110 protein-coding genes, 1 tRNA gene and 1 pseudogene are annotated in these 110,466 nt (G+C 65.2%); 66 read left to right on the forward strand and 46 right to left on the reverse strand.

What is annotated here, in order from left to right; all coding sequences use genetic code 11:
* Nucleotides 1-112 precede the first annotated feature (112 nt).
* Both ASF09_RS21105 and ASF09_RS18520 read right to left on the reverse strand, forming a co-directional pair.
* A complete protein-coding gene (locus tag ASF09_RS21105) occupies nucleotides 113-238 on the reverse strand; it encodes a hypothetical protein (protein ID WP_259466878.1) in 126 nt (41 codons plus the stop codon).
* Nucleotides 239-318: 80 nt separating this feature from the next.
* Complete coding sequence (locus tag ASF09_RS18520) at nucleotides 319-747, reverse strand: DUF1810 domain-containing protein (protein WP_060527657.1); 429 nt, start codon at nucleotides 745-747, stop codon at nucleotides 319-321.
* A gap of 85 nt (nucleotides 748-832) precedes the next feature.
* Between ASF09_RS18520 and ASF09_RS18525 the strand changes: the two genes are divergently transcribed.
* Nucleotides 833-1,381: a hypothetical protein gene (locus ASF09_RS18525; protein ID WP_060527658.1), complete on the forward strand. Its 549-nt coding sequence runs from the start codon at nucleotides 833-835 to the stop codon at nucleotides 1,379-1,381.
* A 4-nt stretch (nucleotides 1,382-1,385) separates the two neighbouring features.
* Nucleotides 1,386-2,015, forward strand: a complete 630-nt coding sequence (locus ASF09_RS18530; protein ID WP_060527546.1) for a YbhB/YbcL family Raf kinase inhibitor-like protein — start codon at nucleotides 1,386-1,388, stop codon at nucleotides 2,013-2,015.
* A gap of 341 nt (nucleotides 2,016-2,356) precedes the next feature.
* On the opposite strand, the gene ASF09_RS18535 is transcribed toward ASF09_RS18530, so the two are convergent.
* Nucleotides 2,357-3,412, reverse strand: a complete 1,056-nt coding sequence (locus ASF09_RS18535; RefSeq protein ID WP_060527547.1) for a GGDEF domain-containing protein — start codon at nucleotides 3,410-3,412, stop codon at nucleotides 2,357-2,359.
* A gap of 68 nt (nucleotides 3,413-3,480) precedes the next feature.
* Complete coding sequence (locus ASF09_RS18540; RefSeq protein ID WP_060527548.1) at nucleotides 3,481-4,014, reverse strand: peroxiredoxin; 534 nt, start codon at nucleotides 4,012-4,014, stop codon at nucleotides 3,481-3,483.
* A 90-nt stretch (nucleotides 4,015-4,104) separates the two neighbouring features.
* On the opposite strand from ASF09_RS18540, the gene ASF09_RS18545 reads away from it, so the two are divergent.
* A complete protein-coding gene (locus ASF09_RS18545) occupies nucleotides 4,105-4,938 on the forward strand; it encodes an inositol monophosphatase family protein (RefSeq protein WP_060527549.1) in 834 nt (277 codons plus the stop codon).
* 276 nt (nucleotides 4,939-5,214) lie between these two features.
* Here the strand turns inward: ASF09_RS18545 and ASF09_RS18550 are convergent, their stop codons facing one another.
* A complete protein-coding gene (locus ASF09_RS18550; protein ID WP_060527550.1) occupies nucleotides 5,215-7,362 on the reverse strand; it encodes an AsmA family protein in 2,148 nt (715 codons plus the stop codon).
* 169 nt (nucleotides 7,363-7,531) lie between these two features.
* Between ASF09_RS18550 and rpmI the strand changes: the two genes are divergently transcribed.
* The 7 genes from rpmI to ASF09_RS18585 all read left to right on the forward strand — a co-directional run bounded on the left by rpmI (nucleotide 7,532) and on the right by ASF09_RS18585 (nucleotide 15,376).
* Nucleotides 7,532-7,735 carry a 50S ribosomal protein L35 gene (gene rpmI, locus ASF09_RS18555; protein ID WP_031395289.1) on the forward strand — a complete coding sequence of 68 codons (204 nt, stop codon included), beginning with the start codon at nucleotides 7,532-7,534 and terminating at the stop codon, nucleotides 7,733-7,735.
* Between the two features lie 19 nt (nucleotides 7,736-7,754).
* Nucleotides 7,755-8,120, forward strand: a complete 366-nt coding sequence (gene rplT / locus ASF09_RS18560; RefSeq protein ID WP_060527551.1) for a 50S ribosomal protein L20 — start codon at nucleotides 7,755-7,757, stop codon at nucleotides 8,118-8,120.
* Between the two features lie 315 nt (nucleotides 8,121-8,435).
* The gene (locus tag ASF09_RS18565; protein WP_060527552.1) at nucleotides 8,436-8,765 is read left to right on the forward strand and encodes a GIY-YIG nuclease family protein; all 330 of its coding nucleotides are present in this window, start codon (nucleotides 8,436-8,438) and stop codon (nucleotides 8,763-8,765) included.
* Between the two features lie 22 nt (nucleotides 8,766-8,787).
* Entirely contained in the window at nucleotides 8,788-9,882 is a 1,095-nt protein-coding gene (gene pheS, locus ASF09_RS18570; RefSeq protein WP_181321194.1) for a phenylalanine--tRNA ligase subunit alpha, read from the forward strand.
* Nucleotides 9,879-12,401 (forward strand): phenylalanine--tRNA ligase subunit beta, encoded by a 2,523-nt coding sequence (gene pheT, locus ASF09_RS18575; RefSeq protein ID WP_060527554.1) that lies wholly within the window; start codon nucleotides 9,879-9,881, stop codon nucleotides 12,399-12,401. The genes pheS and pheT overlap by 4 nt, the downstream gene beginning before the upstream one ends.
* Nucleotides 12,402-12,593: 192 nt before the next feature.
* Nucleotides 12,594-13,475, forward strand: a complete 882-nt coding sequence (locus tag ASF09_RS18580) for an aldose 1-epimerase family protein (RefSeq protein WP_060527555.1) — start codon at nucleotides 12,594-12,596, stop codon at nucleotides 13,473-13,475.
* 332 nt (nucleotides 13,476-13,807) lie between these two features.
* Nucleotides 13,808-15,376, forward strand: coding sequence for a peptide chain release factor 3 (locus ASF09_RS18585; protein WP_056484981.1), 1,569 nt, complete (start codon nucleotides 13,808-13,810; stop codon nucleotides 15,374-15,376).
* 120 nt (nucleotides 15,377-15,496) lie between these two features.
* Here ASF09_RS18585 and ASF09_RS18590 read toward each other — a convergent pair whose 3' ends face one another.
* The 5 genes from ASF09_RS18590 to rpmF form a co-directional block, all read right to left on the reverse strand.
* Nucleotides 15,497-15,883 carry a MerR family transcriptional regulator gene (locus ASF09_RS18590; protein WP_060527556.1) on the reverse strand — a complete coding sequence of 129 codons (387 nt, stop codon included), beginning with the start codon at nucleotides 15,881-15,883 and terminating at the stop codon, nucleotides 15,497-15,499.
* A gap of 8 nt (nucleotides 15,884-15,891) precedes the next feature.
* A complete protein-coding gene (locus tag ASF09_RS18595; RefSeq protein WP_404969217.1) occupies nucleotides 15,892-16,194 on the reverse strand; it encodes an integration host factor subunit alpha in 303 nt (100 codons plus the stop codon).
* A gap of 92 nt (nucleotides 16,195-16,286) precedes the next feature.
* Nucleotides 16,287-17,255, reverse strand: coding sequence for a beta-ketoacyl-ACP synthase III (locus tag ASF09_RS18600; RefSeq protein ID WP_060527557.1), 969 nt, complete (start codon nucleotides 17,253-17,255; stop codon nucleotides 16,287-16,289).
* Nucleotides 17,252-18,280, reverse strand: a complete 1,029-nt coding sequence (plsX, locus tag ASF09_RS18605) for a phosphate acyltransferase PlsX (protein ID WP_056054397.1) — start codon at nucleotides 18,278-18,280, stop codon at nucleotides 17,252-17,254. Before plsX ends, ASF09_RS18600 begins: the two co-directional genes overlap by 4 nt.
* A 41-nt stretch (nucleotides 18,281-18,321) precedes the next feature.
* Nucleotides 18,322-18,501, reverse strand: a complete 180-nt coding sequence (gene rpmF / locus ASF09_RS18610; RefSeq protein WP_056054400.1) for a 50S ribosomal protein L32 — start codon at nucleotides 18,499-18,501, stop codon at nucleotides 18,322-18,324.
* A 215-nt stretch (nucleotides 18,502-18,716) separates the two neighbouring features.
* On the opposite strand from rpmF, the gene ASF09_RS18615 reads away from it, so the two are divergent.
* The gene (locus tag ASF09_RS18615; RefSeq protein ID WP_060527558.1) at nucleotides 18,717-19,160 is read left to right on the forward strand and encodes an MAPEG family protein; all 444 of its coding nucleotides are present in this window, start codon (nucleotides 18,717-18,719) and stop codon (nucleotides 19,158-19,160) included.
* Nucleotides 19,157-20,782, forward strand: coding sequence for a M28 family metallopeptidase (locus tag ASF09_RS18620; protein ID WP_060527559.1), 1,626 nt, complete (start codon nucleotides 19,157-19,159; stop codon nucleotides 20,780-20,782). Before ASF09_RS18615 ends, ASF09_RS18620 begins: the two co-directional genes overlap by 4 nt.
* A 259-nt stretch (nucleotides 20,783-21,041) precedes the next feature.
* Here ASF09_RS18620 and ASF09_RS18625 read toward each other — a convergent pair whose 3' ends face one another.
* On the reverse strand, nucleotides 21,042-21,710 hold the full coding sequence (locus ASF09_RS18625; protein WP_060527560.1) for an MBL fold metallo-hydrolase: 669 nt from the start codon (nucleotides 21,708-21,710) through the stop codon (nucleotides 21,042-21,044).
* 80 nt (nucleotides 21,711-21,790) lie between these two features.
* Between ASF09_RS18625 and pabB the strand changes: the two genes are divergently transcribed.
* The 4 genes from pabB (at nucleotide 21,791) to msrA (ending at nucleotide 25,884) form a co-directional block, all read left to right on the forward strand.
* Complete coding sequence (gene pabB / locus ASF09_RS18630) at nucleotides 21,791-23,551, forward strand: aminodeoxychorismate synthase component I (protein WP_200912598.1); 1,761 nt, start codon at nucleotides 21,791-21,793, stop codon at nucleotides 23,549-23,551.
* 50 nt (nucleotides 23,552-23,601) lie between these two features.
* Complete coding sequence (locus tag ASF09_RS18635) at nucleotides 23,602-24,801, forward strand: pyridoxal phosphate-dependent aminotransferase (RefSeq protein ID WP_060527659.1); 1,200 nt, start codon at nucleotides 23,602-23,604, stop codon at nucleotides 24,799-24,801.
* Between the two features lie 210 nt (nucleotides 24,802-25,011).
* On the forward strand, nucleotides 25,012-25,161 hold the full coding sequence (locus ASF09_RS20775) for a hypothetical protein (RefSeq protein ID WP_167397741.1): 150 nt from the start codon (nucleotides 25,012-25,014) through the stop codon (nucleotides 25,159-25,161).
* 63 nt (nucleotides 25,162-25,224) lie between these two features.
* Nucleotides 25,225-25,884 carry a peptide-methionine (S)-S-oxide reductase MsrA gene (gene msrA / locus ASF09_RS18645; protein ID WP_060527660.1) on the forward strand — a complete coding sequence of 220 codons (660 nt, stop codon included), beginning with the start codon at nucleotides 25,225-25,227 and terminating at the stop codon, nucleotides 25,882-25,884.
* 146 nt (nucleotides 25,885-26,030) lie between these two features.
* Here msrA and pdeM read toward each other — a convergent pair whose 3' ends face one another.
* The gene (pdeM, locus tag ASF09_RS18650; protein WP_060527563.1) at nucleotides 26,031-26,693 is read right to left on the reverse strand and encodes a ligase-associated DNA damage response endonuclease PdeM; all 663 of its coding nucleotides are present in this window, start codon (nucleotides 26,691-26,693) and stop codon (nucleotides 26,031-26,033) included.
* 215 nt (nucleotides 26,694-26,908) lie between these two features.
* On the opposite strand from pdeM, the gene ASF09_RS18655 reads away from it, so the two are divergent.
* Nucleotides 26,909-28,825 carry a potassium transporter Kup gene (locus ASF09_RS18655; RefSeq protein WP_060527661.1) on the forward strand — a complete coding sequence of 639 codons (1,917 nt, stop codon included), beginning with the start codon at nucleotides 26,909-26,911 and terminating at the stop codon, nucleotides 28,823-28,825.
* Between the two features lie 199 nt (nucleotides 28,826-29,024).
* Here ASF09_RS18655 and ASF09_RS18660 read toward each other — a convergent pair whose 3' ends face one another.
* From ASF09_RS18660 to ASF09_RS18670, 3 genes are all read right to left on the reverse strand, one after another.
* On the reverse strand, nucleotides 29,025-30,434 hold the full coding sequence (locus ASF09_RS18660) for a M20/M25/M40 family metallo-hydrolase (protein ID WP_060527564.1): 1,410 nt from the start codon (nucleotides 30,432-30,434) through the stop codon (nucleotides 29,025-29,027).
* Between the two features lie 59 nt (nucleotides 30,435-30,493).
* Entirely contained in the window at nucleotides 30,494-31,318 is an 825-nt protein-coding gene (locus tag ASF09_RS18665; RefSeq protein WP_235529892.1) for an aspartyl protease family protein, read from the reverse strand.
* A gap of 365 nt (nucleotides 31,319-31,683) precedes the next feature.
* Entirely contained in the window at nucleotides 31,684-34,107 is a 2,424-nt protein-coding gene (locus tag ASF09_RS18670) for a ligase-associated DNA damage response DEXH box helicase (RefSeq protein ID WP_082444486.1), read from the reverse strand.
* Nucleotides 34,108-34,199: 92 nt separating this feature from the next.
* On the opposite strand from ASF09_RS18670, the gene ASF09_RS18675 reads away from it, so the two are divergent.
* Both ASF09_RS18675 and ASF09_RS18680 read left to right on the forward strand, forming a co-directional pair.
* Nucleotides 34,200-34,805 (forward strand): hypothetical protein, encoded by a 606-nt coding sequence (locus tag ASF09_RS18675; RefSeq protein ID WP_060527567.1) that lies wholly within the window; start codon nucleotides 34,200-34,202, stop codon nucleotides 34,803-34,805.
* Between the two features lie 362 nt (nucleotides 34,806-35,167).
* The gene (locus ASF09_RS18680) at nucleotides 35,168-36,166 is read left to right on the forward strand and encodes a ligase-associated DNA damage response exonuclease (RefSeq protein WP_060527568.1); all 999 of its coding nucleotides are present in this window, start codon (nucleotides 35,168-35,170) and stop codon (nucleotides 36,164-36,166) included.
* Between the two features lie 298 nt (nucleotides 36,167-36,464).
* Here the strand turns inward: ASF09_RS18680 and rpoN are convergent, their stop codons facing one another.
* The 5 genes from rpoN to ASF09_RS18705 all read right to left on the reverse strand — a co-directional run bounded on the left by rpoN (nucleotide 36,465) and on the right by ASF09_RS18705 (nucleotide 40,809).
* Complete coding sequence (gene rpoN / locus ASF09_RS18685; RefSeq protein WP_060527569.1) at nucleotides 36,465-37,961, reverse strand: RNA polymerase factor sigma-54; 1,497 nt, start codon at nucleotides 37,959-37,961, stop codon at nucleotides 36,465-36,467.
* Nucleotides 37,962-38,063: 102 nt separating this feature from the next.
* A complete protein-coding gene (gene lptB, locus ASF09_RS18690) occupies nucleotides 38,064-38,846 on the reverse strand; it encodes an LPS export ABC transporter ATP-binding protein (RefSeq protein WP_056054439.1) in 783 nt (260 codons plus the stop codon).
* Nucleotides 38,847-38,957: 111 nt separating this feature from the next.
* Nucleotides 38,958-39,515: an LptA/OstA family protein gene (locus ASF09_RS18695; RefSeq protein WP_060527570.1), complete on the reverse strand. Its 558-nt coding sequence runs from the start codon at nucleotides 39,513-39,515 to the stop codon at nucleotides 38,958-38,960.
* A gap of 5 nt (nucleotides 39,516-39,520) precedes the next feature.
* Nucleotides 39,521-40,189, reverse strand: a complete 669-nt coding sequence (gene lptC / locus ASF09_RS18700) for an LPS export ABC transporter periplasmic protein LptC (protein WP_060527571.1) — start codon at nucleotides 40,187-40,189, stop codon at nucleotides 39,521-39,523.
* The gene (locus ASF09_RS18705) at nucleotides 40,189-40,809 is read right to left on the reverse strand and encodes a ribonuclease D (RefSeq protein WP_056054449.1); all 621 of its coding nucleotides are present in this window, start codon (nucleotides 40,807-40,809) and stop codon (nucleotides 40,189-40,191) included. Before ASF09_RS18705 ends, lptC begins: the two co-directional genes overlap by 1 nt.
* 303 nt (nucleotides 40,810-41,112) lie before the next feature.
* Here ASF09_RS18705 and ASF09_RS21135 point away from each other — a divergent pair, with 303 nt between their 5' ends.
* Both ASF09_RS21135 and ASF09_RS18715 read left to right on the forward strand, forming a co-directional pair.
* Complete coding sequence (locus ASF09_RS21135; RefSeq protein ID WP_060527572.1) at nucleotides 41,113-41,979, forward strand: cold-shock protein; 867 nt, start codon at nucleotides 41,113-41,115, stop codon at nucleotides 41,977-41,979.
* Between the two features lie 105 nt (nucleotides 41,980-42,084).
* On the forward strand, nucleotides 42,085-42,834 hold the full coding sequence (locus tag ASF09_RS18715) for a glutaminyl-peptide cyclotransferase (RefSeq protein WP_235529893.1): 750 nt from the start codon (nucleotides 42,085-42,087) through the stop codon (nucleotides 42,832-42,834).
* A gap of 272 nt (nucleotides 42,835-43,106) precedes the next feature.
* Here ASF09_RS18715 and ASF09_RS18725 read toward each other — a convergent pair whose 3' ends face one another.
* The 5 genes from ASF09_RS18725 to ASF09_RS18745 form a co-directional block, all read right to left on the reverse strand.
* Nucleotides 43,107-43,856, reverse strand: coding sequence for an AcvB/VirJ family lysyl-phosphatidylglycerol hydrolase (locus ASF09_RS18725; RefSeq protein WP_060527662.1), 750 nt, complete (start codon nucleotides 43,854-43,856; stop codon nucleotides 43,107-43,109).
* Nucleotides 43,857-43,966: 110 nt separating this feature from the next.
* Nucleotides 43,967-45,559, reverse strand: a complete 1,593-nt coding sequence (locus ASF09_RS18730; RefSeq protein WP_060527575.1) for a cisplatin damage response ATP-dependent DNA ligase — start codon at nucleotides 45,557-45,559, stop codon at nucleotides 43,967-43,969.
* 101 nt (nucleotides 45,560-45,660) lie between these two features.
* Nucleotides 45,661-45,846, reverse strand: a complete 186-nt coding sequence (locus tag ASF09_RS18735; RefSeq protein WP_060527576.1) for a DUF1328 domain-containing protein — start codon at nucleotides 45,844-45,846, stop codon at nucleotides 45,661-45,663.
* An 89-nt stretch (nucleotides 45,847-45,935) separates the two neighbouring features.
* Nucleotides 45,936-46,502: a TMEM165/GDT1 family protein gene (locus ASF09_RS18740; protein ID WP_060527577.1), complete on the reverse strand. Its 567-nt coding sequence runs from the start codon at nucleotides 46,500-46,502 to the stop codon at nucleotides 45,936-45,938.
* A 3-nt stretch (nucleotides 46,503-46,505) separates the two neighbouring features.
* Nucleotides 46,506-46,862: a hypothetical protein gene (locus ASF09_RS18745; protein WP_060527578.1), complete on the reverse strand. Its 357-nt coding sequence runs from the start codon at nucleotides 46,860-46,862 to the stop codon at nucleotides 46,506-46,508.
* Between the two features lie 189 nt (nucleotides 46,863-47,051).
* Here ASF09_RS18745 and rpmG point away from each other — a divergent pair, with 189 nt between their 5' ends.
* A complete protein-coding gene (gene rpmG / locus ASF09_RS18750; protein ID WP_055881863.1) occupies nucleotides 47,052-47,219 on the forward strand; it encodes a 50S ribosomal protein L33 in 168 nt (55 codons plus the stop codon).
* Nucleotides 47,220-47,563: 344 nt separating this feature from the next.
* On the opposite strand, the gene ASF09_RS18755 is transcribed toward rpmG, so the two are convergent.
* Nucleotides 47,564-47,926, reverse strand: a complete 363-nt coding sequence (locus ASF09_RS18755; RefSeq protein ID WP_060527579.1) for a response regulator — start codon at nucleotides 47,924-47,926, stop codon at nucleotides 47,564-47,566.
* Between the two features lie 36 nt (nucleotides 47,927-47,962).
* Here ASF09_RS18755 and ASF09_RS18760 point away from each other — a divergent pair, with 36 nt between their 5' ends.
* The 4 genes from ASF09_RS18760 to ASF09_RS18775 all read left to right on the forward strand — a co-directional run bounded on the left by ASF09_RS18760 (nucleotide 47,963) and on the right by ASF09_RS18775 (nucleotide 50,731).
* Nucleotides 47,963-48,247, forward strand: coding sequence for a DUF3572 domain-containing protein (locus ASF09_RS18760; protein WP_060527580.1), 285 nt, complete (start codon nucleotides 47,963-47,965; stop codon nucleotides 48,245-48,247).
* On the forward strand, nucleotides 48,244-48,870 hold the full coding sequence (locus tag ASF09_RS18765; RefSeq protein ID WP_060527581.1) for a hypothetical protein: 627 nt from the start codon (nucleotides 48,244-48,246) through the stop codon (nucleotides 48,868-48,870). Before ASF09_RS18760 ends, ASF09_RS18765 begins: the two co-directional genes overlap by 4 nt.
* A 205-nt stretch (nucleotides 48,871-49,075) precedes the next feature.
* Nucleotides 49,076-49,540, forward strand: coding sequence for a RidA family protein (locus tag ASF09_RS18770; RefSeq protein ID WP_060527583.1), 465 nt, complete (start codon nucleotides 49,076-49,078; stop codon nucleotides 49,538-49,540).
* Between the two features lie 42 nt (nucleotides 49,541-49,582).
* A complete protein-coding gene (locus tag ASF09_RS18775) occupies nucleotides 49,583-50,731 on the forward strand; it encodes a GNAT family N-acetyltransferase (protein WP_060527585.1) in 1,149 nt (382 codons plus the stop codon).
* On the opposite strand, the gene ASF09_RS18780 is transcribed toward ASF09_RS18775, so the two are convergent.
* Complete coding sequence (locus ASF09_RS18780; RefSeq protein WP_200912594.1) at nucleotides 50,691-52,271, reverse strand: hypothetical protein; 1,581 nt, start codon at nucleotides 52,269-52,271, stop codon at nucleotides 50,691-50,693. The two genes, ASF09_RS18775 and ASF09_RS18780, sit on opposite strands and share 41 nt — an antisense overlap.
* A 36-nt stretch (nucleotides 52,272-52,307) precedes the next feature.
* Nucleotides 52,308-54,098: a hypothetical protein gene (locus tag ASF09_RS18785; protein WP_060527587.1), complete on the reverse strand. Its 1,791-nt coding sequence runs from the start codon at nucleotides 54,096-54,098 to the stop codon at nucleotides 52,308-52,310.
* Between the two features lie 98 nt (nucleotides 54,099-54,196).
* On the opposite strand from ASF09_RS18785, the gene ASF09_RS18790 reads away from it, so the two are divergent.
* Nucleotides 54,197-55,414 carry a glycosyltransferase family 2 protein gene (locus ASF09_RS18790; protein ID WP_082444476.1) on the forward strand — a complete coding sequence of 406 codons (1,218 nt, stop codon included), beginning with the start codon at nucleotides 54,197-54,199 and terminating at the stop codon, nucleotides 55,412-55,414.
* Between the two features lie 96 nt (nucleotides 55,415-55,510).
* On the opposite strand, the gene ASF09_RS18795 is transcribed toward ASF09_RS18790, so the two are convergent.
* A complete protein-coding gene (locus ASF09_RS18795) occupies nucleotides 55,511-56,101 on the reverse strand; it encodes a class I SAM-dependent methyltransferase (RefSeq protein WP_056054492.1) in 591 nt (196 codons plus the stop codon).
* Nucleotides 56,102-56,192: 91 nt separating this feature from the next.
* Nucleotides 56,193-57,434, reverse strand: coding sequence for an argininosuccinate synthase (locus tag ASF09_RS18800; RefSeq protein WP_235529894.1), 1,242 nt, complete (start codon nucleotides 57,432-57,434; stop codon nucleotides 56,193-56,195).
* A gap of 147 nt (nucleotides 57,435-57,581) precedes the next feature.
* On the opposite strand from ASF09_RS18800, the gene ASF09_RS18805 reads away from it, so the two are divergent.
* On the forward strand, nucleotides 57,582-57,971 hold the full coding sequence (locus ASF09_RS18805) for an EF-hand domain-containing protein (protein WP_060527588.1): 390 nt from the start codon (nucleotides 57,582-57,584) through the stop codon (nucleotides 57,969-57,971).
* Between the two features lie 123 nt (nucleotides 57,972-58,094).
* Here the strand turns inward: ASF09_RS18805 and ASF09_RS18810 are convergent, their stop codons facing one another.
* Genes ASF09_RS18810 through ASF09_RS18820 form a run of 3 tightly spaced genes read right to left on the reverse strand, consistent with a single transcriptional unit; the run spans nucleotide 58,095 to nucleotide 60,888 of the window.
* Complete coding sequence (locus tag ASF09_RS18810; protein WP_060527590.1) at nucleotides 58,095-59,321, reverse strand: SAM-dependent methyltransferase; 1,227 nt, start codon at nucleotides 59,319-59,321, stop codon at nucleotides 58,095-58,097.
* Nucleotides 59,322-59,371: 50 nt separating this feature from the next.
* The gene (locus ASF09_RS18815; RefSeq protein ID WP_060527592.1) at nucleotides 59,372-60,133 is read right to left on the reverse strand and encodes a molybdopterin-dependent oxidoreductase; all 762 of its coding nucleotides are present in this window, start codon (nucleotides 60,131-60,133) and stop codon (nucleotides 59,372-59,374) included.
* Nucleotides 60,130-60,888 (reverse strand): cytochrome b/b6 domain-containing protein, encoded by a 759-nt coding sequence (locus ASF09_RS18820; protein WP_060527593.1) that lies wholly within the window; start codon nucleotides 60,886-60,888, stop codon nucleotides 60,130-60,132. The genes ASF09_RS18815 and ASF09_RS18820 overlap by 4 nt, the downstream gene beginning before the upstream one ends.
* Before the next feature lie 51 nt (nucleotides 60,889-60,939).
* On the opposite strand from ASF09_RS18820, the gene ASF09_RS18825 reads away from it, so the two are divergent.
* On the forward strand, nucleotides 60,940-61,557 hold the full coding sequence (locus ASF09_RS18825) for a flavin reductase family protein (RefSeq protein WP_060527595.1): 618 nt from the start codon (nucleotides 60,940-60,942) through the stop codon (nucleotides 61,555-61,557).
* Between the two features lie 109 nt (nucleotides 61,558-61,666).
* On the opposite strand, the gene ASF09_RS18830 is transcribed toward ASF09_RS18825, so the two are convergent.
* The 4 genes from ASF09_RS18830 to ASF09_RS18845 form a co-directional block, all read right to left on the reverse strand.
* Nucleotides 61,667-62,434 (reverse strand): sulfite exporter TauE/SafE family protein, encoded by a 768-nt coding sequence (locus ASF09_RS18830; RefSeq protein ID WP_060527665.1) that lies wholly within the window; start codon nucleotides 62,432-62,434, stop codon nucleotides 61,667-61,669.
* Nucleotides 62,418-63,626 (reverse strand): 23S rRNA (adenine(2503)-C(2))-methyltransferase RlmN, encoded by a 1,209-nt coding sequence (gene rlmN / locus ASF09_RS18835; RefSeq protein ID WP_060527597.1) that lies wholly within the window; start codon nucleotides 63,624-63,626, stop codon nucleotides 62,418-62,420. Before rlmN ends, ASF09_RS18830 begins: the two co-directional genes overlap by 17 nt.
* 233 nt (nucleotides 63,627-63,859) lie before the next feature.
* Nucleotides 63,860-64,336 carry an invasion associated locus B family protein gene (locus ASF09_RS18840; RefSeq protein WP_443025035.1) on the reverse strand — a complete coding sequence of 159 codons (477 nt, stop codon included), beginning with the start codon at nucleotides 64,334-64,336 and terminating at the stop codon, nucleotides 63,860-63,862.
* Nucleotides 64,337-64,497: 161 nt separating this feature from the next.
* Nucleotides 64,498-65,181: a histidine phosphatase family protein gene (locus ASF09_RS18845; RefSeq protein ID WP_060527601.1), complete on the reverse strand. Its 684-nt coding sequence runs from the start codon at nucleotides 65,179-65,181 to the stop codon at nucleotides 64,498-64,500.
* A gap of 140 nt (nucleotides 65,182-65,321) precedes the next feature.
* Here ASF09_RS18845 and ASF09_RS18850 point away from each other — a divergent pair, with 140 nt between their 5' ends.
* From ASF09_RS18850 to ASF09_RS18885, 9 genes and pseudogenes are all read left to right on the forward strand, one after another.
* The gene (locus ASF09_RS18850) at nucleotides 65,322-65,975 is read left to right on the forward strand and encodes an outer membrane protein (RefSeq protein ID WP_060527603.1); all 654 of its coding nucleotides are present in this window, start codon (nucleotides 65,322-65,324) and stop codon (nucleotides 65,973-65,975) included.
* 130 nt (nucleotides 65,976-66,105) lie between these two features.
* Complete coding sequence (dnaN, locus tag ASF09_RS18855) at nucleotides 66,106-67,224, forward strand: DNA polymerase III subunit beta (protein WP_056017955.1); 1,119 nt, start codon at nucleotides 66,106-66,108, stop codon at nucleotides 67,222-67,224.
* Nucleotides 67,225-67,278: 54 nt separating this feature from the next.
* Nucleotides 67,279-67,530, forward strand: a complete 252-nt coding sequence (locus ASF09_RS18860) for a type II toxin-antitoxin system Phd/YefM family antitoxin (protein ID WP_060527605.1) — start codon at nucleotides 67,279-67,281, stop codon at nucleotides 67,528-67,530.
* 234 nt (nucleotides 67,531-67,764) lie between these two features.
* A pseudogene (locus ASF09_RS20485) lies at nucleotides 67,765-67,956 on the forward strand (hypothetical protein); the annotation flags it as partial.
* A 52-nt stretch (nucleotides 67,957-68,008) separates the two neighbouring features.
* Nucleotides 68,009-68,818, forward strand: a complete 810-nt coding sequence (locus ASF09_RS18865; RefSeq protein WP_060527607.1) for a Coq4 family protein — start codon at nucleotides 68,009-68,011, stop codon at nucleotides 68,816-68,818.
* Between the two features lie 198 nt (nucleotides 68,819-69,016).
* Nucleotides 69,017-70,237, forward strand: a complete 1,221-nt coding sequence (locus ASF09_RS18870; protein ID WP_060527608.1) for a DNA replication/repair protein RecF — start codon at nucleotides 69,017-69,019, stop codon at nucleotides 70,235-70,237.
* 88 nt (nucleotides 70,238-70,325) lie between these two features.
* Nucleotides 70,326-71,129: an OmpA family protein gene (locus ASF09_RS18875; protein WP_235529895.1), complete on the forward strand. Its 804-nt coding sequence runs from the start codon at nucleotides 70,326-70,328 to the stop codon at nucleotides 71,127-71,129.
* A gap of 502 nt (nucleotides 71,130-71,631) precedes the next feature.
* Nucleotides 71,632-74,166, forward strand: coding sequence for a DNA topoisomerase (ATP-hydrolyzing) subunit B (gene gyrB, locus ASF09_RS18880; protein ID WP_060527610.1), 2,535 nt, complete (start codon nucleotides 71,632-71,634; stop codon nucleotides 74,164-74,166).
* A gap of 58 nt (nucleotides 74,167-74,224) precedes the next feature.
* On the forward strand, nucleotides 74,225-74,497 hold the full coding sequence (locus ASF09_RS18885; protein ID WP_060527611.1) for a DUF1488 family protein: 273 nt from the start codon (nucleotides 74,225-74,227) through the stop codon (nucleotides 74,495-74,497).
* On the opposite strand, the gene ASF09_RS18890 is transcribed toward ASF09_RS18885, so the two are convergent.
* The 3 genes from ASF09_RS18890 to ASF09_RS18900 are packed head-to-tail and all read right to left on the reverse strand — an operon-like array spanning nucleotide 74,475 to nucleotide 76,151.
* Complete coding sequence (locus tag ASF09_RS18890) at nucleotides 74,475-75,083, reverse strand: DedA family protein (RefSeq protein WP_060527612.1); 609 nt, start codon at nucleotides 75,081-75,083, stop codon at nucleotides 74,475-74,477. The genes ASF09_RS18885 and ASF09_RS18890 overlap by 23 nt on opposite strands.
* 42 nt (nucleotides 75,084-75,125) lie before the next feature.
* Nucleotides 75,126-75,626 carry a DUF1993 domain-containing protein gene (locus tag ASF09_RS18895; RefSeq protein WP_060527614.1) on the reverse strand — a complete coding sequence of 167 codons (501 nt, stop codon included), beginning with the start codon at nucleotides 75,624-75,626 and terminating at the stop codon, nucleotides 75,126-75,128.
* Nucleotides 75,627-75,644: 18 nt separating this feature from the next.
* Complete coding sequence (locus ASF09_RS18900) at nucleotides 75,645-76,151, reverse strand: DNA-deoxyinosine glycosylase (RefSeq protein ID WP_060527616.1); 507 nt, start codon at nucleotides 76,149-76,151, stop codon at nucleotides 75,645-75,647.
* A gap of 162 nt (nucleotides 76,152-76,313) precedes the next feature.
* On the opposite strand from ASF09_RS18900, the gene ASF09_RS18905 reads away from it, so the two are divergent.
* Nucleotides 76,314-78,347: a S9 family peptidase gene (locus ASF09_RS18905; protein WP_060527617.1), complete on the forward strand. Its 2,034-nt coding sequence runs from the start codon at nucleotides 76,314-76,316 to the stop codon at nucleotides 78,345-78,347.
* A gap of 269 nt (nucleotides 78,348-78,616) precedes the next feature.
* Here the strand turns inward: ASF09_RS18905 and ASF09_RS18910 are convergent, their stop codons facing one another.
* Nucleotides 78,617-79,552 carry a DUF808 domain-containing protein gene (locus ASF09_RS18910; protein WP_060527619.1) on the reverse strand — a complete coding sequence of 312 codons (936 nt, stop codon included), beginning with the start codon at nucleotides 79,550-79,552 and terminating at the stop codon, nucleotides 78,617-78,619.
* A 134-nt stretch (nucleotides 79,553-79,686) separates the two neighbouring features.
* Between ASF09_RS18910 and ASF09_RS18915 the strand changes: the two genes are divergently transcribed.
* From ASF09_RS18915 to ASF09_RS18930, 4 genes are all read left to right on the forward strand, one after another.
* Nucleotides 79,687-80,697, forward strand: a complete 1,011-nt coding sequence (locus ASF09_RS18915) for an adenosine deaminase (protein ID WP_060527621.1) — start codon at nucleotides 79,687-79,689, stop codon at nucleotides 80,695-80,697.
* The gene (locus ASF09_RS18920; protein ID WP_443025036.1) at nucleotides 80,697-81,662 is read left to right on the forward strand and encodes a bile acid:sodium symporter family protein; all 966 of its coding nucleotides are present in this window, start codon (nucleotides 80,697-80,699) and stop codon (nucleotides 81,660-81,662) included. The genes ASF09_RS18915 and ASF09_RS18920 overlap by 1 nt, the downstream gene beginning before the upstream one ends.
* A gap of 87 nt (nucleotides 81,663-81,749) precedes the next feature.
* Entirely contained in the window at nucleotides 81,750-83,909 is a 2,160-nt protein-coding gene (locus tag ASF09_RS18925) for a histidine kinase dimerization/phosphoacceptor domain -containing protein (RefSeq protein ID WP_060527625.1), read from the forward strand.
* Between the two features lie 98 nt (nucleotides 83,910-84,007).
* Nucleotides 84,008-85,204, forward strand: coding sequence for an MFS transporter (locus ASF09_RS18930; RefSeq protein WP_060527627.1), 1,197 nt, complete (start codon nucleotides 84,008-84,010; stop codon nucleotides 85,202-85,204).
* A 307-nt stretch (nucleotides 85,205-85,511) separates the two neighbouring features.
* Here the strand turns inward: ASF09_RS18930 and ASF09_RS18935 are convergent, their stop codons facing one another.
* Complete coding sequence (locus tag ASF09_RS18935) at nucleotides 85,512-86,843, reverse strand: MFS transporter (protein ID WP_060527629.1); 1,332 nt, start codon at nucleotides 86,841-86,843, stop codon at nucleotides 85,512-85,514.
* A gap of 213 nt (nucleotides 86,844-87,056) precedes the next feature.
* On the opposite strand from ASF09_RS18935, the gene ASF09_RS18940 reads away from it, so the two are divergent.
* From ASF09_RS18940 to ASF09_RS18990, 11 genes are all read left to right on the forward strand, one after another.
* Nucleotides 87,057-88,277 (forward strand): ubiquinol oxidase subunit II, encoded by a 1,221-nt coding sequence (locus tag ASF09_RS18940; RefSeq protein ID WP_060527630.1) that lies wholly within the window; start codon nucleotides 87,057-87,059, stop codon nucleotides 88,275-88,277.
* Between the two features lie 10 nt (nucleotides 88,278-88,287).
* Entirely contained in the window at nucleotides 88,288-90,288 is a 2,001-nt protein-coding gene (gene cyoB, locus ASF09_RS18945; protein ID WP_060527632.1) for a cytochrome o ubiquinol oxidase subunit I, read from the forward strand.
* A gap of 4 nt (nucleotides 90,289-90,292) precedes the next feature.
* Nucleotides 90,293-90,931 carry a cytochrome o ubiquinol oxidase subunit III gene (cyoC, locus tag ASF09_RS18950; protein WP_060527634.1) on the forward strand — a complete coding sequence of 213 codons (639 nt, stop codon included), beginning with the start codon at nucleotides 90,293-90,295 and terminating at the stop codon, nucleotides 90,929-90,931.
* Entirely contained in the window at nucleotides 90,928-91,311 is a 384-nt protein-coding gene (gene cyoD / locus ASF09_RS18955; protein ID WP_056063531.1) for a cytochrome o ubiquinol oxidase subunit IV, read from the forward strand. The genes cyoC and cyoD overlap by 4 nt, the downstream gene beginning before the upstream one ends.
* Nucleotides 91,311-92,033 carry an SURF1 family protein gene (locus ASF09_RS18960; protein ID WP_060527635.1) on the forward strand — a complete coding sequence of 241 codons (723 nt, stop codon included), beginning with the start codon at nucleotides 91,311-91,313 and terminating at the stop codon, nucleotides 92,031-92,033. Before cyoD ends, ASF09_RS18960 begins: the two co-directional genes overlap by 1 nt.
* On the forward strand, nucleotides 92,030-93,358 hold the full coding sequence (locus ASF09_RS18965; RefSeq protein WP_082444478.1) for an ATP-binding protein: 1,329 nt from the start codon (nucleotides 92,030-92,032) through the stop codon (nucleotides 93,356-93,358). The genes ASF09_RS18960 and ASF09_RS18965 overlap by 4 nt, the downstream gene beginning before the upstream one ends.
* Nucleotides 93,359-93,378: 20 nt before the next feature.
* A complete protein-coding gene (locus ASF09_RS18970) occupies nucleotides 93,379-93,912 on the forward strand; it encodes a response regulator transcription factor (protein WP_056490014.1) in 534 nt (177 codons plus the stop codon).
* Between the two features lie 36 nt (nucleotides 93,913-93,948).
* Nucleotides 93,949-95,016, forward strand: a complete 1,068-nt coding sequence (locus tag ASF09_RS18975; RefSeq protein WP_060527637.1) for a spore photoproduct lyase family protein — start codon at nucleotides 93,949-93,951, stop codon at nucleotides 95,014-95,016.
* A gap of 76 nt (nucleotides 95,017-95,092) precedes the next feature.
* Complete coding sequence (locus tag ASF09_RS18980) at nucleotides 95,093-95,887, forward strand: DODA-type extradiol aromatic ring-opening family dioxygenase (protein ID WP_060527639.1); 795 nt, start codon at nucleotides 95,093-95,095, stop codon at nucleotides 95,885-95,887.
* A gap of 10 nt (nucleotides 95,888-95,897) precedes the next feature.
* A complete protein-coding gene (locus ASF09_RS18985; RefSeq protein WP_060527641.1) occupies nucleotides 95,898-96,470 on the forward strand; it encodes an NADPH-dependent FMN reductase in 573 nt (190 codons plus the stop codon).
* A 1-nt stretch (nucleotide 96,471) separates the two neighbouring features.
* Nucleotides 96,472-97,326, forward strand: a complete 855-nt coding sequence (locus ASF09_RS18990; protein WP_060527643.1) for a pirin family protein — start codon at nucleotides 96,472-96,474, stop codon at nucleotides 97,324-97,326.
* On the opposite strand, the gene ASF09_RS18995 is transcribed toward ASF09_RS18990, so the two are convergent.
* Nucleotides 97,323-98,180, reverse strand: coding sequence for a peptidylprolyl isomerase (locus tag ASF09_RS18995; RefSeq protein WP_060527644.1), 858 nt, complete (start codon nucleotides 98,178-98,180; stop codon nucleotides 97,323-97,325). The two genes, ASF09_RS18990 and ASF09_RS18995, sit on opposite strands and share 4 nt — an antisense overlap.
* An 88-nt stretch (nucleotides 98,181-98,268) precedes the next feature.
* Here ASF09_RS18995 and ASF09_RS19000 point away from each other — a divergent pair.
* The 7 genes from ASF09_RS19000 to ASF09_RS19020 all read left to right on the forward strand — a co-directional run bounded on the left by ASF09_RS19000 (nucleotide 98,269) and on the right by ASF09_RS19020 (nucleotide 103,001).
* Nucleotides 98,269-98,359: transfer RNA gene (locus ASF09_RS19000), tRNA-Ser, on the forward strand.
* Between the two features lie 146 nt (nucleotides 98,360-98,505).
* The gene (locus ASF09_RS19005; protein ID WP_235529896.1) at nucleotides 98,506-99,552 is read left to right on the forward strand and encodes a tyrosine-type recombinase/integrase; all 1,047 of its coding nucleotides are present in this window, start codon (nucleotides 98,506-98,508) and stop codon (nucleotides 99,550-99,552) included.
* A 232-nt stretch (nucleotides 99,553-99,784) separates the two neighbouring features.
* Nucleotides 99,785-99,958 (forward strand): hypothetical protein, encoded by a 174-nt coding sequence (locus ASF09_RS20490; RefSeq protein ID WP_156359437.1) that lies wholly within the window; start codon nucleotides 99,785-99,787, stop codon nucleotides 99,956-99,958.
* Nucleotides 99,936-100,325: a hypothetical protein gene (locus ASF09_RS19010; protein WP_060527646.1), complete on the forward strand. Its 390-nt coding sequence runs from the start codon at nucleotides 99,936-99,938 to the stop codon at nucleotides 100,323-100,325. The genes ASF09_RS20490 and ASF09_RS19010 overlap by 23 nt, the downstream gene beginning before the upstream one ends.
* Nucleotides 100,326-101,100: 775 nt before the next feature.
* A complete protein-coding gene (locus ASF09_RS19015) occupies nucleotides 101,101-101,676 on the forward strand; it encodes a hypothetical protein (protein WP_060527648.1) in 576 nt (191 codons plus the stop codon).
* A gap of 75 nt (nucleotides 101,677-101,751) precedes the next feature.
* The gene (locus ASF09_RS20780; protein WP_200912595.1) at nucleotides 101,752-102,201 is read left to right on the forward strand and encodes a DUF3644 domain-containing protein; all 450 of its coding nucleotides are present in this window, start codon (nucleotides 101,752-101,754) and stop codon (nucleotides 102,199-102,201) included.
* Nucleotides 102,192-103,001 (forward strand): DUF3644 domain-containing protein, encoded by an 810-nt coding sequence (locus ASF09_RS19020; RefSeq protein WP_200912596.1) that lies wholly within the window; start codon nucleotides 102,192-102,194, stop codon nucleotides 102,999-103,001. The genes ASF09_RS20780 and ASF09_RS19020 overlap by 10 nt, the downstream gene beginning before the upstream one ends.
* 63 nt (nucleotides 103,002-103,064) lie before the next feature.
* Here ASF09_RS19020 and ASF09_RS19025 read toward each other — a convergent pair whose 3' ends face one another.
* On the reverse strand, nucleotides 103,065-103,625 hold the full coding sequence (locus ASF09_RS19025; protein ID WP_082444480.1) for a VOC family protein: 561 nt from the start codon (nucleotides 103,623-103,625) through the stop codon (nucleotides 103,065-103,067).
* 587 nt (nucleotides 103,626-104,212) lie between these two features.
* Between ASF09_RS19025 and ASF09_RS19030 the strand changes: the two genes are divergently transcribed.
* The 4 genes from ASF09_RS19030 to ASF09_RS20500 all read left to right on the forward strand — a co-directional run bounded on the left by ASF09_RS19030 (nucleotide 104,213) and on the right by ASF09_RS20500 (nucleotide 106,777).
* Nucleotides 104,213-104,674 carry a VOC family protein gene (locus tag ASF09_RS19030; protein WP_082444488.1) on the forward strand — a complete coding sequence of 154 codons (462 nt, stop codon included), beginning with the start codon at nucleotides 104,213-104,215 and terminating at the stop codon, nucleotides 104,672-104,674.
* A 665-nt stretch (nucleotides 104,675-105,339) separates the two neighbouring features.
* Nucleotides 105,340-105,621, forward strand: coding sequence for an eCIS core domain-containing protein (locus ASF09_RS19035; RefSeq protein ID WP_156359438.1), 282 nt, complete (start codon nucleotides 105,340-105,342; stop codon nucleotides 105,619-105,621).
* 545 nt (nucleotides 105,622-106,166) lie between these two features.
* Nucleotides 106,167-106,442: a hypothetical protein gene (locus tag ASF09_RS20495; RefSeq protein ID WP_156359439.1), complete on the forward strand. Its 276-nt coding sequence runs from the start codon at nucleotides 106,167-106,169 to the stop codon at nucleotides 106,440-106,442.
* A gap of 173 nt (nucleotides 106,443-106,615) precedes the next feature.
* On the forward strand, nucleotides 106,616-106,777 hold the full coding sequence (locus tag ASF09_RS20500) for a hypothetical protein (RefSeq protein WP_156359440.1): 162 nt from the start codon (nucleotides 106,616-106,618) through the stop codon (nucleotides 106,775-106,777).
* A 335-nt stretch (nucleotides 106,778-107,112) separates the two neighbouring features.
* Here ASF09_RS20500 and ASF09_RS19040 read toward each other — a convergent pair whose 3' ends face one another.
* Nucleotides 107,113-108,810 carry a methyl-accepting chemotaxis protein gene (locus ASF09_RS19040; RefSeq protein ID WP_162237260.1) on the reverse strand — a complete coding sequence of 566 codons (1,698 nt, stop codon included), beginning with the start codon at nucleotides 108,808-108,810 and terminating at the stop codon, nucleotides 107,113-107,115.
* A gap of 460 nt (nucleotides 108,811-109,270) precedes the next feature.
* On the opposite strand from ASF09_RS19040, the gene ASF09_RS19045 reads away from it, so the two are divergent.
* Nucleotides 109,271-109,456, forward strand: coding sequence for a hypothetical protein (locus ASF09_RS19045; protein ID WP_156359441.1), 186 nt, complete (start codon nucleotides 109,271-109,273; stop codon nucleotides 109,454-109,456).
* Nucleotides 109,457-110,004: 548 nt separating this feature from the next.
* Here ASF09_RS19045 and ASF09_RS20505 read toward each other — a convergent pair.
* Nucleotides 110,005-110,277, reverse strand: coding sequence for a hypothetical protein (locus tag ASF09_RS20505; RefSeq protein WP_156359442.1), 273 nt, complete (start codon nucleotides 110,275-110,277; stop codon nucleotides 110,005-110,007).
* Nucleotides 110,278-110,466 lie beyond the last annotated feature (189 nt).

The raw sequence follows: 110,466 nt of genomic DNA on the forward strand, positions 1-110,466 counted from the left end.
AACCAGAACAACGCCATCTACCGCCTCCATCGTCACACACTCTGTGAATCAGGAAGCTCCATTCAGATCAATAGACTGATTGGGTTTGAGCCCTAGCGCCGCACGCCGCAGGTTAGTTGAGCGTGGTCATTTCCACGGCCTTGCCCTTGCTGGTCGGGTTCGACGCATTGGCTTTCGGCGCCTTTTCGGCCTTGGGCTTGCGGACTTCCTTGTTCGACTTCTTCTGGCTCTTCGCCATGACGACACCTCAGGGAGCGGAACGCCCCGACGTCATGGTACACGGTTACTTCGTCATGCGCCCGTCTTATCGCGCCCGTCTTATCGCGCCTGGTCCTGGTCGAGCAACGCGATCGTCGCTGGATCCTCGGCCCCGCCGAAGAACCGGTCGAGCGCGGCGCGAAACGGCGCCGGATCGTCGGCGACGCGCGCGAACAGCGTCATCGACGAGTGCAGCTTCACGGCATCGATGCCGCCGAGGATCGTCTCCGCCGAACCATGCGCGCGCGTCACCGTTTCGGTCGCTTCGATCAGGCGAGGCCCCAGCACGGGATGCGCAAGATAGCCGCGTGCCTCGGCCGCCGAGGCGATCGCGTAGGTCCGCGCCATCGCGCTGTGGCCAAGACCCGCGATCTGGGGAAAGACGAACCACATCCAGTGGCTGCGTTTCGCACCTGCGCGCAATTCGGCGAGCGCCTGCGGGTAGACGCCGGCTTGCGCCACGACGAACCGTTCGAGATTCTGTACCATGTGGAGCATGGTGGTCGTCGGAGGCTCCGACCGCAACCGGTTTGCCCGCAAGCGCGTTGGATGCGTAACGAACGAGGACAATGCCATGACGATGCCCATCAAGACGGTGATCGCGGTCGCACTTTTCGCGACGCCGCTCATGCTGGGGGCGTGCGGCAAAAAGGACGATGCGGCGAACGCGCCCGCGCCGAGCGGCTTCACGCCACCCGAGACGCGCGCACCGACGCCGATTCCGGGGCAGGCGCAGACCACGCCGATCACCGCCTATGTCGGCAAATACCCGCACGACGCGGTCGACGGCGTCGGGTTCTTCGACCGCACCGAGGTCGCGACCGGGCTGGTCGAAGCGGTCGGCGATGCCAAGCTGCGCGAGACGATCCGCGGCCGGACGGGTCCCGAGACGCCGATCTTCACGATCAAGCGCGCCGGCACCACCGGCGACGGGACACGGATCGCCGCCTGGGGATGCGAGGAGCATAATTGCAGCGATCGCAACTGGACCGTGCTGGTCGACCCCAAGGGCGGCAAGACCCAGGTCTGCTATCACGACGCCGACAAGATGGGCGCGAAAAGCGAATGGTACGCCGGCGGCGCCCCCGAGCGGCGCGACGACACCTGTCCTTCGGAGGGCTGAGCCGATGCTCGAACATATCCCTGCATGGCTGGGTCAGGCGATGAGCGGTCTGCGCGCCGGCGAGGAGAAGCTGGCCGTCTCGCAGGTCTGCGGCGATGTCGGCGACACGCCCGCGTCGATCGACCTGTCCAGCCCGGCGTTCGCGCATGAAAGCCGCCTGCCGCCGCACTTCACGCTGGACGGCGAAGGCGTGTCGCCGCCGCTCGTCTGGAGCGACCCGCCGGCCGGGACGGCAACGATGGTGCTGATCGTCGAGGACCCCGACGCGCCGGCACCGCAACCGCTGGTCCACGCTATCGTCTGGGGTCTCGATGCGGATGCTGGCCGTCTCGCGGAAGGCGCGATCGTCGCCGATGGTGCAGGCGATCCGGTAGGGCGCGACGTCGGGCGCAATTCCTATTTCCGCGAAGGCTGGTTGCCGCCCGATCCGCCGAGCGGGCACGGCGAGCATCGCTATGTCTTTCAGCTGTTCGCGGTCGGTGCAGGTGCGGGTGATCCAGGTGCGACTCCAGGACGGTCTGCTGTGATCGAGGCCATCTCGGGCCATGTGTTGGCGGCGGGGGTGTTGATCGGGACCTATTCGCGCGATCAGGCGGCGCCGGTCGGACCGATCGGGGATGCGGCGGTGGCGTGAACGACGTCTCGTTCTGTGCACGCGTCTCGCTGTCGAGGAATAGACGTGATCGCGATCAGGCGATCGGGATGATCGGTGCGGCGGTGGTGATTGCGACGGCGGCGAAGAACAGTGCGCCGACGAACGAGATGGCGATACGCTGAGCGGTTTCGAAACGGAGCGACATGGTGGTTTCCTTCGGTTGTTCGGGGTCTCGGACCATCCGGCCCCCGATGCCGAAAGCTTTGCACGCACTGTGCCAGTTTCTTAAGTCATTGTGCTAGTTGAGGTTTCTCTCGAGCGGGCCGCGGCATTGGGAAATCGCACCAGATCGCGTGTGCAAAACACACCATTTTACGGGATCAGGCGGCGCAGATCCGATCGCGGCCCTGTTCCTTGGCCGTGTAGAGCAGCCGGTCGGCCCGCGAGAACGCGATCCCCGACGTTTCTTCGATATGGATCGCGGTGATGCCCGCCGAAAAGGTGATGCTTCCCAGCGGCGCGTCGGTCTCACGGTTGCGGTATCGCTTCGCCGCCACCGTCGCGCGAACACGATCGAGCAACTTGGCCGCATCCGACAGGGTTTTGCCCTTGATCAGCAGCGCGAACTCCTCGCCACCGTGGCGGACCACCAGATGCGGTGCGCATTCGCTCGACAACGCCTGTCCGATCGCGATGAGAACGCGATCGCCGACGCCGTGCCCGTGGAGGTCGTTGACGCCCTTGAACCGGTCGATGTCGCACACCGCCAGGCAATAGGGGCCCGCATCGAGGTCGCGCTCGGCGAACGCCTCCTCGAACGCGCGACGGTTGGGCAGGCCGGTCAGCATATCGCGCCGGGCGATGTCGTGCGCCTCGACCAGCTTGGTGCGCAGGATATCGGCTTCGGCGGTGGCGGCGGCGAGTCGCACTTCGCTCTCGTGGATCCGGCCGATCATCATGCTGGTGATCTGCGTGATCTCGTCGATCTCGGCGATCTGCTTGATCGCGGCGGCGCTCTTGGCGAGATCGCGGCCGAAGCCCCGCGTTTCGTCCTGCATCGTCCGCATGATCTGCGTGAAGTCTTCGACGTGGTGCTGCGTTTCGACGACCAGCGAAATCGCGCTGTCGACGCCGGTCTCCGCGGCGCCTTCCGACGCCTGGCCGGAGGCGGGACGGTGCGCCGCCGGGGCGCCGGCGACGACCTGGCCGCCGAGTCGTTCGATATCGTTGCGGCTCAGGCGAACCCCGCCATCGGTGAGCCGCGCGACCGCGATCGCCAGCGGCTGGTCGGGCGCCGACAGAACGGCATGCGCGAAGTGGTAATGCGCGGGGTCGGGGCTCAGGCGATGCTCATCAAGGAACCTGCCGATACGCTCGTACAGCGAGTTTCTTGGGTCTGCCCCCGATACCGGCTTGGCCGCTTGCGCGTCCCCCATGACTTCCTCCGCATCCCCACCAAAGGCATAGACCCGAAAGCGTTAGCATATTGTCACCAGAACGGCAGCTATTTGCCGGTCAGCTTTTCCACTGCCGCCAACGTCGTCGCGACGTGCTCGGCGGGGTTCATGTCGTCATGCACGAACGCGACCCGGCCGTCCTTGGCGATGACGTAGCTGGTGCGCTTGGTCACGGCGCGGCCCAGCACTTGCTTGCCGAGTGCGACGTCATAGCCCTTGACCACGTTGGGTCCTGCGCTCGCGACCGCGAACTTGCCCGCGCACTTCTCGGCCGAGAACTTGCTGAGCGTCTCGACATTGTCGGCCGACATGCCGATCACCGTCGCGCCGGCCTTGGTGAACGCGGGGATCGCCTCGGCGAACGCGTGTGCTTCGGCGTTGCAGCCGCCGGTATAGGCGGCGGGGAAGAAGTACAGCACGACCGGGCCCTTCTTGAGCTGCTCGGCGAGATGGACGGTGAAGATCTTGCCGGCGATCGCCCCGCGAGTCGTGAAGTCGGGCGCCTTGGCACCTGGCGCGAGCGCAGCAAACGCCGGCGTTGCGACAAGCAGGGCGGCGGCGAGAGTCGAGACGAGGCGCATGGACGATACTCCGATTGGATTGCAACGACCTACGCGCACGCGGATGATCCGTCCATTGCTCGCGACGGCTGTGGCCGATAGGCAGGGGCCATGCCAGTCACCCAAGCCGATATCGACCTCGCGCACCGCCTCGCGGATGCGGCGGGCAACGTCATCCGACCGTATTTCCGCCACGAGCACGGTGTCGAGATCAAGGACGACCAATCCCCCGTCACCCGGGCCGACCGCGAGGCCGAGGCGGCGATGCGCCGGCTGCTAGACGCCGAACGTTCGGGCGACGGCATCGTCGGCGAGGAGTTTGGCGAGAAGCCGGGCGTCACCAATCGCAAATGGGTGCTCGACCCGATCGACGGCACGCGCAGTTTCACGGTCGGCCGCGCGATCTTCGGGACGTTGATCGCCTTGGTCGAGGATGGTTGGCCGGTGCTCGGGATCATCGACCAGCCGGTCCAGCGCGAACGTTGGGTCGGTGTCGCGGGCCGCCCGACGACGCTCAACGGCGTCCCCGTCCGCACGCGCACCTGCCGCGAACTGGCAGGCGCGACGATCGCCACCACCAGCCCGCATCTGTTCGACGAGGTCGACGTCCCGCATTACCTCGCGCTCGTCGCCGCGATCTCGGGCGGCAACCCGCGGCAGGGGCCTGTCTATGGCGGCGACTGCTACAATTACGGCCTGCTCGCGAGCGGGCATCTCGATGTCGTCTGCGAGTCGGGGCTCAAGATCTACGACTTCGCCGCGCTGGTGCCGGTGGTCGAAGGGGCCGGCGGCATGATGTGCGACTGGAATGGCGACCCCCTGACCGCGGCGAGCGAAGGCCATGTACTGGCGATCGGCGACCCGGCGCGGATGGACGACGTGCTGGAAGCGATGCACCGGGTGCGCGATGACGGGCACGATCACGCCGGTCACGACCACGAATAAGGATTCCCCTCCCGCCTGCGGGAGGGGCTAGGGGAGGGCCTGCCAGTACGCGATCACCCCGCCCCCAATCCCTCCCGTAAACGGGAAGGGACCAGTAGGGCGGCGTCGCAAAGCGCAACGTCCCCACATCACCACCCCCCATCCGTCATCCCGGCGGACGCCGGGACCCATGGATACGGAACGCCAGCCGTCGAAGCAGGTCCAACCATCGACCCGGACGTCCGCCTGATCCCGTGCCGAGCAAGGTAGGGAAGGGGCGCTAGTTTCGCGCGCCCCTCAGAAAATCCCGAGAAACTTTTTCCGCTGCCCCTTCTTCTCCGCCGCAGACGTCTTCCCGTCCTCGGCCTTCGCCGTCGTCCCATGCCCGACGTCGTCGCGCGGCTGGCCCTTCGTCGTCCGCTGCGCCGCCGCCGTCGCCCCGGCCAGTACAGGACCGCACGCCGTCGACTTCGCATCCCCGACATCGACGAACGCCAGGATCCCCGCGACCGGCGTCGCGAGCAGGGCGAGCCCGAGCCCGCTGCCGACCCGCGCGAGCAGATCCTTCGAGATCACGTTCATTTTCGGCGCGGCGAACATGCCGCCGACCCCGATCGGCGACTGCCCCGCGAACAGGCTGAACTTCTTCGAATCCGCACGAAATGCGAGATCGACCGCCTCGTTGCGGAAGCTGAACCCGCCCCGCCCGACGATCACGTTCTTGCGCGTGTCGATCAGGATCGGGTCCGCCGCCGCCACGCCGCCGCGCACGGTGAAGCCGATCAGTCCGCAATTCATCTGCACCGGCTCGTTGAGCTGGCCTTGGAACATCCGCTGCGCGAACGTGCCGATATCGAGCTCGGCGAGCTGCACGTTGCGGACCGACAGCGCGCCCGACGGCAGCACGAACGCGATTCGCCCCCGCGACGAGGCGAGAGAGTCGTGGATCGAATCGCCGCGCCCGTCGAGTTTGATCCGCCCCTTGATCGTGCCGGTCGTTCCCGCCTCGGTCAGGCCATACCCCTTGAGCAGGCGCCCCAACGGCGTCGGTGCGAGGCGGATATCGTACGAGACCGCACTCGGCCGTGCGCGCGTATCGAAGATCACGTCCGAGGCCACGTTGCCGCGCGCCATCGAGAAGGTCAGCGGCGACAGTGCCAGCCGACCGCGCTCAAGATCGAGTGTCAGGTCGACGTTGGAGATCGGCAGGTTGCGCGACTTCACCACCCCGATCGTCCATTTCAGGTCGGCATCGAAGATCTGCATCGTCGCGACCGGCAGGTTCCCGTCGGGGAGCAGGCGCTGTGGTGCGGCGCCTGTCGCGGCGGCGGCGGCCACCGCGCCCTTCGATTCGACGATGTCGGGATTGAAGCCGATGAACGGGGCCGCATCGATGATGTCGAGGCTCTTGGTCGTGAGCACCGAATCGAGATGGATGCGATCGCCGTTGGTGATCGTCAGCTTGCCCGCAAGATCGGTCCGGCCTGCAAAGCCGCGCAGGTGCGTGAAGGCGTATTCGTCGCCCTGCTTGATGAGCTGCGCGCGCAGTTTGTAGGTCCGCGTGTTCGGGATCGCAACGTCGATCACGCCCAGCAGCGTCGACAGGTTGGCGCCGCGCGCGGTGACGGCGAGCGGCACGTTCTCGACATCGGCGATGCTCGGCAGCGTCCCCGCGACGTCGATGATGTTCCCCGCCGCCCGCGCCCGCGCAACCAGCTTGTTCTGTCCGCGGTTGGCAGTCGCATCCGGCGACAGCAGTTGCGCGGTCACGGTGAACGGCGTCTCGCGCAACCGCCCCTTGCCGGTTAGCCCGACCGCACGCCCGATCGTCGCGTCGACCGAGCGGATATCGGCGATGTTAAGATCCGCGACGATCCGCATCCGCGGGTCGAGATAGCGCACCGACGTGCCCGTCACCGTGGCCACGTCGATCCGCGGAAACTCGAGCGGCTTGCCGCCCTTCTTCTCGGAGAACGTCCAGGTGTTGGCGCTATGCGGCTTGTTCCACTCCAGATCGACCGCGCCGTTGACGAGATCGAGCCAGTACAGCCGCCGCTTGCCGAAGATCAGCGACAGCGGCGCGATCCGCGTGTCGAGCTTGTCCGCGCGGAAAAGGTTTGGCCGGCTCGCCCAGTCGGGGTTCGAGAGCGTGAAATTCTCCGCGTACAACTTCATGCGGAACGGCGCGAAATAGAGCTGGAAATCGCCGCGCACGGTCAGCGTCCGGTGCGTGAGCGAGCCGACGACACGCTCGAACGGATGCTTCAGGAAACGCCCCTTGGTGATGTACAGCACCAGCCAGATCGCGACGATGACCGCGACGATCCCAAGCAGGATGTTACGCAGTATCCGCCGCTTGCGACGTTGCCGCGCATCAACGGGTGCAACGACCGGGGGGGAGGCCGGGGAGGGGGCGTCGATCGGCTGCGTCGGGCTGTCGTCCATGCTTGGCCTATCGCACGACAGCCGCGTCAGTTCCACAACGGTTGATATGGCGGATCATTGCGTCTATGCGGCCCGCTTCCTCGAAGGGAACGCGTTCTACGAATCGCCCGGCCAGTGTGGGCTGCCGCGGCGATTTCAGCGTCCTCCTTCGTTAACCGAAAGGATAAAAATGCCCAAGCTGAAGACCAAGAGCGGCGTCAAGAAACGCTTCAAGCTCACCGCCACCGGCCTGCTCAAGCACGGCGTCGCCGGCAAGCGTCACCGTCTGGCGCATCACAACGGCAAGTACATCCGTCAGAACCGCGGCACCAAGCTGCTGTCGAAGGCCGATACCGCAGCAGTGAAGGCCTGGGCGCCTTACGGCCTGCGTTGAGCTGAGAAGGAATTAGACAATGGCACGCGTAAAACGGGGTGTTACCACCCGCGCCAAGCACAAGCGTATTTTGGTTCAGGCGAAGGGCTATTATGGCCGTCGCAAGAACACCATCCGCATCGCCCGTCAGGCCGTCGAGAAGGCCGGACAGTACGCATATCGCGACCGCAAGGTTAAGAAGCGCACGTTCCGTGGCCTCTGGATCCAGCGCATCAACGCCGGCGTCCGCGCCGAGGGTCTGACGTATTCGCAGTTTATGCACGGCGTGAAGCTTGCAGGGATCGAACTCGACCGGAAGGTCCTGGCCGACATCGCCATGCACGAGGGCGCAGCCTTCAGCGCGATCGTCGCCCAGGTGAGGGCGGCGCTCCCCCAGGCCGCGTAATTCGCGACTGAGGTGAGTTTCGGGAGGGCGTCGGTGGGAGACCACCGGCGCCCTTTCTGCGTTTTGGGGCGAAGTGAACGCGCTGGTGCCGAGAGGTTCAGATGCTTCCCGAACTACCCAAGCAATCCAACTTCCGTGGTCCCAACCCCCTCTCCGTCATCCCGGCGAACGCCGGGACCCATGGTTACGGCGGACCCGGCGATAACGTGCTACCATCACCCGGCCCGCTACCGTGGGTCCCGGCGTCCGCCGGGATGACGGGGGTGTTGATGATGGATCAAACGATCCGGCACACGGGCACAAGGGGAGCACGAAATGCGCGAAACCTTTCAGCCGTGCGTCTACATCCTACACTCCCGCCGCCACGGCACGCTCTACATCGGCGTCACCTCGAATCTCCTCGCAAGGCTGGTTCAGCACCGAGAGGGGTTGATCCCCGGCTTCACTCGCCGGTACGGCATCAAGCGTCTCGCCTATTACGAGATGTTCGACACGATGGAGGCCGCGATCGTTCGCGAGAAGCGGCTGAAAGAATGGCGAAGAGCGTGGAAGATCGACTTGATCGAAACGCGCAACGAAAATTGGGACGATCTGGGTATCGGCCTCGGGCTGCCCCGCCTAACCGAACCCGCCCTGGGAGTATGACGTGACCGAAGACCTGAACCAGATGCGCGACCACATGCTGACGGCGATCGCCGCCGCATCCGGGCTCGACGCGCTCGACGCGTGCCGGGTCGAGGCGCTCGGCAAGCAGGGCACGATCACCGCGCTGCTGAAGACGCTCGGCAAGATGACGCCGGACGAGCGCCTCGTGCAGGGCCCGCTGATCCAGGGGCTGCGTGAGGCAGTGGCCAACGGCATCGCCGAGCGCAAGGCGACGCTCGAACGCGCCGCACTCGACGCGCGCCTCGCCAGCGAAACGCTTGACATGACGCTCCCCGCCGACGCGACGCCCGCCGGCACGATCCACCCGGTCAGCCAGGTCATGGACGAACTCGCCGAGATCTTCGCCGACCTGGGCTTCGCGGTCGCGACGGGGCCCGAGATCGAGACCGACTGGCACAATTTCACCGCGCTCAACATCCCCGAGACGCACCCCGCGCGCGCGATGCACGACACCTTCTACCTCCAGCAGGGGATCGACGCGAAGGCGGCCGGCACCGCGGACGAGAAGACCACCTTCTCGCTCCTCCGCACGCACACGTCGCCGGTCCAGATCCGCACGATGTTGAGCCAGAAACCCCCGATCCGCATCATCGCCCCCGGCCGCACCTACCGCTCGGACTCCGACGCGACGCACACGCCGATGTTCCACCAGGTCGAGGGCCTCGTGATCGACAAGGGCATCACGCTCGGCCACCTGAAGTGGACGCTCGAGACGTTCGTGAAGGCGTTCTTCGAGCGCGACGACATCGTGCTTCGCCTGCGCCCCAGCTACTTCCCGTTCACCGAGCCTTCGGTCGAGATCGACGTCGGCTATACGCTGGTGAAGGGCAAGCGCGTCGTCGGCGGCGCCGAGCCCGATGGCTGGCTGGAGATTCTCGGCTCGGGCATGGTCCATCGGAAAGTGATCGAAGCCTGCGGGCTCGACCCCGACGAATGGCAGGGCTTCGCGTTCGGCTGCGGCATCGACCGCCTCGCCATGCTCAAATACGGCATGGACGACCTCCGCCCGTTCTTCGACGGCGATATCCGCTGGCTCAAGCATTACGGCTTTTCGAGCCTCGACGTCCCCACTTTGTCCGGCGGAGTCGGCGCATGAAGTTCACCCTCAGCTGGCTCAAGCAGCACCTCGAAACCACCGCCACGCTCGACCAGATCGTCGAAGCGCTGACCCGCATCGGCCTCGAGGTCGAAGGCGTCGAGAACCCCGGCGAGAAGCTCGCCGCGTTCAAGATCGCCAAGGTGCTCACCGCCGAACGCCATCCGCAGGCCGACAAGCTCCAGATCCTGTCGGTCGACGCCGGTAACGGCCCGCTCCAGGTCGTCTGCGGCGCCCCCAACGCGCGCGCCGGACTGGTCGGCGTGTTCGGCGCGCCCGGCGCGTACGTCCCCGGCCTCGACGTGACGCTGAAGCTTGCCAGCATCCGCGGCGTCGAATCCAACGGCATGATGTGCTCGACGCGTGAGCTGGAACTCGGCGAGGATCACGACGGCATCATCGAACTGCCCGAAGACGCGCCGATCGGCACCGCGTACCCGGACTATGCGGGCCTGACCGACCCGGTCATCGACGTCGCGATCACGCCCAACCGGCAGGACTGCATGGGCGTCCGCGGCATCGCACGCGACCTCGCCGCCGCCGGTCTCGGCATGCTTACGCCACTGATCGTCCCAACCCCGTCCGTCATCCCCGCGGAGGCGGGGACCCAAGGTGCGGCAGGCGCGAACGGTGAGTTGGATTCCCGCCTTCGCGGGAATGACGGAGTTGGGGCTGGAGACGGACCCGATGTCGCGACCCTGGATCCCGAAGGCTGCCCCGCGTTCTTCGCCCAGACCGTCACCGGCGTGACCAACGGCGAGTCCCCCGAGTGGATGCGTCGCAGCCTCATCGCGATCGGCCAGAAGCCCATCTCCGCGCTCGTCGACATCACCAACTATTTGATGATCGATCTCGGCCGCCCGCTGCATGTCTACGACCGCGCAAAGCTCTCCGGCGGCCTCGTCGCGCGCAAGGCGAAGCACGGCGAGCAGGTCGTCGCGCTCAACGGCAAGACCTACACGCTCGACGCGACCATGACCGTCATCGCCGACGACGCGGCCGTGCACGACATCGGCGGCATCATGGGCGGCGAGCATTCGGGCGTCTCGGCGGACACCACCGACGTGCTGATCGAATGCGCCTATTTCGATCCCGACCACATCGCGCGCACCGGCCAGAAGCTGACGCTCACTTCCGACGCGCGGAGCCGCTTCGAACGCGGCGTCGATCCGGCGTTCCTCGAAGACGGCCTCGCGATCGCCACCGCGCTCGTCCTCCACATCTGCGGCGGCACGGCCAGCGACGTCACGCGCTCGGGCGAACCCCCGCTCGAGCCCCGCGTGATCCACTACGATCCGCGCTTGAGTGCAGACCTCGGTGGCCTTCACGTCGCCCCCGAACGCCAGGCGCGCACCTTGTTGTCGCTCGGCTTCACGATCGGCGCGATCACGTCCGCCGACGCGTTCAGCGACGCGCTGTTCTCGACGATCGAGGGCAAATGGCCGGTAACGGTCCCGACCTGGCGCCGCGACGTCGACGGCCCCGCCGACCTCGTCGAGGAAGTCGTTCGCATCAAGGGCATCGACACTATCCCCTCGACGCCGCTCCCCCGCATGCCCGGCGTCGCCAAGCCGACCGCCACGCCCGAGCAGAAGCTCGAACGTAGGGCGCGTCGCGCGGCGGCGGCCCGAGGGCTCGACGAGGCGGTAACGTGGAGCTTCCTTTCCGACGCCGAAGCAGCCCCGTTCGGCGGCGGTGCCTGGACGCTCGCCAACCCGATCAGCGAAGACCTGAAAGTCATGCGCCCCTCGCTGCTCCCCGGTCTGCTCGCAGCGACCGGCCGCAACCTCAAGCGTGGTCAGCAGAGCGTCCGCCTGTTCGAGATCGGCCGCCGCTACCTGGCGGAAGCCGAGCGCGCGACGCTGGGCGTAGTCCTCGCCGGCGACCGTCGTCCCCGCGGCTGGCGCGATGGGAAAGCGGCGACCTTCGACGCGTATGACGCGAAGGCCGAAGCGCTGGCGCTTCTCGCGGCCGCGGCCGCGCCGGTCGACAACCTGCAAGTCATGCCTGTCCTGAGCGCAGCCGAAGGGGGTGAAGCCGGCGACGCATGGCACCCCGGCCAGTCGGGCACGCTTCGCCTCGGGCCGAAGACGGTGCTGGCGAGCTTCGGCATGCTCCATCCGTCGGTGCTGAAGGCATTTGATCTCGACGGCGCGGTCGCCGCGGTCGAAGTCTACCTCGACGCGATCCCGCCCAAGCGCGCGACCGGCTTCTCCCGCCCGGCCTACACGCCGCCGGCGCTACAAGCCGTCCGCCGCGACTTCGCCTTCCTCGTGCCGGCGGCGCTCGCCACCGACACGCTGGTCCGCGCGGTAAAGGGCGCCGACAAGGTCGCGATCGTCTCGGCCCGCGTGTTCGACGTGTTCACCGGGCAGGGCGTCGAAGAGGGCCATAAGTCGGTCGCGGTCGAGGTCGTCCTGCAACCGACCGCCAAAAGCTTCACCGACGAAGAGATCAAGGCGATCGCCGACAAGGTGGTCGCCGCGGCAGCCAAGCAGGGCGCGAGCCTGCGGGGATAACGCTCCCCGAAACACCACCCCGCCGAAGGCCGGGGCCCAAATGGAAAGGCCGGTGTAACGGAGCGATGCCCTACGTTATCACCGTCCCCCAATTGGGCCCCGGCCTTCGCCGGGGTGGAGTGAGGTGGGGTGAGGTGGAGTGAGGTGAGCGTTTTCAAAGCTCGCGCGTTTGAAGCTCACGGAAGGAATCCCATGACCGACCTGATCACGATCGCCAACGACCACCTCATCGCGCAGATCAACCCGCACGGTGCCGAGCTCACACACCTCCACGACGCCGACGGCCGCGAGCTGATGACCAACGCCGACCCGGCCTTCTGGACCGGTCACGCCCCGATCCTCTTCCCCGTCGTCGGTGTCGTGAACGAAGGCGTCATCCGCCTCGACGGCACCGCCTACCCGATGCAGAAGCACGGCTTCGCCCGCCATTCGACGTTCGACGTCGTCGCGCAGTCGGAAAGCTCCGCCACCTTCCGCCTCACCGACAGCGAAGAAACCCGCAAAGCCTACCCGTTCGCGTTCGCACTCGACATCGTCTTCACGTTGGACGGCGCGACGCTGACGCTCGAGGCGCACATCCACAACCGCACCGACGCGGCGATGCCGGCAAGCTTCGGCTTCCACCCCGCCTTTGCGTGGCCGCTCCCGTACGGCGAGCCTCGCGCAGACCACCGAATCACGTTCGACGCCGACGAACCCGGCAAGCTGAAGGCGATCAGCCCCGACGGCCAGATCGCGGTCGACGAGCGCCCCTCGCCGGTTGAGGACCGCGTCATCGCCCTGCGCGACGAGCTGTTCGCCAAGGATGCGCTGGTCTGGGACCCGATCCATTCCGACGCGGTCACCTACGGCGCCAACACCGGCCCGCAGTTGAAGATCGCCTTCCCGGACACGCGCAAGCTCGGCATCTGGACCAAGCCCGGCGCGGCCTATGTCTGCGTCGAGCCCTGGCACGGCATCGCCGACCCCGAAGGCTATACCGGCGATTATCGCGACAAACCCGGCGTGTTCGAGATCCCCGCCGGCGGTACGAAGCGCATCGAAATGAGCGTGACGCTGGTCCAGGAGCACTGACGAACCCCCCTCCCTGAAAGGGAGGGGCAGGGGGTGGGTCGGTTTCCGCATCAAGGCACGGTTGCGACCAAAGCTGACCTACCCACCCCCAACCCCTCCCTTCCAGGGAGGGGAGAGCGTTGCGTTTGGGGCGCAAAGTCGCTCCTGCCACCGGTCCTCATCAAGGCCCCCTCTGTCCTACACGCCCCGCATCTGCCAATAGCACGCGATGATCGCTGCATGCCGCCTCCTCCCGATCCCGCCGCGTCCCGCGCGGGAAGGGGATTGCGAGCGGCACGTAGCCTGAACTTCCTTACCTTCCGAGCCCAGACTCGGCGCACCGGACCCACGCCATGACCCAATTTCCCCGCCGCACCTTCGCGATCATCTCGCATCCCGATGCCGGCAAGACCACGCTGACCGAGAAGCTCCTGTATTTCGGCGGCGCGATCCATCTCGCCGGCGAGGTGAAGGCGCGCGGCCAGACCCGCCGCGCGCGCTCCGACTGGATGAAGATCGAGCAGCAGCGCGGGATCTCGGTCACCTCGTCGGTGATGACGTTCGAGCGCCAAGGGATCACCTTCAACCTGCTCGACACGCCGGGCCACGAAGACTTCTCCGAGGACACGTATCGCACGCTGACCGCGGTCGACTCGGCCGTCATGGTGATCGACGCCGCGAAAGGCATCGAGCCGCAGACGCGAAAACTGTTCGAGGTCTGCCGCCTGCGCAACGTGCCGATCATCACCTTCGTCAACAAGGTCGACCGCGAGGGCCGCGACCCGTTCTCGCTGCTCGACGAGGTGGCGGAAATGCTCCAGCTCGACGTCTGCCCGATGAGCTGGCCGGTCGGGATGGGCGGCGAGTTCGAGGGCGTCTACGATCTCTACGCCAACACGCTGAGCCGTCCCGAAGGCGACAGCCGCGAGTTCATGGGCAAGGCGATCCCGTTCACCGGCATCGACGATCCCGAGCTCGCCAAGATCCTCAGCCCCGAAGCGATGATCCGCCTGAACGACGAGGCCGAACTCGCACAGGGCGGCTATTCGAGCTTCGACCCCGAGGCCTATCGCGCGGGCAATCTGACCCCCGTCTATTTCGGCTCGGCCCTCAAGGACTTCGGTGTCGCCGAACTGATCGCCGCGCTCGCCGACTACGCCCCGCCACCGCGCGCGCAGCCCGCCGAGCCTGCCCCCGTCTCGCCCGACGAGCCCGAAGTCACCGGCTTCGTGTTCAAGGTGCAGGCGAACATGGACCCCAACCACCGCGACCGGATCGCGTTCATGCGGCTGTGCTCGGGCGTGTTCAAGCGCGGCATGAAGCTTACGCCCACCGGCCACGGCAAGCCGATCGCAGTGCACTCCCCCATACTGTTCTTCGCGCAGAACCGCGAGCTCGCGGACGAGGCGTTCCCCGGCGACATCATCGGCATCCCCAACCACGGCACGCTCCGGGTCGGCGACACGCTCAGCGAAAAGGCCGCGATCCGCTTCACCGGCCTGCCCAATTTCGCGCCCGAAATCCTGCGCCGCGTGGTGCTGAAGGACTTCACCAAGACCAAGCAGTTGCGCAAAGCCTTGGACGATATGGCCGAGGAGGGGGTCACGCAGGTGTTTTACCCGGACATCGGCTCGAACTGGATCATCGGCGTCGTCGGCCAGCTCCAGCTTGAAGTGCTGCTCTCGCGGCTGGATGCGGAGTACAAGGTCGCGGCGGGGCTTGAGCCTGCACCGTACGAGACTGCGCGCTGGATCTCGGCGGAAGACCCGCTCGAACTCAAGACCTTCGCGGAGATCAACCGCGGCGCGATGGCGAAGGACCGCGACGGCAACCCCGTCTTCCTCGCCAAGAGCGCCTGGGAAGTGAACTACATCGCAGAGCGCTACGCCAAGATTCGCTTCGCCGCAACGCGCGAGCGGTAGTCTAAGCCCCCTTCCCTGAAAGGGAGGGCTGGGGGTGGGTAGGCCGGCTCGTGCCACTGCCGTGCGAGCTTGTGGAAACCAACCCACCCCCGACCCCTCCCTTCCAGGGAGGGGAGAATGTCAGTCCGCCGCGAGCGCCTCGGCAAGCATGTCCCGGATCGCGCGCAACGCGGTCATCGGCGACTCCGCCTGCGCGACGATCTCGCCCGGACCAGGTATCGCCGGCGCGCGCTTCTCGGACCCCAGCAACTGCTGAACGCCGCGCACGGTATAGCCTTCGCGGTTGAGATACTGGTCGATCCGCCGCACCAGCGCGACGTCCTCGGCACGGTAGTACCGCCGGTTGCCCGCGCGTTGCAGCGGCTTCAGCTGGGGAAAGCGCGTTTCCCAGTAGCGCAGTATATGCTGCGGCAGGCCGGTATCGCGCGACAGTTCACCGATCGTTCGAAACGCCGCACTGGCCTTTTGCCCCCCGGCATCGGGTAGTACGTCGTCGGTATCAGGCATGTCGGGCGTCAGTCCGCCTCGACGATGCGTTCCCGCATCATCTGGCTGGCGCGGAACGTCAGCACGCGGCGCGGTGCGATCGGCACCTCGATACCCGTTTTCGGGTTGCGGCCGACGCGCTCACCCTTGTCGCGCAGCACGAACGTCCCGAACCCCGAAATCTTGACGTTCTCGCCCTGCGACAGCGCCCCACACATCTCGGTCAGGATCTGCTCGACGATCTTGGAGGAATCCGAGCGCGACAGCCCGACCTCCTTGTGGAGCGATTCGGCCAGATCGGCCCGCGTCAAAGTACCCGTCGTCATGTTCATCAAGCTCCCACACTCGGCGAACCTCCTACACAAGCGCGGGAGCGACCGGAAGAACTTTTGTTCTACAAGCGAATCGAGATGTTTCGAAAGGATTAGAAGCGGATAACCGCGGCACCCCAGGTGAACCCGCCGCCCATCGCCTCTAGTACGACGATCTGTCCTTGTCGGACACGTCCGTCGCGCACGGCGACGTCCAACGCGAGTGGAACCGAGGCTGCCGAGGTGTTCGCGTGCTGGTCGACGGTGACGACGACCTTCTCCGGCGCGAGGCCGAGTTTGCGCGCGGTGGCATCGAGAATCCGGGCGTTCGCCTGGTGCGGCACGACCCAGTCGACCTGGTCCGACGACAGCCCGGCCATCGCCAGCGACTCGGTCATCACCGACGCCAGGTTGGTCACAGCGTGGCGGAAGACCTCACGGCCCTTCATGCGAAGCTTGCCGACGGTCCCGGTCGTCGAGACGCCGCCATCGACATAGAGGAGTTCGTTGTGGCGGCCATCGGCGTGCAGCTTGGTCGTCAGGATGCCGCGACCGCCGTCGTCCGCGGTATCCTGCGCCTCCAGCACGATCGCGCCGGCGCCGTCACCGAACAGTACGCAGGTCGTCCGGTCTTCCCAGTCGAGAATGCGGCTGAACGTTTCGGCGCCGATCACCAGCGCGCGCTTGGCGACGCCGCTGCGGATCATGCTGTCGACGACCTGCACCGCGTACAGGAAGCCCGAGCAGACCGCGGCGACGTCGAACGCGACGCAGTCGTTGATGCCGAGCACTGCCTGCACCTTCGTGGCGCTGGCGGGGAAGGTCTGGTCCGGTGTCGCGGTGGCGAGCACGATCAGGTCGATGCTGTCGGCTTCGATCCCAGCCGCGGTCAAAGCCGCGCGGCACGCGTCGGCGGCCAGCGTCGCGGTCGTCTCGCCTTCGCCGGCGATGTGACGGAAGCGGATGCCGGTGCGCTCGACGATCCACTCGTCGCTCGTGTCGACCTGTTCCGCGAGCTCTGCGTTGGAGACGCGGCGCGCGGGCAGGGCGGAGCCGGTGCCGATGACCACAGACCGGATCATGCCGCCTTCTCCACGCTGCCCAGATCGTCGGCGATGCGCCGGACCAGATCGTTGCGGACCATCTTGGCGGCATTCCCGATCGCCGTCGCAACGCCGCGCTCGGTGGCGCCGCCGTGGCTCTTCACGACGATGCCGTTGAGCCCGAGGAATACCGCGCCGTTGTGATTGTTGGGATCGAGATGATCGCGCAGCAACTCGGTCGCGGGCCGCGAGATCAGGAAGCCGAGCTTCGACCGCACCGAACTGCGGAATGCGCGCTTGAGCAGGTCGGCGACGAATCGCGCGGTGCCCTCGGCGGTCTTCAGCGCGATGTTGCCGGAGAAGCCGTCGCACACGACCACGTCGACTTCGCCACGCGACAACCGGTCACCTTCGATGAAGCCGTTGAACTGCATGTCCACGGCCGGCGTCGCGCGCAGTTGAGCCGCCGCATCGCGAATCTCGTCCGTACCCTTCATGTCCTCGCTGCCGATATTCAGAAGCGCGACACGAGGGTGCGGGATGTCGAGCGCGGTGCGCGCATAGGCGGCGCCCATGATTGCGAACTGGACGAGGTTGCGCGCATCACACTCGGTATTCGCGCCGAGGTCGAGCATCACCATGTCGGTGTCGCCCAGTGTCGGCAGACGCGCCGCAAGTGCCGGCCGATCGATCCCGGGCAGCATCCGCAACGACAGCTTCGCCATCGCCATCAGCGCGCCGGTGTTACCCGACGACACCGCGGCGGCGGCGCGACCCTGTTTCACCAGGTCGATCGCGATGCCCATCGAGGTCTTCTTGGCGCGACGAATCGCCTGGGTCGGCTTGTCGCTCGACCCGACGACTTCCGGCGCGTGGACGATCTCCGAATGCTGCGACAGGTTCGGATGAGCCTTGAGCCCCTCGCGAATCGCAGCTTCGTCGCCGACCAGCAGGAAGCGCATGCCCTCGAATTGGTGACGCGCGCGGGCGACACCGGCGAGCATCACTGCCAGCCCGTCATCGCCACCCATCGCATCGACCGCGATCCAGCCGCTGTCGGGCATCGCTTATCCTTCGTTCAAGTTAGAGGTTCCGGACGGAAGCCTCAGCCCTCGATCGAGAGGATTTCGCGACCGTTATAGTGACCGCACGACCCGCACAGGTTGTGGGGACGCTTCAGTTCGCCACAGTTGGGGCATTCCTGGAACGACGCGATCGTGAGCGAGTCGTGACCACGGCGCATGCCGCGCTTGGAGGGCGAGGTTTTTCTTTTGGGGACGGCCATTTCGGCACCTTGTTCAATCTAAAGGTCGGGGCTCCGAGTACGTCCGGACACGGGACACAGGCAACCGACAAGAATGCCGGCCGCCTGAAGCAACCCATGCGGCCTGACGCTCGCGAAGCGTGGCGCTATAGCGATTTCACCCCGCGTTGCAAGCTTCCGCCCGGAGTGGCAGGGCATGCGGCTGACAAAAGACCTGATATTCGAGGGGCAACGCCGTGATATTACCCGTAACGCTGACGATCGCCGCGGCTGCCGCCGTCGTCAACCTGTGGCTCGCCTTCCGAATCGTGCCGATGCGCGTGAAGGATAACGTGCTGATCGGCGACGACGGCAACCAGCGTCTGCAGGCGCGGATGCGCGCGCACGCCAACTTCACCGAATACGCGCCGTTCATCCTGATCCTGATCGGCCTGATCGAGCTCGCCGGCGGATCGACGCTGTGGCTGTGGATCGCCGGTGCGGTGTTCGTGATCGCGCGAATCGCCCACGCGTTCGGGATGGACCGCACGACGTCGAGCGTGCCGCGGGCCGGGGGCGCGCTGGCGACCTGGGCGATGATGGCGGTGCTCGCCGGGTGGGCGCTGACGATCGCGTATCAGGCGAACAGCGTGCCGGCCGCCAAGACCTTCCAGGTCGTGCCGTCGGGCGGCCGGGCATGAGCGCGCTTCGCTTATTGGGTGCCGCCACATTGCTGGCCGCGTCACCGGCCGCCGCGCAGGTATCGCCAGAGCGGTTGTCCGCCGACGTTAAGACGCTCGCCTCCGACTCGTTCGAGGGCCGTGCGCCCGGAACGCCAGGCGAGACCAAGACGATCGCCTGGCTGATCGCGCAGTTCAAGGCGATGAAGGCGCAACCCGGCGGCCCGAACGGTAGCTGGACGCAGCCGGTGCCGCTCGTCCACACCCGGATGGGCTCGGGCACCGTCCGCGCCGGCGATACCGCGCTAGTGCAGGGGCGTGATGTCTATCTGAGCACGGTCCGCGGGGTCGAGCGCGTCGCCATCGCCAACGCGCCGATGGTGTTCGTCGGCTACGGCGTCAGCGCGCCCGAGCGCGGCTGGGACGACTTCAAGGGCCTCGACCTCAAGGGCAAGGTGGCGGTGTTCCTCGTCAATGATCCCGATTTCGAGGCGGTCGCTGGCGACGATGCGAAGGGCAAGTTCGGCGATCGCCGGATGACCTATTACGGTCGCTGGACGTATAAATACGAGGAGGCCGCGCGACGTGGCGCGGTCGGCGCGCTGATCGTGCACGACACGGCGGGCGCGGGGTACGGCTGGAACACGGTGACGGCGCCAGCTGGCGAGAATTACGACATCGTCCGGAAAGATCCCGAATCGCGGGTGATGCTCCAAGGCTGGCTGGAGGGCGGCGCGGCAACCCGCTTGTTCGCCGCATCCGGCCTCGACCTGGTGACGTTGCGCAAGGGGGCGCGGCGCAGTGACTTCCGCCCCGTCGCGCTGAAGCAGGCGTTCACCACCGACCTGCCGGTCAAGCACGACACCGCGGTGAGCCAGAACGTGCTGGCGAAACTGCCGGGCACCAAGCACGCGGACGAAGTCGTGATGTTCGGTGCGCACTGGGACGCCTACGGGATCGGCGCCCCCGATGCGCAAGGGCGGACGATCCGGCCCGGCGCGAACGACGACGGTCTCGGCGTGGCGGGTGTCCTCGAACTCGCGCGCAATTTCGCCAAGGCGCCACGGACCGATCGCAGCCTCGTCTTCGCGCTGTGGAGCGGTGAGGAGCGCGGGCTACTCGGGTCGGAGACCTATGCCGTGAACCCGGTCTATCCGGCCGCCAAGACGGTCGCCAACCTGACGCTCGACATCCTCCAAACGGCGGGCCCCGCAAAGGACGTCATGCTGGTCGGCGCCGGGCAGAACAGCCTCGAGGACATGCTGGGCGACGCCGCCAAGGCGCAAGGCCGCGTCGTAACCCCCGAAGCGCTCCCCGAACGCGGGCTCTTCTATCGCGCCGACCACTTCTCGGTCGCGCGGCGCGGCGTGCCGACGCTGCTGTTGATGGCGATCAGTGGGGCGCCAGATCTGGTCAAGGGCGGCCGGACCGCGGGGCAGGCGTGGCTCGACGGCTATATGAAATGCTATCATCAGACGTGCGACGCGTGGGGTGCGGACTGGGACCTGCGCGGCGCCGCACAGGACGTGGACCTGTTCAAGACGATCGGCACGAAGCTGGCGAACAGCTGGTTGTGGCCCGAGTGGCGCGATGGGTCGGAGTTCAAGTCGGTGCGGGCTGAAAGCGCGAGCGAGCGGAAGTAGGTCGACCATCCAGCTAAACACCACCCCGGCGAAGGCCGGGGGCCAATTGGAAAGGTTGGCGTAACGGAGCGCAGCCTATGCCAAACTTCGTCCCCCAATTGGGCCCCGGCCTTCGCCGGGGTGGAGTAACTACTAGGTCGCACTTCTTCTGCTTCTCCATGTTCTCCCGCGAAGGCGGGAGCCCAGGGTTACAGGCGTTGCCGCTTGGTATCCTGGACCCCCGCCTCCGCGGGGGAACAGCTAGGGTTGCAAGCGGACGCTACCCCGCCAGCGCCCGATCGCTCACGAACATATTCGTCGCCCGCTCATGCGCGAACGTGCTCGCCGGCCCATGCCCCGGAATAAAGTTCGTATCGCTCCCCAGCGGCCACAGCTTCTCGACGATCGATTTCACCAGCGTCTCGTGATTGCCCCCGGGCATGTCCGATCGCCCGACCGACCCCTGGAACAGCACATCCCCCACCTGCGCGAACTTCGACGGCGCGTGGTGGAAGATCACATGCCCCTCGGTATGCCCCGGCGTCTCGTACACATCGAGCACGAGATCCCCGACCGACACCGTGTCGCCCTCGACCAGCCACCGGTCCGGCTCGAAATTCACGCCCGAAATCCCGTATTTCGGCCCATCCTGATCGAGCCGCTGCAACCAGAACCGGTCCGCCTCGTGCGGCCCCTCGATCGGCACGCCGAGATCGTTCGACAGCCGCTTCGCCCCGCCGGCATGATCGATATGCCCATGCGTCAGCAGGATCTTCTCGACCGTCACGCCCGCCTGTTCGACCGCCGCCATGATCCGCGGCAGGTCGCCGCCTGGATCGATCACCGCGGCCTTCATCGTCGCGGTGCACCAGAGCAGCGTGCAGTTCTGCTGGATCGGCGTGACCGGCACGATCGCGGCGCGCAGGGGCGGAGTGGCTGGATTTGTCATGCCGCGGAAATAGGATGACGCGTCGGTTGGAGCAATCGCCGCTTGCGGTTTACCCCATCGCCCGTGCAACAGTGAAGGCGATGTGGACCGCGCCCTACGTGTTGCTCGATGACGCCCGCGCGGCAGGCGCTCCGGCGCGAGTGTACCGCGATCCCGTCCGGATCGTCCGCGCCGATACGCTCGCCGAAATTCGCCCTGCGCTCGACGCCCTCCGCGACGCCCGCAAGGAAGGGCTGCACGCCGCCGGGTATCTTACCTACGAAGCCGGCGCTGCACTCGCGTCGAGGCCGGTCTACGTCCGCACCGAAGGCCCGCTGCTCTGGTTCGGCCTGTTCGCCGAGTACCGGACGATCGCACCCGAAGACGTTGCCGCCCTCCTCCCCGACCCAGCCGGCGCGTGGACCGGTGCGCCCGAGCCGCTGATCGACCGCGCCACCTACTACGCCAGCCTGTCGCGCGTGCTCGACCTGATCGCGGCGGGTGACATCTACCAGGCCAACCTCACCTTCGCCGCCACCGTGCCGTTCGTCGGCGACCCGCTCGCGCTCTACGCCCGGCTGCGGCGCCAGGCGAAGGCGGGCTACGGTGCGCTGATCGACACCGGCGAGACGCGCTTCCTGTCGCTCTCCCCCGAACTCTTCTTCGCGCTCGATGGCGACACGCTCACCTGCCGCCCGATGAAGGGCACCGCACCGCGCGGCGACACCCCCGACGCTGATCGTGCGCTCGCCGAAACACTCGCCGCCGACCCGAAGCAGCGCGCCGAGAACCTCATGATCGTCGACCTGATGCGCAACGACCTGTCGCGCGTCGCCACGCAGGTCGCGGTCCCTGACCTGTTCACCGTCGAGACCTATCCGACCGTCCACCAGATGACCTCGACCGTCACCGCGACGCTGAAACCAGATTGCGACGCGGTGGACGTCCTGACCGCGCTGTTCCCCTGCGGATCGATCACCGGCGCGCCGAAACAACGCGCGATGGAGATCATCGCCGAGGTCGAGCACGCGCGTGTTCGCGGCATCTACACCGGTGCGATCGGCCGTTTCGACGCGAACGGCGATGCGATCTTCAACGTCGCCATCCGCACATTGGCGATCCAGGACGGCGCGGCGACGATCAGTCTCGGCTCGGGCATCGTCGCCGACAGCGTGGGCGACGCCGAATGGGACGAGTGCCATGCCAAGGGCGCGTTCGTCACCGCCGGCCAGCGCCGCTTCGACCTGATCGAGACGATGGCGTTCGACCCCGAGGCCGGCCTGACCCGTCTCGAAGCGCATCTCGCGCGGATGAAGGCGAGCGCCCAGGCCTTGGGCTTCACCTTCGACCGCCACACCGCGCGCAACGAACTCCAGGCCGCGACCTTCCGGTTGCGCGGACCCCGCCGCATCCGCCTGTTGCTCAGCCCCTCCGGGGCGATCGCGATCGAAGCGGCGCCGCTCCCGCACTCGCCTGCGCAAGCGACTGTCGCGATCGTTCCGCTGCCGGTGGCCGCGACCGACTTCCGGCTCCGCCACAAGACGAGCGCCCGCGCCTTCTACGACGACGCGCGGAAAGCCGCGGGGACGTTCGAGGTGCTGTTTGAGGATGCCGACGGCTTCCTCACCGAAGGCAGCTTCACCTCCTTGTTTGTCCAGCGCGGCGAAGCACTCGTCACGCCGCCGCTACGGCATGGCCTGCTCCCCGGGATATTGCGAGCCGACCTCCTTGAATCGGGCCGCGCAACCGAAGTCCCGTTAACCCGAGCCGACCTGACCGCCGGATTCTTCATCGGAAATGCAGTCCGCGGGCTCATTCCCGCCATCGTTACGGTTGCGAATTCGACCACGCGGAGCGTATAGCGCCCGCGAATTCCGCGGCGATGTTCGCGGACAACCGCAAAGGTTACACCATGCACGCATCCGCCGCGCTCGGCCGCATCAGCCCCTCGCCGACGCTCGCGATCACCTCGCGCGTTCTCGAACTGAAGCGCGCAGGTGTCGACGTGATCGGGCTTGGTGCGGGCGAACCCGATTTCGACACGCCGGACTTCGTCAAAGAGGCTGCGATCCAGGCGATCCGCGACGGCAAGACCAAATACACCAACGTCGACGGCACGATCGAACTGAAGCAGGCGATTGTCGCCAAGTTCGCGCGCGACAACAACCTCACCTACACCACCGATCAGATCAGCGTGAACGTCGGCGGCAAGCACACCCTGTTCAACGCGATGGTCGCGACGATCGATCCGGGCGACGAGGTCGTCATCCCCGCGCCGTACTGGGTCAGCTATCCCGACGTCGTGCAGTTCGCCGGCGGCGTGCCGGTGATCGTCAAGGCGGGGCCAGAGGTCGGCTACAAGCTCGATCCCGCCGCGCTCGACGCGGCGATCACGCCGAAGACCAAGTGGGTGATCCTCAACTCGCCGTCGAACCCGACCGGTGCCGGCTATACGATCGACGAACTGAAGGCGCTCGGTGCGGTGCTCGCGAAGCATCCGCACGTGTGGATCTTCGCCGACGATATGTACGAGCATATCGTCTATGACGGCTTCAAGTTCGCGACCATCGCCGAGGCCTGCCCCGAGCTGTTCGAGCGCACGCTGACCGTCAATGGCTGCTCGAAGGCCTATGCGATGACCGGCTGGCGGATCGGCTACGGCGCGGGCGCACCGTGGCTGATCAAGGCGATGGCCAAGCTCCAGTCGCAGTCGACCTCGAACCCCTGCTCGATCGCCCAGGCGGCGGCGGTGGCGGCGCTCAACGGCGACCAGTCGTTCCTTGCCGAACGCAACACCGCCTTCCAGGGCCGTCGCGATCTGGTCGTGTCGATGCTCAACGAGATCGACGGCATGCACTGCCCGACGCCGGAGGGTGCGTTCTACGTCTACCCGTCGTTCGCGGAGCTGATCGGCAAGACGACGCCGAACGGCCGCCTGATCGACACCGACGAGGCGATGGTCGGCTATCTGCTCGACGACGCCAAGGTGGCCGTGGTGCAGGGCGCCGCGTTCGGCCTCTCGCCGGCGTTCCGGATCAGCTACGCAACGTCCGACGCGTTGCTCCGCGAGGCCTGCACGCGCATCCAGACGGCGTGCGCCGCGCTGAAATAACGCCGGCAACAATCGGGACACGCGGCGACATCTCCCGGCAACGCTGTCGGGCGATGCCTGCTGCACGATGAACGCATCGGCCACAGCGCGTTAATCGAGAGTTTCTAAAAACGACATTGTGGTTGGCCGGCATCTCTACGACATGCCGGACCGTAACTGGTGCTGACCTATCCGGTCTGCGCCATCACTGGGTTTCATTGGGATCGCATCATGCGCAGCATCGTAAAGTCGAGTTTCTTCTGGCAGTTCAGCGGCGGTTTCGTCCTCGGCGCCATCGGCTTGCTCGCATTGCAGCCTGCCGAAGCCCGCCAGACCTTCGCCAGCCATTTCGAGCACAGCGCCTCCGCCACCGCGCGATAACCGCCACCTGATAACTGCGGCGGCGGCCTAGCGAAGCGCAAGCGCAACCCCATGTATCAAAACATGAAAAAGCCGCTTCTCGCCACGCTCTCCGCCATCGGTATCGCCGGTGCGTTTATTGCCACCGGCACCGCGCAAGGCGCCCGCGCTGTCGTCATCCCTGCCGTCAAGACCGACCTTCCCGCAGCGCCCGGTATTCAGACCGCAGTGCTTGCGGGCGGCTGCTTCTGGACTATGGAAGCGGTGTTCGAGCATGTGAAGGGCGTGAAAGCGGTCACGACCGGCTATGCCGGCGGCACCAAGGCGACCGCGACCTACGACCAGGTCTCCGCCGAGACGACCAAGCACGCCGAAGCGATCAAGATCGCCTACGATCCCCGCGTGGTGAGCTACGGCACGCTGCTCCGCGTGTATTTCTCGATCGCGCATGATCCGACGACGTTGAACCGTCAGGGACCCGACAGCGGCACCAGCTATCGCTCGGCGATCTTCCCGCAGTCGCCCGCCCAGGCGCAGGTCGCGCGGGCTTACATCGCGCAACTCGGTGCCACGCATGCGTTTTCCGGGCCCATCGTGACGAAGCTGGAGACCGGGACGTTCTATCCGGCCGAGGCGTATCACCAGAATTTCTACGACCGGAACCCGACGCATCCGTACGTCGTGATGTGGGACAAGCCGAAGGTCGCGGCGTTTCGCGCAGCGTTCCCGACGATTTCGAGCTGAGGCGGCACCTTTACCTCACCTCCACCCCGGCGAAGGCCGGTGCCCAATTGGGGGACGTTGCTCATAAAGGGCAGCGTCTAGTTACGGCCATCTTTCCAATTGGACCCCGGCCTTCGCCGGGGTGGTGAAATACTTCGGGTTACGATCTAGGCCGCAACCGGAAACCGCAGCATCCGGTCTGCCACCGGCACCATAGCCTCGGCCCCAACCCCCACCGCCCGGACGATCTCCGGATGGTCCACATCCAACCCGCCAGTCAGCGACCCGAACGCCGGCAATATCAGCTTAGTCGCCGTCGCCACGAAACACCGCCGCGCCACCTGCTTCCCCCGCACGCGCAACCGAAGCTTTGGATGGAAATGCCCCGACAGTTCCGGCCGCGTTTCCGCCCGGTCCGCTTCATGCCGCAGTACCAGCCCGTCGACGACCACCTCGTCCACGACCTCCCCGCCACACCGATCGAGGATCGCCGGATCGTGATTGCCCGTGATCCACGTCCAGCGCGTCCCATCGGTCATCGCCCGCAGCATGTCCTGTGCGCGTTGCGGCAGACGCTCGCATCCGTCGCTGTCGTGGAAGCTGTCACCGAGGCACCAGACTTCGCGCGCGCCGGTCACGGCGACCAGCGCGGTGAGATCGGCCAGCGTCGCGATCGAATCATAGGGCGGCAGCATCTGGCCGCGTTTCGCGAACCAGCTCGCCTTCTCGAAATGCAGGTCGGCGACCAGCAGCGCACGCCGCTCCGGCCAGAACAGCGCGCCTTGCGCCAACGCCAGAAGCGCATGCCCGCCGAACGAAAAGGGAACCATCCGCCCGCCATGCCGCCCCCGCCCCACCGAATCAAGCCGCCATCGTCGCGAACCGGGTGGGGCTTGCGCATGCCCGCAATCGGCGTAAAGCGCGCCGTCCCCTCAGGAGGAGCGCTGTTCGCGCCATGACGTCCGTAGCCGGAACACCGCAAACTGCCGTCGTGACCGAACCGACCGCCGATAGTTCGGCGGGGCAGGCGTGCGCGCCGTCGGATTTGTCCGCAGCGCATCTCCACCCGCATCCGGCGCTCGCCGCGCTGACCGTCGGCGCGATTGGCGTGGTGTTCGGCGATATCGGCACCAGCCCGCTCTATGCGTTTCGCGAGGCGCTCGGTCAGACGTCGGCGGGCGGCATCGATCCTACCGAGATCCTCGGCGTGCTGAGCCTCGCGCTCTGGTCGCTGTTCCTCGTCGTCACGGTCAAATACGTCATCTTCCTGATGCGCGCCGACAACCAGGGCGAGGGCGGCGTGCTGGCGCTCGCGGCACTTGCCCGTCGTGCGCTCGGCGTGCGGTCGCGGATCGCGATCGTGCTCGGCGCGGCGGGCGCGTCGTTGTTCTACGGCGATGCGATCATCACGCCCGCCTTGTCGGTGCTGTCGGCTATGGAAGGCCTGCGGACGATCCCGAGCGCCGCGCACATCTTCAACGAAGGCGTCGTCCGCGCGCTGACGATCGGCATCCTGATCGCGCTGTTCCTGATCCAGTCGCGCGGGACGGCACAGGTGTCGAAGCTGTTCGGCCCGGTCTGCATTCTCTGGTTCGTGGCGATCGGCGCGCTCGGCATCTGGCACATCGCCGACGAGCCCTCGATCGTCCGCGTGTTCCTGCCGACCTACGGCGTCTCGTTCCTCGCGACGCACGGCGTCACCGGGCTGTTCGTGCTCGGCGCGGTGTTCCTGACCGTCACCGGCGCCGAAGCGCTGACCGCCGACATGGGCCATTTCGGCAGGCTGCCGATTCGAATCGGCTGGTTCTTCCTCGTCTTTCCGGCGCTCGCGCTCAACTATCTGGGGCAGGGCGCGTTCGCGCTCGCCAAGCTCGAAGAGGCGGCGGCGCGCGGTGTTCCGTTCGTCAATCAGGACTGGTTCTTCCTGATGGCGCCCGAATTGCTGCGCGCGCCACTCATCATCCTCGCCGGCTTCGCGACCGTGATCGCCAGCCAGGCGGTGATCACCGGCGCGTTCTCGCTGACGCAGCAGGCGATCCAGCTCGGCCTGCTGCCGCGGCTGCGCATCCGTCAGACGTCGGCGGTGTTCGCGGGCCAGATCTACCTGCCCGCGATCAACTGGCTGTTGCTGATCGGCGTGCTGGTGCTGGTGATCCAGTTCAAGACGTCGTCGGCGATGGCCGCCGCGTACGGCATCGCGGTGACCGGCACGATGGTCGTCACGACCTTGCTTGCGTACATCGTCGTCCGCCACCGTTGGAACTGGTCGCGCCCGCTCGCATTGACGGCGATCCTGCCGTTCCTGACGCTCGACCTGATCTTCTTCGGCGCCAACATCCTGCGTGTGATCGAGGGCGGCTGGGTGCCACTCGTCATCGCCGCCGCGATCGGGCTGATCATCTTCACCTGGGTGCGCGGCAAGAAGATCGTTAGCGCGTTCGAGAAACGCCAGAGCATCCCGCTCAGCGATCTCGCCTCGGCGTTGGAAAAGCGTCCGCCCGAACGTGTGTCGGGGACAGCGGTGTTCCTGACCGGCAACCCGCACGCGACGCCGGGTGCGCTGCTGCACAATCTCAAGCACAACAAGGTGCTCCACGAGCGCAACCTGATCGTCAGCATCCGCACCGCCGACCGGCCGTTCGTCGACGAAGCGTCGCGCGCGAAGGTGGAACGCGTCGACGAGAATTTCTCGATCGTCGTGCTGACCTACGGCTTCATGGAGTCGCCCGATGTGCCGCGCGACCTGGGGATCGGGACCAAGACCGAACAGCTCGGACTGGACCCGATGCGAACCTCGTTCTTCATCGGCCGCAACACGCTGAAGCCCGATGCGGAAAAGGGCATGCCGCCGTGGCAGGACCGGATCTTCATGTTCCTACAACGCAACGCGAGCGACCCCACCGACTTCCTGAAGATCCCGCCGGGCAAGGTGCTCGAGCTAGGCGAACAGGTCACCGTCTAAGCCCAGAGTGGGGCGGACGGTTTCAAGAAGGGAAGCGCATGCTCCCTCGCCCCTCCGGGGAGAGGGAAGGGGCCCGCGGCGCTTGCCGTGGGAAGGGAGAGGGGCGTTGTAGGCCACCGTCTCGAGCCTCACGCCCCTCTCCCTTCCGTCGCCTGCGGCTCCTCCCTCCCTCTCCCCGGAGGGGAGAGGGACTTGGGCATCACCCCGCAAACGCCTTCACCAGGTCGAAGAGGTAGTCGCGGCCGTCATACAATGACGCCACCCGGATCCGCTCGTTGAGGCCATGAATGCCCCCCATGTCCTTGTCGATGAACACGCCCGGCGCGCCGTAGACCGGGATCCCGATCGCCTCGAAGAAAATGCCGTCCGTCGCCCCGGTCGACATCAGCGGCAGGATCGGCAGGCCGGGGAAGTGCTTCGCCGCGACCTTCGTCACCGGGCCCATGATTTTCGGATCGAGCGTCGGCGGAATCGCGGTCGGGCGCACCGGCTGGTTCGCCGTCACCGTTACCTTTGCTCCCGCAAGTTCCTTCAACTTGGCGAGCGTGCCCTCCACCGTCTCCCCTGGAAATATCCGGCAGTTGATGTTGGCCGTCGCCCGCTGCGGCAACGCGTTCTCCGCGTGACCCGCATTCAGCAACGTCGCCACGCACGTCGTGCGCAACGTGGAGTGCATCGCCTTGTCGCGGCTGACGATCGCATCCGCCGTCTTGTCCTCGGGGTTCGCGAGCAGCTTCGTGATCGCATCCCCCATCTCGCCCGGCATCGCCTTCGCACTCGCCGCGAAGAACGCCTTGGTCGTGTCGGTGAACTTTACCGGGAACTCGTAGCCCTGGACTGCCTTCACCGCGTCGGCGAGCTCGTAGATCGCGTTCTCGGGGATTGGCTGCGAGCTGTGCCCGCCTGGGTTGGTCGCGAGAAACGTGTAGTTCTGCGCGGCCTTCTCGCCGACCTGGATCGCCAGCAGCTGGCGCTTGCCGTTGTCGTCGATCCGCCCGCCGCCGCCCTCGTTCAGCGCGAACTCCGCCGCAATCAGGTCGGGCTTCGACTTCGCCAGATACTGCGCGCCATTCCACGCGAAGGTCGTCTCCTCGCCGCAGGTCAGCGCAAGCTTGATCGTCCGTTTCGGCTTGTACCCGCTCGTCTTGAAGCGGATCATCGCGTCGGACCAGATCGCCGCCTGAGCCTTGTCGTCGACGGTACCGCGCGCGTAATAATAGCCGCCTTCCTCGATCAGCTTGAACGGATCGCGCACCCAATCCTCGCGCTTGGCCTCGACCACGTCGAGATGGGCGAGCAGCAGCATCGGCTTGATCGACGCGTCCGACCCCTTCAGCACCGCGACCAGCCCGCCGTCCTTCGGGTGCTCGGGCACCGAGAAATAGGTGATGTCGGCATCGGCATAGCCCGCCGTCTTCAGTCGCGCGCCGATCTGCGCCGCGGCCTGCGTGCAGCTGCCGGACGACAGCGTCGTGTTGGTCTCGACCAGTTCCTTGTAGAGCCCGAGGAACGCCTTCTGGTCAGGGCGCGACTGCGCCTGTGCCCCAACCGCCGTCGTCACGGGTGTGGTCAGAATCGCCGCCGTGAGTAGCCAACCAGTCGCGCGCATCGTCGTCCCCTTGTTCGTTTCTGTGGGGAGAGTTGCAGCGAACGCGCGGTTACGCAACCTCAGCGCCGCGGCTCGCCGCCACGACGCGTTCCGCGAGGCAATGCCAGCCTGACTTCACGGTTGGCGAAATCGATGTCGACGCGGCGAAACAACTGCAGCACATCCATCCCGAGCAGCATCGCGGGACGCTCGGACAATCCGAACTGCCGGAACGGCGGCGCATCGATCGCAGTGAATGCGACGGGCACGTCGCCGAGCGAAAGGCTGCCGATCGTGACGCGGTCAATCGTCGTGTAATCCGCGACCACCGTTTCGCCGGTGACGCCGGTCAGCGACACCGACTGCGACGGCCCAGCGCGGCCCAGTCCCTTGCGCGTCACCTTCCGGCGGAGCGCGCCATTGGCCATGCTCACGGACGTGCCGGTATCGAGGATCACGCGGATGCGGATGCCGTTGCAATAGGCGTCGGTGACGACGAGCTGTCCGAACAGGCTGCGCGCTTTGATCACGATCTCGTCGGGACCTGCGCGTTCGCGATTCTGGCGTTTGCGCGAGGGGGTAACGGTCATCGTCTTCGTGTCGAAGTCGATCGTCACCGCATGATCTTGCAACGTGTCGATCCCGAGCAGCCCGCGCGCACCGAGATTGATCGCGCTGATCGCCGGGGCCTCGATCGCGGCGCTGCCGATCACGCTCACCTTGAGCGAGGGGATGATGACCGTGCCAATGCTGTCCGAACCGGTCATGCCGGTGACGCGGACGGTCCGGCCTGGGGCAAGGCCGAGCGTGGCGGCGAGTTCGCGGGCGATGACGGTACGCTGCGCACCGGTATCGACGACGAAGGGAAAAGGGCCGGCGCCGGCGATCGTTACCGGCACCGTCATGCGGGTTTCGTCGTCGCCGAACAGGAGCGTGGCGGGGTCGGGCTCTGCTGCGGATGCTGCATTTGTCTGGGGTGCAGCATTTGTGCGCGGGAACGCTGCGTCCTGGGCGCTGGCCTGGGCGGCGATGGCTAGCAGTAGAGGGGCTAGCCACCTGTGCATGCTGCAAATGCTGCGCCTGAATTCACGCGCGTGCAACTACCGTTGTTAAGGACGAACGTCCCTCCCAAACGCTACCACCCCGGCGGAGGCCGGGGCCCAATTGGGGGCGGTTGCTAATGGAGGGCAGCGCTCCGTTACGGCCACCTTTCCAATTGGGCCCCGGCCTTCGCCGGGGTGGTGTTTTCAACGTGGGCAGCCGTAGCCGCTCAATCCGGCCGCATCGCATCCGCTATCATCGCCTCCGCCTCGATCAGCAGCGCGTCGTCCGAGCTGTTCGTCGAGATCTTCTCGCGCCCGATCAGCGTCAGCACGGGCACCGCAAGCGGCGTTACCCGCTCCAGATCGACGTGCACCATCGTCGCCGCCGCGCGGTCGAGCAACGACGCCAGCCGTCCGACATCGGTCATCCGTGCCCGCGCGTCCGCCCACGCCGCCTCCAGCAACAGATGCGTCGGCTCGTACTTGCGCAGCACGTCGTAGATCAGGTCGGTCGAGAACGTCACTTGTTTGCCGGTCTTGCGCTTGCCCGGATGCTGGCGCTCGACCAGCCCGCCGATCACCGCCACCTCGCGGAAGGCGCGCTTCAACAGATGCGATTGCTGCACCCATTCGACGAACTCATGCTCGAGGATATCAGCCGAGAACAGCGACGCCGGATCGACGATCTTCTCCAGCCCGTACACCGCCAGCGCATAATCATTGGCGACGAAGCCAAGCGGTTTCAGCCCCTGCGTCTCCATCCGCCGCGTGATCAGCATGCCGAGCGACTGGTGCGCGTTCCACCCCTCGAAACTGTACGCGACCATGTAGTGCCGCCCCTCGCGCGGGAACGTCTCGACCAACAGCTGGCCGGGCTCGGGCATGACCGATCGATACGCCTGCATCTCCAGCCATTCGCGGACGTCGTCGGGGAAGCGCGCCCAGTCGCCGGGATGCGCGAGGAACCCACGGACGCGGTCGGCAAGGTTGGTCGACAGCGGCATCCGGCTGCCGCCATAGGTCGGAATCCGCGCAGGCTTCGACGTCGCGCGCACGACCAGATCCTCAAGGTCGATCTTCATCACCTCAAGGCTCAACCCCGCGAAGAAGAACGTGTCGCCGTGGCTCAACTGCGCCGCGAACGCCTCCTCGACGCGGCCGAGCACACGACCGTTGCCGAACCGCACGTTGAGCATCGTCGCTTCGACGATGATGCCTGCGTTCAGCCGATGCTGGCCGATGAATTTGGGATGGCTGACGCGCCACGTCCCGTCCGCGTCCTTGGTCAGCCGCTTGAACCGGTCATACGCCTTCAGCGAATAGCCGCCGTCGCTGATGAAGTGCAGCACGCGCTCGAACGTCTCGGTCGGCAGCGCGGAATAGGGGAGGGCGGAGCGGATCTCGTCGAGCAACGCAGCTTCGTGGAACGGGGCCGAGCATGCGCACGCCATCACGTGTTGCGCCAGCACGTCGAGCGCACCGACGCGGAAGATATCCGCATCGAGTTCGCCCGCCTCGACCGCGTCGAGCGCCGCGCGCGCCTCGAGATATTCGAACCGGTTGCCCGGCACGACGATCGCCTGCGACGATTCGTCGAGCCGGTGGTTGGCGCGACCGATCCGCTGCAACAGCCGCGACGATCCCTTGGGCGCCCCCATCTGGATCACGCAATCGACGTTGCCCCAGTCGACGCCCAGATCAAGGCTCGACGTCGCGACCAGCGCACGCAGTTTCCCCTCGGCCATCGCGTTCTCGACTTTTCGGCGCGCTTCCTTGGCGAGGCTGCCGTGGTGGACGCCGATCGGGAGATTGCCCGAGTTTACTTTCCACAGATCCTGGAAGATCAGTTCCGCCAAGCTTCGCGTGTTGCAGAACACGATCGAGGTCTCGTGCGCCTCGATCTCGGCCATCACCTGCGCGGCGGCATAGCGGCCCGAATGCCCCGACCATGGCACGCGGCCCTCGGGCAGCAGGATCGCGATGTTGGGATCGGCGCCGGGCTCGCCGCGGACCATCGCGACCTGGTCGATGTCGCCATCGGGCGCGAGCCACGCGCGATAGCCGTCAGCATCCGCGACCGTCGCCGACAGCGCGACGCGGCGCATCCCCGGCGAAATCTTCTGGAGCCGCGCCATGCACAGCGAGAGCAGGTCGCCGCGCTTGCCGGTCGCAAACGCGTGAACCTCGTCCACGACGATCGTCCGGAGGTTCTCGAACATCGTGATGCTGTCCGGATAGCTCAGCAGAAGCGACAGCGACTCAGGAGTCGTCAGCAGGATCTGCGGCGGCTTGATCCGTTGCCGTGCCTTCCGGTCGGAGGGCGTGTCGCCAGTCCGCGTCTCGACGCGTATATCGACGCCCATCTCGTCGATCGGCGTCAGCAGGTTGCGCTGCACGTCGACCGCGAGCGCTTTAAGCGGCGAAACGTAGAGCGTGTGGAGACCGCTCGTCGGCGCCTCGATCAGCTCGGCAAGCGTCGGAAGGAACCCGGCAAGCGTCTTCCCCGCCCCGGTCGCCGCCACCAGCAGCGCATGATGCCCAGCACGGCCTTCCGCCAGCATCTCGAGCTGATGCCGCCGCGGCCGCCAACCCCTCGCGACAAACCAGTTTTCCAAGGGGGAGGGAAGGTCGCTCACGGCCTGTTCACGCATTAGCGTCATATGGGGGCGTCGCGCCGCACCGCTATGGACCGCGTGCGCGATGGCCGCCATTTCGGCCAAAGCTCTGTTGTGAAAGACGATCGGTGTCGCTTCTTCGTTATCTTCTGCCCCTGCCGTTGCTCGCACTTCTGCCGTTCGCCAATGCCACCGCCGCCGACAAGTCGTTCGTCGGGGGCGGCGGCATCGTCCGATTGTCCTACGCCTCCAGCCTGACGCCGACGCGCAATTTCGCCGGCCGCGCGCTTATGAATCGTGGCTGGCGGCAGATGTGGGACGGCGCGCCGGTCGGTCGCGGCGTCGGCATCGTCCGTTTCTGGGAGGTCGCCCGGCCGACCAACGGCCAGGGGCAAGTAACCGAGCTGATCCAGGTCGGCTTCAGTCGGAGCGCCGACGTGGTGGCGACGTGCGGCACCGCGGGACTGGTCTCGGGGAGCGCCAGGCGCCTGTCGAACCGGATGCTCGGCGGCCACCGCTGGACAGTCTACACCAATGGCGACGCGGGGATGAGCCAGCAGGTGAACGCGACCAACTTCCGCAGCGTCATCAACGGCGCCTGCTACGCGATCGACCGCGTGACGTACGCGGTGAAGGCGGCAGCGCCGGCCAGCCGCAACGCGCCGACCCAGGCCGTCGCGGCGGCGCGGATGAATGCGATCCTGGCGACGATCAAGGTCGGCGGGCGGCGGTAGACTCGCTCTTTCGATCCTCCCCCGGGAGGGGGCGGTGGCTGGCTTGCCAGACGGAGGGGGGGGCAAGCGAAATCTCCGACCCCGTGTCCTCTCCCTTCGTCACTTTCGATGCCACCTCACCCTGACGGGGAGGATCGTTCGGCGTCGCGGTCTTTAGCCGAAAGTCCGACCCAGCCTTCACTCCGTCATTCCCGCGGAGGCGGGAATCCATAATGGCTCGCCGATCGGAAAGATCGCAACGGCAAGCGTTTGGATCCCCGCCTGCGCGGGGATGACGGCTGGGGAGGTGCGGCAAATTGAGGCCGTTCGGCGGCCGTACGCTATCAACGGCACCGCATCCCAGCGTCACGCGTTATCTGATCATGGCAAAACTCGGCGACTGGCTCGAACCGCATCCGCACGGCATCCTCGTCAAGCCGATCGCCGCGTGGATCGACCCCTCGATCCCGACCGCCAAGGCGCTCGTCACGCACGGCCACGCCGATCACGCACGTGGTGGCCACGAGGCGGTCTGGGCTACGCCCGAGACGCTCGCGATCATGGACGCGCGCTACGGTCCGCAATCCGGCAACCCGGTCGCGTATGGCGAAACGATTCGGATGGGAGAGGTCGATATCGGCTTCGTCCCCGCCGGCCATGTCCTCGGCTCCGCGCAGATCGTGCTCGACTATCGCGGCGAGCGGATCGTCGTCTCGGGCGACTACAAGCGCCGCGCGGACCCGACCTGCACGCCGTTCGAGCCGGTCAAATGCGACGTCTTCATCACCGAAGCCACCTTCGGCCTGCCGGTGTTCCGCCACCCCGACACCGGCGACGAGATCGACAAGCTGATCGCCGCGCTGCACGCCAACCCGGATCGCTGCGTCGTCGTCGGCGCCTATGCACTCGGCAAGGCGCAACGCGTGATCGCCGAACTGCGTGAGCGCGGTCACGAGGCACCGATCTACATCCACGGCGCGCTGCAACGCCTGTGCGAGCTGTATGCGGAACACGGCGTCAGGCTCGGCGAACTGCTCCCGGTGGCAGACGCTAAGAAGGCGGACATGGCCGGGCATGTCGTGATGTGTCCACCGGGCGCGCTCAACGATCGCTGGTCGCGGCGGCTGCCCGACCCGATCACCGCGATGGCGAGCGGCTGGATGCGCGTGCGCGGCCGCGCACGTCAGAAGAACGTCGAACTCCCGCTGATCCTCAGCGATCACGCCGATTGGGACGAACTGATCGCGACACTGACCGAGATCGCGCCGCGGGAAGTCTGGGTCACGCACGGCCGCGAAGACGCGCTGGTCCATTGGTGCATGACTCGCCAGATCAAGGCGCGCGCGTTGGCATTGGTCGGGTTCGAGGACGAGGACGATTGATTCACGCGAAGGCGCGGAGATGATTCACGCGAAGCATGTCCTGAGCTTCGTCGAAGGGGCGCGAAGGCGCAAAAAAAGAAGTGTTTTGCGCGCAGAGGCGCAGAGGACGCGGAGATAGTATCAAAGTCGATAATCGTAGCTTCCGCACCAGCGGCAATCAGATGATGGTCTCGCGAATGCGAGACAGCAGCCCAGTTCGCAACCCTCCGCGCTCTCTGCGCCTCTGCGCGAACCAACCTTCTTTTATCTTGGCGGCTTAGCGCCACTTCGGTGAAGCTCAGGACATGCTTCGCGTGAATCACCCGCCTTCTAGAGCCCGCGCACGCCGGCGTTGCACCGAACTCCCGATCCCGAGCGCCTCACGGTATTTCGCCACCGTCCGCCGCGCGATGTCGAAGCCCTTGGCGTTGAGCAACTCGACCAGCGTGTCATCCGACAGGATCTTTGCCCCCTCGGTATCTATCAGCGCCTTGATCGCCGATTTCACCGCCTGCGCCGACACCGCCTCGCCGCCGTCCGCTGACTGGATCGCGCTCGTGAAGAAGTATTTCAGCTCGTACAGCCCGCGCGCGCACGACACGTATTTGTTGCTCGTCACGCGGCTGACGGTCGATTCGTGCATCTCGATCGCGTCCGCCACCTGGCGCAGCGTCAGCGGGCGCAGGTGGGCGACGCCCTTCAGGAAAAACGCCTCCTGCTGCTTCACGATCTCGGTCGCGACCTTGATGATCGTTCGCTGGCGCTGGTCGAGCGCCTTCACCAGCCAGTTCGCGCTCGCGAGGCAATCCGACAGCCACGCCTTCGACGCCTTGTCCTGCTGCCCGCCCGACAATTCGGTGTAATAGCTGCGGTTGACCAGCACGCGCGGCAGCGTGGAGGCGTTAATCTCGATCGCCCAGCCGGCTTTCGTCCGCGCGACGAACAGGTCGGGCGTCACCGACTGCGCAGGCTCGCCGCCGTAGCGACAGCCGGGTTTCGGATCATAGCCGCGCAGTTCGCGGATCATGTCCGCCATGTCCTCGTCGTCGACGTCGCACATGCGTTTCAGCCGCGTGAGTTCGCCGCGCGCGAGCAGGTCGAGATTGTCGATCAGGCGCGCGATGCACGGATCGTAGCGATCGGCCTCGCGCGCCTGCAATGCGAGGCATTCGGCCAGATCGCGCGCGCCGACGCCGGTCGGATCGAACGTCTGGATCGTCGCCAGCACGCGCTCCACGCGCACCAATGGCACGCCGAGCCGGTTGGCGATGTCGAGCAGGGAGACGGTCAGGTATCCCGCCTCGTCGATCTGGTCGATCAGGTGCGCGGCGATGAACGCGTCCTCGTGGGGGATCGCCGGCCCGGCCTGCGCGAGCAGGTGATCCGCGAGGCTGAGGCTGGTATCGGCGAACGCATCGAGATCGGGGCCGTCATCGCCACCGACGCCGCCCGCGCTCGCGCCGGTCATCGAGAGCGCGCCGTCCATCCCGCTGCCGCCGTCGGCGACGCTGTCCTGCTGGTGGCTTTCGGTGGCGTAGTCGACGTCGAGCGTCGGTTCGTCACCCGCGCCGGTGCCCGTGACCAGTTCGTCGGCGGCGACGCGTTCGTCGCGGACTTCGGCGACGGGTTCGCGGTCGGGGGCGTCGCTATCCTCGGCGGCGCTGGCTTCGAGCAACGGGTTGCGCTCGACCTCCTCGGCGATGAACCCCTCGATCTCCAGGTTCGACAGCGCCAGCAGCTTGATCGCCTGCTGGAGCTGCGGAGTCATTACCAGCGACTGCGACTGGCGGATGTCCAGGCGAGGGGCGAGGCTCATGACACCTCTTCCGTTCGTGCTGAGCGAAGTCGAAGCACCGGCTCGCGCGGCAGCCCTTCGACTTCGCTCAGGGCGAACGGAGAAAGGGGCGTGTCCATCGGCTTAAAGCGAGAAGCCTTCACCGAGATACAGCCGGCGCACATTTGCGTCGGCGACCAGTTCCGCCGGCGAGCCTGAGAACAGCACCCGGCCGTCATAGATGATGTACGCGCGGTCGACGATCTCGAGCGTCTCGCGGACGTTGTGGTCGGTGATCAGCACGCCGATGTCGCGGCGCTTCAGATCCTTCACCAGATCGCGGATGTCGGCGATCGAGATCGGATCGATCCCCGCGAACGGCTCGTCGAGCAGCATGATCGAGGGATCCGCCGCCAGCGCGCGGGCGATTTCCGCACGCCGCCGCTCGCCGCCCGATAGCGCCATCGCCGGCGCCGCGCGGAGCCGGGTCAGCCCGAACTCCTCCAGCAGCGTGTCGAGTTTCCGCTGGCGCGCCGCCTTGTCGGGCTCCGACAATTCCAGCACGGTGAGGATGTTCTTCTCGATCGTCAGCCCGCGGAAGATCGACGTTTCCTGCGGCAGATAGCCGAGGCCGAGGATCGCGCGCCGATACATCGGCAGCTTCGTGATGTCCTCGCCGTCGAGCATGATCCGGCCCGAATCGGGCTTCACCAGCCCCATCACCGAATAGAAGCACGTCGTCTTGCCCGCGCCGTTGGGCCCGAGCAGCCCGACGACCTCACCGCGGCCGACCGATACAGACACGTCGGTCAGCACGACCCGCTTGTCATAGGATTTGGCGATCGAGACGACCTGCAAGCCGTTGCTGACGGGCGGCTCGGCGATCGGCTCTACGACCTCGATCGGGGGTAGCGTGGTGGCATCCATGGGATCAGGCCTCGCAAGAATAGATTGCCGAACGCTTTACGCAGTCGCGGGTTGGCAGGAAACATGCATGAGCGTGCCGCCGGAGGGAAGCCCCCGCGGCACGCCTGCGCGTCAGTTGCGCTTGGGAACCGAGAAGGTGCCGCTGACCCGGCCGGCCGACTGCGTCACGGTGCCGCCACCGTTGGTCGCACCGCTGCTGCCGCCCACCGAGGACCCGTCGATCACCGCGCGTCCGGTGTCGAGGTTCATCGTCAGCCGTCCGCCATTGACGACGTTGCCGCCCTGGTTGAGCGTCACGGCGCCCAGCATCGTGATCACGCGCTTGTTGAGATCATAGATCGCATACTGACTCTTGGCGGTCTGGTCGGGGCGCTTCACCGTCACGCCGCCCGACGCGTCGAGCCGCGACACTTGCGGGTTTCCGCCGATCACCTGGCCTGTATACGCCACCGTCATCCGCGCGGAGTTCAGCGTCATTTCCGCCTGCTTGACCGCGACGTTGCCGGACAGCACGGCGCGGTTCGCCTTGTCCTGCAATTCGATATGGTCCGCGCTGAAATTGATCGGCGCATTCGAATCGTGCGGCTGCTGCGCGACCGCGGTCGTCGAAAGCAGCAGGAGGGAGAGTCCGAAACCGGCTGCTCCGAGCAAGGATGATGTGGCGCGCATGGCGGCTATTTCGGCCCTCTGGGTACGATCCGCAAGCGGGCATTACCATCGAGCGTCACGGTGCGCTCTTCCAGGTTCGCGCGCAGCTTGTTCGCGCTGAACGTCCCCTGCTGGACGGTGCCGGTCGCAGCCCCCCCGCTTTCGAGCGTGCGTGCCTTCATGTCGATCGTCGCGTTGGTCGTCTTCAGGTCGTAGCCGCCGGCTGCGGTGGCGTTGAGCGGCCCGAACAGCTGCACCTTCTCGGTATCCATGTCGTAGCGGCCGGTGTTCGCCTTGATGTTGGCGGGGCCGTCGGTCAGCTGAATCTGTGCGGCGAGCTGATTGAGCTGGACGATCGGTTCGGCCGAACTCTTCTGGATCGCAGACTTGGCATCCAGCGTGAACGCCTGGCCCTTGGCATCCTCGCCGCGATATTGCGCCGATTGGATCTTCATCCGCTCCTGCGCGACGTCGACCTTGTTCTTGTCGAGCAGGAACGACACATCGCCCCCCGCGGTCAGCGGCGCCATGACCATCAAGGCCGCCAGCACGCCGATCGCGGTTGGCAGCGCGACGCGGGCGATCGCGACGAAGCGATCATGGCTGCCACCGGGCGCGGCCCAGTCCTGCCGCGCGCTACGCACGCGACGGGCGACGGGGGAGGGCGGCAGTCCCGTGGCGGAGGGCGCGTCCATCAAGCGTGCGCGAAAATGTCGATTTCGGGCCAGCCGGCGAGATCGAGCGCGGCTCGGGTCGGCAGGAAGTCGAAGCACGCCTGCGCGAGCTCCATCCGGCCTTCGCGAATCAGCCGCTTGTCGAGTTCGGTGCGCAATCGGTGCAGGAAGCGCACGTCGGACGCCGCGTAATCCTTCTGCGCCTCCGACAGTTCGGGGCTGCCCCAATCCGACGATTGCTGCTGCTTCGAGATATCCTGGCCGAGCAGCTCGCGCACCAGTTCCTTCAGGCCGTGGCGATCGGTGTAGGTGCGTATCAGGCGCGAGGCGATCTTGGTGCAATACACCGGTGCCGCGACGACGCCGAGATAATGCTGGACCGCGGCGATATCGAATCGCCCGAAATGATAGAGTTTCACCCGCGCCGGATCCGCCAGCAGCGCCTTCAGATTGGGCGCATCATAGCCAGCACCCGCGGCAAACCGGACGAGATGCTCGTCGGGCCCGCCATCGGAAAGCTGGACCAAGCACAACCGGTCGCGAGGCGTGATCAGCCCCATCGTCTCGGTATCGACGGCGATCGCGGCACCGGCCGCGAACAGGTCGGCGGGAATATCGCCTTCGTGGAGATGAACTGTCATGCCGTGGCCGTAGCGGTCCGCGACTGAACGCTCAATGGCCCAGTCACAGGCAGCGATGTCGAATCGGGCGATAACATGGCCTGCGTGCTCCGTGTGCGACGAGCCGTGGCTTACAAGCGACACTTGCGTCAGTATCGATCCAAATCGCGCACCTAAAGATCAGAATCTATTCGCGACGGCTTGTATTTTGCGCTACGGGTGTCCTCAAGGCGCAAAAGGTTTCGCGCTGGAAAACCTGCGTTCGTCGTCCGGCACAAGGGTTTTGAGAAATTTGCGGGCGAACCGGGAAGACGAACAGAGCTTATGGGTTTCGATAAAGGTGGCCGCGGGAACCGTGGCGGGCGTGGCCGCGACAAGCGCGACAGCTTCGGCGGCGGCGATAACGAGTTCGGCGGCGGCAGCAGCTTCGGCGGCGGTGGCGATCGGTTCGGCGGCGGCGGCGGCGGCAGCAGCTATGGCGGCGGTGGCTCGAGCTACGGTGGCGGCGGTGGCAGCAGCTACGGCGGCGGCAGCAGCTTCGGTGGCGGCAGCGGCGGCGGCGGCGGTGGTTACCGCGGCGGCGGTGGCGGCGGCTTCTCGGGCGGTGGCGGCGGCGGCGGTGGTCGCGGCATGCCTCCCCAAGTGGTCGGCGAAGGCACCGGCGTCGTAAAGTTCTTCAACGCGCAGAAGGGCTTCGGCTTCGTCGTTCGCGATGACGGCGGCGAGGACGTGTTCGTCCACATCAGCGCTGTCGAGCAAGCCGGCATGGTCGCGCTCGCAGAGGGTCAGCCGCTCGGCTTCACGCTCGTCGACCGCGGCGGCCGTATCTCGGCGACCGACCTGAAGATCGACGGCGAGCCGATGGCCGTCACCGATCGCGGCCCGCCGCGTGACCGTGATGCCGGCCCGGGCGCGCCCCGTGGTGGCGATCGCGACCGTGACGGTGGTGCAGGTGGCGCACAGCGTCAGCTCACCGGCGAGAAGGCGACCGGTACGGTCAAGTTCTTCAACGCGATGAAGGGCTTCGGCTTCATCCAGCGCGACGACGGACAGCCTGACGCATTCGTGCACATCTCGGCCGTCGAGCGCGCTGGCATGGCGACGCTCAACGAGGGCGACAAGCTCGAGTTCGAGCTCGAAGTCGATCGTCGCGGCAAGTACGCTGCGGTGAACCTGAGCGCAGGCGGCTGATCCAGCTGACTGACTCAGAACGCTGATCGTACCGTGTTCGGTAGGATAATGATTGCGGCCGGTCTTGCTTTGGCGGGATCGGCCGTTCTCGTTTCATCATCTTTGGTGTCGTCCGCGGCGCCCGCGCAAACGCAGCGGCCGCCCGAAACCCGCGTGCCGGTGCTGTCGGCGACGATCGTCGCGCGCTACCCGCATGATCGCACCGCGTTCACGGAAGGGCTGCTCTGGCACGACGGCGCGCTATACGAGAGCACGGGGCAGGAGCGGCAATCCGACGTCCGTCGCGTGTCGCTCGCGGACGGTAAGATTCTCGCCAAGGCGCGAATCGACCCCGCGCAGTTCGGCGAAGGCCTTGCGCTGTGGAAGGACCAGCTCGTCAGCCTCACTTGGCACGACGGCATCGCGCATCGCTGGGACGTCCGCACACTGAAGCCCAAGGGGCAGAACCGCTACACCGGCGAAGGCTGGGGCCTGACCAGCGACGGCGTCTCGCTGCTCCAGTCCGACGGCAGCCCCGCCATAATTTTCCGCGATCCGCTCACTCTGGCAGAACGCAAGCGCGTGGCAGTGACGATCGACGGCCGGCCGTTACGCGACATCAACGAACTCGAATATGTCCACGGCGCGCTGCTCGCCAACGTCTGGCACACCGGCTTCCTGGTCCGCATCGATCCCAAGACCGGCAAGGTCGGCGCAGTGATCGACCTCCGCCCGCTAGTCGCAGAGGTGGCTGCGACCGACCGCGAGGCGGTGCTCAACGGGATCGCCTGGGACGCCAAGGCCGACCGGCTGTTCGTAACGGGCAAATACTGGCCGACGCTCTTCGAGATAAAGATCGCCGCAACGCCGCGTTAAGCCGGGACTGCGCCTTCTACAGTTGTTCTCCCGCGAAGGCGGGAGCCCAGACTGGACTCCCGCCTTCGCGGGAGAACATGGAGGGCACCGACCGCCTCCTGAACGCCGTCTCCACCGCTGTTATCTGAACGCCGTCATCCTGACGAAAGTCAGGATCCAGAGCCACGAAAGCTATCCTTCTTTTACCCTGGATCCTGACTTTCGTCAGGATGACGACGGCGTAATCAGGCGCGTCTCTCTGGAGAGGGTCGCTACGTAGATGGTGAGTTCCGCTAGAACCCCCGTCCAGCCGCCGGCGCGACCGCACGGATCGCCGCCAGCACATGCCGCAGCAACCCATCCGCATCGTGATGGATATTATGCCCCCCCGGCATCCCGACCTTCCGCGCGTTCGTGGTCGTCAGCAGCGGACACAGGCTGTCCGTCTCCTCCAGCCCGTAGATGCACGTCACCGGCGCCCAGGTCAGCCGATTGCCGGTCGTCGCCCCCATGCTGTCGGGGGTACCGTGATCGTAAAGCAGGCTGGACGGATCGGCGCGATAGAACACCGTGTCCCCCGGCAGGATCAGCACGATCGCAGCAACGCGCGGACGCAGGTCCTTCGGCAGGTTCGCCAGCCCGGTCTGGACGATGTCGGCGCCGTAAGACTGCCCCATCACCACGACCCGCTTCGCCCCCGTCCGCGCCAGCGCCGTCCGCACACCGTCCGCGATGATCGCATCGAGCTCCTGCCGCGTTCGATGATGCGTAAACAAGGCCGGCGTCGTGATCCCGACCACCGGGATGCCGTGCTCGGTCAGCCCGCGCGAGGTCGACGCGCCGAGCAGGAACCGCAGCCCCATATCACCCGAGAAGTTCACGACTGCGATCGGCGGCGCGCCCGACGCCCGCACACCGATCGCCGGATACACATGCACCGGGTCGCGGTCGAAATAGCCGGCAAGGTAGACGAACAGCACGACGATCGCGGAGATGATCCCGAACACCCACGCGCCGCGACGGACCCGTCGTCTGGTCTTCATGCGCGTAACGTCCATGCGGATCTCCCAAATACTCATGGCGAGGCCAGACCGCGGCGATAGCGCCGAAATTCGATCCGGCAACCACGTGATGCCGTTTCGGGATCAGCCGATCACGTGATCATCCGCTTGAGCGTCTCGATCCGGTCCGCCTCCGCCGCGGGCTTGTCAGTCCGGATCCGCGCGATCCGCGGAAAGCGCATCGCCACGCCCGATTTGTGGCGTTTCGAATCGTGCAGCGAATCGAACGCGATCTCCAGCACCAGCGTCTTCTCGACCTCGCGAACGGGTCCGAACCGGTTCTGCGTATGGTTGCGGACGAAGCTGTCGAGCATTTTGAGCTCCTCGTCCGTGATCCCGGAATAGGCTTTCCCGACGGGGAGCAGTTCGCCCTCCTCGGTCCAGCACCCGAAGGTATAGTCCGAATAGTAAGACGACCGCCGCCCCGACCCGCGCTGCGCGTACATCATCACGCAATCGGCGGTCAGCGGATCGCGCTTCCACTTGTACCAGAGTCCCGCACGCCGTCCGCCGACATAGGGCGAGTCGCGACGCTTGAGCATCACCCCTTCGATCGCCGCATCGCGCGACGTCGCACGGATCGCCTCCAGCGCCGTGAAGTCGTCCGCCTCGATCACCGCGCTCAAGTCGAACCGCTCCGGGTCGAGCTGCGGCACGAACGCTTCCAGCCGCGCGCGTCGCGCGGTCCACGGCAGCGTCCGCAAATCCTCCTCGCCGTCGATCAACAGGTCGTAGAGCCGAACGAACGCCGGATAGTCAGCCAGCATCTTCGCCGACACGGTCTTGCGCCCAAGCCTCTGCTGGAGCGCGTTGAAGCTCGCCGCCCCACCGCCATCCTCCAGTGTCCCGCCCTGATGCTCGCCCTTCACCAGCAATTCGCCGTCGACTGTCCCCGGCGTCCGAAACGCGGCGGCGATCTCTGGGAAACTGCCCGTCACATCGTCGCCCGTCCGGCTATAGAGCCGCGTCTCGCCCGCAACATGGACGATCTGCACGCGGATGCCATCCCACTTCCACTCGGCAGCATAGTCGGCGAGATCGACGCGCAGGTCTTCAAGTCCATGCGCGAGCATGAACGGCCGAAATACGGGGACGTCCGCTGGCGTCGGCTGATCGCCGGTCCCTTCCGCCCAGGCGAACAAACTCGGATACGGTGCATCGAGCCCGTGCCAGACCTCCTCGACCGCATCGACATCGAGCCCGAACGCATCGGCGAGCGCGGTCTTCGCCAACCGCGCCGACACGCCGATCCGCAATGCGCCGGTCGCCATCTTGAGCAACGCGAACCGCTCCTCGGCATCGGATCGGTCGAGCATATCGGCCAACGCCGCCGGAGCATCGGCACGCGACAATGCCGCCAGCCGCTCGACGACATCGGTGATCGACAACGGCGTCGGATCGACCGGAACAGTCGGCTCAGGCCAGAGCAGCGCGACCGTCTCCGCGGTGTCACCGACATAATCGCGGCTCATCCGGAACAGCACCGGGTCGACTCGCTCCTCGATCAATCCGCGGATTACCGCCGACTTCACGCCCTTGAGATCGAGATCGCCGGTCAGAGCCGCCATCGCCCAGCCCCGATCCGGGTCGGGCGTCGCACGCAAATAGTCCGCGATCAGCTTCAGCTTGGCGTTACGCGACCGTGTGTAGGTGAGCGAATCGAGCAGGGCGGCGAAAGCATGCATCCCCGTTCAACGCGCTTGCTGGCCGAAGGGATGCAGAGACGAAACGACCGCCACCTGATGCTTCCGACGACGGTCGTCTATGCGCTCTACAAAATACCGCGTCAGTCGATCGCGTTCTTGATCCCCTTGCCGGCGAGCAGGCCGAGCACGAGGAAGACCACGAACAACGCGATGGCGATGAAGAACAGGATCTTGGCGATACCGATAAACGCGCCGCCCACGCCGCCGAAGCCGAGTAACGCCAGCACGAGGCCGATGACGAGACAAGTAACCGCGAGTTTCAGCATGTCGGCCTCCGCAAAGTGAGTTGGACTCGGTCAACCGGTCGCGCCGTGGTTGGTTCCAGTATCGTAACGAACCCTACCGAGGCGCCAGTCTAGACCAGGCGTAGCGCGCCGAGCGCGAGGACGATGCCGATCATCAGGAACAGCACGCCGACCGCGATGCGCAGCGTCTTCAGCGGCAATTTGCGCCATGCCGTCTCGCCCATCATCGCGGCGGGAACGATCACCACGAGCGAGCCGAGAGTGACGCCGATCGCGGCAAACGCCGGAACCGGAGACCGGGCCGCGAGCGCGAGCGCGATGAACTGGATGCCGTCCCCGAACGCGAGGATGAACAGCCCCAGGAACGCGGTCGCGACCGCGCCGATCTTCCACTGGTCGAGCCGTTCGGGAACCTTGGCCGGGAAAAACGCGCCGCCGCCCTGCAACAGCAAGGCGACCGCGAGCATCAGTTGCCGAGCGTTAGGCGCGAGCTTCGGGCCGATCACCGTGCCTAGCGCCGCCGCCAAACTGCTCGCGGCAAAGACCGCCAGCGCAGCCATGGCGATGACGAGCCCCGGTCGACGCAGGCGGTCCGCCAGGATCGCGGCCAGCCACGCGGTCCGATCACCGATCTGCGCCAGGGCGGCGGCGACCAATGCCGCCATCAACGCATCCATGCGCTATCCGGCCAGTCGGACCGAGCACGCCGCGGCGAAGGCGTGACAGGCCTGAACGTCCTGGCGTTCGCAACCGACCGCATCGCGCAGGATGCCGAGCCAGCCATGCACCAGCGCGCCATGCTCGCCGCGGGACAATGCCGAATCGACGAAATGCGCGACCGTGACTGCGGGGTTGAGACCGTTGCTATGCGCGATCACACGTATCGCATCGACTTCGGCGGCGATGTCGCAGGGCCGGGCGTAAGGCGCGCGGACGTCGATCGCCGCGATCCGCGCGGCGAGATCGGCCTTTACGGCGATCATATCGTCGATTCGCGCTGCCACGTGCCCCGTTGCGTTTCGTACTGCCTGCCCCATGATCCCGCTCCTTTTCTCTGCATGGACGTTGCACCCAGGCGGGTAAAGGCGCAGTTAAGTGCGTCGTCGGGCGCCGTTCTGTGCGGCAAAGCTTGACTTCGCGCCGTGCGTCCGCCATGCGCCCAGCCTGATCGAGCGGCGGCATGAGTTCGCCGCTTTCGCATTTTCAAGCCATAGGAATTTGGGCTCATGGCCAAGCCGACCACCGTCAAGATCAAGCTTCTCAGCACCGCTGACACCGGCTTCTTCTACGTCACCAAGAAGAACCCCCGTACCAAGACGGAGAAGCTCTCCTTCTCGAAGTACGATCCCGTCGTGCGCAAGCATGTCGAGTTCAAGGAAGCCAAGATCAAGTAATCGGGTCGGCGGCGTATGCCGTCGTCTGATTCCGACGATCCGGAAAGCCGCGGGTAACTCCGCGGCTTTGGCGTTTGTGATACCCCTCCGTTCGTCCCTCCCCCTTCCGCTTGCCCCCTCTCCCGTTCGTCCTGAGTAGCCCTCGAGTAGTCGCCGTAGGCGGCGTATCGAGAGGGCGTATCGAAGGACAGGTTGGCGCGCGGAACGCATGCTTCGATACGAGCCCTCGATACGCTCCTTGCGGAGCTACTCGGTCTCTACTCAGCACGAACGGGAGTAGGGTAAGGCACCGGACTATGGGTCGATGTGGCATGCCGGGCCGTAGCGCGAGGCGCTTTCCTGCTTCAGACCAGCGTCCTCACCGCATCCATGAACCGCGCCAGGCTGATCGGCTTGGACACGTACGCATCCGCGCCCGCAGCCCGGATCCGCTCCTCGTCCTCGCGCCCGGCATAGGCCGTCACCGCCATCACCGGGATCGCCTTCAACGCCTCGTCCGCCTTCAGTTCGAGGATGATCTCGTAACCGGTGACGTGCGGCATCTGGATGTCCATGATGATCAAGTCGGGCACGAATTCGCGCGCGCGTGCGACGGCTTCGCGGCCGTCGCGCACGGGTTCGACGGCGAACTGATGCGCGCGCAGCAGGTCACAGAATAGTTTGAGGTTCAGTTCGTTGTCCTCGACAACGAGCACCTTCTTTGCCACCGATCCACCTTATCCGGAAAGAAGGCACGATAGGCAATGCGCGACCGCGATTCAAACGAAGACGCCGAAGCGCTCGCCCTGCGCGCGCTGGTATGGACGCTGGTCGAGCCCGACCGCGCGATGCGGCTGTTGTCGGTCACCGGCCTGGAGCCGCACGACCTCCGCGCAAGGGCAAGCGATCCGACGGTCTTGTCGGCTGCGCTCGGCTTCCTCGAAAACCACGAGCCTGACCTGATCGCCTGCGCGGAATCGCTTGGCGTGAAGCCCGAGGTGCTGGTCCAGGCACACGCTAAGCTGGACCGCGGGGCATTCGACGCATGAGGCCGCTGCTGATCAGCGATTGCGACGAAGTGCTGCTGCACATGGTCAAGCATTTCGGCGTCTGGCTCGACGAGCGTCACGACATCGACTTCGCGATCCAGCACGGCGATTTCTCGACCGCGATGACCCGCCGCGACGGTGGCCCGCCGCCGTCCGTCGCAGACATGTGGGCGATGCTCGGCGAGTTCTTCCCCGCCGAGATGCACCGCCAGACGCTGGTGCCGCACGCGGTCGACGCGCTGGAGCGGCTGGCGCGGGTGGCGGACATCGTCATCCTGACCAACCTCCAGGACGAATGCCGCCAGCCGCGGATCGAACAGCTGGCAAAGTTCGGCATCGTCCACCGGGTCGAGTGCAACCAGGGCGGCAAGGGGACGCCGGTGTCGCGGCTGGTCGAGGAATACGGGTCGCCGGTCACGGTGTTCGTGGATGACCTCGCCGTGCATCACGAGTCGGTCGCCAGGCACGCGCCGGGGGTGCACCGGTTGCACATGGTCTCCGAGCCGACGCTGGCAGTGACCGTGCCGAAGGCGCCCGAGGCTCACGCCCGGATCGACGACTGGCGCGAGGCCGCGGACTGGATCGCCGCGCGGTTCAAGGCTGGTTTGCCGGCGGACGCCTGAGCCTCCCACATCACCGCGAACACACCGTTCTCCCCTCCCTGAAAGGGAGGGGTTGGGGGTGGGTAGGCTCGCTTCAGTCGCGGCCGTTCCGATAAATACGGAAACCAACCCACCCCCAGCCCCTCCCTTCCAGGGAGGGGAGCAGAACGGGCGGGATCGGCCCCCCACTTGACCCATCCCCCACCGCTGTGGTGATACCTTATCCATGACCGATCGTATCGACCGCAAGCTCGAAGAGCTGGGCCTCACCCTCCCACAGGCTGCCGCGCCCGTCGCCGCCTATGTCCCGACCGTGCTGGCGAACGGCATGCTCCACATCTCGGGCCAGCTACCGTTCAAGGACGGCGCCCTGGTCAAGGGCCGCGTCGGAGACGACGTCTCGCTCGAAGACGCGCAGGAGGCCGCCAAGCTCTGCGGCCTGATGCTCGTCGCACAGATAAAGGCCGCCCTCGGCACGCTCGGCCGCGTCGAGCGGATCGTGAAGCTCGGCGTGTTCGTCAACTCGACCGTCGACTTCACCGACCAGGCCAAGGTCGCCAACGGCGCGTCCGAACTCATGGTCGCGCTGTTCGGCGATAGCGGCAAGCACGCGCGCTCGGCCGTCGGCGTCGCCGTCCTCCCGCTCGGTGCCGCGGTCGAGATCGACGCGATCGTTCAGGTTTCCGCCTGACCGTCTTGGAGGCGCGCCCTCGCGTCTCTACCTAAGGCGGCAATGAACGCCGTCACAGCCCGCATCGCCCAAGGCGTCACCTCGATCGCGGCCGAGGACTGGGAGGCGTGCTCCGGCACCGCCAATCCGTTCGTCGGCCACGCCTTCCTGTCCGCGCTCGAAGCCTCGAAAAGCGTCGGTGGCCGCTCGGGCTGGCAGGCGTTGCCGGTGGTGGTCGACGGCCCCGACGGCAAGCCCGCCGCAATCGCCCCCGCCTATGCCAAGAGCCACAGCCAGGGCGAATACGTGTTCGACCAGGGCTGGGCCGACGCGTGGGAGCGGGCAGGGGGGCAATATTACCCCAAGCTCCAGATCGCCGCACCGTTCAGCCCGGTGCCGGGCCCGCGCCTGCTTCTCCGTGACCCTGACCAGGCCCCCGCGCTGATCGCCGCGCTGGAGGCCGTAACCGACCAGAGCGGTCTGTCCTCCGCCCACGCCACCTTCATTGACCCAGACGAAGTGGCGCTGTTCGAGGCGGCAGGTTGGCTGATCCGCCAGGGCACGCAGTTCCACTGGAAGAACGAGGGATACGCCAGCTTCGACGACTTCCTCGCCGTCCTCGCCAGCCGCAAGCGCAAAGCGATCCGCAAGGAACGCGCCGCCGCTGTCGAAGGGCTGACGATCCGTCACCTGATCGGTGCCGAAATTACGCCCGAGCACTGGGACGCGTTCTGGGTATTCTACCAGGACACCGGCAGCCGCAAATGGGGCCAACCTTACCTTACGCGCAGCTTTTTCGACCAGATCGGCAAGACGATGGGCGACCGCGTCCTGCTCATCCTCGCGGAGCGCGATGGCGTACCGATCGCCGGCGCACTCAACTTAGTTGGCGACGACACGCTCTACGGCCGATACTGGGGCGCGACGGAGGAGGTGCCGTTCCTTCATTTCGAGCTCTGCTATTACCAGGCGATCGACGCCGCCATCGCGCGCGGCCTGAAGACCGTCGAGGCGGGCGCGCAGGGCGAACACAAGCTCGCGCGCGGCTATGCCCCGGTCGCGACTTACTCCGCGCACTACATCCCCGACCCAAGCTTCCGCCGCGCGATCGCCGACTATCTCGTCCGCGAGCGCGAGGCCGTCGCCGAGCAGCAGGAGTATCTCGGCGAGCTTACTCCGTTCCGGCGGGGCGAGCAGCAGCAGCCCGGTTGACGCGGTAGAGCAGGCTGGTGCCGTCACGCCGGATCAGCGTCAGGTCGCGGACCAGCGCCGGATCGAATTTCGGCGGGTGGATCAGCCAGACGTAGTCGAATGCATCGCGCGGGAATTTCTCCAGCGCCATCGAGATCGGCCGCCAGAACTGGCCACGGCACTTGATGTCGCTGACGATCTCCGAAGGGTCATGCGCAAAGCCCTTCGCCGCCGGATACTGCGTCGTCATCAACTGCGCGCCCGCCATCGACCACTGATCGTTGGTGAACGCCAGTCGCCGCTCCAGTAGCAGCGCGGGCACATGCTCGAGCCGCGAATACGCCCAGTCGTCGCGACAGCGCCGCCCGACGAACGACACGACCCGCGACCGCTCGGGCACCGTATCGATCGCCGCGATCGCCTGATCGTAGCTGCGATCGTACATCAGGTAGCTGACCGTTGTCCCCGCCAGCCGCACGCCGAAGAACGCAAAGCCCAGCACCGCAAGCACCGCCGCACCGCGCAGCGAGAGCCCATGCCGCGGCCGCAGCGCGATCACCGCGATCCCGAGCATGAACGGCGCGAGCCGCATGTCGGCATAGGCCGAACCGAACACGATCCGCGGCAGCAGGATGTACACGATCGCCAGAAACAGCGCCGAAAGGCTCAGGTTGCGCGAATATTCGATCGTCTGGTCGCGCACGCCGCGGAACAGGATCACGAACAACACGGTGACCGACGCGATGTCGAACGTCATCCAGCGATCGCGCAGGACCATCGTGATCCAGTTCATCTTCCAGCGCCAGTTGAACCAGTCCTGCGTCTTGCCGCCGACATGATCGCCCGACCGCCAGACCACCATCATCACCATCGGCAGCGCGAGCGGCAGGCAGTTCAGCCCCGCCTGGATGCACGCCTTGAACCAGCCATGCGCCCAGCTCTTGGGATCGCTGTCGCGGCGGATGTCGTGTTGGCGGATCAGTTCGGCGGAGAAGGCGAGCACGCCCAGCACGCCCCAGCCGAACGTATGGCACAGCCACAACAGGCACGAGATCGGGACGAATATGGCGGTGCGCAGCCGCGTGCGCTTGAGCCGCCCCATCCGCAGCCACAGCGCGAACAGGTTGAGCGCGAGCGCCATCGCCAGCGCGAAATTCACGAATCCGAACTGAAAGGGGTAGCTGTAGGCGAGCGGGAGGGCGAACAACGCGGTTGCGGGGATTCGCCCGTGCACCTCGCGCGCGATCCACAGCAGGCCCGTCACGGTCAGCGCCGGGATCGCCATCACGATCAGCTTCACCGCCAACTGTAACCCGAAGATCGGCGCCAGCGGCTCGATCAGCAGGTCGATGCCGAGGTTGCCGATCATCTGCCAACGGAAGTTATACCACTGCGAAAGCCAGGGATTGTCGCCGATCGCGAGCTGGACGCGATAGCGCCCCATATGCCCAGGCAGGTCGACCAGTGGCGGGATCTCCGGCCACAGCAACGGTATGATCGACGCCAGCGCCACCGCCACGACGAACCCGCGCGTCTGCCACCACTTCAGCCGCCCCGTCATGCCGTCGTCCACTCGTTCCCCGCTACCGCAACGTCGTTACCGAATGCGATAGAGGCGGAGCCTCGCCCCGCGCAAGGGAAGACGTTCGAAGCCCGCCGGGGCATGGCCGGATTGCAGCATCGTTGCGAGGCTGTTCGGATAGCTGTGGGTCACGTCGATCTCGGAGAAATCGCCGGGGCAAAAGGCGACATAGGTAACGTTCCACTCACGGGCGATCGCCGCGCTGCGGTCGGGACGGCTGAGGAAATAGCGATACATCGCCATGTTGCCGCGGTTGTTGCGATGATAGCCCGCGCCGACCGTCGACAGATGCGTCGCGCCGATCAGATAGGACGCCATGTTCGTCGGCGCCATCACGATGCCCGGCGGATAGCGATCGACCTGCGCCCAGGCATCGCCGGTGTTGCAGAGGATCTGCGGCGTCATCGGCGGCGGGATCCGTACGCCGGGAGCAAGGATACGGAGCGCCAGGGTGGGGGCTTCGGAATAGGCGATGCCCGACGATACCAGCCAAGCACCGATCAGCGCGGGCGCAGCCCAGGTAGTTCGTCGCCGTGCCGCCAGAATCAGGCCGGCCAGTACCGGTACGACCGTCGGCGCGCCGATATAGGTTCCCCGCGCCTGCGACAGCGACACGAGCGCCGAGATCCCGATCACGCCGACTAGCGGCATCGTCACCGCCCAGCGCTTCGGTGCACGCGCGACCATCCAGACCGACGCGATGCACCCGGCGAGCAGCAGGCCACCGATCGACAGCGTGCGCGCAAACGGTTGCGCGAAGATGCTGTTTGCTTCGTCGATGTGCGGCAGGAAGGCCGCGCGCAGGAAGGGATCGACCCTCCCATACGGCCCGGTTAGGCATCCCGGATAGGCGGCCAGCGTGCCACCCAGCGCAAGCGCACCGAGCACGCCGCCCGCGATGATCCGCGATCGCCATGTGCGCAGCCACGGTGTCGCCACGGCCAAGGCTCCCAGCGCCGCGGCGACAGCCAGCGTGCCCGTGGCGGACGCGGGTGTGAAGGCGTCGCATAGCGCGGCTGACCAATAGCTGGGCCGCATCGCCACCAGGAAGACGCCGGTCGTCGCGGCCAGGGCGGCCGCGAACGCGGCTAACCGCAACCGTTCGCGGTCACCGGAGACGACCCAGAACATCGCCAGCGTGGCGACGAGGGCGGCGACTTGCGGCGCAGTTTCCAGCCCGATGACCAGGCTGGCCGCAACGGCGATCCCGGTGATGACGCCGCTGACGATCGTCGGTCGGCGCATCATCATGAGGATCGCGATTTCGATGATGACGATCTGCAGCGCGTGGTGGTCGATCCGCCCCGGGAGGAACAGCGTGATGCCAGGATAGGCGATGCCCGCCAGAATGGCCGCGACGACGGCCGCCTCGTCTCCCCATAACCGGCGGGCGATCCGCACCGACAGGACGATGTTGCAGGCGAACAGCAGCGCCGGATACAGCAGCACCGCGGTCAGTTCGGCGCCGTGACGGCCGACCAGTGGCGTCGCCGCGAGGATGATCCCCGCGATCCCGAAATCGTTCAGTCGTGACCAGTGCATCGGTGCGCCGAGCGGGGGCGCCATGCGATATTGCGTCCAGTCGTCGAAGGCCTGGCCGTTGAGCCAGTCGCGCACCTGCGCCAGCCGCATCATGTCGTCGGCATCGGGCAGGATCAATTGCCCGACGCGATGCCAGTCGGTGATCGCCCAGCAGGTCGACAGCAATGTCGCCAGAACCGCCGCGACGATCACGTCGAAGCGGATCGTGCGTCCGCGGCGGGCATCGGGGGCGGGTACGTCGTCGAATGGCGGCGGGTTTGGCATGCGGTCATCCTGAGGCGAACCTCGTCGGCTTAGCGGCGAATAGTTAACCCTCTTTTTAGCGTTCGCTCCGTATGCCTTCGGGCAAGGGAGGATCATCCATGCCGACAGTGCTGGCCTATCAATCGCCGATCGTCGAACGCGATACGTCGGGCACCGAAGCGGAGGATGCGCTCGAACTGTCGATCGTCATGCCCTGCCTCAACGAAGCGGAGACGCTGGCGCTATGCATCCGCAAGGCGCAGGAATTCCTGCGGACCAGCGGGATCGCCGGCGAGGTGGTGATCGCCGACAACGGATCGACCGACGGCTCGCGCCAGATCGCCAATGCGATGGGCGCACGCCTCGTCGGTGTCGACGCGAAGGGCTATGGCGCTGCGCTGCTGGGCGGGATCGCCGCCGCTCGCGGCCGATACGTGATCATGGGCGATGCCGACGACAGCTACGATTTTCTCGCGCTGATGCCGTTCGTCACCGCGCTGCGCAACGGCGGCGAACTGGTGATGGGCAATCGGTTCCAGGGCGGGATCGCACCCGGCGCGATGCCGCCGCTGCATCGGTATCTGGGCAATCCGGTCCTCAGCTTTCTCGGGCGACGCTTGTTCAACGCGCGGATCGGCGACTTCCATTGCGGCCTGCGCGGTTTTCGCCGCGATTCGGTCCTGGGTCTCGGATTGCGATCGTCGGGGATGGAGTTCGCCAGCGAGATGGTGGTCAAGGCGGTCATGCACCGGCTCGACGTCCGTCAGGTGTCGACGACGCTGTCGCAGGACGGACGTAGCCGCCCGCCGCATTTACGGACGTGGCGCGACGGCTGGCGGCATCTGCGCTTCTTGTTGACCTACGCTCCCCGGTTCCTGTTCGTTTATCCCGGCTTGCTTGCGGCGGCTGGCGGCACGGCGGGAGTCGCGGTGCTCGCGACCGGCGGTGTCGAACTCGGCGGTATCGAACTCAGCGCGACGACGATGCTGTTCGCGGCGATGGCGATGCTGCTGGGCAGTCAGCTGATCGGCTTCGGCATCCTCGCACGGCTGTACGGTGTCGCCAGCGCCTTGTGGCCTACCAGCATGCGCGTCGAGCAATTCCGCCGCCACTTCAGCGTCGAGCGCGGCTGCATCGTTGGCGGACTGCTCCTGCTGCTCGGCATGGCCGGGAGTGCAGGTCTGCTCGCACAATGGGGGCGGGCGGGATTCGGGCCGATGGAGCCGGTCCATCTCATGCGTTTGGCGATCCCCACGATGGTGGCGAGCGTCATCGGGTTGCAGACGATGTTCACCAGCTTCCTGATCGGATTGATCGATACCCGATCCGATCGCTGACGGTGCGACGGACATGAAAAAGGGGAGGATACGATCACCGTATCCTCCCCTTTTTCATGTCCGATGGTTTTTCGATGCCAGGCGGTGCGCTTCGGTTCAGCGCGAGAGCACCGTGACGAAGTGCAGTCCGCGATCGAACAGCCATGAGAACGGACGGGGATACAGCGACAAGCGCGTGGCGAACCGGCTGCTGCCGAGGTCCAGCGTGCGCCAGATGTTCGTCCATTCTTTGCGCGACAGATAATTATACGGCAACCGCACGCCGTGGGCTGCGTTGCCGACCCAATCCATGAATCGCAATGTAGTGTTCGCCGCGATCCCGTCGCGCAAGTGGTCCTTGATGATGACCATCGGCGCGATACGCGCGATCTCGGCGAGCACGGCTTCGGGATCGTCGGTATGATGTAGCACGTCGACCACGATCGCCGCGTCGAACGCGTTGTCGCCGAACGGGATATGCGCGCCGTCAAAGGCGTGAACCGGGATCGCAGTATCGGGGCGGACCAGCACGTCGATGCCCTCGATCACGACATCAGGGCGCTTTTGCATGATCAGCACGGCCAGATCGCCGCTCCCGCATCCGACGTCGAGCACCCGTGCGCCGTCCGGCAGCCGTTCCGCGATCACGGCCGCCAGGCGACGCACCCGGCGCCCGAACACCAGTTTATCATGAACTGCAGCCAGCACGTCGCATCTCCCCAATCAGAAATGCGAGCCTGCCCTCAAGTCGATGACATTTGGTTAACGCGCAATGCCGAACGAAGTTCGCGACCGACCGTTACCGGTCGCGGCGCCCCAGCAAGCGCAATCGAAGTGCGTTCAGCTTGATGAAGCCTTCCGCGTCGCGCTGGTCGTAGGCGCCCTGGTCGTCCTCGAACGTCACGACCTTCTCCGAATACAGCGAGTTCGGCGATTTCCGCCCCACCACGTACACGCCGCCCTTGTAGAGCTTCAGCCGGACCGTGCCCGACACTTTCAGCTGGCTGTAGTCGATCGCCGCCTGCAGCATCTCGCGCTCGGGGCTGAACCAGAAGCCGTTGTAGAGCAGCTCGGCATAGCGCGGTGCCAGCTCGTCCTTCAGATGCGCGGCACCGCGGTCGAGCGTCAGCTGCTCGATGCCGCGGTGCGCGAGCTGATAGATCGTGCCACCGGGAGTCTCGTACATGCCGCGGCTCTTCATGCCCACGAAGCGGTTCTCGACGAGGTCGAGACGCCCGATGCCGTGACGGCGGCCGTAGTCGTTGAGCGTCGACAGCAACGTCGCCGGGCTCATGCCCTCGCCGTTGATCGCGACACCGTCGCCGCGCTCGAAATCGACCGTGATGTACTCAGGGGTATCGGGCGCGTCCTCGGGGTTCACGGTGCGCGAATAGACGTAATCCGGCACCTCGTCCCATGGGTTCTCGAGCACCTTACCCTCGGACGAGGTGTGGAGCATGTTCGCATCGGTCGAGAACGGCGACTCGCCGCGCTTGTCTTTGCTGACCGGGATCTGGTGCTGTTCGGCGAACTCGATCAGCTTGGTACGGCTGGTGAGATCCCATTCGCGCCACGGCGCGATGACCTTGATGTCGGGCGACAGCGCGTAATAGCCGAGCTCGAAGCGGACCTGGTCGTTGCCCTTGCCGGTCGCGCCGTGGCTGACCGCGTCGGCGCCGACCATCTTGGCGATCTCGATCTGGCGCTTGGCGATCAGCGGCCGCGCAATCGACGTGCCAAGCAGGTACAGCCCCTCGTACAGCGCGTTCGACCGCATCATCGGGAACACGTAGTCGCGGACGAACTCCTCGCGCAGGTCGTCGACGAAGATGTGCTCGGGCTTGACGCCCATCATCTCGGCCTTGGCGCGCGCCGGCTCGAGTTCCTCGCCCTGGCCGAGATCGGCGGTGAACGTCACGACTTCGCAGTTATACGTCTGCTGGAGCCATTTCAGGATCACGCTCGTGTCGAGGCCACCGGAATAGGCGAGTACGACGCGGTTGATTCCGGCGCCGCCGGCGGGGTTGCTCTGATCGGTCACGGGCAGGATCCTTCGGGCAATATCCAATGTCCGCGCCCCTATGCGTTGAGGCGCGTTCGCGCAACCGCCGGACGCCCGACACGCGTTAATGGCGCGTACAACCGAATCCCGCTATTCGCGCCGCACATCCACTGGAGTGTCCCGACCGTGCTACGCCAAAGCCTCACCCTTCTCGTCCTCGCCGGTCTCGCAACCCCGGCGCTCGCGCAGGAAACGCGCGCGTCTGCCGCCGCCAAGTTCAAGACCGAGTTCGCCGCATCGGATACCAACAAGGACGGCGTCCTGACCCGCGCGGAAGTGCTGGCACGGATCGACAACATGAAGGTCGGGGCAGGGCGTCCCGATCCCGTCCACGCCAAGCGTCTCGCCGATCTGTGGTTCACGAGCGCGGACAAGAACAAGGACGGCAAGGTCACGCAGGCCGAGGCACAGGCGCTGCTGGCGGCGACGTTCGCGAAATACGATGCGAACCACGACGGCAAGATCGGCGGCGACGAACGCGCGGCTGCGAAGGCGCAGATCCAGGGTCCGCGTTAAAGCGCTACGAATTCCCCTCCCTGGAAGGGAGGGGTTAGGGGTGGGTTGGCCCGTTTCGCAGGCGCCGCCCATCCCAAGCGGCCGACTCACCCCCAGCCCCTCCCTTCCAGGGAGGGGGGCAGGTCAGCCCTCGCGCAACGCCCGCTCGCCCTCGATCATGTAGTCGCGGGTCATCGGCAGCGTCATCCGGCTCTTCGACAGCTGGATCTGGTAATTGACCATCCCCCCGGTCCGGAACGCTGCCGCCGCGCCCGCCAGATAGAATGTCCACATCCGGTAGAACCGCTCGTCGTACAGCGCGACGATCGCGTCCTTCGCCGCCACGGTCCGGTCGTACCATTGGTCGATCGTCAGCGCGTAATGGACGCGCAGCACCTCGATATCGGTCGGGAACATCCGCAGCCCCTCATACCCCTTCACGATCTCCGACAGCGCCGGGTTATACCCGCCCGGGAAGATGTACTTGGTCGTGAAGGTGTCGGTGACGCCCGGCCCGCCCATCCGGCCGATCGTGTGGAGCAGCATCACGCCGTCCTCGGTCAGCAGGTCGCGGCACTTGCGGAAGAACGCCTTGTAGTGCGCCGGGCCGACATGCTCGAACATCCCGACCGAGACGATCCGGTCGAAACTCCCTGTCAGTGCGCGATAGTCGATCAGCTCGAACGTCACCTTGTCGGCGACGCCGGCCTCTTCGGCCCGCCGCCGCGCGACCTTCAGCTGTTCCTCGCTCAGCGTCACGCCGAGCACTTCGGCGCCGGTCTTCGCGTGCAGGTACAGCGCCATTCCACCCCAGCCGCAGCCGATGTCGAGCACGCGCATCCCCGGCTGGATCGCCAGCTTGGCAGCGATATGCGCCTTCTTGTCGTTCTGCGCCTGCTCCAGGCTGTTGCCGGAAGCGGTGAAATACGCGCAGGAATATTGCCGGTCCGCGTCGAGGAACAGGTCGTACAGCCGGTCCGACAGATCATAGTGATGCGCGACGTTTTTCTTCGACCGGCGCGCCATGTTCACCCGGTCGACACGGTGCACCACCTTGTCGAGCAGCTTGATCGGCAGCGACGGATTGAGCCCGCCACCACGCTCCCACGGGCTGTTGCCCTTGAGCAGATCGACCAGATCGCGAATGTCGCCGCGTTCGATCACCAGGCGCCCGTCCATGAACGCCTCCGCCGCGCCGAGCGCCGGGTGGCGGATGATCGCCCCCGCGACACCGGGCTCGGTCAATCGGATCGTGACGGGGCTGTACGCGGGGTCGGGCTTGCCGAAATGCTTCGTGGTGCCGTTGGCATGGATGAGCGTGAGTTCGCCGGTTTTAACCTGCCGGGCCAGGAAACGATCGAAAAGAGCCATGTCGCGTTAGCTAATGACTGGTACGGAATTGCGCCACCCCTCGGCGCGCTTCAGATCCCCGCGTACCAGTCATAATCTACGTTATCTTCCCAATAGCCCCCTTTGCCCTTCCCGATCCCGGCGAGGCTGGCGACCGCGTCGATCGCCATGACGTATTTGGCGTGCTTGTAGCCGAGCTGCCGTTCGACCCTGAGCCGGACGGGCGCGCCGTGCGCGACGTCGAGCACCTGATCGTTCAGCGCCCAGGCGAGAATCGTCTGCGGATGGAACGCGTCGACCAGATCGACCGATTCGTAATAGTTCGCGCCGCGGTAGAGGTCGGCGCAGGTGAAGACGACATAGCGCGCCGTGTCGCGGATCTTCGCGGCGGTCAGCAGCGCGCCGAGCTTCGGCCCCTGCCATTTGCCGATCGCGCTCCAGCCCTCGACACAATCATGCCGCGTGATCTGCGCCCGCGACGGCATCTGGCGGAGTTGCGGGAGCGACACCGACAGCGGGTTATCGACCAGCCCGCCAACTTTCAGCCGGTAATCCGCGAAGTTGTTGACGACCATCGTGGTATAGTCCGCCGTCCCCGGATTGCTCGTTCCGTTCGAGCGGAAAATCGGCGACATCTGCGCGGGGCTGAATTCGGGCGCCAGCGCGTTGCGGTTGGTCAGCGCGCGTTGCAGCCCGCGGTTCATGTCCTCGCCCATGAACAGGATCTTCCGCGCCTCGGGGTTCGCGGCGATCTTGTCGCATCCGGTCAGCAGCACGCCTGCGCCGACCGCGGCGCCAGTGACGAGCGAGCGGCGGGTAATCAGCGAGCTCATGCGACGTCCTCCGACGGGTGGGCGGGGACGTGCCCCGGAACCTTCCAGCGCCCGGTAATCATCGACCGCACCTCGTTCCACGTTCCCGCGAGGATCACCAGCGCCAGATGCGCAATGATGAATAGCACCAGCCCAGTGGCGGCGATGAAGTGGATCGAGCGCGCCGACTGCCGCCCGCCGAACACCTCGAGCAGCCAAGGCCACGCCGCGTCCATTCCCGGCGACATCGTCAGTCCGGTCAGGATCATCACCGGGATCAGCACGAAGATCGTCGCCACATAGGACAGTTTCTGGAGGATATTGTATGCGCCCGGCTTCCTGGGATCGTGGAAGCGAAACGCGAGATGCTCCTTCACGTCGTGCACCACTTCGCGCGGCGACAGCTCGGCGGCGCGGACGCGCAGGTCGCGCTGGAAATGCTTGTTGACCAGGCTGACGATCATGAACCCGAGCAGCGCGAAGGCGAGCACCAGCGCGAACAGCAGATGCCAGCGCCGCGAAATGGCAAGGTTGTAGCTCGCGGGAATCGTCAGCAGGTTGAGCAGCGACACCAGCCAGCTCGGCCACTGGTCGAGCGTCGTCCACGCCGTATCGAAATTCGCGCCATACCGGCCCCAGTACAGCCGCGGATGCGCCTTGAGGATGCCGATCCCGCTGCCGATCATGATGAACATCGTCACCACCGTCACCCAGTGCCAGATGCGCGTCGCCAGTTTATGGCGCTTGATAATCGGGATGGGTAGGGGATCGTTCATGCTCGACCTTCGCTCTAGGCAGTCGAAACGTTGCATAGCAGGGATAAGCGTATGACCGAATGGCATTCTTACGAGCCCACGAACGGCCATCGCCTGCCGCATGACCCCTTGAATGCGATCGTCGCGCCGCGCCCGATCGGCTGGGTCAGCACCGTGTCCGCCGACGGCGTGCCGAACCTCGCGCCGTACAGTTTCTTCAATTTGTTCAACTACATCCCGCCGATCATCGGCTTCTCGTCGATGGGGTGGAAGGACAGCGTCGCCAATATCGAGGCGACCGGCGAGTTCGTCTGGAACCTGGTGTCGCGCGACCTCAGCGAGGCGATGAACACCACCGCCGCCAACGTCGCCGCCGACGTCGACGAGTTCGCGCTCGCCGGGCTGGAGATGGCGGCTTCGACCAAGGTGAAGCCGGCACGTGTTGCCGCGTCGCGCGCGCAGTTCGAGTGCAAGCTCACCCAGTTGATCCGCCTGGAAACCAAGGAATGCCGCGAGCTGGACCAGTGGCTGGTGCTCGGCGAAGCGGTCGCGATCCATATCGACTCGGCGATGCTGGAGGACGGTGTCTACCAGACCGCCCGCGCGCAACCGATCCTGCGCGGCGGCGGTCCTGCGGATTACTTCGAGATCACCGAAGACGCGCTCTTCAAGATGCGCCGGCCGGGCTGATACCTTCCTCCGTCATGCCGGGCTTGTTCCGGCATCCACGGCACCGCGCAATCGAGAGACGTGAGTGTGCGGAACCGTGGACCCCGGAACAGGTCCGGGGTGACGGAGGTCAGTGGTACGCCCGGTAAAAGAACACGATCGTCGTCGTCGCGGTCACGAACAGCGTCCAGGCGCGGATCACGCCGTCGGGCAGCTTCCGCCCGAACCGCGCGCCGAAATACCCGCCGACCACTCCCCCCGCCATCATCGGCAGGCAGAGCGCCCACGCCACCATCCCCGTCGCCGCGAACACGATCGTTGCCGCGGCATTCGCGGTCGCCAGCATCAGCGTGCGCGGCGCGGCGAGCTTGGCGGGCGACGCGCCGGCCAACAATCCCCAGGCGGCGGTCAGCATCATCCCGACGCCACCCCCGAAGTACCCGCCATAGATCCCCAGCAACGTCTGCGCGGCGATCAGCGAGCGCGACCCGATCGCAACGCGCGCATGCAGCCAGGTCGAGGCGGGCTTGCCGAACGCGATCGCGAGCGTCGCCATCAGCAGCAGCCACGGCACGATCACGTCGAACGCGGTCGCCGGGGTGAAGAACAGCAGCAGGCTGCCAACCAGCCCGCCGACGAACGTGATTCCCGCCAGCGTCCGGATACCAACGCCGCCGACCGGCCCGAGATCCGCCCGATACGCCCACGCGCTGGCCATCGCCGCCGGCTGGACCGCGACGTTGCTGGTCGCATTGGCGATCGGCGAGGGCAGGCCGAGCGCGATCAGCGACGGCATCGTCGCGAAGCTGCCACCGCCCGCGAGCGCGTTCATCGCGCCGCCCAGCATCCCCGCACCCGCCGCCAATCCCAGCGAACCCAGATCAGACAAAGGCGGCATCAGCGTCGGCAGCGGCCTCACGATCGATCTGCGCGCGGCTCTTCTTCTCCGATGCGGTCTTCAGCTGCCCGCACGCCGCATCGATGTCGCGCCCGCGCGGCGTCCGCACCGGCGCCGAAATCCCCGCGCCGAACACGATGCTGGAGAAGGACTTGATCCGCTCGGGCGTCGAGCACTCGTATTGCGCGCCCGGCCACGGATTGAACGGAATGAGGTTCACCTTCGCCGGCAGCTCGTACTTGCGCAGCAACCGCACCAGTTCGCGCGCGTCGTCGTCCGAGTCGTTCTTGTCCTTCAGCATCACATATTCGAACGTGATCCGCCGCGCGTTGTTCGTGCCCGGATAGTCCGCGCACGCTTGCAACAATTCCTCGATGCCGTACTTCCGGTTGAGCGGCACGATCTCGTCGCGCACTTCCTTGGTCACCGCATGCAGCGACACGGCAAGGTTCACGCCGATCTCCGCCCCCGCACGCGCCATCATCGGCACCACGCCGCTGGTCGACAACGTGATCCGCCGCCGGCTGAGCGCGAGGCCCGCACCGTCCATCACCAGCTTCAGCGCATCGCGGACATTCTCGAAATTATACAGCGGCTCGCCCATCCCCATCATCACGATGTTGGTGAGCATGCGCCCCTCGGGCTGGCTCGGCCATTCGCCCAGCGAATCGCGCGCGAGCATCACCTGCCCGACGATCTCGGCCGGGGTCAGGTTGCGGACAAGCCGCATCGTGCCGGTATGGCAGAAGGTGCAGTTGAGCGTGCAGCCGACTTGGCTCGACACGCACAGCGTGCCGCGATCCGCGTCGGGGATGAACACCATCTCGTAATCCTGCGCGTCGTCCGACCGCAGCAACCACTTCCGCGTGCCGTCGGTCGACACCTGCGCCTCGACCACATTGGGCCGGCTGATCACGAAGCGCTGCTCCAGCCACGGGTGCATCGTCTTCGAGATATCGGTCATCGCCGAAAACTCGGTCGCGCCGCGATTGTAGATCCAGTGCCACAACTGCTTGGCGCGCAGCTTGGCCTGCTTCTCCTCGAGCTGCGACGTCTCCAGCGCCATCCGCAGATCGGCGAGCGACAGTCCGAGCAGGTCGATCCGCCCATCGCTGCGCGGCACGAAGCTGCGGGGAACGGGCACGGGATCGATGTGCCCAGGGATGGGCATGAGGTTCGCGGCGGTCTGCATGCGCGAGCCCGTAGCGGAATTTTCGTGATTTTTCTACTGGCTGCGGGAAGGGGGTCTAGACCGTCCGTTAGATCCCATCCTTCACCAGCAAGAACACCACCCCGGCGAAGGCCGGGGCCCAATGGGGGGGACGGAGATAATGATGGTTCGTCCCTCGTTACGACCATTTTTCCAATTGGGCCCCGGCCTCCGCCGGGGTGGGGGATTGGGAACGACGTGCGCTCCGCAAAACGTCACCCCCCGCTACACGAAAGCACAGCCGCATCGATCGCCGTCGCCGCGCCCGGTAGCGCGTACACATCCGCAAACGGCCGCCCCCCGACGCCGACCGCCTCGACACTCATGCTCCGCCCCGACCGCATCGCCGCGACGATCGCCCGATCACTCGGCGCATCACCGGCCCACGCATCCACTCCGTTCGCCACCAGCGTAAATCGCCGCTCACCAACCGTAAGCGTCACCCCCGCCGATCGATCCCTCTCGCGACTAAGCCGTACATACAAGGACGCGCGCAAACCCCGCTTCGGCCACGTCGCAACGCTGGCGAACCCGGACGAACGCCCCCCCGCCATCACCGGCCGAGCAATCGCATAACACCGCGCCGGGCTCGCATCGCGAAACGCACCCCAGCCTTTGTAGATGCCGATGGTGTCCCGCGCCGCCGCGGGAGCCGCACCCGCAAGCAACCCCACCGCCAACGCCAAGCGCAACACGGCTCCCCTCCCTGGAAGGGAGGGGCAGGGGGTAGGTAGGCCCGCTCGAGCCCCATCGGTTCGAACACGGGGAAACCGACCCACCCCCAACCCCTCCCTTCCAGGGAGGGGTGCAGAAGTCCGCAACCCCGATGTGAGGCCTCCGATCCGACCAGATCTCACGCCGGAGCGAATCCCGTACCGAGATGCGGCACCGTCGCCCGCCCGTTCTCCACCAGCGTAACTGACCCCTGCGGCAAACCCGTCGCAACCGGCGCGCCGAGCACAGGATCGGCCGCCGCACCGGTCATCGCGCCGAGCATCACTCGACTCGAGATCCCGTGCATGATCACCAGCCGATCACCCCGATCCTCCGCAGTATCCGCCAGCCACCCGCCAACCCGCACGGCAATCTCTGCATACGTCTCGCCATCGGGCGCAGGCTTCAGCGTGCCCCCCGGCAGCATTACCGGCCCGACCTCGTCGACAACGTCCGCATAATAGCGTCCGCCCCAGGATCCCATGTCGATCTCGACCAACCGGGCATCGGTACGCGCATCATGCCAGTCCAGCTCCAGATGCTCGCAGATCACCGCCAGCGTCTGCAAGGCCCGCCCGGTCGGCGAAGCCCACAACGCCAGCTTCGGTTTAACCCCCAGCAGGCCACGCATTGCCCGCCCAAGCTCGTCCGCCTGTGCGAACCCGGCCCGCGTCAACGGCGTATGTGCGGCATTCCCCTGCAACCGATGTGCCGCGTTGAACACGGTTTCGCCGTGCCGCGCGACGAAATCGCGTCCCTTGCGAAGGGTCGGACTATCGCTTGATCGGGCGTCCGTTTCACCCTGCCGTTGGCTTGGAATCATGGCCCGCGTTTCAACCCCCTGTGGCGCAAAAGCAACGGATTTCCGTGTTTATCTGGGGTTCATGCAACGCCCGCGCGGTTGGTCCATTGGAGCGGTCCGCCCCGCGTCATGGGGCGCCAGATCAGTAAGGAGTAACCCCAATGCGTACGCTTATCGTCGTCTCGCTGCTCGCCACCACCGCAGTGGCCGCACCCGCTCTCGCGCAGACCAACCCGACCTTCACCGGCCCCCGCGTCGAGGCCACGCTCGGCTACGATCACACCGGCGCTGGCAGCAGCGTGTCCAACAACAACGGGCGCGACGACCAGAAGATCGACGGCCTGCTGTACGGCGGCGGCATCGGCTACGACATCGCCACCTCGAGCAATGTCGTGCTCGGTGCCGAAGCCGAGCTGACCGGCTCGACCGCGAAGAGCGACCGCAACGACTATACCAGCAACTTCGGCTATGGCCGCGTCAAGCAGGGCCGCGACATCTATGTCGGCGCGCGCGCGGGCTATGTCGTCACGCCGACGACGATGCTGTACGTCAAGGGCGGCTACACCAACTCTCAGCTGAACGTCCTCGCCGGCGATACCAGCCAGTCCACCGACACCAACTTCAAGCTCAACGGCTGGCGCGTCGGTGCGGGCGCCGAGCACGCGGTCGGGCCGAACAGCTACGCCAAGCTCGAATACCGCTATTCGAACTATGAGCGCGGTAACATCGATTATGCGAACGGCGGCACCAGCGGGCGGTTCGACGTCGACACCGATCGTCACCAGGTCGTCGCGAGCTACGGTTTCCGCTTCTGATCGCTTTAACGCGACGTTTACCGTGATCAAAGAAGGGTCGGGGCGCTTGCTCCGACCCTTTGTTGTTGGGTAAGCCATTTGCGGATTGCCCCCAGCCCCGAGTCCGGCTGTGGCGGCGGGGGGAAATTTGATGAAGGCGACGATCGAACGCGCAACGCTCCTCAAGGGGCTGAGCCATGTCCAGTCCGTGGTGGAGCGCCGCAATACCATCCCCATCCTGTCGAACGTGCTGATCGAGGCGACCGCCGAGGGGACGCTCAAGCTGATGGCGACCGATCTTGATCTCCAGATCAACGAATCGATCGCGGCCGCCGTCGACCAGCCCGGCGCGACCACCGTGTCCGCGCACACGCTGTTCGACATCGCGCGCAAGCTGCCGGAAGGCTCGCAGGTCCAGCTCGCCGCGTCGGAAGGCCGGATGAGCATCGTCGCAGGCCGCGCGCGCTTCTCGCTCGGCACGCTCCCGCGAGACGATTTCCCGGTGATCGCCGAGGGCGAACTGCCGACCCAGTTCGAGCTGCCCGCCGAGACGCTCAAGCAGATCATCGACAAGACGCGCTTCGCTATCTCGACCGAAGAGACGCGCTATTATCTCAACGGCATCTTCCTTCACGTGGCGGACGGCGACAGCTCGAACCCGGTGCTGAAGGCGGCGGCCACCGACGGTCACCGTCTCGCGCGCGTCACGCTGCCGCGTCCCGAGGGCGCCGAATCGATGCCCGACGTGATCGTGCCGCGCAAATGCATCGGTGAGTTGCGCAAGCTGCTCGACGAGGTCGATGGTTCGGTCGGCGTGTCCCTGTCGCCGACCAAGATTCGCTTCGACCTCGGTCAGGCGATCCTGACCTCGAAGCTGATCGACGGCACGTTCCCCGACTACAGCCGCGTGATCCCGACCGGCAACGACAAGATCCTCAAGATCGACCCGAAGAGCTTCATGGAAGGCGTCGACCGCGTCTCCACGATCGCGACGGAGAAAACGCGCGCGGTGAAGATGGCGCTCGACCGCGACAAGATCACGCTGTCGGTGACCTCGCCCGAAAACGGCACCGCCGCGGAGGAAGTCCCCGGCGATTACGTCGCGCTCCCGTTCGAGATCGGCTTCAATAGCCGCTACCTGATGGACATCCTCGCGCAGATCGACGGCGACATGGTCGAGGTCCACCTCGCCGACGCCGCCGCCCCGACGCTGATCCGCGAAAATGACAAGTCGCCCGCGCTGTACGTGCTGATGCCGATGCGGGTGTGATTCGGTCTGCCTGTCGCGCCGTGGTATAGCGACGCGACAGGCAGGAGCCGGATCATGGACTCGATCGACATCGCGGATCTGAAAGACGAACTAGCCACACTCATCGACCGGCTTGAAGCTGGCGAAGCCGTGCAGATCACGCGCGACGGCCAACCCTTCGCGCGCGTGACCCCCGAGGCCCCGCCGCTCCCGCGCCGCAAGCCCATCGACGTAGACGCGTTAGAGGCGCTGGCGAAGTCGCTGCCTTACGATCCAACATCTGCACGTGACCTCGTCCGGCAGATGCGTGACGATTCGCGGTATTGACCCTCTACTGCGACACGGCGGTGGTGGTGTCGGCCTTCACCGCCGAGGCGCAAAGCGAGGACGTACGCGCGTGGCTATCGCGACGGTCTGATACTCTGGCGGTCAGCCATTGGGTCGCAACCGAGTTTTCCGGTGCGCTTGCGATGAAACGGCGATTGGGCGTCATCGACACCGCTGGTTGGAACGGTGTGATGAAGGGCGTGGCAACGGTTTTGCGCCGGGGAACTTTACGTAGAGTCAGTCACCGAAGCCGATTTTGCGTTGGCGGCAACGTTGCTCGATCGCGGTGATCTGAAGCTGCGCTCCGGAGACGCCCTTCACCTCGCGATCATCGTCGCGCGCGGTTGGTCCTTAGCGACGCTCGATCACGACCTTGCGCAAGCGGCCACGCAGATGGGCGTCGCAGTAGATACCGTCCTCGATTGACTCCTCGCCCGCTGCTCAATACTAACAGCAATGTTAGTAAGGAGTCGACTCGATGGCGAAGCTTCCTCCGTTTCCCGGTACGACCGGCCGTCGCGATTGGCGTACGGCGTTCGATGCGATCAAGAAATTGCTCGCGAATGGCGACGACACCACGCAGGTGTTCCGGATCATGCGCGCGCTCAACGTCGGCAATGCGCCGCTGAATTACGCGCGGCTGATCGCTTCCGAGCAGGGCGGGCGGATCGCCTATGACCGCGTCGAACTGGCGCAGCGTTTCTCCGACCCCGTGTTCGTCGCGAGCTTCGCGCCCGGCACGGTCGGGGCAGCGTATCGCCATTTCCTCGAGACGACGGGCTATTCCGCGGACGGTCTGGTCGAGGTTTCGCGGCTCGTGCCGTCCGAGGACGATCTGGCGCACCCTTATGCGTGGTTCGGCCGGCGGGTGCGCGACACGCACGACATCTGGCACGTGCTGACCGGTTACAAGGCGGACGAGAGCATGGGCGAGGCGGCGCTCGTCGCGTTCAGCTATGCGCAAGTCGGTGGGCTCGGCTGGGCGCTGATCGGCTCCGCGGCGGCATTGAAGAGCATGCGCGTCACCGGCAGCAAGCTGTTCGCGAAGGCAGTCTGGGAAGGCTATCGCAACGGGCGGAAGGCGAAATGGGTGTCGGGCGAGGATTATCTCGAACTGCTCCACGAACCGCTGGAGGCCGCGCGTGAACGGCTCGGGATCGTCACGCCGGTCGCGTATTTGCGTGCGCAGCGCGAGCTCGGGCCGGCGCTAGCGTCGTATCTGAGCACGCAGAAGGCGGCGACCGCGACGGCCGCACCCGCGATGGCGCCGGAGCGGATCGCCGCCTGACGCGAGGCTCGATAGCGCATTGGGCTCGATAGCGGACTGGGCGTGTCGCTAGCGCGGTTGTGATCGGATCGATTCCTCACCCCGTTCGTGCTGAGCGAAGTCGAAGCACCGGCGCTTCCGCCACGCCCTTCGACTTCGCTCAGGGCGGACGGAAAAGGGCGATGCAATCGGTTTCGAAACTGCTCTAAGGCCGGGACAATGCTCTCGCGCCTCGTCCTCACCGATTTCCGCAATCACGCCGACCTGACACTGACGCCGGGACCAGGGTTCGTCGTGCTGACCGGCGAGAACGGCGCGGGCAAGACGAATATCCTGGAGGCAGTGTCGCTGCTAGCGCCTGGCCGTGGGCTGCGGAGAGCCGCACTCGGCGAGATGGCGCGACAAGGTGGGGCAGGCGGCTTCGGCGTAGCGGCCACGCTGTTTCCAGAGCGCTCGCAGAAGAACGCAACAGAATTCCCCTCCCGCTTGCGGGAGGGGTCAGGGGAGGGCGCGACGTACGTACTGGCGTCCGCTTCCGAGGAAAACGCGCCCCTCCCCCAACCCCTCCCGCAAGCGGGAGGGGAGCCAGAAGCACAGGGGCAGATACAGACTTCAGGCGAAGTCGACGTCGCGACCGGCACGCTCGCCTCCGCCCCCGAACGCCGCATCGTCCGCATTCAGGGCGCGACCACCACCGCCAACGCGCTTGCCGAGTGGCTAACGATCCTGTGGCTCACCCCAGCAATGGACCGCCTGTTCGTCGCCCCCGCAGGCGAACGGCGAGGCTTCCTCGACCGCCTTACGCTCGCGCTCGCCCCGAGCCACGCCCACCACGCCGCCCGCTACGACGCCGCGATGCGTGCGCGCAACCGCCTGCTCGCCGACGAAGGCCGCCCCGACGGCGACTGGCTCTCCGCACTCGAAGCGCAGATGGCCGAGCACGGCGCCGCGGTCGATGCCGCCCGGCGCGAGACGGTCACCCTGCTCGGGACGAGGCTCGCGCGTCAGGACGACGGCCCGTTCCCGCGCGCCGGCCTGACACTCGAAGGCTGGGCCGGCGACACAACCCGCCTGCAATCCGACCTCGCCCAGGGCCGCGCGCGGGACGCCGCTGCCGGGCGCACGCTCAGCGGCCCCCACCGCGTCGACCTCGTGGTCACGCATCTCGACAAGGACCGCGCCGCGTCGCTCGCCTCGACCGGCGAGCAGAAGGCGCTCCTGCTCGGCATCGTCCTCGCGCACGCCGACCTCGTCGCCGAACGCACCGGCCAGCCCCCGGTCCTCCTCCTCGACGAGGTCGCCGCGCACCTCGATCCGGCGCGCCGCGCGGCGCTGTTCGCGCGGCTCTCAGGCCGCGGCCAGGTGTGGATGACGGGCACCGAAGACGCGCTGTTCGACGCGATCGGCCCCCAGGCAACGCGCATCGCGGTCGGGCGTTAGTTAGGCTGAACACGCGCTGTCGAGCAGGCTCACCGCGCGTTCAAGCGGGCGCGGGCAAAGCTCCGTCCATCGAAGATACGGAGAGACGATGATGACCCGGAATTTCACGCGCGCAGCCCTTGGCGTATTGATGGTCGCCGCCACCACCGCCCCCGTTTTCGCGCAAGCCCGCGACGATGGTCGATATGACATGAGCCGTGCCCCCTGGTCGCGTCCCGGCTATCGTCTGGAAGGCGCAGGCGTGCCGGTGCTCTTCCCCGAACTGCGCAATACGCGGCGCGGCATCGCATTCGTCATGCCGAACTTCGATGCGAACGGCGATGGCCGGATCAGCCCCCGGGAGGCCGACGACGCCAACCGCGAATTCGCGCGGATTGCAGGCCCCCGCCGCGACCGCTTCGACTGGGATGCATACGGTCGTGACCCACGCGGCTATCGCGGCGACCGCGGCGGCACGACTGTAGTCGAGACCACCACGACCTGGGATCGCGGCGCGATGCGCAACTACGGCTTCCGCCAGACCCCGCGCGGCGCGACGCTGACGCTGCAGGAGGACGTGCTGTTCCGTACCGACAGCGCCGTGCTGCGTCCCGGCGCGATCGAGAAGCTGCGTCCGCTCGCGCGCTATTTGCGCGGCAACCCCGGCGTCCGCGTCGCGATCGACGGCTTCACGGATTCGCGCGGCACGAACGCGCATAACCAGGACCTGTCCGAACGTCGCGCAGCGAGCGTCCGCCAGGCGTTCGACGACATGGACGTGGTGCGCGCGCGGTTCAGCGTCGTGGGCCACGGCGAGCGCGACCCGGTCGCGACCAACGCGACGCCGGCCGGAATGCGCCTCAACCGCCGCGTCGAGGTGACCCTGCTAGGCCAGCGCGCCGACCGTTTCTGAGGTAACGACTCCCTCTCCCCTCGGGGAGAGGGAAGGGGCCCGCCGCGCTTGCGGTGGGAAGGGTGAGGGGATTGAGGCTCGGGAGGTTGATCCCAACTCCCCCTCACCCTCCCGTCGCCTCCGGCTCCTCCTTCCCTCTCCCCAAGGGGGAGAGGGACATGCTTGCACCACCCCGGCAAAGGCCGGGGCCCAATTGGGGGGCATTGCTGACTGAGCGCGGTTCGGCGTTACTGCGACCTTTCCAATTGGACCCCGGCCTTCGCCGGGGCGGTGCTTTGTCGCAAGGGGTTCGCCCGACCCCCTGTCCTACACGCGCCCGTCCTGTCACCATCCCCGCATGGCGCTCCGAACCTCCTCGAAACCGACTCGTCCGGCATCCGAAGTGCACACCCGCACCAAAACGCTCCCAGCGTCTGCACTTCCTATACTTCACTCGCCGACGCCCCGACCCCCGCAGGCCATTTCGCTTCCGTTTCGGCCCCCGAATGCCTATATACTCGGCATGGCATCCAACCCCGAAACCAACAATCCCAACCTCCCGAACATGGGCGACTATGGCGCGGACTCGATCAAGGTCCTGAAGGGCCTCGACGCGGTCCGCAAACGCCCCGGCATGTATATCGGCGACACCGACGACGGGTCCGGCCTCCACCACATGGTGTTCGAGGTCAGCGATAACGCGATCGACGAGGCGCTGGCGGGGCATTGCGACCGGATCGACATCGTCCTCAACGCCGACGGATCGGTCTCCGTCACTGACAACGGTCGCGGTATCCCGACCGGCATCCACACCGAGGAAGGCGTGTCCGCAGCCGAGGTCATCATGACCCAGCTCCACGCCGGCGGTAAGTTCGAGAACACTTCTGACGAGAACGCGTACAAGGTCTCGGGCGGCCTGCACGGCGTCGGCGTCTCGGTCGTCAACGCGCTCAGCGAATGGCTCGACCTGACGATCTGGCGCAACGGCGAGGAGCATTACATGCGCTTCGCGTTCGGCGATGCGGTCGCGCCGTTGAAGGTTGTCGGCCCCGCCACCGAAGGCCAGAAGGGCACGCGCGTCACCTTCTTCCCGTCGCCCGCCACCTTCAAGATCACCGATTTCGACTTCGACAAGCTCGAACATCGCTATCGTGAGCTCGCCTTCCTCAACTCGGGCGTCCGCCTGTTCCTGAGCGACGCGCGCAGCGAAGAGCGCAAGACCGTCGAGCTCTATTACGAAGGTGGCATCGCCGCGTTCGTGAAGTATCTCGATCGCGCCAAGCTTCCGCTGATGCCCGAGCCGGTCGCGATCAGCGGCACGCGCGACGACGTCACGATGGACGTCGCGCTGCAGTGGAACGACTCGTATTACGAGAACGTCCTCGCCTTCACGAACAACATCCCGCAGCGCGACGGCGGTACGCACATGGCCGCGTTCCGCGCCGCGCTGACCCGCACGCTCAATAACTACGCCGAGAAATCCGGCATGTTGAAGAAGGAAAAGGTCCAGCTCACCGGCGAGGACATGCGTGAAGGCCTGACCGCGATCGTCTCGGTCAAGCTGCCCGATCCGAAGTTCAGCAGCCAGACCAAGGACAAGCTCGTCTCGTCTGAAGTCCGCCAGCCCTTGGAAAGCCTGATGGCCGATAAGATGGCCGAGTGGCTGGAAGAGAACCCCGCGCACGGCAAGGCGATCGTCGCCAAGATCATCGACGCCGCCGCAGCCCGCGAAGCCGCCAAGCGCGCGCGCGAACTGACGCGCCGCAAGGGTGTGATGGACATCGCTTCGCTACCCGGCAAGCTCGCCGACTGCCAGGAACGCGATCCCGCCAAGTCCGAACTGTTCCTCGTCGAGGGTGACTCGGCAGGCGGCTCGGCAAAGCAGGGCCGCGATCGTCATTTCCAGGCGATCCTGCCGTTGCGCGGTAAAATCCTGAACACCGAGCGCGCCCGCGAGGACCGCATGCTGTCCAGCCGCGAGATCGGCACGCTCATCACCGCAATGGGCACCGGCATCCGCGACGACTTCAACGCGGACAAGCTGCGCTACCACAAGATCGTCATCATGACCGACGCAGACGTCGACGGCGCGCACATCCGTACGCTGCTGCTGACGCTGTTCTACCGTCACATGCCCAAGATCATCGAGGGCGGGTATCTCTACATCGCCCAGCCGCCGCTGTATAAGGCGACCAAGGGCCGGTCCGAGGTGTACCTCAAGGACGACGCGGCGCTCGACGAATATCTGGTCGATGCGGGCGTCAATACGATGGTGCTTGACGGCCCAGGCGGCGGTCGTTCGGGGCGTGACCTGAAGGATCTGGTCGATCACGCGCGCCGGATGCGGACGCTGATGCGCTACGTCCCCAAGCGCTATGACGCCGGGATGATCGAGGCGCTGGCACTCGGCGGCGTGTTCGATCCCGAGGCGTCGGTCGAGGACCGGACGTCGCGGCTGGAGATCGTCACGCGTCGTCTCGAACTCGACGACGGCGATGCCCGCTGGACTGCGGTGCTGACCGAAGACGGCGGCATCCACTTCCAGCGCGCATGGCGCGGCGTCACCGACCACCATATTATCGAAGCGAGCTTCCTGGTGTCGGCCGAGGCGCGCAAACTGCACGCGCTGTCGGGCGAACAGTCCGAGAGCTACGCCCACACCTCGAACCTCGTGCCCGCAAGCAAGGCGTCACAGGCGGAAGAGCCCGACGCCGAAGAGGGTGCGGAACCCGAAGCCGGTGTGATCGGCTCCGCCACCGCTGTCGTCGCAACCCGCGGCTCGACGCAGGTCTCGCGTCCGAGCCACCTGCTCGACGCGATCCTGACCGCGGGGCGGAAAGGCCTCGCGATTCAGCGCTACAAGGGCCTGGGCGAGATGAACGCGGAACAGCTCTGGGAAACCACGCTCGACCCGTCGGTCCGCTCGATGCTCCGCGTCACCGCGGTCAACGCCGAGAGCGCGAACGAAATCTTCACCCAGCTGATGGGCGAAGTCGTCGAACCGCGCCGCGAGTTCATCCAGGACAACGCGCTGAACGTCGCCAACCTAGACGTCTGATCGCGGAACATCGAGGGTCCAACCGCGCTTGAACGCCATCTATCAAGGAGTGATACGCATGGCCGAAGACCGGTTGGACATCGATATGAAGACCCTCGAGGACAATAGCGACCTGCGTCAGGTCGAGTTCGAGGGCGAAGTCAGCGAAGAACGCTATCAGTTCGCGGTGCAGTACGACGTGCTCGAAGCGCTCAGCACGGTGGCGCCCGAGGGTGATGCGGTGGCGATCTTCCGGCAGCATCTCGACGAGATCGCCGATCTCGGCGTCGTCGCGCTGGCCCGCGATCCCGATCAGGAGATCGTCGTGATCAGCGAGAACGATCTGGACTGACGGTTGGCTGAGGCGCGGCCTTGCGAGCGTGCCGGCCTCGCCAGACGCGGATCGCGGCGATCACCAGCGCCGCGACCGCAACCAGGATCGCCACGCCGACGAGCTTCTGCCTGGGCATGACCTTGTCGACCAGCGCGATCAGCCCGTCGCCGAACACGTAGCCGATCGCGGTGAAGACCACGCCCCACACCAGCGCGGAGATCGCGTTGAGCACGACGAAGGTGCGTGCGGGAATATGCGAGGTGCCGATCGCGATCGGGCTGATCGTGCGCAGGCCGTACAGGAACCGGAAGCCGAGGATGAATATCGTCGGATGCCGGTCGAGCGTGTCGAGAGCCTTGGCGAAGGCCGGTTTCTCGGCGATCCGGCGGACCCGCTTGGTGTCGCGGTAATGGCGACCGGCGAAGAAGAAGAGCTGGTCCGCGAAAAACGACCCGGTCACCGCTGCCGCCGCGCTGCCGACCAACGGCAGCATATGCTGGTGCGCGAGCAGCCCGCCGGTGACGACGCTGGTTTCCCCCTCGAACGCCGCACCGAGGAAGATCGCGGCGAGGCCGTACTGCGAAATGAAGCTTTCGATCGACATCCGCCGCCCTTGCCGGACCGCACCGGGTTTGGCCAGCCGTCGCTATCGGCCGAGATAATCCATCTTGCCGATCGGCACGCCGCGCATCCGCAACAGCGCGTAGGCCGTTGTAATATGGAAATAGAAATTGGGTAGGACGAAGCCGAGCACATAGCTTCGGCCAGTGAAATCGACGCTGCCGCCCGACGTGACCAGCGTGACGGGAGCGTCTTCCTTGCCGTCGATCGCGGCGCGGGGAACGGTGTCGAGAAACGCCAGCGTCGCGGCAATGCGCTGCTGAAGCGCGGCGAAGCTGGCCTCATCATCTGCCATCGCGAGATTGGGAATCCCGCCGATCCGCACCATCGCGCCCTTGGCGGTGTCGCTCGCGCGCTGCACCTGCGCGGTCAGCGGCGCCATGTCGGCGACCAGACGGGTGTCGAGCACGTCCGCCTCGGCGATGCCGTGGTCACGGGCGAACGTCTCGCTGGCGGTCAGGATGGCGGAGAGGCTGGCAAAGCCGCGGCGAAAGGCGGGGACGGTGAGGTCGTAGAGGCTGGTCATGCGCGAAGGCTAGGCGCGCTAGTCCGGCGGGTCGAGCAGGAACGCGGCCAGTGCGCTCCACGCGGGCTGCTTCGCCGCGACGCCGACTGTGTGGAGCGGACTGCTCGAAGGGAGCGCGACGATCTCCGCGCCCATAAAGTCCCGGCCTAACAGCATCATGCCCTGCTTCAGCGCGGTGCCGCCGTTGAACGCGATCGCACGGAGGTGGGGGAGGGTGGCGACGAGGCCGGCGATGTCGTTGCCCTCGATATCGGCGATCGCCGCATCGGTGCTGCCGGCGCGGCGGGCCGATCCGATCACGTCCCAGAGCGCGACTTGGCGCGCGCGCAAGGTGGCGAGCCGGTCGTCATAGTCCAGCGCGGGCAGGTCACGACCGACGACGGGCGACATAAGCTGCCAGAACTGGTTCTGCGGATGCGCATAATAACGCTGCGCGGCAAGCGAGCGGTCGCTGGGCAAGCTGCCAAGGACGAGCAGACGCGCGTCGGGGGCGGCGATCGGGGGGAAGGAGTGCTTGAGGGGCATGCTGGGTCTCTAACGCAACCCTCTACATACGCCGATCACGAAACGGCGTGCTCTACTACTGCACCACCCCGACCTCCGCCGGGGTGGTGTGCAGGCTGAATCACGGCCCGACCAAACCCCGGTGATTGCGCATAATCCCGCAAGCGTCCTATCACGCACACCATGAAGATCATGCTCTCCGCCAGCCTCGCCGTGCTCGCCTTTGCGAGTGCCCCTGCCGCCGCCCGGCAACTCACCATCGACGACGTGACGATGCTCAGCCGCGTCGGTGCGCCGACCGCGTCGCAGGACGGGCATTGGCTCGTCTGGGCGCAGCGCGAGACCGATCTCGCGGCGGACAAGGGGCGCTACGATCTCTGGCGGCTCGATCTGACCACGCCGGGTGCGACGCCGGTGAAGCTGCTCGCCGACCCGCAGGTCAACGAGAACGACCCGCAGATCGTCAGCAGCACCGTGTATTTCACCTCGGACAAGGGGGGTGAAGATGCGGTCTGGTCGGTGCCCGTCACGGGCGGCACGCCGCGGCGCGTTACCAGCTTCAAGGGCGGGTTCAGTGGCTTCAAGGTCGCGCCGACCGGCGATACGATGCTCGTCTGGGCCGATCGCAAGCCCGGCGCGCCGAGCCTCGAGCCGGCGATGGTGAAGAAGGATCCGAACGCGGGCGCCGGGCGGACGTACGACCAGCTGTTCGTGCGGCATTGGGATACGTGGGCGGACGGCACGCGCTCGCAGCTGTTCGTGTTGCCGCTGACCGCCGCAGGTGCGACCGGAAACGGCGTTCCGCTGGTCGGCGCGCTGGTCGGCGATGCGCCGTCCAAGCCGTTCGGCGGCGGCGAGGAAGTGTCGTGGAGCCCCGACGGCCGCACCGTCTATTTCGCGCTGCGCGAGGCAGGCCGGATCGAGGCGCTGTCGACCAATCTCGACATCTTCTCGGTGCCCGCGGACGGCTCGGCGGCACCGGTCAACCTGACCGCGACGAACACGGCGACCGACAACCTCCCGACCGTGTCGCCCGATGGCCGCACGCTGGCCTATTTCGCGATGCGGCGGCCGGGGTTCGAGGCGGATCGCCAGGTGCTGACGCTACGCGATATCGCCAGCGGCAAGACGGTGTCGCTGACCGAGCGCTGGGACCGGTCGGTTGGCTCGATCGCGTGGGCGCCCGATTCGAAGTCGCTCTACGTGACGGCGGACGACACGCAGGAGACTCCGCTGTTCCGTGTTGACGCGAAGAGCGGTGCGGTCACGCGGCTGACGCAGGAGGGTCACGTCAGCGCGGTCGCGATCACGCCGCGGGGGCCTGTGGTGGCGATCGACAGCCTCACCGCACCCGCCGATTTCTACCGTGTCGCGGGCACCGGCACACCGCAGCGCCTGACGCAGGTCAACGCGACGAAGCTTGCCGGGATCGACATGCCGACGGTCACGCGGTTCAACTTCAAGGGCGCGAACGCGGACACCGTCTGGGGCTATGCGGTGAAGCCGTACGGCTCCACGGGGAAGGTCCCGGTTGCCTACATGGTGCACGGGGGCCCGCAGGGATCGAGCAACAACAGCTGGTCGTATCGCTGGAACCCGGCGGTGTTCGCCGGCGCTGGCTATGGTCTGGTCGCGGTCGATTTCCATGGGTCGACCGGGTACGGGCAGGGCTTCACCGACGCGATCAGCAACAACTGGGGCGGCTGGCCGCTCGAGGATCTGAAGAAGGGGCTGGCTGCCGCGACCGACAAGTTCGCGTGGCTCGATGCGGACAATGCGTGTGCGCTCGGTGCGTCGTACGGCGGCTATATGATGAACTGGATCGAGGGGCAGTGGCCCGATCGCTTCAAGTGCATCGTCCAGCATGACGGCGTGTTCGACGCGCGCGCGATGGCGTACGAGACCGAGGAGCTCTGGTTCGACGAATGGGAGCATGGCGGGAAAGCCTATTACGAGGACCCGCAGGCGTTCGAGAAATGGAACCCGGTCAATTACGTCGCCAAGTGGAAGACGCCGATGCTGGTGATCACCGGCGAGAAGGACTTCCGGATTCCGTACACGCAGGGGCTGGCGACGTTCACCGCGTTGCAGCGGCGTGGGATTCCGTCGCGGTTGCTGGTGAACCCCGGCGAGAACCACTGGGTGCTGAAGCCGAAGAACTCGCGGCAATGGTATGGCGAAGTGCTGGGCTGGATGGGGAAGTGGACGGGTAAGTAGGGGTTGCCTCTTTCCCTCCGAAGCTGCCACACCGGCTAAATGAGCACCACCCCGGCGAAGGCCGGGACCCAATTGGAAAGGTTGCAGTAACGACGGGCTATCCATCGTTACCTCCGTTCCCCAATTGGGCCCCGGCCTTCGCCGGGGTGGTGTCTTGTGGTGGTAGCGTCTTATAACCAGGCGCGACTTGTTTCCCCGCGAAGGCGGGGACCCAGACTGGGCTCCCGTCTTCGCGGGAGAACAAGGAAGCGCGGGCAACGCTCTCCCAGTCAGTGCGCCTTCGGCTTCTGCACCGCATGCAACCCCAGCGCGATCGCCCCGCCCAGGATCAACCCGATGATCCCGGAGAAGAACGCGTTCATCACCCAGTTCACCGCGCCCTTGGCGAACGGCACCGCATGCGAAGCCGCCTCCGCCGTATCGTGGATCCAGTGCGGCAAGGCGGTGAACCCGAACTCCTCGATCCCGTGAACGATGATCTGCCCCCCGACCCACACCATCGCCGCCGTCCCGATCACCGACAGCGCCGACATCACGATCGGCATGCCCTTCACCAGCCCACGCCCGATCGCCTGCACCACCGCGCTGCTGCGCTGCGCCAGATGCAGCCCGATATCGTCCATCTTCACGATCAGCGCGACCACGCCGTAGACGCCGATCGTGATGACGATCCCGACCAGCGCTAGCACGATCGCCTGCTCCCAGATCGGCTTGGTCGCGACATCGGACAGCGCGATCACCATGATCTCGGCGGACAGGATGAAGTCGGTGCGGATCGCGCCCGAGACCTTCTGTGCCTCGAGCGTCGCGGCATCGACCGGCTCGGCGACGACCTCCTCGGCATGGCCGCCGCCGAACGCCTCGAGGATCTTCTCCGCGCCCTCGAAGCATAGATAGGTGCCGCCGATCATCAGCAACGGCGTCAGCAGCCACGGTGCGAACGCGCTGAGTGCCAGCGCGGCGGGCAGGATGAAGACCAGCTTGTTACGGAACGAGCCGAGTGCGATCTTCCCGATCATCGGCAGTTCGCGCTTCGGCTCGAACCCGACCATGTAGCGCGGCGTGACGGCGGCATCGTCGACCACCACGCCGATCGCCTTGCTGCCCGCCTTCCCAGTGGTCGCGGCGATATCGTCGAGGCTGGCGGCGGCGAGCTTGGTGATCCCGGCAATGTCGTCGAGTAGTGCGACCAATCCTGTCGGCATCGATGGTGTCCTTCGCGTAAGTATCGCCGCTCGGTAACGTGACAGGATTGTCATGCAAACGGCTTTCGCACTTGCGGTAGTGCGTGGCGGGCGGAATGGTTGCAGCCGACGCGACCCAAGCGACAGGACGAGCCATGACCGACGACTTCATCACGAACCTGCCCAAGGCCGAGCTCCACCTCCACATCGAGGGCAGCCTCGAGCCCGAGCTGATGTTCGCGCTGGCCGAACGCAACAAGGTCGCGATCCCGTTCAAGAGCGTCGAGGACGTCCGCGCGGCGTACAACTTCACCAATCTTCAAACCTTCCTCGACATTTATTATGCGGGCGCCGCGGTGCTCCAGACCGAGGAGGATTTCCGCGATCTGGCGGTCGCCTATTTCGACCGCGTCGCGCAGGACGGTGTGGTGCATGCCGAGATCTTCTTCGATCCGCAGACGCACACGCATCGCGGCATCCCGTTCGACGTCGTCGCGCGCGGTCTGTTCGCGGGGATCGACGAAGCGCAGGCGAAGCACGGCATGTCGGTCGGGCTGATCATGAGTTTCCTCCGCCATCTCGACGAGGAGGACGCGTTCAAGACGCTCGCGCAGGCGGAGCCGTGGCTCGACCAGTTCATCGGCGTCGGACTCGATTCGTCCGAGGTCGGCCATCCGCCGTCGAAGTTCGCGCGCGTGTTCGCGGCGTCGGCGGATGCCGGGCTGATGCTCTGCGCGCATGCCGGTGAGGAGGGCCCGCCCGCCTATATCCACGAGGCGCTCGACATCCTCCAAGTCGACCGCATCGACCACGGCAATCGCGCGCTGGAAGATCCGGCGCTGGTCGCGCGCCTCGCACGCGATGCGATGACGCTCACCGTGTGCCCGTTGTCGAACGTCGCGCTGCGCAATGTCGACAAGCTGGAGAACCATCCGATCGATCGGATGCTCGATCTCGGGCTGCGCGCGACGATCCATTCGGACGATCCGGCCTATTTCGGCGGCTATATCGGCGAGAATTTCCGGCAGACGGCGCGCGCGAAGACCCTGTCGCGCGAGCAGGTCGTGACGCTCGCGCGCAACAGCTTCCTCGGCAGTTTCCTGGATGACGACGCGCTCAGCGGCCATCTCGCGACGCTCGACGCCTATGTGAAGGCGCATCCGTGATCGGGCGGTTCCTGGCGGTCTTCGAACCGTTCATCCTGATGCTGCTCGGCACCGTCGTGCTGGCGAGCCTGCTGCCGGCACGCGGCGAGATGGCGACGATCGTCGGCTACGCGGCGGATATCGGCATCGTCCTGCTGTTCTTCCTCCACGGCGCCAAGCTGTCGCGCGATGCGATCTGGGCGGGCCTGCGCAACTGGAAGCTGCATCTCGCGGTGCTGGCGATCACCTTCGTCGCGTTTCCGCTGTTCGGGCTGGGGCTGACCGCGTTGCCGTTCGTGACGGGGCCGCTTGCGGCCGGGCTGTTGTTCCTCACCCTGCTCCCCTCGACCGTGCAGTCGTCGATCGCCTTTACCGCGATTGCGCGCGGCAATGTCGCGGCGGCGGTGTGCAGCGCGTCGTTCTCGAACCTGCTCGGCATCCTCGTGACGCCAGCGCTGGTGGCGCTGCTGATGAACACTTCGGGCAGCGGCGGGATCTCGATCGAGAGTATCGAGGCGATCGTGCTGCAACTGCTGGTGCCGTTCGTCGCAGGACATCTGTTGCGGCCGTGGATCGGTGCGTGGGTGACGCGCAACAAGGGCCTGTTGACGGTGGTCGATCGCGGGTCGATCCTGCTGGTCGTCTACAGCGCGTTCGGTGCCGCGGTGGTCGAGGGACTTTGGACCAAATTGTCGCTCGGCGACCTGATCCTGATCGGACTCCTGTGTGCGGCACTGCTCGCGTTCGTGCTCGGGCTGACGTTTGCCGTTGCCCGCCTGATGAAGCTGCCCCGCGAGGATGCGATCGTGCTGCAGTTCTGCGGTTCGAAGAAGAGCCTCGCGTCGGGCGTACCGATGGCCGGCGTGCTGTTCCCGCCTGTGCAGGTCGGCGTGATCCTGCTTCCGGTCATGCTGTTCCACCAGTTGCAGCTGATCGCCTGCGCCGTGATCGCGCGCCGCTATGCCGAGTCCGCGCCGCCGTCCTGATCCTGATCAATAGGCCCATTGCGAGGGTATTTGCTTTGTTCCGCAATGACCGCCACAGCGGTTTTGCTGACTAGGGGGCCTTGGCCGATGACTGCGCAGAACGATGTAGACGCTACTGCGCTCGATCAGGCGCAGACCCAGGACAGCGGGCTGGACCTGACCGCGTGCGACCGCGAGCCGATCCACATTCCGGGGTCGATCCAGCCGCACGGCCTGTTGCTGGTCGCCGATCCGGCGTCGCTGACGGTCGTCGCGGGGGCGGGCGATATCGAAGGGCGGCTGGCGGCAGAGTGGCTCGGTGCCGATCTTGCGCAGGTGTTGGCGCAGGCCGTACCGACGGACGACGTGGGGCCGGGGGGGATGGTCGGCGATCCGGTGATGGGATCCACCGAACGCTTCGAGGTGACGATCCACCGCAGCGGCGACTATCTGCTGGCCGAGCTCGAGCCGGTCGAGGCCGCGCCGATGACCGCGACGCAGATGCTCGGCCGGCTCAACCCGATGATCACGATGTTCGAGCGCGCGACCGATCTGAGCACGCTGTGCGCCCGCGCCGCGATCGCGTTCCGTCAGCTCACCGGGTTCGACCGAGTGATGATCTACCGCTTCCTCGACGACGACGCCGGCCGCGTCGTGGCGGAGGACAAGGCCGTCGGCCTCGGTACCTTCCTCAACCACCATTTTCCGGCATCGGACATTCCGAAGCAGGCGCGCGCGCTGTACGTCCGCAACCGCACGCGGACGATCCCGACGATCGACTATGCGCCCGCCGTGCTGCGCCCCGCCGGGTTCGAGACACTCGATCTGAGCGACGTGACGGTACGCAGCGTGTCGCCGATCCACCTGCGTTATCTCGCCAACATGGAAGTTGCGGCCTCCGCGTCGATCTCGATCGTCAAGGACGGGCTGCTCTGGGGCCTGATCGCCTGTCACAACGCCACGCCGCGCGGCCTGAGCCCCGACGTCCGTGCCGCGTCGGCGACGCTGGCGAGCGGGCTCGCGCGCCAGATCCGCGCGAAGGAAGAGGCCGAGATCTACCGCGAACGGCTGCGGCTGCGCGGGGCCGAGGATGCGGTGGTCGCCAAGCTCGCGACCGAACCGGCGCCCCGCAGCATCGTCGTGACGTTGCGCGACGACCTGCGGCGGATGCTCGACGCCGACGGGTTCGCGTTCGTGCAGGGGACGATCGTCGACACCGATGGCGTCTGCCCCGCGCACGACGAAATTCGCGATCTCGTCGCCTGGGTCTGCGCGCGCAGCGGGATCGAGCCGCTGGCGACGCACGAGCTCCCCTCGCTGCTGCCGCGTGCGGATGCCTATCGGGCCTGTGCCAGCGGGGTGCTGGCGATGCCGTTGATCGACGATGGCGCGATGCTGTTCTGGTTCCGCGCCGAACAGGCCGAGGAGGTCGAATGGGCGGGCAATCCGCACAAGGCGGTGTCGCTCGATCCGACCGCGGTGCTGACTCCGCGTACCTCGTTCCAGTCCTGGACTCAGGTCGTGTCGGGCCGATCGCGCCGCTGGACGCTGGAGGAGATCGAGGCCGCGCACCGCCTGCGTCGCGCGTTCCACGACGCGCACATCAACCAGCGGCTCCGCCTGCTCAACGCCGACCTGCAGCGCACGCTCGCCGACAAGGACGTGCTGATCGCGCAGAAGGACGTCCTAATGAAGGAGGTCAATCACCGCGTCCAGAACAGCCTCCAGCTGGTCGCCGCGTTCCTCGCGCTCCAGGCGAAGGCGTCCGACGATGCCAAGGTGAAGGAGCATCTCGCCGAGGCGCAGGCACGGCTTTCCGCGGTCGCTCTGGTGCATCGCCGGCTCTACCGCGACGATCAGGTTGAGTCGGTCGACCTCTCGCGCTATCTCGAGGAGCTGGCGGGCGACATGAAGACTTCGCTCGGCGCGGACTGGGCGGCGCAGATCCGGCTCGATCTCGCGCCGATTCTGGTGCCGACCGACCGGGCCGTGAACATCGGGCTGGTCCTCACCGAACTCGTCATCAACGCCAGCAAATATGCCTATGGCGGGCAGCCCGGGCCGATCCTGATCGCGCTCGAACAGCATCGCAACCGCCTCCGCCTGATCGTCGCCGACGATGGGTCGGGCAAGGTCGGGACGCGCGAGGGGTTCGGCAGCCGGATGATGAACGCGATCGTCGCCGGGCTGTCCGGCACGATCGAGCATGACGACAACATGCCCGGCCTGCGTGTGATCATGACCGCGCCGATCGTCGATACCGTCTGATCGGGCGGGTTGCCGGCGAACGCCCGCTTGGGCGCGGCTGATATTTGCTCGGGCACCCGCGGGTTGAAGCTTTATGCTGCACCTGCGAAATAAACCGGATGATCGATACCGACCAAACCGTTGCCGACTCCGCCGTTCCTCAGGTTAATGCGCGGCTCGCATTGCTCGCGCTCGCGGTCGGTGGCTTCGCGATCGGTACCACCGAGTTCGCGGCGATGAGCCTGTTGCCGCAGTTCGCCCGCGGGCTCGGGATCGACGAGCCGGCCGCGGGGCATGTCATCAGTGCCTACGCCCTGGGCGTGGTCGTTGGCGCGCCGACGATCGCGGTGCTGGCGGCGAAGATCGAGCGGCGGGTGTTGCTGATCGGGTTGATGACGTTCCTCGGCATCGCCAACGGCCTGTCTGCGATGGCGCCGACCTATCACACGATGCTGTTGGCCCGGTTCCTGAGCGGACTGCCGCATGGCGCGTATTTCGGGGTCGGATCACTGGTCGCGGCGTCGATGGTGCCGCGCGAGAAGCGGTCGCAGGCGGTGTCGCGGATGATGCTCGGGCTGACGATCGCGACGATCGCAGGCGTGCCACTCGCGAACGGCATCGGTCAGTGGTTCGGCTGGCGCTGGGGGTTCGGGATCGTTGCAATCATTGCGGCTGCGACGGTCGCGATGTTGCTGAAGTTCGCGCCGGTCCTCCGGCCTGCGAAGGATGCGAGCCCGCTCGGCGAACTGGCTGCGCTGCGCAACGGTCAGGTATGGCTAACGCTGGCGATCGGTGCGGTCGGGTTCGGCGGGATCTTCTGCGTCTACACTTACCTCGCTTCGACACTGACCGAGGTTACCGGCGTGTCGTCCGCGTTCACGCCGGTCGCGTTCGCATTGTTCGGCGTTGGCATGACGATCGGGACTTTGGTCTGCGCGAAGGCGGCGGACGTGGCGCTGATGCCCGCCGCGGGGATCACCTTGCTGTTCGGGGCAGGGGCGCTCGCGCTCTACGCGCCGGCGACGCCGCATCTGTGGGCGATGCTACCGGTGGTGGTGTTGATCGGGTGCGGGGGCGGGTTGTCGACGATCCTCCAGACGCGGCTGATGGATGTCGCGGAGGAGGCGCAGACCTTGGCCGCGGCGCTCAACCATTCCGCGTTCAATACGGCCAACGCGCTTGGGCCGTGGCTTGGTGGGCTGGCGATTGCGGGCGGGTATGGGTTGCCGTCGACCGGCTGGGTCGGGACCGCGCTGGCGCTTGGCGGGTTTGCGATCTGGGCGGTGTCGTGGGGACTGGATCGTCGGCGGGTTTGAATAAGTGCCCGCCGAGTACTGTTCTCCCGCGAAGGCGGGAGCCCAGGGTTACAGGCGGTGGCGCTGGTGACTTCTGGACCCCCGCCTTCGCGGGGGAACGGTTCTTGTGGGCGCCCGGACTATCCCCATCACCACCACCCCGGCGAAGGCCGGGGTCCAATTGGGGAACTGTGCTAACAGGGGCAGCGCTCCGTTACTGCAGACTTGCCAATTGGGCCCCGGCCTTCGCCGGGGTGGTGCTCGTCAGTTCGTGTGATGTTCGTGGTACGGAGAGGGGCTGTTCGATAAGTCCGTCAGCCCCGCACGATCACCGCGCTATGTCGCGCTTTGCCAACTGCTTGTTCAGCCCCAGTGCGATCAGCGTGAACACAGCGCCCGAGAACAGGTACGCGCCGCTAGCCGCCAGCCCCAGCTTGCTCGTCAGCAGCAGCGCCGCCAGCGGCGCGAAGCCTGCACCGAACAGCCACGCCAGATCGGTCGTCAGCGCCGAGCCCGTATAGCGGTGCTGCGGCGACAGGCTCGAGGCGATCGCGCCCGAGGACTGGCCGAACGACAGGCCGAACAGCAGGAAGCCGATGCCCATGAACAGGCGCTCGCCGATCTCGCCGCCATCGAGCAGCGACGGTGCGGCGATCGCGAACAGCGCGATCAGCACTGCGATCGTGCCCAGCATCGTGCGACGCCCGAACCGGTCGGCGAGCAGCCCCGACACCAGCATCGCGCCGATCCCGATGATCGCGCCGATTACCTCGACCACGAGGAAGCGACCTGCCGATTCACGCGTGAACAGCACGACCCACGACAGCGGGAACACCGTCACCATGTGAAACAGCGCGAAGCTCGCGAGCGGCACGAACGAACCAAGCCAGATCGCCTTCCACTGCGACTGCACGGTCTCGACGACCGGTGCCGGCTCCAGCTCGCGCTTGGCGTACATCTCTTCGAACTCTGGCGTCACGACCAGGCGAAGACGCGCGAACAGCGCGACGACGTTGATCGCGAACGCCACGAAGAACGGATAGCGCCAACCCCAGGCGAAGAAATCCTCGGTCGGCAGTGCGGCAACGAAGAACGCGAACAGGCCGCTCGCGACCAGCAGGCCGATCGGCGCACCAAGCTGCGGCAACATCGCGTACCAGCCGCGATGCTTTTCCGGCGAATTGAGCGACAGCAGCGAGGCGAGACCATCCCAGGCGCCGCCGAGCGCGACGCCCTGGCCGATACGGAGCAGCGCGAGGATCGCGACCGACCAGTTGCCGACCGAGTCGTAGCTGGGGATGAACCCCATCGCGACCGTCGACGTGCCGAGCAGGAACAGCGAGATCGTCAGCTTGACGCTGCGGCCATAGGCGCGATCGACCGCGATGAAGATGATCGAACCGATCGGGCGGGCGATGAACGCCAGCGCGAACACCGCGAAGGAATAGAGCGTGCCCTGCAACCGGTCGACATACGGGAAGACAAGGGTTGGGAACACGAGCACCGAGGCGATCGCGTAGACGAAGAAGTCGAAGAATTCCGAGGTGCGGCCGATCACCACGCCGATCGCGATCACGCCCGGCGTGACGTGCTCGCCGTCGCTGTGGATACTGCGAGCATCGGCTTCGAAGCTCGTCTCGGGGATCGTGTTTGCACTCATTCTTCAACTCGCTCTTCAGGGCGCGAACCCGATGATACGCTGTTCCGGCGGATACGGGCAGATATATTCCGTCCCGGTCCTCCGCGCCCAATGCGGGCAGGGGTGATCTATGCTAATCTTGGTAACGATAAAGCCATGCCGATGTTGCAGTGCAGCGCCCATTGGACAAATTGTCCACTGTAGCGCGGCGAAAGCGAGGCGTAGGGGGTCCGCATGATCGTTGAGAAAACCGTTTCCCGCGCGAAAAAATGGCTGGCCGTGCTGCCGCTTGCGCTGCTCACCAGCGGCTGCAACTGGGTCGTGATGTCCCCCTCGGGCGATATCGCAGTGCAACAGCGCGACCTCGTGCTGATCGCGACCGGGTTGATGCTGCTGATCATCGTCCCGGTGATCATCCTCACGCTGCTGTTCGCGTTCCGCTACCGCCAGGCGAACACGGAAGCCAAGTACGAGCCGAACTGGGATCACTCGGTCGGGCTCGAGCTGCTGATCTGGGGCATCCCGCTGCTGATCATCATCGCGCTCGGCGCGCTGACCTGGACCAGCACGCATCTGCTCGATCCGTATCGCCCGCTTGGCCGGATCAAGCCCGACGCGCCGACACTCGCGAACAACGTGCCGGTCGGCAACCTGGTCGACAAGCAGCAGCTGGCGAACGGCGTCGGCAAGCCGCTCGAGGTTCAGGTCGTCGCGCTCGATTGGAAGTGGCTCTTCATCTATCCGGAATACGGCATCGCCACGGTCAACGAACTAGCCGCGCCGGTCGATCGTCCGATTCGTTTCCAGATGACCTCGTCGTCGGTGATGAACGCGTTCTACATCCCTGCGCTTGCCGGCATGATCTATACGATGCCCGGCATGCAGACGACGCTGAACGCGGTGATCAACAAGCCTGGCAACTACGAGGGCTTCTCGTCCAACTATAGCGGCGCGGGCTTCTCGGGGATGCGCTTCCGCTTCCACGGCGTCAGCGACGCTGGCTTCCAGGCCTGGGTCAACCAGGTGAAGCAGCGCGGCGGCGGTCTGAACCGCGCGAGCTATCTCCAGCTGGAGAAGCCGAGCGAGAAGGTCCCGGTCCGCTATTACAATGCGGTCGAGCCGAACATGTTCAAGCTCGTCGTCGAGCAGTGCGTCCAGCCCGGCAAGGTCTGCATGTCGCAGATGATGCACGGCGGCAAAGGCGGGGGGGACTCGCACGCCGGCATGGCGATGCCCGGGGTCAATGGCGGCAAGGGCCCGCAGGAAACCTCGGAGCGCGTCAAGGGCGCGTTGCTCAAGGATGCCGACGAAAAGGGAAGCGGCCAGCATTGGACCGCACCGGCCGACATAAAACAGGACGGCGCGAACAATGCGCCCGGCTCGCAGTCCAACCGCAATCACACGATGCTGACCCCCTCCACCATGCCGGGCACGCGCCCCGTCGCGAACGGCTAGAGAAACCATCATGAACGACACCCTGTTGAAGACTATCTTCGGCCGCCTGACCCTGGAGTCGCTGCCGCTGCACGAACCGATCGTCGTCGCCACCTTCGCAATGGTGGCGATCGGCGGGCTCGGGCTCGTCGCCGCGCTGACCTATTTCAAGGTCTGGGGCTATCTGTGGAACCAGTGGTTCACCAGCGTCGATCACAAGAAGATCGGCATCATGTACATCATCCTGGCGATCGTCATGCTGCTGCGCGGGTTCTCCGACGCGATCATGATGCGCGCGCAACAGGCGATGGCGTTCAACGGATCCGAAGGGTACTTGACCGCGCATCACTATGACCAGGTCTTCACCGCGCACGGCGTGATCATGATCTTCTTCGTGGCGATGCCGCTGGTCACGGGCCTGATGAACTATGTCGTCCCGCTCCAGATCGGTGCGCGCGACGTGTCGTTCCCGTTCCTCAACAATTTCAGCTTCTGGATGACCGCGGCGGGTGCCGTGATCGTCATGATGTCGCTGTTCATCGGTGAGTTCGCGCGGACCGGCTGGCTTGCGATGCCACCCCTCTCAGGGTTGGCGTATTCGCCAGACGTCGGTGTCGATTACTATATCTGGGCGTTGCAGATCGCGGGCATCGGGACACTCTTGTCCGGCGTCAATCTGGTCGCGACCATCGTCAAGATGCGCGCGCCCGGCATGACCATGATGAAGATGCCGATCTTCACCTGGACGTCGCTCTGCACCAACATCCTGATCGTCGCCGCCTTCCCGGTGCTGACCGCGGTTCTCGCGATGCTGTCGCTCGATCGCTACATCGGCACCGCGTTCTTCACGAACGACTCGGGCGGCAACCCGATGATGTACGTCAACCTGATCTGGATCTGGGGTCACCCGGAGGTCTACATCCTGGTCCTGCCGGCGTTCGGCATCTTCTCGGAGGTCACCTCGACCTTCTCGGGCAAGCGCCTCTTTGGCTACAGCTCGATGGTCTATGCGACGCTTGTCATCACGATCCTCGCCTATCTCGTCTGGCTGCACCACTTCTTCACGATGGGCTCTGGCGCGAGCGTGAACTCGTTCTTCGGCATCACCACGATGATCATCTCGATCCCGACCGGGGCCAAGATCTTCAACTGGCTGTTCACGATGTACAAGGGCCGGATCCGGTTCGAACTGCCGATGATGTGGACGATTGCCTTCATGGTGACCTTCACGATCGGCGGCATGACCGGCGTGCTGCTCGCGGTGCCGCCCGCCGACTTCGTGCTGCACAACTCGCTGTTCCTGGTCGCGCATTTCCATAACGTGATCATCGGCGGCACGCTGTTCGGCATGTTCGCCGGCATCAACTACTGGTTCCCGAAGGCGTTCGGCTTCAAGCTGGACAAGAAGTGGGGCACGGTGTCGTTCTGGTGCTGGGTGGTCGGCTTCTACTTCGCGTTCATGCCGCTCTACGTGCTCGGCCTGATGGGCGTGACTCGCCGGATGCGCTATTTCGACGATCCGAACCTGCAGATCTGGTTCGTCATCGCCGCCTTCGGTGCAGCCCTGATCGCAGCCGGCATCGGTGCCTTCCTGCTCCAGATCTTCGTCAGCATCCGCAACCGCGAGGCGCTGGCCGATCACAGCGGCGATCCCTGGGGTGGCCGTACGCTGGAGTGGGCGACCTCTTCGCCGCCGCCGGAGTACAACTTCGCGTTCACGCCGATTGTCCACGACCTGGACGCCTGGTACGACATGAAGGAGCGCAAGCACGAGCGGCCTGTGACCGGCTTCAAGTCGATCCACATGCCGAGCGGCACCGGCACGGGCGTCGTGCTCGCCGGTCTCAGCGTGGCGTTCGGGTTCGCGATGATCTGGTATATCTGGTGGCTCGCAGGGCTGGCACTCGCCGGCATCTTCGGCACCACGATTTTCCACACCTTCAACTACAAGCGCGACTTCCACATCCCGGTCGAGGACGTGATCGCCACCGAGAACGCGCGCACCCGCCAGCTCGCGACCCAGGGAGCCTGACGCGATGTCCGCAATACCCATGAAGGATGGCCTGAACGAGACCGAGAAGGTCTCGTTCTACGACATCGACGAGCATGAGCATCCCGACGGCGGCAGCACGATGCTGGGCTTCTGGATGTACCTGATGAGCGATTGCCTCATCTTCGCGGTGCTGTTCGCGGCGTACGCCGTGCTCGGCAACAGCTATGCCGGCGGCCCCAGCCCGAAGGAGATCTTCGAGCTTCCGCTGGTGGCGGTGAACACCGCGATGCTGCTGTTCTCGTCGATCACCTACGGCTTCGCGATGCTGTCGATGGAGGAAGGTCGCCAGCGCGTCATGCAGATGTGGCTGGTCTTCACCGGCCTGTTCGGCCTCGCGTTCCTGTCGATCGAAATGTACGAGTTCGCCAACCTCATCCATGAGGGGGCTGGCCCGACCCGCAGCGCGTTCCTGTCATCGTTCTTCACGCTCGTCGGCACGCACGGCCTTCACGTCACGATGGGCCTGATCTGGCTCGTCACGCTGATGGTGCAGGTCCAGAAGCACGGCCTGATCGCGGCGAACAAGCGCCGCCTGATGTGCCTCAGCATGTTCTGGCATTTCCTCGACGTCATCTGGATCGGCGTCTTCACCTTCGTCTATCTGATGGGCACCCTGCGATGAGCGATCCCCAAGCACCGGCGAACAATCCGCACGCCGATCACGATCACGACAATGGCGCCGCACACGGCACGCGCGGCAGCTACCTGAAGGGGTTCTTCCTCTCGGTCATCCTGACCGCGATCCCGTTCTGGGCGGTCATGACCGGCGCGTTCAAGGATCCCTCGACCGCCGCACTCGTCGTGATGGTGTTCGCGGTCGCGCAGATCGTCGTCCACATGATCTACTTCCTGCACATGAGCGGCAAGTCGGAGGGCGGCTGGACGATGATGGCGCTGATCTTCACGATCATCCTCGTCGTCATCACGCTCAGCGGATCGATCTGGGTGATGTACCACATGAACACGAACATGATGCCGATGCAGGCCGCGGCAGACATGTGATGAGGACGCGACCGGGCCCTGCCGTCTATGTCGCAGGCCTGGTCGCGCTGCTGCTGTTCGCCGGGTTCATGGCGCTCGGCATCTGGCAGGTCGAGCGCCGGACCTGGAAGCTCAACCTGATCGCACAGGTCGCGGCGCGGTCTCATGCCGCACCGGTCGCCCCGCCCGGACCCGCCTCCTGGAACGCGATCACCGCCACCACCGACGCTTATCGCCGTATCCGGCTCGACGGCACTTTCGATAATAATCGCGAAACACTGGTCCGAGCCGCAACCGCGCTCGGCAGCGGCTACTGGGTCGTGACGCCCTTGCGAACTGATCGCGGTTTCACCGTCCTCGTCAACCGCGGCTACGTCTCGCCCGAGCAACGCGTCGCGCATACCAAGCCGACCGCCCCGGTCACGATCACCGGCTATCTCCGCATCACCGAGCCCGGCGGCGGCTTCCTGCGCCACAACGATCCCGCCACCGGCAAATGGTATTCGCGCGATGTCGATGCGATCGCCAGCGCGCGTGGCCTGTCGAACGTAGCGCCCTATTTCGTCGACGCGGACAAGTCCGGCACGGCCGCCCCCGTCGGCGGCCTGACGATCATCGCCTTCCCGAACAACCACCTCGTTTATATGCTGACCTGGTTCGCACTCGCCGCGATGACGATCGTCGCCTTCGCCGTGTTCGTGCGGCAGGATGCCCGCAAGCGGCGGGGGGCGATCGACACATGACGTCGTCAATGGCGGGGCAGGGGGTTGCACGACAGAGCTGGCAGCGTTGGCTCGCGCTTGCCACAGCCCGCACCGATGCGACCGGCAACGCCAACATGCGCCAGCTCGTCACGCTGCGCTGGATCGCCGTCGCCGGCCAGTTCGTCACGATATTGTTCGCCCGGTTTGCGCTCGGCTTCGACCTGCCGATGGTGCCGATGCTCGCGGCGCTGGCGGCGGGTGTCGGCCTCAACCTCGTCAGCATGCCGCTCTACGGGTGGCGCAAGGGGGCCAATGTCCAGCTCCTCCTCGCGCTCCTGTTCGACGTCGGCCTGCTCACCACGCAACTCTATCTCGCCGGCGGCGCGACCAACCCGTTCATCTCGCTCTATCTGCTCCACGTCGTGCTCGGCGCGGTGCTGCTCGATCGCTGGTCGAGCTGGGCGATCGTCGCCGTCACTGCCGCCTGTTTCGGCGTGCTCACACTCTATTACCGTCCGCTGATCCTCCCCCCCGACTACAGCGGCGAGTATTTCCTGCTCTACACGATCGGCTCGCTGCTCTGCTTCATGCTGATCGCGACGCTGCTGATGCTGTTCATGACCCGCATCACCGGAAACTTGCGCGCCCGCGATACGCGCCTCGCCGACCTTCGCCAGCAGGCCGCGGAGGAGGATCACATCGTCCGCATGGGGCTCCTGGCTTCGGGCGCTGCGCACGAACTCGGCACGCCGCTCGCATCGATAGCGGTCATTCTAGCCGACTGGCGCCGCATGCCGACTCTGGCGCAGGACGCCGACCTACAGGCGGAGATCGTCGAGATGCAATCCGAGGTCCAGCGCTGCAAGGCGATCGTCACCGGTATCTTGCTATCGGCCGGCGAAGCGCGCGGCGAAGCGCCCGAGATCATGCCGCTCCACCAGCTCCTCGACGGGATCGTCGACGAATGGCGCGCGGTGCACCCGTCGGTCGATTTCGACTATACCACGCGAGTCGGCGACGATCCGCAGGTCGTCTCCGACCCCGCATTGAAACAGGTGATCGCCAACGTGCTCGACAACGCCGCCGAAGCCTCGCCGCACTGGGTCGCGTTCCGCGGCGAACGCACGGACGGCGACCTTGCGCTGATCGTCCGCGACCGCGGCGCCGGCTTCAGCGACGAACGCCTCGCCAGTTTCGGCAAACCCTACCAGTCGAGCAAGCGCGAACCCGGCCACGGCCTCGGCCTGTTCCTCGCGGTCAACGTCATGCGCAAGCTTGGCGGCGGCGTGTCGGTGGTGAACTGCGAAGGCGGCGGCGCCGAAGTCACGATCACCATGCCGCTCTCCGCGATCGCGCTCTCGTGACAAGCACCGTGACGGACGCCATGACCGAACCGAAACTCCTGGCCATCGTCGAGGACGACGAGACCTTCGCCCGCACGCTCCGTCGTTCGTTCGAACGCCGCGGCTACGAAGTGATGCAGGCGGCCAGCCACGAGGAACTCGTCGAGCAACTCGCCGAGCGCACCCCACGCTACGCGGTCGTCGACCTGAAGCTGGGCGGTGCGTCCGGCCTCGTCTGCGTCCAGACGCTCCACGCACACGATCCCGAGATCCTTGTCGTCGTCCTCACCGGCTTCGCCAGCATCGCCACCGCGGTCGAGGCGATCAAGCTCGGCGCGTCGCACTACCTCGTCAAACCCTCGAACACCGACGACATCGAGGCCGCGTTCGATCGCACCGAGGGCAGCGTCGACACCGAACTGTCCGAACGCCCGACCTCGATCAAGACGCTCGAATGGGAGCGCATCCACACCACGCTCGCCGAAACCGACTTCAACATATCGGAGACCGCGCGCCGCCTCGGCATGCATCGCCGCACGCTCGCGCGAAAGCTCGAGAAACGCCCGGTAAAATAGCCGCAACGCTTCGCCGAAGGCGCGCGTTGTCGTTCGATGCCAGCGCCCAAACCCTCACGCCTCTGGCAGCCGAAGCGACTGCTAGCGACCCCGTCCGCACTGACGTGGGATCACGGTGCCGAGATCGCAGCGCGTGCAACCGCGCTGGGTGTGCCGGTCACGACGCTACCGAGCGACCGCCTCAAACTCGACTTCCCCGACGACTCCCGCCGCGCCTATGCCGAAGCCAAGGCAACGCTCGCGCTGGTCGTAGCGCCCCCCTCGAAGCGCAAGCTCCAGCCGATCGCCCCCAGCGCGGACTGGCGGATCGACCTCGCCGAAGGCTGCCCCGCGCATTGCGGCTATTGCTACCTGGCAGGCTCGCTCAAGGGGCCGCCGATCACCCGCGTCTATGCGAACCTGCCCGAGATCCTCGCCGAACTCCCCGCGCACCTCGGCCAAGGCACCGTCACGTCGCGTTCGACCGCCCGCGCGCACGAAGGCACCACGTTCGAGGCCTCCTGCTACACCGACCCGCTCGGCATCGAGCACGTCACCGGATCGCTCTCCGCGCTGATCGCGCATTTCGGCGCATGGGAGGCGGACGTACAGTTGCGCTTCACCACCAAGTTCGACGCGGTCGAGCCATTGCTGGGTCTGGACCACCGCGGCCGCACCCGCATGCGCGCCTCGATCAACCCCGCCGCCTATGCACGCTTCGAGGGCGGCACCAGTCCGGTCGCAGCCCGCCTGCTCGCGCTACGAAGAATGGCGGACGCGGGCTACAGGATCGGCCTGACGGTCGCGCCGATCATCGCCGCCGAAGGCTGGCGTGATGCGTATGGCGAGTTGGTGGCGGAGGCGGGCCGGGTGCTCGCCGATGTACCCGACGTGACGATCGAACTGATCACCCACCGCTACACCCCCGGATCGAAGGCAGTGCTCGAAACCTGGTATCCCGGCTCGTCGCTCGACCTCAGCATGGCCAACCGCACCGAGAAGCGCACCAAGTTCGGCTCGGTCAAATACGTCTACGACGCCGACACGATGCGCGCGCTCCGCAGCTTTTTTCAGGATGAGATCGCCGCCAAGCTCCCGCAGGCGAGCATCCTCTATTGGACGTAACCGCCGCGCCAACCGGCAACGCAGCGTTGCCATTCCCGACCTTCCGATCGCCGCCACCGCCGCCTACCTCGAAGCCATGACAAACTCCCGCCAGCCAACCCTCTTCATCCCGCACGGTGGCGGACCCTGTTTCTTCATGGACGACCCCGCCGGGAACTGGACCGGCATGGCCGCGTACCTCCGGTCGATCGCCGCCTCGCTACCCGAAAAGCCCAAGGCGATCCTCGTCGTCTCCGGCCACTGGGAAACGCGCGGCTTCGCGTTCACCGGCGCCGCAACGCCGCCGCTGATCTATGATTACGGCGGCTTCCCTGCGCATACCTACGAGATCCGCTACGATGCGCCCGGCGATCCCGCCTTGGCCACCCGCGCCGCCGACCTGCTCCGCGCAGCCGGCCTGACCGCCAATGTCGACCCGACCCGCGGCCTCGATCACGGCGTCTTCATCCCGATGAAGGTCACGTTCCCCGACGCCGACATCCCGGTCGTCGAGATGTCGGTCGACCGCGATCTTGATCCGGCGCTCCACGCCGCCGCCGGCCGCGCACTCGCCCCCTTACGCGACGAAAGCGTCCTGATCGTTGGCTCGGGCATGAGCTTCCACAACATGCGCGGCTACGGCGACCCGCGTTTCACTGCACCGTCCGAAGCCTTCGATCAATGGCTCACCGCCGCGGTCGAGTCCGAACCGACCGCCCGGGCGGAAGCGCTAGCCGGCTGGGCCGAAGCCCCCGCCGGCCGCCTCTCGCATCCCCGCGAAGAGCATCTCCTCCCGCTGATGGTCGCTGCCGGCGCCTCCGATCACCCCGGTACGCAGGTCTACAACGAGCGCGTGCTGCAAACCGCAATCTCTGGCTACCGCTTCAACTAAAGGAATTTCCATGGCCCTTCCTGTCCTGCTCGCGATCTCCGGCAGCCTGCGCCGCGGCTCGTACAATACCGCGATCCTGACCACGCTTGGCGAAGCGATCACTGACAAGGCCGCGCTGACGGTCTTCGCGCTGAACGACGTGCCCCTCTACGATCAGGATGCCGACACTGACACGCCCCCCGCCGCCGTGGCAGCCCTGCGCGCGGCAATCGGCGCGGCCGACGGGATCGTCATCGCCAGCCCCGAATACAATCACGGCATGTCCGGCGTCCTGAAGAACGCGCTCGACTGGGCCTCACGCCCGCATGGCAAGGCGACGCTCACGGGCAAGCCGGTCTTCACGCTTACCGCATCGCCCGGCGCAGTCGGCGGCGCGCGTGCGCACGCGCAATTGAACGAGACGCTGGCCTCGATCGGCGCCCGCACCGTCCTGCGTCCACAAGCCGTCGTTGGCGCCGTGCACGAGAAGATCGCCGACGGTCGCCTGACCGATCAGCGCACGCTCGACTTCCTCGTGGCGGGCATCGACGACCTGCTCGCCGACATCGCGCGGCCCACCACCGCCGACCGCGCGGCCTCCTGACATGCGCCACGTCCTCAACCAGTATCCCGCCCAGCGCGACGACATTGCCGACCTGGTGACACGCCGCCCGCTACCGGGTCCCGGCCTGCCGCAGGTCGATCCGTTCCTGTTCCTCAACCATCACGGCCCGCAGACCTATCGTCCCGGCAATAGCGGCCTGCCGTTCGGCCCGCATCCGCACCGCGGCTTCGAGACGGTTAGCTTCATCCTCGAAGGCGAGATGGCGCATCTCGACAGCGGTGGCCACGAAAGCGTCATCCGCGCGGGCGGCGTCCAGTGGATGACCGCAGGCTCGGGCCTGATTCATGCGGAAATCTCGCCCGCATCCTTCAAGCGCGACGGCGGCCCGCTGGAGATCCTGCAACTCTGGGTCAATCTCCCCGGTCGGCTCAAGATGACCAAGCCCGCCTATACCGGCCTCCAGCGCGAGGACATTCCCGCGATCCCGGTCGAGGGTGGCACCGTGAACTTGATCTCCGGCAGCTTCGGAGACCAGCGCGGCACGATCGAATCGCTGACGAACGTAGCGATGATGACCGTCGAACTCGAAGCCGGCGCCCAGGTTGACCTGCCAGCGCCAACCGGCCGCGCGGTCTTCTTCTACGTCGTCGCCGGCGCCCCCACTGCCAACGGCACGCCGATCAAGCCGCATCACCTCGCAACGTTCGACAACGACGGCGACATCATCACCGTCACGACCGAAGCCCCCACCACGATCCTCTACGGCCACGCCGACCCGATCGGCGAACCCGTCGTCTCACACGGTCCCTTCGTCATGAACACGCGCGAAGAGATCGTCCGCGCGATCGAAGACTATAACGCCGGCCTGTTCGGCAAGCCGCCCGTCATCCGCTAGGGCGCCTTACGCACCGGGGGCAGCGCGGCACAGATGTCGGCGCCCCCGGCCGGCACGGTGAAGAACGGCCCCGCCCGGTTCTCCCGCGAGGCGATCCACGCCACGAACCGCGCATTGTCCGCCGCGCGATATTCGAAATGCGGTCGCTCGGCGGCGGGCAGTTCGCTCACGAGGCGTGCGGACACGATCGGGCTACGCTCTCCCTCGGTCTTGTAGAACCCCAGATCCCCCGTCCCGCGCGGTAGCGACGACAGCCACTCGACCCCGTCGATCACGCGTCCGACCACCGCGATGTTCCGATCGAGCGCACGCGGCGAATGCCCGATCACGGTATACAACTCAGCGCCGCTCCCCGTGCTCGGCGCCAGATCGCGCGCGACGCCGACCATCCCGTAGCAATGCGGCACCCACTCGGTCGCGGCATTGCCCGCGAGCGGCCACCCGTCGCGACTATACCCCGCCCATTCGGCATAAGGATCGCGCTGCGACAGCCGCGCCACGGTGGTCGGCCCGGCATGCGAATATTCCGCCGGCGGGTTGGCAATGACACCCGCGACCAGCGGCTTCTTTTCGGTCGCATCTCCCCATTGCGCGACATAGTTGTCCTGCAAACGGTACACGCTCGTCCCAGCATCCCACCAATGCGCACGCGCCAACTTGCGTATGTTCGCGACGTGCACCGGCGCATAGCGAGGCGCGAGCCGCACCGTGAACCGGTGCCCATTGGCCAGCGTGAACACCACCAGTTCGTCGTCCGGCACCGCCACCCAGTCCGCCGGCACCGGATCGGACGGGAGCGTCGCGGCGGCCGGAACGGCTTGCGCAAGCATGGCGGCAAGAAGGATATTCAACATCCCCACAGACTGCCCCAGCGGATCGTCGCACGCAATCGCTTGCGCGCGCGCGAAACCCGCACTAGCAGACCCGCTTCCAGAGCAATGCGGAGCGGTGGCCGAGTGGTCGAAGGCGCTCGCCTGGAAAGTGAGTATACGTCAAAAGCGTATCGTGGGTTCGAATCCCACCCGCTCCGCCACCCCATGTTCCCACAGTGCCCCAGTTCGTCTCATGAGCCGACGATTTGCCTTGGTTTTCCTCGCGCGGTAGTCTCACGCGGGCCCATGGTTTTCCAGCCAAGCGCACGCCTGTTGAGGGTACGCGGAAGACGCTCTGGGGGGATCGGTGCTAACCGAATTACGCTGTCGTCAGGCCAAGGCAGCGGAGAAGAGCTACAAGCTGTCCGATGCCCGTGGGCTTCATATGTTCGTGACGACCACTAACTTCCGCTCCTGGCGCTGGAAATACCGAATCGCTGACAAGGAAAAGCTGCTCGTGCTGGGCAGCTATCCCGAAGTCAGCCTTGCGCTGGCACGCGAGCACCGGGACGCGGCGTCACGCCTTTTGAAGGCAGGGACCGATCCGAGCGTCGACCGCAAGCAAACCGCGGTGGTTCGGCATATCGCGCATGCAACGACGTTCGAGGCGGTAGCGCGGGAGTGGCACGCCCAGCAGGTATCGAGCTGGGTCGCTGTGCATGCGGCAGACGTCTTGAACAGCCTCGAGAAGGATGTTTTTCCGTATATCGGCTCGACGCCAGTCGTAGCCGTGACCTTGCCCATGGTGCTGCAACTGGTGCGCCGGATCGAGGAGCGGCCATCGGTAGAGACCGCGCGTCGCGTTCGGCAGCGTATCTCGGCTGTGTACGGCTTTGCGATAGCGTCGGGATACGCGACGAGCGATCCGGCTGTATCGATTCGTGGAGCGATGAAGCCGCTCATCAAGAAACGGCAGCCGGCGCTCGGATCGCTCGAGGAAGCCCGTGCGCTACTGATGGCAGCCGAGGCATCGGCAGCGCATCCCATGACCAAGCTCGCGTCGCGACTGCTCGCCCTGACGGCGCCGCGGCCGGGTACGCTTCGGACGACCGGTTGGGCCGAACTGGAGGCCTTGAGCGAGGATGCGCCTGTCTGGCGCATTCCGGCGGACCGCATGAAATTGAAGGTCGCGCGCAAGCAGGACGGGCGGTTCGACGTTCAGCTGCCGCTGGCCAGACAGGCGATGGAGGTTCTTCAGGCGGCGCGTGCCTTCGCACCGCGTGGCTGGTTTTTCCGAGCCAGCGGCACGCGTACAAGCCAATCAGCGAGAATGCGATCGGGTATTTCTACAATCGCCTGGTGGTCCGGGCGCGGCATGTGCCGCACGGCTGGCGATCGACCTTCTCGACTGTGATGAACGAACGCGCACAGGCGCTCGACAGACCGGGCGATCGGGCCATCATCGATCTCATGCTCGCGCATATTCCAGATGGCGTCGAGGCGACCTACAACCGCGCTGCATACCTGCCGCGTCGTATCGAAACTCGCGCAGGAGTGGGCGGACCTTCTGCTCGATGGGTTTGCGCCAGCAGCAGAGCTACTCGAAGGACCGCCCCGCTAGGCGTTGCCGCCGAGGGAGCGATGGCATGACCGCGCGCGCTCTCCACGAGATCATTGCCGGCAAGGCCAGCCAGTGCGGCATCTCGCGTAACCGCGTCCGGCGCGATAGCTTCCCCAAGGCCTCCCGCGAGGCCCGGTTCTGGCGTCCGGTCAGCAAGCGTCAGATGGGGCCGGCTAATGATCGCGGCGGAAGGGTATGACCGGCAGCACAAGCAGCCTGGCAAGCGTAACGGACCGCTAGGTCATGTCGGGCTGGAAGTCTTGCGCGCGCTGTATCGCATCGTGTGTCACCGGTCAGGCCGCCTTGAGCCGTCAATCGACTATCTCACGGGAAAGCTGCGTCGTTCGCGTGACGCTATCGTGCGCGCGTTGAAAGCGCTCAAGGATCACGGCTTTCCTGATTGGATACGCAGGACAGAACCGATTCCCGAGGCGGAAGGTGCCGGGCCCACAATCCGCCAGATCAGCAACGCGTACCGATTATGCATCCCGGCATTTGCCCGCGTGATCGAGGAGCGCATCATCGGTCCCGCACCGGTGCCCGCCGAAGTGGTCCAGGCCCTTTGAGCAACACCACATCGAGCTGGCGGAAATGGTGGCTCAACTACCGTTGCGCGAAGCGGTGGGCGTTAGTGTCCAGAACGAGGCGCTGGCGGCCGCCCTGGCCAAACTGGCGGACGCGCTGGAAGAGAATGAGCGCGAGTCCGCCTAGCGGTCTGAAACCAGCACCATTCATTTATAGAAAGGGAGATCGCCGATCGACAACCGCGACAGGCTCCTCGAACGATCCGATGTTCGGGCATCGTCAACGGGGTGTGTCGGACGCTCATCGGTCGTCCCCTGTGACAGTGCTCCTGCGCCGACCCGCGGTGACGGGATCGCGCGGTTTGGCGTGTTTGAACGTTAGACATGGACTTGGTGCATGCGGTTTCGCGCAAACGGCTGATGGTGCACCGAAACGCACCGTCGATGCTGCCGTGATATGTGGCCAACAACGGCGGAATACCGTGGGACTGAGCGTTGCCCGGTAATGCACCGGAACCGACACGAAAAGCTCGCGGGCGAGGCGGGGGTTCTTGCACCGTATCTGGGTGCGCAACATGGAACCGACGAACTGGTGGTTTGCGGCCCGGCCGCTTTCGGGCGACACGCCGCAGTAAACTACCGTTCGTTCAGGATAGAGGGCAGGGGGCTTCGGATGCCCGTCCATGGTGGTTAGCGCGATGATCGCCATCGGGCGCCGATTACGAGAAGCGGCTGCCCGTTCATAAGGTGGGGCAGGGGCTCGTCACTCCTTGGTAACCCGACCGGAGCTACCCTCCGTCGCGATAGGAGGGTGCAAATGGCCGGATTGTTTGTTCTTGGTGAATGCGAGAGCAGGATCGCGCCTGGATCGCCTTTCGATCCATCCTGTAGAACCGTCTGGAATCTGGCATCCCTGTTTGGGTTCGACGCTGATGGCGCTGGCGCGGAGAAGCTGAGGGAGTTGCTGGGATCAGCGAACTTCGCAAACGCGTACCCGCAATACTGCAGCTCGAAGAAGCTGTGTCAGTTTTGGCACAGGAAAGCGCCCTCGAAGCTGACCCAAGATCATTTGGACCGGTTGTGGGACGGGGGCATGGGGAGCGCTGCCGGCATTATTGTCTTGGGCGTATTCGCATATCGAGCGCTCGGGGCATTCGCGGTTCGGCGCGATGTAGGGTTTAACCTACCAGAGGCTCGTCCAGCTGTGTTGCCGGCATTGATCGAGAGTGCCGCTGACCGGCCTCGAGTGATGTTGATCGATCACACCAGCCAGCGTTCATTTGGCCACCCGAAACGGCAGATCGGGTTTGAAGGTGCGCGGCTGGCGTTGCAGCACGGCTGGCCTCATGCGAGCCAGGATTCTACGCGGAAACCATCAACCGAGGATCAGTGAAACGGGCGCGGCGTGATCTGACAACGCTGGGACGCCTCGCACTTATCCAGCTTAGACTCGACCATCCGTATTTGCTTGAAAGGCATTGAAGACTCAGGGGAGTGGCAATGGATGCCTGGCGCAATAAAGAAGTTGGGGGATGGGGAAGTCGCCCTCATCAAAGCTTTATTGCTAACAGGGTCGCGCAGCGATCAGGACGTGCTTGCTTATTTTACCTGGCCTACTCGATCCATAAATCATCGGGAGATCGCGCAGATCCGGACCGGGGTGAAACATCGACAGATCCAGCCTGCCTCACCGGAGGCCCTCAAAGCATTTCTTAGCGCATGGCCCGAAGTAGAGCAGGGTACTGGGCTGAGTTTTGATGCGGACCAGCTCCTCGTAAAAGCCCGTGACGAAATGGTTGCTGCCGTCCAAACGTTCAATTCCGCAGGCTTAAATTTTCGTGCGGAGCTATTCATTGTTACTAGCGTCATCGCTTGGACGTGCCTAATGCACCCGTCGCTTAAAAAAAGATGGTGTTGATGTTCGGTATTGGGAGGGATCAGGAAGAGATAAGAAGGTTAAGACCACGCCAGGGGGGTGGGGAAAAGTATTGGGAGATTGGGCAGTGCCTAAGGCATAACAAATGCAAACTCGAAATGGGAGCTAAAAATAATCTATCCTATCTCTTAGAGATACGACACGAAATTGAACATTGCCCCACTGATCGCTCGCTTGATGCTGCCCTGAGCGCAAAACTGCAAGCATGCTACATAAATTTCAACGATGCATTGAAACAGCTGTATGGCGCTAAGTATGGGCTAGAGCGTAAGCTGTCTCTCGCATTGCAATTCGCATCACTTGATCCAGAGCAGGTGGGTGCTGTGAGAAGTGCTGACCTGCCCCCGCACCTTGCAACGGTGATGGACGCTTTTGAGGCTCAGTTGACCCCAGAGCAGTATTCTGACCCGCGCTATGCCTACCGAGTTGCGATGGTACCCAGACATGCCAATCGCGCCTCCACAGCCGATATTGTGGCCGAGCTTGTTCCTTCCGGTTCGGACGCAGCAGAAGAGATCAACCGAGTTCTTTTGCGCGAAACCGAGCGTACAAAATATCGGCCTGGTGACATTTTGAAGAAAGCGCACGAGGCTGGCTACCGCTCTTTCAAGATGCATGATCACACAACGCTCTGGCAGCGGCTTGACGCTAAGAACCCTGCGAAGCACTTCGGCGTTGACGTTGCAGGAACGTGGTACTGGTACGAAAGCTGGCTTCAACACGTCTTGAAGGTGCTTGGAGAGCGTGCGGCTGCGTATGCTGCTGCTCTGCCGAGGCTTTGAGGACCCAGGCAAGAGGACAGGGAAAGGCGGGGAGAACACTCGAAACCCTCGACAGACTTCCATTCAAGTCAGGTCGTCAGGTGGAACCTCAACGAGTGACCGGGTATGGATAAGCTCGAGTCGCTCAGAACGTCGGCTTGTGGGTCTCGTCCGCCCCAAAGCGGCCGAGCGGCTGCCGCCCAATGCCAGTCTCGTGATCCTCGTCAGAGCCGCCCGGGGGCGGCCCTTGGGCGGCAAGTAGGGGCAGGAGCGTCGCTCGCCCACATCGATCCGATTGCCATCCGGGTCAGCGAAAACGAAGGCACGTTGTCCGTAAGCCGTGTCGGCAAGACCCTTTATGATCCGCACGCCTTCAGCCTCACAGATGGCATAGAGCGCCGTCACATCGCTGACGAACATATGCATGACATTGACGGTTGAGGCTTTGTGGTCTGGCTTTTGGCTTAAATGGACTTCGGCGCGATCCTTTTTCATTACCATGAAGCCGACCGGATCACCGTTTTCAAACACCTTCCGGAAGCCCAGCATGCGCCCGTAAAAATCCTGCGCGGCCTGAATGTCGCGGACACCGATGCCAGGCGCAACGCGGCCGAAGCTGATAACGGCCACAGCGGAGTCCGCCATCGTCTCTTCCTTGTCGGGCAGGGGCGGCGGTGCGCGTGCCGGTTATGGAGCGGTGTCCGAGCCGTTTTGCTGGTTTGTCTGTCGGAACATGTCAACAGAGAGGGATGGCCGCGCCGCGATTCCACCAGGTCGCACCATTCAACTGCCGAATTTGCATGGCCGAAACCGGGCGTTTACCGACATTAACGAATGGCGGAAGTTGGGAACGCGAATAGCGGCGCGAATGGCTACATCTGGGTCCTATCAGCCCCGCGCTGCCGAGCAGTTCCGCCCACACCCGGGACGTTCAGGCTGGCGATCCGGGCTCCCAATAACGGCCATTCGTTAAGCGCGATCTTTCCCGTTTCTCCGGCTCCGATTGGCCATTTCGGGAAAGAGCAATGGGAACAGATTTCGGGAACGCGAAACCCGCATGCGTCCGTCAACGCGATCGAGGCGGCGAGATTCCCGCCAGACGTTCCTATTCGAGAAGAGCCCAAAGTGTTAAAGAAGCACTATGAAGATCATGTTCGCCATGCTGCTGGCGTCGGTTGCAGCCGGTGGCGCAGGCCCAGACAGCGCAAGCACGGCCCTGTGAGAGCGCAGCAATGAACGACGCCGCAAACGTAATTGCCGTGGACCACACGGGTTTCGCTGTATCGTCATTGGACGAAGCCGTTCGGTTTTGGACGGGAGCGCTCGGTTTCACACTTGAGAGACAATCGGAGATGGGGGGCGATTTCCTGCATCAGGTGACAGGTGTCGATGATCCGAGTGTGAAAACGGCGATCGTCAGGGCACCAGACGGCTACGTTGTCGAACTGTTGCAATATTCAAGAGGGCACCAGAACGGGGCGGTGTCTTCCGGCGCGGGATCGATCGGAGCGGCCCACCTGGCGCTGACCGTGAAGGATATTCATGCCGCTATTGCCCGCGTCGAGGCAGTAGGATGGAAGGCCAAGGGTAGTCCGCTGCCTATCGCGGGTGGTCCCCGGAAGGGTGCGTTGGTGGCATACGTTTCAGGCCCCGATCATATCACGATAGAGCTTATGCAGCCGCGGGCCCGTTAATACGCCTGCGGAAGTTTTCCCTCTTCACCATCCTTTTCGGGAAAGCCGGCAACTGCCCAATGTCGGCTATCGCCACCCGCCCTCCCGAAAGCAGCCGGTCCGGTTTCCTTCCCATTCCGGCCATTCAGCTTTCGCGCGCATTGTCAGAATTTTTTGAACTTTCCCCGGAACAATAGCGACCACCCGATCGAGGGGGACAGGGCAACCAACCAAACGGCGAGCGTTGCGAAGGGGTGATCGCCGTTCTGATTGAGCAGAACATCTGTCAACGACCCAGCCCATCCAGCGGTAAAAATTACCGTCCAACAAGCCGTCACGGTCCAAGCTGCTACTACTGCGGCTGCCAAGAACTGGCTCGTGCGCGTTCTGTCGTCACCCATAGCTCCAGCTTACCGTCCGGATGTCAGCTTACCAGCTTATTTTCCCGGAAGCCGCCAGTCCGCTTTCCTCCCCATTCCGAACATCGCCGGGGCGGATAACCCCTCCTCAAATGCGCGGTTTGGTAGTAGCCCGGTAATCGACGTACCCGACCAATACACTGATCGCTCACGCTACGCTTAGTTAAATCAATGATGGGTCTTGTCTCGCTCCTGCCCGCAATCTCAGCGTTGCGTGCGGTGAAATGGTATGTTCTAGTGTTCGGGCTGCTCTGATGGGGGGGCGGTTTGGCGAACAAATCACGCAAATTGACGCCCGGTGAACTACGCGAGGCGAAAAGCGTTTTTGGACTATCAATCGACTACGACAAAGTCATGGTCCACGAAGCTACCGCGTATTTCTTCCAGCCAAACGGGACGGCGATCACCCCAAACGGAGAAATCTATTTTCCGACGACGAACTACAAAGACAGCTTCGCCACAAACCGTAGCGATGCAGCTTGGCTTATTCATGAACTTGCGCACGTTTGGCAGTATCAGTGCGGGATGGGGGGCGATTGCGTGGAATAGCTAACCGAAATTACGATTACGGCGACCTGTCGAAATCTGAAATGACTTTTTTATCTCAAGGCGTTGAAGTTCAAGCTTCGATCGTGGGCGACTACTACCGCGTCAAGCACAGCTTAAGACCAGTGCACGGAACCGGCGCGCTGAGCGATTATGTGCGCACCATTCCGTTCATTTCGTCGAGGCACGCATGAAAAAAGTAATAATCACCTTGATCGGCAGCATCCTTAGTGCAGCTTACTGGTGGACTGCCTTCATAACGGTCTACGCGGATACATTATTTGCTGGTGAGCGCGGCCCATCGTGGACTCCGCCAGCCGAATCGCAAGCGATAGGTCACAGCATAACGGTCATCGTGATCGCGGTTGTCATCTACGCGCTATTGATCGCCGCCTGGTCTACGCTGAAGCGCCGGCTTTCTCGATCGTTATCGTGAGGCTGCGGCGGAGACACTCTCCGCCGCAGGCTTCTCCAGGTCGCGGAAAGGCGTCGTTCTAGATGTGCTACAGGGGCGATGTACCCTGGCGATACCCTGTCGGGCGGTGCGGATGCCCTACATTCAATATGGATGCAAAAACGATCTCAGACCCGCATCTTCTCATCAATTTGATCGTGGCTACAGCGCTACCAACCCGGCGCGAATGATGGAACCTGCTGTGCCCCACAATATCAATTACGAGCTCCTGACAGAGATCGAGCTAGCTGTCGCATCGCGCGCTAAAACCGCTGGCGAGCGGCGAAGCCATTTAGATCAAGCGGCAGTCTATGCGACACTAGGAGAAAAGTACCGTGCCGAAGGCGCGCTCTTGGTTCTGGCCGAATAGGCGTTCACGCGGCGGAGGTACCCGAAAACGTCGCTTGTTCGGGTAGCGTCGAACTAATCCGGCAGCATCTTAGCTGCCGTCAAAGACGATAGACTCAGCATCACGGCGCCCTTTCTGAATCTAACAGGCCCACTCACCGCTGACAAAGTTGCGTGCGGGGCCAATAGGCGAGAATGAAACGCGACCATACGCTGATCGTTGCGCGTCGTTTCGAACCCGGCCGCGTCAATTGCTGGGGCATATATTCCGATCAGCACTGCCGCTGGCTGGATGTGATTTTTGCTTCCGAGCGCGACGCCAAAGAGGCCCGCTTGGTACTGATAGGCGTGAATTGAATTCACAACTGTCATTCTGACGACATCAAACGCAACTAAAGGAAGCGTGTGAATTAAGAGGTTTTGTCAGATGTCTAGCGCCAGTTCGCTCGTTGCCGATCAAATAATCGATTGCGTCTCGACGGGGCGGCCCCCGACCGCAGATGACCTAAATAACGTAGCTGCTAGGATGTGGCGCGAGGGGGCTCGCAATCGATCGGCGTTTTCCTGGGGCGAACTCTCCCCTTCGGCTACCGACCGCATCGTAGCAATGCGGTCCGCGGTTCTCGCGCTACAAGGCAGCGGTGTACGCTGAGCCGCACCGCTCCCATGCTTCAGGACAACCGAACTTAGGATCAAGAAACGTGTAACTGAGCGAAAAAGCGGGACAGGGAGGCATCAATTGCCGATGCGCCGTCCTCGACTAACCGTGAGTCCATCCGAACCCTCGTGGCCATCCCCGTCGTGCTTTGTGTCGCGAAGGATACATCTGTCACCAGGCGCCCGATCAGGTCCAGGTCGGTCGCGGTACCATCGACGTTCCGGCTGATGACTTGGCCGCTTTGCGCCTGTTCGCCGATGCTCGAAGCGAGACCTTCGGTGCTTCCAGCCATATCCTGGACCATCGCGCGGATATGCAGCAGGCCAGCATAAGCTGCCCCGGTGCCGCGTTGCACGCCTGCTATCTGTTCGGCAATCGCACCGGTAGCTTCCGCGGTTTGCGCCGCCAACGACTTCACTGCGTCGGCAACGACTGCGAACCCTTTTCCAGCCTCGCCGACGCGCGCCGCTTCCATACTTGCGTTTAGCGCCAATAATTTGGTGCGTGCAGCGATGTCCGTAATCAGGCCGACGATAGCCCCGATCGCACGAGCCTCGTCCTGGACGTCCGTCATATCCTTTGCAAGCCGCACCGCGCAGTCCGCCGCCTGCGCACTCAGATCGGCAGACAGGCGCGTACTCTGGCTCGATTGTTCGATAGCGTTCATGAATTGGGTTGTCGCTGCGGCAATATCAGTCGCGCCGTCGACCGCTCGCCGAACGGCGACGCCGACGCTATCCAATTCGCGCGTCGCGGCAGTCGAGTGGTCCTCGAGTTCGCCCGAGGTCGTTGACAATTGGCTGGCCGCGCCGCGCAGCTCGGTAAGGACATGCGCTATCTCGCCTTCCAATGTGGTTGCAGCCTGCCTGACGATACGGTCACGCTCCGCCTCCGCGCTCTGGGCCGTACGCTTCGCGGCCTCGATCTGGTTATCGCGCTGTGCCTCTGCCAATCGCTGACGACCGATATTCGCTTCAAGCAGCCCGCGCTCGATGACCGAGGCGCGGAACACCTCGATCGCTCGTGACATGCGGCCTATCTCATCGCCGCGTTCTCCGTGCGGTGTGCGGCCTTCAGCATTGCCCCCGGCGATCACCGCCAAGGTGCGTTCGATGTCCAGCAAAGGACGGACGATGGTCTTTTGGACGATCAGCACCGTGCCGTATGCGGCCAGAGAGAAAAGGACGATGCTTGCTACGATACTGATGCCGACCTCTTGCCGTTCCAGATCACGGGCGTTGCGGAACAGGCGCTCAACCTCGATCTCCTGCCCGGCGATAAGCGTATCGGCAATCTTCGACGCCATGCGCTCGTTAGGGCGGACGTCATTGCGAAAGACGCCCCATGCCCGATCCTGGCGATCCTTCGTGGCAGCACCGGCCACGACTGCCAGCTCACGGAGGACGGTCGTCTGACTGCGTATGTAGGGGCTCTGCGCGTTCAATCCCGTTCCGGGGTTGCGAACCAGTTGGGCGAGCTGCGCCCGCATCTGAAGCGACCGTTTTGCGAACTTCCCGTGGATGATCGCAAGTTCGCGAGGATCTCGTTCGAGCAACAGGTTAAGTGCGTCGCGTTGGAGCGATCGGCTGAGCGACCGTGCCTCTATCAGGTGGATCCGCACTATCTGGCCGGCATTCGCGGCATCGCGCGCAATCTGAACACGGTTGCGGGTACCGAGGCCGATGAGACCCAAAAGGATCACGAGCCCCAACATGATGGCGACTGGTACCATCAGTCGGACGACCATACTCTGGGACCACAGCCTTAACGATCGATTTGTCATATGGGGGCGCTACGGCGCGCATCTTAACCCTGTATGACACTTTCGCCTTACGACAAGCCGCAGCAGGTCCTTCAGAACCGCCTTGTCCAGGCCATTGCTAAAATTGGTGACATCAGTCCTACCGTTCTTCAAACCGGACATTGGCGATGCCGGCTGCAGCGAATAACCCCTCCGCCGCAATCACCTCTGCCCCGCGGAAACGCGCGCTTTCTGGGCCTCATATGTCGCGATGTACCCCCGTGATACCCTAGACAGCCTAAGAGATCTGGCCAACTAAATCAGAATTGAACCATATCGCAGTGCGTCCGCTTACGCCCATTGCAGACATCCTCTGGCCGTAAGACAAGGCTAAATGGTTTCTGATCGGTTCCTCGCTGCCCGGCGTCGGGGCGTTAACCGCGTCTTCCTGATGTTCGTCGGCCTCGCCCTGCTCATATGGCTTGCAACCCTTTGCGATCAGGCATTAAATCTCGGATGGGGTTGGGACAAGGAAGGCCTTTGGGACTTGCCGCTCATGGTGCTGTTTGCCGCATTCGTGCGCTTCTGCTCGCTCGCGATCATCAAGCCTACCGGTAGCCTTTTCAACGGCAGCTAACCTTCCCATCTCAGCCGTTTCGCTCTCGCCCAGTACCGGTCGTCACCACCTTATTCACCGTCGACGCTATCCGGTGATGGACTCATACGTCGAAGCCACTCGTTGTGCTCTGTAACAGAATTTTCGAGCGACCTTAACGACAGTGGTGAACACAACATGATCGTGGAAAGAAATCCTAAAAAGTAATATGAAGTTTCGCGTGGTAATGGCAAATCAATGACGCCGAATGATATTAATAGTATTAACAAGGTGATCACCGTAATTGTAATAATAGAATAAGGTTGGTTCGACGCGCGGTAGATATGTTTAGAAGGCGAGGTGTTTTCGCCGGTTTTAGGTAAACCGGACGATTCTTTATGAGTTTCGTCATGATATCCATCGTAATGGCAGTAATTACCCCTAAAACTACCAGCAACAGCATTGAGATATACCTGTCGCGTAGGAAGAAAACTGCGAGGCTCATCGCCCCTAGGAGACATCTCATTGCAATGGCTTTTCGCATATTTCGTGCTCTAATTTTGTTCACTACGGCTTTGTCTCGCACGTGATTAATTCAAGTTTGCTAATTTTCCTCGATAAGCCGGGCAATTCAATGACCACGACGCTGCCATCGCTGAGGGCAAGTTACCTCCCCAAAGCGGTCGTAAGGTAACGATAACGATGGCCACGCCTGCGATCGACAGGATGACGCTCAGCGTTGTGAGCCATCGAACTTTTCGCCTGTCCACGGTGGTGCTGGCGAAGTGTACCGCGCCGAGAAGCAGGGCCGTGCTGAGAAGCAGGATAACGCTGCCTAGAAGATCGCCTTGGGCGTCAGTCATCTGGTTATCCACGGTGCTGCCCTGCTGTTCGGCCAGCAGCGTGATCGGCTAGCAGCGCTTCTCTATCATAGGCGTGACGGGCGGGTTGAAAACGCCCACAACTTCGCCGCTCCTACACATAAGCCTGCATCCTGATTGCAGACATTCATTCAGCGGTGCGCATCGTCGGAATGAGCATCAACCCGCGAC

The sequence above is a fragment of the Sphingomonas sp. Leaf242 genome (genome assembly GCF_001422045.1).
Taxonomy (GTDB): domain Bacteria; phylum Pseudomonadota; class Alphaproteobacteria; order Sphingomonadales; family Sphingomonadaceae; genus Sphingomonas.

What these genes read in the sequence shown, in the direction of transcription:
- ASF09_RS21105 (WP_259466878.1), bottom strand. Translation starts at nt 238, where the DNA reads ATGGCGAAGAGCCAGAAGAAGTCGAACAAGGAAGTCCGCAAGCCCAAG.
- ASF09_RS18520 (WP_060527657.1), bottom strand. Translation starts at nt 747, where the DNA reads ATGGTACAGAATCTCGAACGGTTCGTCGTGGCGCAAGCCGGCGTCTAC.
- ASF09_RS18525 (WP_060527658.1), top strand. Translation starts at nt 833, where the DNA reads ATGACGATGCCCATCAAGACGGTGATCGCGGTCGCACTTTTCGCGACG.
- ASF09_RS18530 (WP_060527546.1), top strand. Translation starts at nt 1,386, where the DNA reads ATGCTCGAACATATCCCTGCATGGCTGGGTCAGGCGATGAGCGGTCTG.
- ASF09_RS18535 (WP_060527547.1), bottom strand. Translation starts at nt 3,412, where the DNA reads ATGGGGGACGCGCAAGCGGCCAAGCCGGTATCGGGGGCAGACCCAAGA.
- ASF09_RS18540 (WP_060527548.1), bottom strand. Translation starts at nt 4,014, where the DNA reads ATGCGCCTCGTCTCGACTCTCGCCGCCGCCCTGCTTGTCGCAACGCCG.
- ASF09_RS18545 (WP_060527549.1), top strand. Translation starts at nt 4,105, where the DNA reads ATGCCAGTCACCCAAGCCGATATCGACCTCGCGCACCGCCTCGCGGAT.
- ASF09_RS18550 (WP_060527550.1), bottom strand. Translation starts at nt 7,362, where the DNA reads ATGGACGACAGCCCGACGCAGCCGATCGACGCCCCCTCCCCGGCCTCC.
- rpmI (WP_031395289.1), top strand. Translation starts at nt 7,532, where the DNA reads ATGCCCAAGCTGAAGACCAAGAGCGGCGTCAAGAAACGCTTCAAGCTC.
- rplT (WP_060527551.1), top strand. Translation starts at nt 7,755, where the DNA reads ATGGCACGCGTAAAACGGGGTGTTACCACCCGCGCCAAGCACAAGCGT.
- ASF09_RS18565 (WP_060527552.1), top strand. Translation starts at nt 8,436, where the DNA reads ATGCGCGAAACCTTTCAGCCGTGCGTCTACATCCTACACTCCCGCCGC.
- pheS (WP_181321194.1), top strand. Translation starts at nt 8,788, where the DNA reads ATGCGCGACCACATGCTGACGGCGATCGCCGCCGCATCCGGGCTCGAC.
- pheT (WP_060527554.1), top strand. Translation starts at nt 9,879, where the DNA reads ATGAAGTTCACCCTCAGCTGGCTCAAGCAGCACCTCGAAACCACCGCC.
- ASF09_RS18580 (WP_060527555.1), top strand. Translation starts at nt 12,594, where the DNA reads ATGACCGACCTGATCACGATCGCCAACGACCACCTCATCGCGCAGATC.
- ASF09_RS18585 (WP_056484981.1), top strand. Translation starts at nt 13,808, where the DNA reads ATGACCCAATTTCCCCGCCGCACCTTCGCGATCATCTCGCATCCCGAT.
- ASF09_RS18590 (WP_060527556.1), bottom strand. Translation starts at nt 15,883, where the DNA reads ATGCCTGATACCGACGACGTACTACCCGATGCCGGGGGGCAAAAGGCC.
- ASF09_RS18595 (WP_404969217.1), bottom strand. Translation starts at nt 16,194, where the DNA reads ATGAACATGACGACGGGTACTTTGACGCGGGCCGATCTGGCCGAATCG.
- ASF09_RS18600 (WP_060527557.1), bottom strand. Translation starts at nt 17,255, where the DNA reads ATGATCCGGTCTGTGGTCATCGGCACCGGCTCCGCCCTGCCCGCGCGC.
- plsX (WP_056054397.1), bottom strand. Translation starts at nt 18,280, where the DNA reads ATGCCCGACAGCGGCTGGATCGCGGTCGATGCGATGGGTGGCGATGAC.
- rpmF (WP_056054400.1), bottom strand. Translation starts at nt 18,501, where the DNA reads ATGGCCGTCCCCAAAAGAAAAACCTCGCCCTCCAAGCGCGGCATGCGC.
- ASF09_RS18620 (WP_060527559.1), top strand. Translation starts at nt 19,157, where the DNA reads ATGAGCGCGCTTCGCTTATTGGGTGCCGCCACATTGCTGGCCGCGTCA.
- ASF09_RS18625 (WP_060527560.1), bottom strand. Translation starts at nt 21,710, where the DNA reads ATGACAAATCCAGCCACTCCGCCCCTGCGCGCCGCGATCGTGCCGGTC.
- pabB (WP_200912598.1), top strand. Translation starts at nt 21,791, where the DNA reads ATGTGGACCGCGCCCTACGTGTTGCTCGATGACGCCCGCGCGGCAGGC.
- ASF09_RS18635 (WP_060527659.1), top strand. Translation starts at nt 23,602, where the DNA reads ATGCACGCATCCGCCGCGCTCGGCCGCATCAGCCCCTCGCCGACGCTC.
- ASF09_RS20775 (WP_167397741.1), top strand. Translation starts at nt 25,012, where the DNA reads ATGCGCAGCATCGTAAAGTCGAGTTTCTTCTGGCAGTTCAGCGGCGGT.
- msrA (WP_060527660.1), top strand. Translation starts at nt 25,225, where the DNA reads ATGAAAAAGCCGCTTCTCGCCACGCTCTCCGCCATCGGTATCGCCGGT.
- pdeM (WP_060527563.1), bottom strand. Translation starts at nt 26,693, where the DNA reads ATGGTTCCCTTTTCGTTCGGCGGGCATGCGCTTCTGGCGTTGGCGCAA.
- ASF09_RS18660 (WP_060527564.1), bottom strand. Translation starts at nt 30,434, where the DNA reads ATGCGCGCGACTGGTTGGCTACTCACGGCGGCGATTCTGACCACACCC.
- ASF09_RS18665 (WP_235529892.1), bottom strand. Translation starts at nt 31,318, where the DNA reads ATGACGGTGCCGGTAACGATCGCCGGCGCCGGCCCTTTTCCCTTCGTC.
- ASF09_RS18670 (WP_082444486.1), bottom strand. Translation starts at nt 34,107, where the DNA reads ATGCGTGAACAGGCCGTGAGCGACCTTCCCTCCCCCTTGGAAAACTGG.
- ASF09_RS18680 (WP_060527568.1), top strand. Translation starts at nt 35,168, where the DNA reads ATGGCAAAACTCGGCGACTGGCTCGAACCGCATCCGCACGGCATCCTC.
- rpoN (WP_060527569.1), bottom strand. Translation starts at nt 37,961, where the DNA reads ATGAGCCTCGCCCCTCGCCTGGACATCCGCCAGTCGCAGTCGCTGGTA.
- lptB (WP_056054439.1), bottom strand. Translation starts at nt 38,846, where the DNA reads ATGGATGCCACCACGCTACCCCCGATCGAGGTCGTAGAGCCGATCGCC.
- ASF09_RS18695 (WP_060527570.1), bottom strand. Translation starts at nt 39,515, where the DNA reads ATGCGCGCCACATCATCCTTGCTCGGAGCAGCCGGTTTCGGACTCTCC.
- lptC (WP_060527571.1), bottom strand. Translation starts at nt 40,189, where the DNA reads ATGGACGCGCCCTCCGCCACGGGACTGCCGCCCTCCCCCGTCGCCCGT.
- ASF09_RS18705 (WP_056054449.1), bottom strand. Translation starts at nt 40,809, where the DNA reads ATGACAGTTCATCTCCACGAAGGCGATATTCCCGCCGACCTGTTCGCG.
- ASF09_RS21135 (WP_060527572.1), top strand. Translation starts at nt 41,113, where the DNA reads ATGGGTTTCGATAAAGGTGGCCGCGGGAACCGTGGCGGGCGTGGCCGC.
- ASF09_RS18725 (WP_060527662.1), bottom strand. Translation starts at nt 43,856, where the DNA reads ATGAAGACCAGACGACGGGTCCGTCGCGGCGCGTGGGTGTTCGGGATC.
- ASF09_RS18730 (WP_060527575.1), bottom strand. Translation starts at nt 45,559, where the DNA reads ATGCATGCTTTCGCCGCCCTGCTCGATTCGCTCACCTACACACGGTCG.
- ASF09_RS18735 (WP_060527576.1), bottom strand. Translation starts at nt 45,846, where the DNA reads ATGCTGAAACTCGCGGTTACTTGTCTCGTCATCGGCCTCGTGCTGGCG.
- ASF09_RS18740 (WP_060527577.1), bottom strand. Translation starts at nt 46,502, where the DNA reads ATGGATGCGTTGATGGCGGCATTGGTCGCCGCCGCCCTGGCGCAGATC.
- ASF09_RS18745 (WP_060527578.1), bottom strand. Translation starts at nt 46,862, where the DNA reads ATGGGGCAGGCAGTACGAAACGCAACGGGGCACGTGGCAGCGCGAATC.
- rpmG (WP_055881863.1), top strand. Translation starts at nt 47,052, where the DNA reads ATGGCCAAGCCGACCACCGTCAAGATCAAGCTTCTCAGCACCGCTGAC.
- ASF09_RS18760 (WP_060527580.1), top strand. Translation starts at nt 47,963, where the DNA reads ATGCGCGACCGCGATTCAAACGAAGACGCCGAAGCGCTCGCCCTGCGC.
- ASF09_RS18765 (WP_060527581.1), top strand. Translation starts at nt 48,244, where the DNA reads ATGAGGCCGCTGCTGATCAGCGATTGCGACGAAGTGCTGCTGCACATG.
- ASF09_RS18770 (WP_060527583.1), top strand. Translation starts at nt 49,076, where the DNA reads ATGACCGATCGTATCGACCGCAAGCTCGAAGAGCTGGGCCTCACCCTC.
- ASF09_RS18775 (WP_060527585.1), top strand. Translation starts at nt 49,583, where the DNA reads ATGAACGCCGTCACAGCCCGCATCGCCCAAGGCGTCACCTCGATCGCG.
- ASF09_RS18780 (WP_200912594.1), bottom strand. Translation starts at nt 52,271, where the DNA reads ATGACGGGGCGGCTGAAGTGGTGGCAGACGCGCGGGTTCGTCGTGGCG.
- ASF09_RS18785 (WP_060527587.1), bottom strand. Translation starts at nt 54,098, where the DNA reads ATGCCAAACCCGCCGCCATTCGACGACGTACCCGCCCCCGATGCCCGC.
- ASF09_RS18790 (WP_082444476.1), top strand. Translation starts at nt 54,197, where the DNA reads ATGCCGACAGTGCTGGCCTATCAATCGCCGATCGTCGAACGCGATACG.
- ASF09_RS18810 (WP_060527590.1), bottom strand. Translation starts at nt 59,321, where the DNA reads ATGGCTCTTTTCGATCGTTTCCTGGCCCGGCAGGTTAAAACCGGCGAA.
- ASF09_RS18815 (WP_060527592.1), bottom strand. Translation starts at nt 60,133, where the DNA reads ATGAGCTCGCTGATTACCCGCCGCTCGCTCGTCACTGGCGCCGCGGTC.
- ASF09_RS18820 (WP_060527593.1), bottom strand. Translation starts at nt 60,888, where the DNA reads ATGAACGATCCCCTACCCATCCCGATTATCAAGCGCCATAAACTGGCG.
- ASF09_RS18825 (WP_060527595.1), top strand. Translation starts at nt 60,940, where the DNA reads ATGACCGAATGGCATTCTTACGAGCCCACGAACGGCCATCGCCTGCCG.
- ASF09_RS18830 (WP_060527665.1), bottom strand. Translation starts at nt 62,434, where the DNA reads ATGCCGCCTTTGTCTGATCTGGGTTCGCTGGGATTGGCGGCGGGTGCG.
- rlmN (WP_060527597.1), bottom strand. Translation starts at nt 63,626, where the DNA reads ATGCAGACCGCCGCGAACCTCATGCCCATCCCTGGGCACATCGATCCC.
- ASF09_RS18845 (WP_060527601.1), bottom strand. Translation starts at nt 65,181, where the DNA reads ATGATTCCAAGCCAACGGCAGGGTGAAACGGACGCCCGATCAAGCGAT.
- ASF09_RS18850 (WP_060527603.1), top strand. Translation starts at nt 65,322, where the DNA reads ATGCGTACGCTTATCGTCGTCTCGCTGCTCGCCACCACCGCAGTGGCC.
- dnaN (WP_056017955.1), top strand. Translation starts at nt 66,106, where the DNA reads ATGAAGGCGACGATCGAACGCGCAACGCTCCTCAAGGGGCTGAGCCAT.
- ASF09_RS18860 (WP_060527605.1), top strand. Translation starts at nt 67,279, where the DNA reads ATGGACTCGATCGACATCGCGGATCTGAAAGACGAACTAGCCACACTC.
- ASF09_RS18865 (WP_060527607.1), top strand. Translation starts at nt 68,009, where the DNA reads ATGGCGAAGCTTCCTCCGTTTCCCGGTACGACCGGCCGTCGCGATTGG.
- ASF09_RS18870 (WP_060527608.1), top strand. Translation starts at nt 69,017, where the DNA reads ATGCTCTCGCGCCTCGTCCTCACCGATTTCCGCAATCACGCCGACCTG.
- ASF09_RS18875 (WP_235529895.1), top strand. Translation starts at nt 70,326, where the DNA reads ATGATGACCCGGAATTTCACGCGCGCAGCCCTTGGCGTATTGATGGTC.
- gyrB (WP_060527610.1), top strand. Translation starts at nt 71,632, where the DNA reads ATGGCATCCAACCCCGAAACCAACAATCCCAACCTCCCGAACATGGGC.
- ASF09_RS18885 (WP_060527611.1), top strand. Translation starts at nt 74,225, where the DNA reads ATGGCCGAAGACCGGTTGGACATCGATATGAAGACCCTCGAGGACAAT.
- ASF09_RS18890 (WP_060527612.1), bottom strand. Translation starts at nt 75,083, where the DNA reads ATGTCGATCGAAAGCTTCATTTCGCAGTACGGCCTCGCCGCGATCTTC.
- ASF09_RS18895 (WP_060527614.1), bottom strand. Translation starts at nt 75,626, where the DNA reads ATGACCAGCCTCTACGACCTCACCGTCCCCGCCTTTCGCCGCGGCTTT.
- ASF09_RS18900 (WP_060527616.1), bottom strand. Translation starts at nt 76,151, where the DNA reads ATGCCCCTCAAGCACTCCTTCCCCCCGATCGCCGCCCCCGACGCGCGT.
- ASF09_RS18905 (WP_060527617.1), top strand. Translation starts at nt 76,314, where the DNA reads ATGAAGATCATGCTCTCCGCCAGCCTCGCCGTGCTCGCCTTTGCGAGT.
- ASF09_RS18910 (WP_060527619.1), bottom strand. Translation starts at nt 79,552, where the DNA reads ATGCCGACAGGATTGGTCGCACTACTCGACGACATTGCCGGGATCACC.
- ASF09_RS18915 (WP_060527621.1), top strand. Translation starts at nt 79,687, where the DNA reads ATGACCGACGACTTCATCACGAACCTGCCCAAGGCCGAGCTCCACCTC.
- ASF09_RS18925 (WP_060527625.1), top strand. Translation starts at nt 81,750, where the DNA reads ATGACTGCGCAGAACGATGTAGACGCTACTGCGCTCGATCAGGCGCAG.
- ASF09_RS18930 (WP_060527627.1), top strand. Translation starts at nt 84,008, where the DNA reads ATGATCGATACCGACCAAACCGTTGCCGACTCCGCCGTTCCTCAGGTT.
- ASF09_RS18935 (WP_060527629.1), bottom strand. Translation starts at nt 86,843, where the DNA reads ATGAGTGCAAACACGATCCCCGAGACGAGCTTCGAAGCCGATGCTCGC.
- ASF09_RS18940 (WP_060527630.1), top strand. Translation starts at nt 87,057, where the DNA reads ATGATCGTTGAGAAAACCGTTTCCCGCGCGAAAAAATGGCTGGCCGTG.
- cyoB (WP_060527632.1), top strand. Translation starts at nt 88,288, where the DNA reads ATGAACGACACCCTGTTGAAGACTATCTTCGGCCGCCTGACCCTGGAG.
- cyoC (WP_060527634.1), top strand. Translation starts at nt 90,293, where the DNA reads ATGTCCGCAATACCCATGAAGGATGGCCTGAACGAGACCGAGAAGGTC.
- cyoD (WP_056063531.1), top strand. Translation starts at nt 90,928, where the DNA reads ATGAGCGATCCCCAAGCACCGGCGAACAATCCGCACGCCGATCACGAT.
- ASF09_RS18960 (WP_060527635.1), top strand. Translation starts at nt 91,311, where the DNA reads ATGAGGACGCGACCGGGCCCTGCCGTCTATGTCGCAGGCCTGGTCGCG.
- ASF09_RS18965 (WP_082444478.1), top strand. Translation starts at nt 92,030, where the DNA reads ATGACGTCGTCAATGGCGGGGCAGGGGGTTGCACGACAGAGCTGGCAG.
- ASF09_RS18970 (WP_056490014.1), top strand. Translation starts at nt 93,379, where the DNA reads ATGACCGAACCGAAACTCCTGGCCATCGTCGAGGACGACGAGACCTTC.
- ASF09_RS18975 (WP_060527637.1), top strand. Translation starts at nt 93,949, where the DNA reads ATGCCAGCGCCCAAACCCTCACGCCTCTGGCAGCCGAAGCGACTGCTA.
- ASF09_RS18980 (WP_060527639.1), top strand. Translation starts at nt 95,093, where the DNA reads ATGACAAACTCCCGCCAGCCAACCCTCTTCATCCCGCACGGTGGCGGA.
- ASF09_RS18985 (WP_060527641.1), top strand. Translation starts at nt 95,898, where the DNA reads ATGGCCCTTCCTGTCCTGCTCGCGATCTCCGGCAGCCTGCGCCGCGGC.
- ASF09_RS18990 (WP_060527643.1), top strand. Translation starts at nt 96,472, where the DNA reads ATGCGCCACGTCCTCAACCAGTATCCCGCCCAGCGCGACGACATTGCC.
- ASF09_RS18995 (WP_060527644.1), bottom strand. Translation starts at nt 98,180, where the DNA reads ATGTTGAATATCCTTCTTGCCGCCATGCTTGCGCAAGCCGTTCCGGCC.
- ASF09_RS20490 (WP_156359437.1), top strand. Translation starts at nt 99,785, where the DNA reads ATGACCGCGCGCGCTCTCCACGAGATCATTGCCGGCAAGGCCAGCCAG.
- ASF09_RS19010 (WP_060527646.1), top strand. Translation starts at nt 99,936, where the DNA reads ATGATCGCGGCGGAAGGGTATGACCGGCAGCACAAGCAGCCTGGCAAG.
- ASF09_RS19015 (WP_060527648.1), top strand. Translation starts at nt 101,101, where the DNA reads ATGGCCGGATTGTTTGTTCTTGGTGAATGCGAGAGCAGGATCGCGCCT.
- ASF09_RS19020 (WP_200912596.1), top strand. Translation starts at nt 102,192, where the DNA reads ATGGTGTTGATGTTCGGTATTGGGAGGGATCAGGAAGAGATAAGAAGG.
- ASF09_RS19025 (WP_082444480.1), bottom strand. Translation starts at nt 103,625, where the DNA reads ATGGCGGACTCCGCTGTGGCCGTTATCAGCTTCGGCCGCGTTGCGCCT.
- ASF09_RS19030 (WP_082444488.1), top strand. Translation starts at nt 104,213, where the DNA reads ATGAACGACGCCGCAAACGTAATTGCCGTGGACCACACGGGTTTCGCT.
- ASF09_RS20495 (WP_156359439.1), top strand. Translation starts at nt 106,167, where the DNA reads ATGCCCTACATTCAATATGGATGCAAAAACGATCTCAGACCCGCATCT.
- ASF09_RS20500 (WP_156359440.1), top strand. Translation starts at nt 106,616, where the DNA reads ATGAAACGCGACCATACGCTGATCGTTGCGCGTCGTTTCGAACCCGGC.
- ASF09_RS19040 (WP_162237260.1), bottom strand. Translation starts at nt 108,810, where the DNA reads ATGGTACCAGTCGCCATCATGTTGGGGCTCGTGATCCTTTTGGGTCTC.
- ASF09_RS19045 (WP_156359441.1), top strand. Translation starts at nt 109,271, where the DNA reads ATGTTCGTCGGCCTCGCCCTGCTCATATGGCTTGCAACCCTTTGCGAT.
- ASF09_RS20505 (WP_156359442.1), bottom strand. Translation starts at nt 110,277, where the DNA reads ATGACTGACGCCCAAGGCGATCTTCTAGGCAGCGTTATCCTGCTTCTC.